The sequence below is a fragment of the Nocardia albiluteola genome (assembly GCF_018860155.1).
Classification (GTDB): domain Bacteria; phylum Actinomycetota; class Actinomycetes; order Mycobacteriales; family Mycobacteriaceae; genus Nocardia; species Nocardia albiluteola.
In genome coordinates, this window is the sequence record NZ_JAHKNI010000026.1 from 1 (window position 1) to 90,389 (window position 90,389).

The 90,389-nt window shown below is 67.2% G+C and carries 70 protein-coding genes and 2 pseudogenes; 54 read left to right on the top strand and 18 right to left on the bottom strand.

Annotated features, from left to right (window positions below; translation table 11 throughout):
- The first annotated feature begins 101 nt into the window (after positions 1 to 101).
- The 11 genes from KO481_RS40710 (at position 102) to KO481_RS40760 (ending at position 10,209) form a co-directional block, all read left to right on the top strand.
- Positions 102 to 722 carry a UbiX family flavin prenyltransferase gene (locus KO481_RS40710; RefSeq protein WP_215923911.1) on the top strand — a complete coding sequence of 207 codons (621 nt, stop codon included), beginning with the start codon at positions 102 to 104 and terminating at the stop codon, positions 720 to 722.
- Positions 710 to 2,203 (top strand): UbiD family decarboxylase, encoded by a 1,494-nt coding sequence (locus KO481_RS40715; protein WP_215923912.1) that lies wholly within the window; start codon positions 710 to 712, stop codon positions 2,201 to 2,203. Before KO481_RS40710 ends, KO481_RS40715 begins: the two co-directional genes overlap by 13 nt.
- 10 nt (positions 2,204 to 2,213) lie before the next feature.
- Positions 2,214 to 2,675 (top strand): anthrone oxygenase family protein, encoded by a 462-nt coding sequence (locus tag KO481_RS40720; protein WP_215923913.1) that lies wholly within the window; start codon positions 2,214 to 2,216, stop codon positions 2,673 to 2,675.
- 111 nt (positions 2,676 to 2,786) lie between these two features.
- The gene (locus KO481_RS40725) at positions 2,787 to 3,386 is read left to right on the top strand and encodes an NADPH-dependent F420 reductase (RefSeq protein WP_215923914.1); all 600 of its coding nucleotides are present in this window, start codon (positions 2,787 to 2,789) and stop codon (positions 3,384 to 3,386) included.
- A 25-nt stretch (positions 3,387 to 3,411) separates the two neighbouring features.
- Positions 3,412 to 3,747, top strand: a complete 336-nt coding sequence (locus KO481_RS40730) for an EthD family reductase (protein WP_308166976.1) — start codon at positions 3,412 to 3,414, stop codon at positions 3,745 to 3,747.
- 9 nt (positions 3,748 to 3,756) lie between these two features.
- Positions 3,757 to 5,247: a UbiD family decarboxylase gene (locus KO481_RS40735; RefSeq protein ID WP_215923915.1), complete on the top strand. Its 1,491-nt coding sequence runs from the start codon at positions 3,757 to 3,759 to the stop codon at positions 5,245 to 5,247.
- Positions 5,244 to 6,596 carry an NAD(P)/FAD-dependent oxidoreductase gene (locus KO481_RS40740; RefSeq protein ID WP_215923916.1) on the top strand — a complete coding sequence of 451 codons (1,353 nt, stop codon included), beginning with the start codon at positions 5,244 to 5,246 and terminating at the stop codon, positions 6,594 to 6,596. The genes KO481_RS40735 and KO481_RS40740 overlap by 4 nt, the downstream gene beginning before the upstream one ends.
- Positions 6,597 to 6,606: 10 nt before the next feature.
- Positions 6,607 to 8,079 (top strand): aldehyde dehydrogenase family protein, encoded by a 1,473-nt coding sequence (locus KO481_RS40745; RefSeq protein ID WP_215923917.1) that lies wholly within the window; start codon positions 6,607 to 6,609, stop codon positions 8,077 to 8,079.
- A gap of 291 nt (positions 8,080 to 8,370) precedes the next feature.
- Positions 8,371 to 8,694 (top strand): hypothetical protein, encoded by a 324-nt coding sequence (locus tag KO481_RS40750; RefSeq protein WP_215923918.1) that lies wholly within the window; start codon positions 8,371 to 8,373, stop codon positions 8,692 to 8,694.
- Between the two features lie 29 nt (positions 8,695 to 8,723).
- Positions 8,724 to 9,692, top strand: a complete 969-nt coding sequence (locus KO481_RS40755; protein ID WP_215923919.1) for an alpha/beta fold hydrolase — start codon at positions 8,724 to 8,726, stop codon at positions 9,690 to 9,692.
- A 130-nt stretch (positions 9,693 to 9,822) separates the two neighbouring features.
- A complete protein-coding gene (locus tag KO481_RS40760; RefSeq protein ID WP_215923920.1) occupies positions 9,823 to 10,209 on the top strand; it encodes a DUF8020 domain-containing protein in 387 nt (128 codons plus the stop codon).
- Positions 10,210 to 10,638: 429 nt separating this feature from the next.
- Here the strand turns inward: KO481_RS40760 and KO481_RS40765 are convergent, their stop codons facing one another.
- Positions 10,639 to 11,175, bottom strand: a complete 537-nt coding sequence (locus KO481_RS40765; RefSeq protein WP_215923921.1) for a DUF1697 domain-containing protein — start codon at positions 11,173 to 11,175, stop codon at positions 10,639 to 10,641.
- Between the two features lie 281 nt (positions 11,176 to 11,456).
- Here KO481_RS40765 and KO481_RS40770 point away from each other — a divergent pair, with 281 nt between their 5' ends.
- The 7 genes from KO481_RS40770 (at position 11,457) to KO481_RS40800 (ending at position 18,315) form a co-directional block, all read left to right on the top strand.
- Entirely contained in the window at positions 11,457 to 11,897 is a 441-nt protein-coding gene (locus KO481_RS40770) for a GNAT family N-acetyltransferase (RefSeq protein WP_215923922.1), read from the top strand.
- Positions 11,898 to 11,908: 11 nt separating this feature from the next.
- Entirely contained in the window at positions 11,909 to 12,583 is a 675-nt protein-coding gene (locus KO481_RS40775; RefSeq protein ID WP_215923923.1) for a response regulator transcription factor, read from the top strand.
- Between the two features lie 47 nt (positions 12,584 to 12,630).
- Entirely contained in the window at positions 12,631 to 13,830 is a 1,200-nt protein-coding gene (locus KO481_RS40780) for a sensor histidine kinase (protein WP_245402244.1), read from the top strand.
- Between the two features lie 55 nt (positions 13,831 to 13,885).
- Positions 13,886 to 15,817, top strand: coding sequence for a glycoside hydrolase family 9 protein (locus KO481_RS40785; protein WP_215923925.1), 1,932 nt, complete (start codon positions 13,886 to 13,888; stop codon positions 15,815 to 15,817).
- 219 nt (positions 15,818 to 16,036) lie between these two features.
- Positions 16,037 to 16,561, top strand: coding sequence for a hypothetical protein (locus KO481_RS40790; protein WP_215923926.1), 525 nt, complete (start codon positions 16,037 to 16,039; stop codon positions 16,559 to 16,561).
- On the top strand, positions 16,558 to 17,178 hold the full coding sequence (locus KO481_RS40795) for a hypothetical protein (protein ID WP_215923927.1): 621 nt from the start codon (positions 16,558 to 16,560) through the stop codon (positions 17,176 to 17,178). The genes KO481_RS40790 and KO481_RS40795 overlap by 4 nt, the downstream gene beginning before the upstream one ends.
- Before the next feature lie 285 nt (positions 17,179 to 17,463).
- On the top strand, positions 17,464 to 18,315 hold the full coding sequence (locus KO481_RS40800; RefSeq protein ID WP_245402236.1) for a 3-keto-5-aminohexanoate cleavage protein: 852 nt from the start codon (positions 17,464 to 17,466) through the stop codon (positions 18,313 to 18,315).
- Positions 18,316 to 18,421: 106 nt separating this feature from the next.
- On the opposite strand, the gene KO481_RS40805 is transcribed toward KO481_RS40800, so the two are convergent.
- A complete protein-coding gene (locus KO481_RS40805) occupies positions 18,422 to 19,339 on the bottom strand; it encodes an alpha/beta hydrolase (protein ID WP_215923928.1) in 918 nt (305 codons plus the stop codon).
- Positions 19,340 to 19,423: 84 nt separating this feature from the next.
- On the opposite strand from KO481_RS40805, the gene KO481_RS40810 reads away from it, so the two are divergent.
- The gene (locus tag KO481_RS40810; protein WP_215923929.1) at positions 19,424 to 19,858 is read left to right on the top strand and encodes a MarR family winged helix-turn-helix transcriptional regulator; all 435 of its coding nucleotides are present in this window, start codon (positions 19,424 to 19,426) and stop codon (positions 19,856 to 19,858) included.
- 437 nt (positions 19,859 to 20,295) lie between these two features.
- Here the strand turns inward: KO481_RS40810 and KO481_RS40815 are convergent, their stop codons facing one another.
- Positions 20,296 to 20,787, bottom strand: coding sequence for a transposase (locus KO481_RS40815; RefSeq protein ID WP_215923930.1), 492 nt, complete (start codon positions 20,785 to 20,787; stop codon positions 20,296 to 20,298).
- 174 nt (positions 20,788 to 20,961) lie between these two features.
- On the opposite strand from KO481_RS40815, the gene KO481_RS44195 reads away from it, so the two are divergent.
- Both KO481_RS44195 and KO481_RS40820 read left to right on the top strand, forming a co-directional pair.
- Complete coding sequence (locus tag KO481_RS44195; protein ID WP_281066301.1) at positions 20,962 to 21,084, top strand: hypothetical protein; 123 nt, start codon at positions 20,962 to 20,964, stop codon at positions 21,082 to 21,084.
- Between the two features lie 50 nt (positions 21,085 to 21,134).
- Complete coding sequence (locus tag KO481_RS40820; RefSeq protein WP_215923931.1) at positions 21,135 to 22,784, top strand: ISAs1 family transposase; 1,650 nt, start codon at positions 21,135 to 21,137, stop codon at positions 22,782 to 22,784.
- 368 nt (positions 22,785 to 23,152) lie between these two features.
- Here the strand turns inward: KO481_RS40820 and KO481_RS40825 are convergent, their stop codons facing one another.
- The 3 genes from KO481_RS40825 to KO481_RS40835 all read right to left on the bottom strand — a co-directional run bounded on the left by KO481_RS40825 (position 23,153) and on the right by KO481_RS40835 (position 25,735).
- Entirely contained in the window at positions 23,153 to 23,968 is an 816-nt protein-coding gene (locus tag KO481_RS40825) for a CE1 family esterase (RefSeq protein WP_215923932.1), read from the bottom strand.
- Positions 23,969 to 24,740: 772 nt separating this feature from the next.
- Complete coding sequence (locus KO481_RS40830) at positions 24,741 to 24,953, bottom strand: hypothetical protein (RefSeq protein WP_215923933.1); 213 nt, start codon at positions 24,951 to 24,953, stop codon at positions 24,741 to 24,743.
- Between the two features lie 140 nt (positions 24,954 to 25,093).
- A complete protein-coding gene (locus KO481_RS40835) occupies positions 25,094 to 25,735 on the bottom strand; it encodes an MFS transporter (RefSeq protein WP_372452188.1) in 642 nt (213 codons plus the stop codon).
- Between KO481_RS40835 and KO481_RS40840 the strand changes: the two genes are divergently transcribed.
- Positions 25,622 to 25,900, top strand: a complete 279-nt coding sequence (locus KO481_RS40840) for a winged helix-turn-helix transcriptional regulator (RefSeq protein ID WP_372452187.1) — start codon at positions 25,622 to 25,624, stop codon at positions 25,898 to 25,900. The genes KO481_RS40835 and KO481_RS40840 overlap by 114 nt on opposite strands.
- 179 nt (positions 25,901 to 26,079) lie before the next feature.
- On the opposite strand, the gene KO481_RS40845 is transcribed toward KO481_RS40840, so the two are convergent.
- From KO481_RS40845 to benA, 5 genes are all read right to left on the bottom strand, one after another.
- Positions 26,080 to 26,577, bottom strand: a complete 498-nt coding sequence (locus tag KO481_RS40845; RefSeq protein WP_215923936.1) for a hypothetical protein — start codon at positions 26,575 to 26,577, stop codon at positions 26,080 to 26,082.
- 220 nt (positions 26,578 to 26,797) lie between these two features.
- Positions 26,798 to 29,494: a LuxR C-terminal-related transcriptional regulator gene (locus tag KO481_RS40850; protein WP_215923937.1), complete on the bottom strand. Its 2,697-nt coding sequence runs from the start codon at positions 29,492 to 29,494 to the stop codon at positions 26,798 to 26,800.
- Between the two features lie 65 nt (positions 29,495 to 29,559).
- The gene (gene benC / locus KO481_RS40855; protein WP_215923938.1) at positions 29,560 to 31,878 is read right to left on the bottom strand and encodes a benzoate 1,2-dioxygenase electron transfer component BenC; all 2,319 of its coding nucleotides are present in this window, start codon (positions 31,876 to 31,878) and stop codon (positions 29,560 to 29,562) included.
- 18 nt (positions 31,879 to 31,896) lie between these two features.
- Positions 31,897 to 32,421: a benzoate 1,2-dioxygenase small subunit gene (gene benB, locus KO481_RS40860; protein WP_215923939.1), complete on the bottom strand. Its 525-nt coding sequence runs from the start codon at positions 32,419 to 32,421 to the stop codon at positions 31,897 to 31,899.
- The gene (gene benA / locus KO481_RS40865) at positions 32,418 to 33,776 is read right to left on the bottom strand and encodes a benzoate 1,2-dioxygenase large subunit (protein ID WP_215923940.1); all 1,359 of its coding nucleotides are present in this window, start codon (positions 33,774 to 33,776) and stop codon (positions 32,418 to 32,420) included. The genes benB and benA overlap by 4 nt, the downstream gene beginning before the upstream one ends.
- 263 nt (positions 33,777 to 34,039) lie before the next feature.
- On the opposite strand from benA, the gene KO481_RS40870 reads away from it, so the two are divergent.
- From KO481_RS40870 to KO481_RS40905, 8 genes are read left to right on the top strand one after another with little or no spacing between them, the layout of a single operon-like run.
- Entirely contained in the window at positions 34,040 to 34,984 is a 945-nt protein-coding gene (locus tag KO481_RS40870; protein WP_215923941.1) for a LysR substrate-binding domain-containing protein, read from the top strand.
- A complete protein-coding gene (locus tag KO481_RS40875) occupies positions 34,981 to 36,084 on the top strand; it encodes a mandelate racemase/muconate lactonizing enzyme family protein (protein WP_215923942.1) in 1,104 nt (367 codons plus the stop codon). Before KO481_RS40870 ends, KO481_RS40875 begins: the two co-directional genes overlap by 4 nt.
- A gap of 49 nt (positions 36,085 to 36,133) precedes the next feature.
- Positions 36,134 to 36,979, top strand: coding sequence for a catechol 1,2-dioxygenase (gene catA / locus KO481_RS40880; RefSeq protein WP_215923943.1), 846 nt, complete (start codon positions 36,134 to 36,136; stop codon positions 36,977 to 36,979).
- Positions 36,980 to 37,021: 42 nt separating this feature from the next.
- Positions 37,022 to 37,297, top strand: coding sequence for a muconolactone Delta-isomerase (gene catC / locus KO481_RS40885; RefSeq protein WP_215923944.1), 276 nt, complete (start codon positions 37,022 to 37,024; stop codon positions 37,295 to 37,297).
- Positions 37,298 to 37,315: 18 nt separating this feature from the next.
- Complete coding sequence (locus tag KO481_RS40890; RefSeq protein ID WP_215923945.1) at positions 37,316 to 38,152, top strand: alpha/beta fold hydrolase; 837 nt, start codon at positions 37,316 to 37,318, stop codon at positions 38,150 to 38,152.
- Positions 38,124 to 38,954 (top strand): CoA transferase subunit A, encoded by an 831-nt coding sequence (locus KO481_RS40895; protein WP_245402237.1) that lies wholly within the window; start codon positions 38,124 to 38,126, stop codon positions 38,952 to 38,954. The genes KO481_RS40890 and KO481_RS40895 overlap by 29 nt, the downstream gene beginning before the upstream one ends.
- Entirely contained in the window at positions 38,951 to 39,727 is a 777-nt protein-coding gene (locus tag KO481_RS40900) for a CoA-transferase subunit beta (RefSeq protein WP_215923946.1), read from the top strand. Before KO481_RS40895 ends, KO481_RS40900 begins: the two co-directional genes overlap by 4 nt.
- Positions 39,724 to 40,905, top strand: a complete 1,182-nt coding sequence (locus KO481_RS40905) for a thiolase family protein (RefSeq protein ID WP_215923947.1) — start codon at positions 39,724 to 39,726, stop codon at positions 40,903 to 40,905. Before KO481_RS40900 ends, KO481_RS40905 begins: the two co-directional genes overlap by 4 nt.
- A gap of 145 nt (positions 40,906 to 41,050) precedes the next feature.
- Here KO481_RS40905 and KO481_RS40910 read toward each other — a convergent pair whose 3' ends face one another.
- A complete protein-coding gene (locus KO481_RS40910; RefSeq protein WP_215923948.1) occupies positions 41,051 to 41,938 on the bottom strand; it encodes an alpha/beta fold hydrolase in 888 nt (295 codons plus the stop codon).
- A 156-nt stretch (positions 41,939 to 42,094) separates the two neighbouring features.
- Between KO481_RS40910 and KO481_RS40915 the strand changes: the two are divergent.
- From KO481_RS40915 to KO481_RS40965, 12 genes and pseudogenes are all read left to right on the top strand, one after another.
- Positions 42,095 to 43,565: pseudogene (locus KO481_RS40915) on the top strand (biotin carboxylase).
- A gap of 533 nt (positions 43,566 to 44,098) precedes the next feature.
- The gene (locus KO481_RS40920; protein WP_215923949.1) at positions 44,099 to 44,944 is read left to right on the top strand and encodes an NmrA/HSCARG family protein; all 846 of its coding nucleotides are present in this window, start codon (positions 44,099 to 44,101) and stop codon (positions 44,942 to 44,944) included.
- Between the two features lie 123 nt (positions 44,945 to 45,067).
- Positions 45,068 to 45,202, top strand: a complete 135-nt coding sequence (locus KO481_RS44200; protein ID WP_281066302.1) for a hypothetical protein — start codon at positions 45,068 to 45,070, stop codon at positions 45,200 to 45,202.
- A gap of 683 nt (positions 45,203 to 45,885) precedes the next feature.
- Complete coding sequence (locus KO481_RS40925) at positions 45,886 to 46,164, top strand: acyl carrier protein (protein ID WP_215923950.1); 279 nt, start codon at positions 45,886 to 45,888, stop codon at positions 46,162 to 46,164.
- Positions 46,161 to 47,255, top strand: a complete 1,095-nt coding sequence (locus KO481_RS44605; RefSeq protein ID WP_215923951.1) for an acyl-CoA dehydrogenase family protein — start codon at positions 46,161 to 46,163, stop codon at positions 47,253 to 47,255. Before KO481_RS40925 ends, KO481_RS44605 begins: the two co-directional genes overlap by 4 nt.
- Positions 47,252 to 48,232, top strand: a complete 981-nt coding sequence (locus KO481_RS40935; RefSeq protein ID WP_215923952.1) for a beta-ketoacyl-[acyl-carrier-protein] synthase family protein — start codon at positions 47,252 to 47,254, stop codon at positions 48,230 to 48,232. Before KO481_RS44605 ends, KO481_RS40935 begins: the two co-directional genes overlap by 4 nt.
- Before the next feature lie 3 nt (positions 48,233 to 48,235).
- Positions 48,236 to 49,261, top strand: coding sequence for an HAD-IIIC family phosphatase (locus KO481_RS40940; protein WP_215923953.1), 1,026 nt, complete (start codon positions 48,236 to 48,238; stop codon positions 49,259 to 49,261).
- The gene (locus KO481_RS40945; RefSeq protein ID WP_245402238.1) at positions 49,258 to 51,138 is read left to right on the top strand and encodes a non-ribosomal peptide synthetase; all 1,881 of its coding nucleotides are present in this window, start codon (positions 49,258 to 49,260) and stop codon (positions 51,136 to 51,138) included. The genes KO481_RS40940 and KO481_RS40945 overlap by 4 nt, the downstream gene beginning before the upstream one ends.
- 14 nt (positions 51,139 to 51,152) lie before the next feature.
- Positions 51,153 to 55,451 carry a condensation domain-containing protein gene (locus KO481_RS44610; RefSeq protein ID WP_308166977.1) on the top strand — a complete coding sequence of 1,433 codons (4,299 nt, stop codon included), beginning with the start codon at positions 51,153 to 51,155 and terminating at the stop codon, positions 55,449 to 55,451.
- Positions 55,448 to 56,293: a 3-hydroxyacyl-CoA dehydrogenase family protein gene (locus tag KO481_RS40955; protein ID WP_215923954.1), complete on the top strand. Its 846-nt coding sequence runs from the start codon at positions 55,448 to 55,450 to the stop codon at positions 56,291 to 56,293. Before KO481_RS44610 ends, KO481_RS40955 begins: the two co-directional genes overlap by 4 nt.
- Positions 56,280 to 66,665, top strand: coding sequence for a non-ribosomal peptide synthetase (locus KO481_RS40960; RefSeq protein ID WP_215923955.1), 10,386 nt, complete (start codon positions 56,280 to 56,282; stop codon positions 66,663 to 66,665). The genes KO481_RS40955 and KO481_RS40960 overlap by 14 nt, the downstream gene beginning before the upstream one ends.
- Positions 66,662 to 74,242, top strand: a complete 7,581-nt coding sequence (locus KO481_RS40965; protein WP_215923956.1) for a non-ribosomal peptide synthetase — start codon at positions 66,662 to 66,664, stop codon at positions 74,240 to 74,242. Before KO481_RS40960 ends, KO481_RS40965 begins: the two co-directional genes overlap by 4 nt.
- A gap of 22 nt (positions 74,243 to 74,264) precedes the next feature.
- Here the strand turns inward: KO481_RS40965 and KO481_RS40970 are convergent, their stop codons facing one another.
- The gene (locus KO481_RS40970; protein WP_215923957.1) at positions 74,265 to 74,663 is read right to left on the bottom strand and encodes a hypothetical protein; all 399 of its coding nucleotides are present in this window, start codon (positions 74,661 to 74,663) and stop codon (positions 74,265 to 74,267) included.
- A gap of 198 nt (positions 74,664 to 74,861) precedes the next feature.
- Here KO481_RS40970 and KO481_RS40975 point away from each other — a divergent pair, with 198 nt between their 5' ends.
- Both KO481_RS40975 and KO481_RS40980 read left to right on the top strand, forming a co-directional pair.
- A complete protein-coding gene (locus KO481_RS40975) occupies positions 74,862 to 75,878 on the top strand; it encodes a zinc-dependent alcohol dehydrogenase family protein (protein ID WP_215923958.1) in 1,017 nt (338 codons plus the stop codon).
- A complete protein-coding gene (locus KO481_RS40980; RefSeq protein ID WP_215923959.1) occupies positions 75,871 to 76,239 on the top strand; it encodes an SDR family NAD(P)-dependent oxidoreductase in 369 nt (122 codons plus the stop codon). The genes KO481_RS40975 and KO481_RS40980 overlap by 8 nt, the downstream gene beginning before the upstream one ends.
- Here the strand turns inward: KO481_RS40980 and KO481_RS40985 are convergent.
- Positions 76,202 to 76,984: a TetR/AcrR family transcriptional regulator gene (locus KO481_RS40985; RefSeq protein ID WP_215923960.1), complete on the bottom strand. Its 783-nt coding sequence runs from the start codon at positions 76,982 to 76,984 to the stop codon at positions 76,202 to 76,204. The genes KO481_RS40980 and KO481_RS40985 overlap by 38 nt on opposite strands.
- A gap of 84 nt (positions 76,985 to 77,068) precedes the next feature.
- Between KO481_RS40985 and KO481_RS40990 the strand changes: the two genes are divergently transcribed.
- The 7 genes from KO481_RS40990 (at position 77,069) to KO481_RS41020 (ending at position 85,629) form a co-directional block, all read left to right on the top strand.
- Complete coding sequence (locus KO481_RS40990) at positions 77,069 to 78,079, top strand: ATP-binding cassette domain-containing protein (RefSeq protein ID WP_215923961.1); 1,011 nt, start codon at positions 77,069 to 77,071, stop codon at positions 78,077 to 78,079.
- Positions 78,076 to 78,879: an ABC transporter permease gene (locus tag KO481_RS40995; RefSeq protein ID WP_215923962.1), complete on the top strand. Its 804-nt coding sequence runs from the start codon at positions 78,076 to 78,078 to the stop codon at positions 78,877 to 78,879. The genes KO481_RS40990 and KO481_RS40995 overlap by 4 nt, the downstream gene beginning before the upstream one ends.
- Before the next feature lie 235 nt (positions 78,880 to 79,114).
- On the top strand, positions 79,115 to 80,044 hold the full coding sequence (locus KO481_RS41000) for a helix-turn-helix domain-containing protein (RefSeq protein ID WP_215923963.1): 930 nt from the start codon (positions 79,115 to 79,117) through the stop codon (positions 80,042 to 80,044).
- A gap of 171 nt (positions 80,045 to 80,215) precedes the next feature.
- On the top strand, positions 80,216 to 80,638 hold the full coding sequence (locus KO481_RS41005; protein ID WP_215923964.1) for an organic hydroperoxide resistance protein: 423 nt from the start codon (positions 80,216 to 80,218) through the stop codon (positions 80,636 to 80,638).
- Positions 80,639 to 80,804: 166 nt separating this feature from the next.
- Positions 80,805 to 81,623, top strand: coding sequence for an alpha/beta fold hydrolase (locus KO481_RS41010; RefSeq protein WP_215923965.1), 819 nt, complete (start codon positions 80,805 to 80,807; stop codon positions 81,621 to 81,623).
- A gap of 441 nt (positions 81,624 to 82,064) precedes the next feature.
- Positions 82,065 to 83,498 carry a family 2B encapsulin nanocompartment shell protein gene (locus tag KO481_RS41015; RefSeq protein WP_245402239.1) on the top strand — a complete coding sequence of 478 codons (1,434 nt, stop codon included), beginning with the start codon at positions 82,065 to 82,067 and terminating at the stop codon, positions 83,496 to 83,498.
- Positions 83,485 to 85,629 carry a polyprenyl synthetase family protein gene (locus tag KO481_RS41020; RefSeq protein ID WP_245402240.1) on the top strand — a complete coding sequence of 715 codons (2,145 nt, stop codon included), beginning with the start codon at positions 83,485 to 83,487 and terminating at the stop codon, positions 85,627 to 85,629. Before KO481_RS41015 ends, KO481_RS41020 begins: the two co-directional genes overlap by 14 nt.
- 103 nt (positions 85,630 to 85,732) lie before the next feature.
- Here KO481_RS41020 and cuyB read toward each other — a convergent pair whose 3' ends face one another.
- Positions 85,733 to 86,404 carry a cysteate racemase gene (cuyB, locus tag KO481_RS41025; RefSeq protein ID WP_215923966.1) on the bottom strand — a complete coding sequence of 224 codons (672 nt, stop codon included), beginning with the start codon at positions 86,402 to 86,404 and terminating at the stop codon, positions 85,733 to 85,735.
- On the bottom strand, positions 86,401 to 87,387 hold the full coding sequence (gene cuyA, locus KO481_RS41030; RefSeq protein WP_245402254.1) for a D-cysteate sulfo-lyase: 987 nt from the start codon (positions 87,385 to 87,387) through the stop codon (positions 86,401 to 86,403). The genes cuyB and cuyA overlap by 4 nt, the downstream gene beginning before the upstream one ends.
- Positions 87,388 to 87,406: 19 nt before the next feature.
- Here cuyA and KO481_RS41035 point away from each other — a divergent pair, with 19 nt between their 5' ends.
- Positions 87,407 to 87,643: a hypothetical protein gene (locus tag KO481_RS41035; protein ID WP_215923968.1), complete on the top strand. Its 237-nt coding sequence runs from the start codon at positions 87,407 to 87,409 to the stop codon at positions 87,641 to 87,643.
- Positions 87,644 to 87,851: 208 nt separating this feature from the next.
- Complete coding sequence (locus KO481_RS43790) at positions 87,852 to 89,366, top strand: hypothetical protein (RefSeq protein WP_245402241.1); 1,515 nt, start codon at positions 87,852 to 87,854, stop codon at positions 89,364 to 89,366.
- A 180-nt stretch (positions 89,367 to 89,546) separates the two neighbouring features.
- Here the strand turns inward: KO481_RS43790 and KO481_RS44985 are convergent, their stop codons facing one another.
- Positions 89,547 to 89,738, bottom strand: coding sequence for a hypothetical protein (locus KO481_RS44985; protein ID WP_215923969.1), 192 nt, complete (start codon positions 89,736 to 89,738; stop codon positions 89,547 to 89,549).
- A 140-nt stretch (positions 89,739 to 89,878) separates the two neighbouring features.
- Positions 89,879 to 90,061 (bottom strand): annotated as a pseudogene (locus KO481_RS44990) (reverse transcriptase domain-containing protein); the annotation flags it as partial.
- Positions 90,062 to 90,156: 95 nt separating this feature from the next.
- On the opposite strand from KO481_RS44990, the gene KO481_RS41055 reads away from it, so the two are divergent.
- On the top strand, positions 90,157 to 90,389 hold a 233-nt coding region (locus KO481_RS41055; RefSeq protein ID WP_215923970.1), incomplete at its 3' end, for a hypothetical protein.

Sequence of the window (90,389 nt, forward strand, 5' to 3'; positions counted from 1 at the left end):
ATCGGCGGGCGGCTGGCCAATATCGGCGGCACGGTCGTGGTCGGCGCGAACGGCGCGGTGGAACTGAATTCGCTCACCACCAATCTATTGCGAGTCCAGCCATGACACCGAAACGTCTGGTCGTCGGCATCAGCGGCGCGACCGGGATCGCCTACGGCATGCGGATTCTGGAGCTGGCACGCAAGGCCGAGGTAGAGACCCACCTGGTGGTCACCCCCGCCGGGCAGCTGACCCGCCTGCATGAAACCGATATCAGCGCGGGCGATCTGGCGGCGATGGCGGATGTCACCTATCGCCCGGCCGACGTCGGGGCCGCCATCGCGTCCGGGTCGTTCCGCACCGCGGGCATGATCGTCGCCCCCTGCTCGGTTCGCACGCTGTCGGCCATCGCGTATGCGAACAACGACAACCTGCTCACCCGCGCCGCCGACGTCACCCTGAAGGAGCGGCGCCGCCTGGTGCTGATGGTGCGCGAAACCCCACTCACCATGGCACATCTGCGCGCGATGACCGCGGTCACCGAATCCGGCGGAATCATCATGCCGCCGGTACCCGCCTTCTATCTGGGGCCCGAATCCGTGGCCGACATCGTCGACCACACAGCAGGCCGCGCGCTCGATCTGCTCGGCATCGATGTACCGGATCTGCCGCGCTGGGGCGAGGAATCGGTGCCGAACAACGAAACATTGATGAGCGAGGAAAAATTGATATGGAACACCTGAAGAGCCTGCGCGAGCACATTGCCCGGCTGGAGACCATCGGCGAGATCCAGACCATCGACCACGAGGTCGACTGGCAACTCGAGATCGGCGCGGTGATCCGGCGCTCCTACGATTTGCGCGCGCCCGCACCGCTTTTCACCAATATCAGCGGCTACCAGGGCACCGGGTTTCGGGTGCTCGGCGCACCCGGAGCGTTGAGTGCTCCCGAGCATCAGCTGGCCCGAATCACGATGGCACTGGGGCTGCCGGCCGACGCGTCGGGGCAGGAGTTGATGGAGGCGCTGGTCGCGGCGCGGGAGAAACCGGGCATTCCACCGGTCGAGGTGGACCGCGCCGACGCGCCGTGCAAACAGAACATCATGCTCGGCGACGACATCGACCTGCTGAAGTTCCCCACTCCGTGGATCCACGGCAATGACGGTGGCCGCTATATCCAGACCTGGGGCCTCAATATCGCCCGCACGCCGGACGGTTCATGGACGAGCTGGTCGGTCAATCGCATGATGATCCACGACCGCAACAGCCTGGCCTGTATGTTCGCCTCGGTCCAGCATCTCGGCGTGGTGCACACCGCATGGACCGAAATCGGCAAGCCGATGCCGATCGTCTTGGCGCTGGGAGTGGAACCGGGACTGCCGTTCGTTGGTGGTATGCCGCTGCCCGATCATGTCTCGGAAAGCGATTTCATCGGCGCGTATTTCGGAGAGGGTATCGAGGTTGTCCGCGCCGAAACCGTTGACCTGATGGTCCCCGCGACCGCCGAGATCGTCGTCGAGGGCTACATCAGCCTGGACGAGACGGTCATGGAGGGCCCGATGAACGAGTTCCCGGGCTACAACGCTACCGCCTCCTCACCCAAGCACTTGTTCAAAGTCACCGCGATCACCTATCGCGACAACGCGATCCTGCCCGTTGTGGCCGCGGGGCCACCGGTGGAGGAGGACCACACCTGCACCGCCACGATGCACGGCGCGGAACTGCTCTACCAGCTACGCCAAGCCGGGTTGCCGATCACCTCGGCCTGGCACACCCCCGAGGCCGCCATGCACTGGCTCACGTTGTCGGTGCGTCAGGACTGGCACGAAACCCTCGGTATCTCATCGGCCGAACTGGTGAAACAGATCGCCGATGTCGCCTTCACCGGTAAGGCGTCGGTGAACGCACCGAAAATCCTGCTGGTCGAAGACGACGTCGACATCACCAACGTGAACGAGGTGGTGTGGGCCTTCGCCACCCGCTCGCACCCCGACGCCGAGCGCGGCGAATTCCACTTCCCGCACCGGCTCAGCGACGACCTGCCCGTCTATCTCGACGAGGAAGAGAAGCACACCTACATGGCGGGCAAGGTCATCTACAACTGCCTGCTCGCCGATCTCTACCCCGACGGCAAACGCCCGGTGAAGGGCAGTTTCGAAAACGGCTGGCCCACAGACATTCAAGAACGCGTCCTCGCCAACTGGCGAAACTACGGCTATCGATAGGAACACGAAAATGTATCGCACACTCGCCTTCCTGGCGATTCTCTCGGCAGCCATGCTGGTAGGCCTCATGACCACCTTGCTGACCGTCATGCGCGGGCTGTGGAATCAACAGAGCGAACCCGACGCAGCCCGCAACTTCCAGGACTTCCTACAGCACGCGGGCACCAATCGGGTGCTGTCCACGCTCACCATCATCCCCGTCATCAGCGGCGTCTGGATGGCATTCCTGCACGCGCCGAGCAGCACCGCCAAGGTGTATGCGCTGACCGGCGGCGGGGTCTTCCTGCTGGGCTTCTTCATCTGGACCGCGATCTTCAACCTGCCGATCTACAAGGCCGTCGCCAAGTGGAGCCTGGCCGACGCCACCCCGGCGGACGTCCGCACCCAGATCCGCCGCTTCCACATCTCCAACATCGGCCGCCTCACCGCCGCCCTCGCCACCAGCGTGTTGTTTTTCGTGGCCACGTTCTGATCGACCCCACATCTCGGCCAGCACAGAAAACGGCGGCTACCGCCGCGTCGTCGCCGTGGGGCAAATCCAAGAGTCCGAGAAATCGGCGAGTTCCAGAAAGAAGCACAATCGATGGCGAAGATCGGATTCCTCGGCGCCGGACGGCTCGCTCGCGCGCTGGGCGGCCGGCTCGAAAAGGCCGGGCACATCACTGCTTACGCGGATGTCGACGGTGGACACGAGGAGGCGGTGGCCGGGGCGGATGTGGTGGTGCTGGCGGTCCCGTTCCCGAACGTGGCGCAGGCGCTGGACGACGCACCGTCGCTGGCCGGGCGGGTGGTGTGGTCGTGTGTGAATGCGATGACCGCGGACCTGTCCGGGTTGGCGGTCGGCTTCGACACCTCGGGCGCCGAACAGATCGCAGCCCTGACGCCAGGTGCCCGACTGGTGGCAGCGATACCGCCCTTCGCGGCCCAGATCGCCCGCCCGGCATTCGATTTCGATGAGGATCTGGCCCCGTCGGCATTCGTCTGCGGAGACGACGCGGAGGCCAACCACATCGTCTCCAGGCTACTGAACGATATCGGCGTGCAGGCCGTCGACGCCGGGCCGCTGATCCGCGCTCGCTATGTCGAACCAGCGATGATGCTGATGGTCAACCTGGCCTACGACAGACCGGTGCCACGTCACCTCACACTCCGGTTGCTGGAGCGCACCGGTGCGCCCGAGTAGCCGACATTCTCGAAAGGAACAGCAAGTGGCACTTATTGCACGGTTCATCGTGCTCTGGGATACACCGTCCGATACAGAGGCATTCGACAAGCACTATCGAGAGGTGCACATCCCGCTGTGCAGGCAACTGCCGGGTCTGCGCCGTTACACGTTGTCCCGTAACCCGAATCCCATTGTCGGCGAACCCTTTTATCAGGTCGCCGAACTCGACTGGGACAACATGACCGCGCTGCGTGAGGCGTTCGCCGGCGAGATCGGTTTGCGCACTGCCGCAGACGGTCTCGTGCTCCGCAGTTGGTCGGCCCAGCGCAGCATGGCCATCGAACTGGACGTCCGATACCCCGTGCTCTCGGAAGGATGACCGACCGGCATGACACATTTCAAGAGCCTGCGTGAATTCATTGCCGCCCTGGACGAGATCGGAGAGATCCAGCGGATCGACGCGGAGGTCGACTGGGATCTGGAGATCGGCGCCGTCATCCGCCACTCCTACGATCTACGGGCCCCAGCACCGCTGTTCACGAATATCGCCGGATACCAGGGCACGGGGTTCCGTGTCCTGGGCGCACCGGGCGCGCTCTCGAGCCCGGAGCATCAGCTGGCGCGGTTCGCGATGGCGCTGGGCCTGCCCGCCGACGCGCACGGCCGGCAGATCATCGAGACGCTGGTCGCTGCCCGGAGCCGGCCGGGCATCCCGCCGGTGCCGGTGGATCGCGGCACCGCGCCGTGCAAGCAGAACATCATGCTGGGCAACGACATCGACCTGTACCGGTTCCCGACGCCGAGATTGCACGGCCACGACGGCGGCCGCTACATCCAGACTTTCGGCATGAACATTGTCCGGACCCCGGACGGATCGTGGACGAACTGGTCGGTCAACCGAATGATGATCTCGGACAAGAACACCCTCGCCTGCCTGATCGCCGATACCCAGCACCTGGGCGTCATCCGGGCACAGTGGGCCGCGCTCGGTCAGCCGATGCCGATCGTCCTGGCGATCGGTGTCCAACCCGGACTGCCCTTGGTCGGCGGCATGCCGCTCCCGCAGGGAGTGGACGAATCCCATTACCTGGGAGTGATATTCGGAGAGGGTATCGAGGTCGTTCCCGCCGAGACAGTGGATCTGCCGGTACCCGCGACCGCGGAGATCGTCATCGAGGGCCACATCGCGGTCGACGAGACCGCAATGGAAGGCCCGTACAGCGAATTCCCGGGCTACATCGCCACCGAGGCCACCCCCAAGAAGGCCTTCCACGTCTCCGCGATCACCTACCGCGACGAGGCCATCCTGCCCGCGGTGGTCGCCGGACCACCGACCGAGGAGAACCACGTCATCATCGGCACCACCAGTGCCGCCGAGATCTGCTACGAGCTGCGCGCGGCCGGTCTGCCCATCTCGTCGGCCTGGTACAACACCGAGGCCGCGCTGCACTGGCTCACCATCGGCGTCGCAGCGGACTGGCACGAGACCACCGGCATGGGCTCACACGAGCTGATCGACGAGATCGCCGCGGTCATCTTCCGTGGCAAGCCCAGTGTCCACGCCCCCAAGACCCTGGTGGTCGAGGACGACGTCGACATCACCCGGATCGACGAGGTGGTGTGGGCGTTCGCGACCCGATCCCATCCCGACCTATCGCGCGGGGAATTCCACTACCCGCCTGCGCTGTCCGACTCGCTGGCGATCTACCTCTCCGACGAGGAGAAGCACAGCTTCCGGACCGGGAAAGTCATCTACAACTGCCTGCTCGCCGACCTGTACCCCGACGGGCGACCGATCAAGGGCAGTTTCGAAAACGGCTGGCCCCAGGAGATCCAGGACCGGGTCCTGGCCGACTGGCAGAAATACGGGTACCGATGATGCCGACGACGACACCCCATCGCGTAGTGATCGTGGGTTCCGGGTTCGGCGGACTTTTCGCCGCCAAGCGGCTCCGCCGCACCGACGTCGAGGTGACGCTCATCAGCGAAACCACCTCACACCTGTTCCAGCCGTTGCTGTATCAGGTTGCCACGGGAGTTCTGTCGGCAGGCGAGATCGCCCCGGCCACTCGGCTGATACTGCGCAGACACTGGAACACCCGGGTACTGCTCGGCACGGTCGTCGACATCGACGTCCACGCGGGCACGGTCGCCTCCCGGCTCGGGGAGCTCGAGACGGTCACCTCGTTCGACAGTCTCATCGTGGCGGCGGGCGCCGAGCAGTCGTACTTCGGCAACGACCAGTTCGCTGCCTACGCCCCGGGCATGAAATCCATTGATGACGCTCTCGATCTGCGGGCACGCATCCTCACCGCGTTCGAGCGGGCCGAACTCACCGAGTCGACGGAAGAACGCGATCGGTTGCTGACCTTCGTGCTGGTCGGCGGGGGGCCCACGGGCGTCGAATTGGCCGGTCAGATCAGCGAACTGGCCGGCCGCGCGCTCAACGGCGCCTTCCGGCGGTTCGATTCGAAACAGGCGAAGGTGGTCCTGGTCGAGGGCGAATCCGAGTTGTTGCCCACAATGCCCGCGAAGCTGAGACTCGCTGCCCTGCAACGGCTCACCCATATGGGCATCGACGTCCAGCTGAGCACCAGGGTCACCGACGTGGACGAGGCCGGCGTCACGGTGCGGGACGCCGACGGCACCTCCCGCCGGATCGAGGCCGCGAACAAGGTGTGGACGGCCGGTGTGCAGGCCGGCCCACTGGGCAAGCTACTGGCCGAGCAGTCCGACGGCACCGAGGTGGACCGTGCGGGCCGGGTCATCGTAGAACCGGACCTGACCATCAAGGGATTCCCCGATGTGTTCGTGATCGGCGACCTGATGTCGGTGCCAGGTGTACCGGGGTTGTCGCCCGCGGCCATCCAGAGCGGCACCTACGCCGCCGAACGCATCCGTGCCGGGCTCGCCGGTGAAGATCCCGCGCAGCGAAAACCGTTCAGGTACTTCGACAAAGGAAGTATGGCGGCGGTATCGCGCTTCGATTCCCTCGTGCAGATCGGCCGACTCCGATTCGGTGGCGTACTCGGCTGGCTGATCTGGCTCACCGTCCACCTCTACTACCTGGTCGGCTACAGCAACCGACTCGTCACGGTGGTCTCGTGGTCCGCCGCCTTCCTCGGCCGCCGCCGAGGCCAGACGGTGGTCACCCGGCAATGGGCACTCGCCGGTGTGCCCGAACCCGCGCGAACCAGCGCAGGCTCTGCCATTCCGACAAACAGTTAGGCATAGATCAATGACAACCGAGTTTTCTCGCGAGCTCGATCCCGCACTGCTGTTCATCGACGGTGAATTCCGTTCGGGCGCAAGCGGTGACATCGTAGACGATATCGATCCCAGCACCGAGGACGTCATCTGCACGGTGGCGCAGGCGACGTCCGAGGACGTCGATACCGCGGTCAGCGCCGCCCGGCGCGCCTTCGAGTCCGGGCCGTGGCCCGCGCTGAGCCCGAAGGAACGCGGCAAGCTGCTGATCCGCATCGCGGCCGCGATCGACGAGCGCGGCGACGAACTGGCCCTGCGGGAGACGCTCGACGTCGGCAAGCCGTTCGCGACCACCGCCCGCGACGACGTCGCCAACGCGGCCGACCTGCTGCGCTACTACGCCGGACTGGTCGAGCAGCTCGACGGATCCGCCCGGCCGGTGGGCGGCGATTCGCTGGCCTACACCCGCCGGGAACCGTTGGGTGTGGTGGGCGCCATCACCCCGTTCAACTTCCCGTTGAAGCTCACGATGAACAAGGTCGCCCCAGCGCTGGCGGCCGGGAACACGATCGTGCAGAAGCCCGCGAGTACGACGCCGCTCTCGGCGATCAAGCTCGCCGAGATCATGCACGACGCGGGCCTGCCCCGCGGTGTCTACAACGTCGTTCCCGGGCCCGGCCGCACGGTCGGTGATGCGATCATCAGCCACCCGGACATCGACAAGATCGCCTTCACCGGCTCCACCGCCGTCGGCAAGCATCTCATCGCCGCCGGTGCGGAGACGCTCAAGCGGGTCACAGTCGAGCTGGGCGGCAAGGGAGCACAGATCATCTTCGACGATGCCGACCCCGAGCGTGCGATCGAATCCGCGTTCCGCGGCGCGTTTTTCAATACCGGGCAGTTCTGCATGGCGGGCAGCCGGTTGCTGGTGCAACGCTCGATCTACGACGAGATCGTGGACGGCTTGGTCACCCGGGTGGAGAGCGCCGTGATCGGCGACCCGTTCGACCACGCCACCGAGCTCGGCCCACTCGCGCACAAGGCCCAGCTCGACAAGGTCGTCGAGTACGTCGGGATCGGCAAGGCCGAAGGCGCTGTGCTGCGCACCGGCGGCGAGGCCGGATACCGGGGATGGAACGGTCGCGGCTATTTCCACCAGCCGACCGTCTTCGCCGACGCCACCCCACAGATGCGGATCAGCCAGGAGGAGATCTTCGGGCCGGTGCTCACCGTGATCCCGTTCGACACCGAAGACGAGGCCATCGCCATCGCCAACGGTACCTCGTACGGACTTTCCGCAGGCCTGCACAGTCGCGATCTGCACCGGGCGCATCGCGTCGCGGCCAGGCTGCAAGCCGGAATCGTGTGGGTCGATACCTGGGGTGTGCTGCAGTCGAACACGCCGTTCGGCGGCTACAAGGCTTCCGGTTACGGCCGCGAGCTCGGCCCCGAAGCGCTCGAAGAGTACCTGCAATACAAGACCGTCTACCTCGGCCTCGACTGAGCACCCGACCACGGCAGCGATCAGGCCCGCAAGACACTGATCGAGGAACTGGTCGCCGACATCACCCGCACCCCTCCCCGTGCCCAGGGCGATCAGCAGGTGGCTCTTGCCGGTGGCTGATCACAGTATGCCCGGACAAACTGGGCCGAGCTGACCGGCTGGCAACCCTCGTCGACTGGGGTCTGGACCAGTCGATCAACTGATTCCTGCTCGCAGGTCTCGGCCATAGAGTGTCGAACAGATCGATCCCGTGGATCCTGTGACCCAGGTCCGACTGAAAGGCGTTGCACCATGGCAATTCTCGGCATTCTCGATGTCGTCGGCATCACCTCCGAGCAGTACGACGCGGTCGTCGACCGTATGGGCGTCGAGGGCCATGCCCTCGGCAGCATCTACCTCCACTTGGCCGGGCAGACCGAGGAGGGGATGCGGATCGTCGAAATCTGGGACGACGAAAACGAATTCGTGCGATTCCTCGACAGCACCCTGTTTCCTGCGATGGCAGCGGTAGGGGTGGAGGAGAAGCACACCATCACCGTGTTGCCTCTCCGCAATGTGTTCACCCCTAGGCTCAATGACCTGCCCGGCCTTAGCCGCCACGCCCACCCGGCCTGAGCAGATAGACGAGAGGTTAGGAAGGGCACATGCGTTTCACTACATTCGCTCGACGGGTGGTCCCACTCGTCGCGGTATTGGCCGCGGGCACGCTGCTCGCGACATCCTGCTCGTCGTCGCACGAGGCCGCACCGGCGAAGCCCGGTGCGTTCCCCGGGTTCGAGGACGGGACCGTCGACAACGATGGGATCACCGTTCACTACGTGAAGGGCGGGCAGGGGCCGGCGATCGTGCTGCTGCACGGGTGGCCGGAGGACCTGCAGGCCTTTCAGAAGGTCGCGCCCGATCTGGCCAAGGACCACACCGTGGTCGCGGTGGATCTGCCAGGCTTCGGTGATTCGGGGTTCGCCAAATCAGACAACGGCTATCAGGCTTTGGCCGTCGCAGGCGACGTACACGCGGTGGCACAGAAACTGAACCTCGGCCGCTTCGACATCATCGGCCACGACTGGGGCGGCGCGATCGGCCTGGCATATGCCGCCGAATACCGTTCCGACGTGGCGCATCTGGCGATTCTCGAGGCCCCGCCGACCGGTGACTACCTGAACCAGGTGCAGGCCAAACCCGGGACCTTCTGGTGGGATTGGCTGGCCAACGGCCCGAAGGGCGATCTGGCCGACCAGCTCATCGATGGCAAGGAGTCGACCTTCTACGGCTCTTTCTACCGGGAGGCCGACGGGGCCATTGGCAACTCCGAGAGCGACGGGCTGATCGCGGCGTACAGCAAGCCCGGCCGCACCCATGCCGGTCTCGAGTACTTCCGCCAGCAGGACGCCGGTGAGAAGGCCGTCGATGCGCTCATCGCCAAGGACGGCAAGATCACGATCCCGGTCCTCGGCATCGGCGGCGAGCACAGTATGGGCGCGAGCGTCGGCACGCTGACCGGCCATGTGGCCGAGCATGTCACCACCGATGTCGTGCCCAATGCCAATCACTGGGTGCTGGAAGAAAATCCGGCCTATGTGCTCAACAGCGTGCGGAACTTCCTCGAGAGTTGAGATCTTCGGCGCACGCGTCCAGGATGCGCCCGAATACATGGGAGACATTGGGGTCGCCGACTGGTGATCGCGCGAAACATCGGCAGCGCAGTCGTGCTGCGGACTGAAGTCAGGAAGTCGAAGGCAGACAATGAAGTTGCGCACGGGTGCCGCAATCGCGGCGATGACCATCTCCACTCTGGGTATCACGGCGGGAACGGCCGCCGCCGAACCGGTTGCCGATACCCCGGACATCCACTTCCAGACCACGCCCGCCGGCCGATCGGTGGTGCTGACCGCCGACGCCGGCACGCTGACAGTCGCCGACAACCATCTGCAATTCATCGACCGGAGCGGAACGACCGTTGCCACACTGCCACTGGCGTATCTGCGTGGTGCCGACGACCTGCCGATCGCGGCGCAGGTCGAGGGCACGACTGTCACGCTGACGCCCAGCACCGACCTCGCCGACGCCCGACCGGTCGAGTTGGGTGTTTCGGCGCCGCCGATCATGCAGGTGCGCGAGGAGCGCCGGTAGCCTGCGAACCGCCAAAACGGCAGGTCACTCCTTCGGTATCACCGTGCGTGCGCCTACCGGCTTGATCCGGAGCGTCGGTCCTTCGGCTGTGGGATGGTTCGGGTTGATTAGCGTTAGGACCACAAAACGGCAAAACCGCAGTTCAACGGCCTGCGGCTTTGTTGTATATGTGTAGTAATCCGAACCGTTTTCGTGCTTCAGCGCGCATAGCCGAGGCGTGTCGTGCACAAGCTTCTGGATGGGCTCGTGGCTGTCGTCGCTCGCTGTCGATGGCGGAAGTCGGCGATGGCACAGCCAGCGCAGACGGATGCTGGGCTGCGTCGTCGGGGTCGGTCGGTCGGGCCGTACACGCTGCACTCGTGCGCTGGCCATAGCTGCAACGAGTAAGCGCTCATGCCGAATATGGGGAGTGTCTACGGGTGTGCTTCGTTATGCCGTCAGCTCCATGAGCTTGACCACCGTGTTCCAGTTGCGGCTGGTGCCAATCAGATCATCTTCCAGCCTTCTCCTGGAGAGTCGTTCGGCCAGCTTGGAACGCCCGATTCCATTGGGTGCGAGCAGATACAGCACCCGATCCCCGAGCTGAAACTTCTCCGGGAGATAGTCGGCGCGATCGATGTCCGCGTACCGCGACTCGTCGACAGGTCGGGAGAAGAACGTGCAATGCAATTGCCGAGCCGCGACGTCGGCGGCTACGAAAGGGCAGGCGTCCACAATTTTCCTCAGGAAACCGTGGTCTCGTACGATTACATCGGTTTCGAACCCGAAGTGCCCGGTCAAGGCACGCGTGAGCTCTGCTGCGAGCCGGTCGCCGTCGCGCGAGTCGTCGAAGACCGCCTGTCCGCTCTGCAGATAGGTGCGCACGTCACCGAGCCCGAGCCCGGTGAGAACCATTCGCAGTTCCGCCATCGACATCCGTCTACCGGCCACGTTAACGCCACGCAGCAGCGCCGCATACCTCGTCACTCGGAAGAGTTTAGGCTGGTGCACTGTATTGGCTCCCATATCGGGTTCCCTGTAGTTCTCGTTGAAATCCGGTGGACTAAGGATCGTGCTACGTGGTACATGAGCGCAACAGAATGCCTGGTCACGCGGATCGCGCCTAATGCAAAAAGCTCCAGACCGATTCCTGCAGGCGATGCAGGTATGCGCTAACGACTGGCCCATCCCCGATGATTGAGACCGGCCCTGTCGTCAGTACCGTTGGCGCTGGACGACGCCGGTGATCAAGGAGTAGCAGTGCCATCGTGGTTCATCCCAGGGGCTCCTGGCTGGACGAGTCGGAATCTGCCGACCCGGCCCAGACCAGGCAGCGACTGGCCGCCCGGCTCGCTCCGGCAGCCAGCCGGATCTGGACGGTGCGGCGGCTCGACGAGGCCCCCGCGCTGGGCCTGGCGGAGGTGGTCGGCGGCGGCCCGGTGCCGTGGCTGTCGTGGATGCTGCGTCGCTCGCACTGGCGCCAAGGGATCATGGGCGAGGCTGTGGCCACCGTCGTCGAGCACCTCATCGCTGTGGAGGGAGTCCCGCTGCTCGAAGCCTGGACCAACGCTACCGTGCACCGTCGCACACCAGCTCGACAGTCCTCGCGCGCGACAGTGGACAGCCAAGGCAGGACACTGCCGCGCGGCACCTTCCCTTTAGGCCTGCAGCGAGCGCCGGATCGACGGTGCTCGGGCCGCGCCCAGTAGCCTGGCTCCTCATGCGGTTACTGGTCCTGGAGGACGACCCCGAGCTCGGCCCGGCGATCGCCCGGGGCCTGCGCGAGGTGGGTTTCGCGGTCGATTTCGCGTTCGATCTGGCCGACGCCGACGTCAAACTCGCCGTCAACACCTACGACTGTTTGATCGCGGACCGCATGCTGCCCGACGGTGACGCGCTCACCCTGCTGGCTGCTCAGCGCGCAGCGGGATCGACTCTGCCGATCTTGCTACTGACCGCGCTGGACGCGGTCACCGACCGGGTCGCCGGGTTCGAGCACGGCGCCGACGACTACCTGGTCAAACCTTTCGCGTTCGCTGAGCTCAACGCGCGGGTGCGGGCCCTGTGCCGTCGCGGTCACCCTGCTCGGCTCCCGCAGCTGCGTGTCGGTGACCTCGAGCTCGACCATCCACGCCGGCGGGTCCGGCGAGACGGTGTGCTGCTGGCCCTCACAGCGAAGGAGTTCGCGGTCCTGGAGGTCCTGATGCTGCGGGCCGGGGAGGTGGTCACCCGCAGCGAACTCATCGAAAGCTGTTGGGATGAGCTCACCGAACCGCTGTCGAACGTCGTCGATGTCCTCATCGGGCAGCTGCGCCGCCAGCTGGGCCCGCCCGAGCTCATCGTGACAGTGCGTGGTGCGGGGTACCGCATCGACGACCCGGCTACCGGCCAGTGAACACCCGCCCATCTGCCGTCGCGCGGCTGCATCGCGTCCGATGGGTGATGACCCTGCTGTTCGCCGCCACCACAGCTCTGTGTCTGCTGGTGCTGGCCACCATCGCGGTCCGCACCGACAGTCATTCGCGCACCAGCGATCTCGACAACGCGGTCAGCCATCGCGCCGACGGTCTGGCCCGCACCCTGTTCTACGACGCGCAGGGCACGCTACGGCTGGACTCGTTGTCGGAGGACGAACTCGCCCGCAGCGCGGAAATGCTCGCGATCCTGCAGACATCCCCGAATTCCGGACCGCAGATCCGCTCCGCCTACCCCGTCCCCGCTGCCCTGCCCGGGCAAGGCGAACTCGAGAAGATCTGGCAGGAAGTCCAGCACGATCAGGAGACCGTCCTGGTCGCCGCGGCTGCCGCTGATGGGCGCGAGTATCGGTGGGCTGCGGCCCCGGTCTGGGATGAGGACAGTATCGGCGCCCTCGTGCTGGTCGGAGCCGACCCGGCACACAGCCAGGCCGATCATCAGCGGCTGATCCAACGGCTGAGTCTGGGTTGCGCCGCGCTGGTGCTGCTGGCCGCCGTCGTGGGTCATCTGCTGTCCGGGCGTGCGATGCGACCCGCCCTGCGGGGGCTCGAGCAGCAGGAACAGTTCCTCGCCGAAGCCGCTCACGAACTGCGCACACCGCTGGCGACCTTGCGCCTGGTGGTCGAGCACGGCAGCGGTTCACCGCAACGGGCACCCGCAGCCCTGAGCGAGGCCCTGGGGCTCATCGATCGACTGGGCCGACTCGTCACCGGGCTCTTGGCGCGCGCCCGCGTGGAATCGGGCACCCAGGACGTCGAGCTGACCCCGCTGCGCCTGGACCAGCTGGTCCGCCAGACCATCAGGGAACTGCCCGACTCCACCGGGATCACCGTCACCACCGAGCCGGTCATCGTCGACGGGGATCCCGAGCTGCTGGCCCAAGCGGTCCGAAACCTCGTGGAAAACGCATTACGACACGGCCGGGGCACGCCGGTCGAGGTGAGGGTCACCGCGACCCGGGTGCAGGTCCGCGACCACGGGCCGGGGGTGCCGCCGCAGGACCGGACCCGGGTATTCGAGCGGCGAGTCACCGGGGCGGCGAGCACCGGTACCGGTCTGGCGATCGTCGCCTGGGTGGCCGGGCTGCACGGCGGCACCGCCCGCATTTCCCAGGCACCCGGCGGGGCCTCGGTAGAGCTGCTGCTGCCCGAACGCGCAGGCCGTTGACCTGGACTGCCGGGCCTCATCTTCATCTCATGTGGCACCAGGCAAGGTGAGACTCATGTCCACCTTCCGACCCGGCCTCACCTGGAGCCTGCGCTCCACCACCCTTCTGGCAGCCCTCACCCTCGGCATCACCGCCTGCACCCTGCCCGCCGACGGGACCGGTCCCGAGGAAGACCCGGCCGGCACCCGCCCGCCCGCGATCCGGGTCAACCAGGCCGGCTACGCCGTCGGGGAAGCAAAACAGGCCTTCGTGATGGGCTCGGAAGCAGAACTGAGCCAGGCCGGCTACCGGCTGGTGGACGAGCAGGGCACCACCAGGGCCACCGGTCAGGTCGGCGCCCGCACCGGCACCTGGAACAGCAAATACCCGGCCGTGCACATCGTGGACCTCTCCAGCCTCGACACCCCGGGCAACTACCACCTCGAACTCACCGGCACCGCAGCAGGCAGCTCCCCGAAATTCCGCATCGCTCCCGCCGCGGACCTGTTCACCCCACTCATCGAGGACAACGTCCACTTCTTCCAAGCCCAGCGCGACGGCGCGGACGTGATTGCCGATGTCCTGCACCGCAAGCCCTCCCACCTGGCCGACCGCCACGCCACCGTGTACGACGCACCTCGATACGACGAGGAAGGAAACGAGCTGCTCGACGCGGCGCTGACCCCGATCGGCGGACCCACCGACGTGTCGGGAGGTTGGGCCGACGCCGGTGACTTTCTCAAGTTCACCCACACCACCGCCTACAGCACCGCCGACCTGCTGCTCGCCCAGCGCACCGCACCGCACGCCGCGGGCCTGGCGCAAGAGGCCGGCCAGGGCGTGGCCTGGTTGGACAAGATGTGGGACGGCCCGACCGGCACCCTCTACGCCCAGGTCGGTATCGGTGCGGGTAACGACAACGTCCGCACCGACCACGACAGCTGGCGGCTACCGGAGACCGACGACGAACTGAACGTACAACCGGGCGACCCGGACTACCTGATCAAGAACCGGCCGGTATTGCGAGCGAACGAGCCCGGCGCACCGATCAGCCCCAACCTGGCCGGCCGCATGGCCGCGGTATTCGCGCTCGCGGCGCAGAACAGTGCTCACAGCGACCCGGTCGCCGCCAAGTCCTGGTTGGACAAAGCCGCCGCCGTCTACGCGAAGGCGAACACCGACCCCGGCGACACCTTGGTCACCGCGTTCCCCCGCAACTTCTACCCCGAGGACTCCTGGCAGGACGATATGGAGTTCGGTGCCACCGAAATGAGCCTGGCCGCCACAGCATTGGGCGACACACGCGCCACCGACTGGAAGCAGCAAGCGACCCGGTGGGCGGCGCAGTACATCGCCTCCGACACCAAGGGCACCCTCGGAGTCGCCGACGTCAGCGCCCTCGCCCACGCCGACCTGCTCGCAATCCTGCACGCGGACAACGAAAACGGCGCGAACCTGCAGGACGACCTCCGCCGACAACTCGACGACGGGGTCAACCGGGCCGCGAAAGACCCCTTCAGAGCAGGGGCGGTGTACACCGACTTCGACTCTGTACCACACACTTTCGGCCTCGTCGCCACCGCGCGGCTGTACCGCAACGCCACCGGCGACCACCACTACGACGCTTTCGGTACCCAGCAGCGCAGTTGGGCGCTGGGCGCGAACTCCTGGGGTAGCACCTTCATGATCGGCGCCGGTGAGGTCTACCCGCACTGCCCAGAACATCAAGTGGCCAACCTCACCGGCAGCCTCACCGGCAGCCTCGACGGCACCGGTGACATCCTGCGCGGCGCGGTCGTGAACGGCCCGAACGCCGCAGACAAGCTCGACGAACTCAACACGTTCCCGACGATGAAACGTTGCGCGTCCGATCCCGGTGCACCCTGGACCGATTTCGACGGGCACAAAGCCCGATTCCTCGACGACGTGGGCGCCTGGCAGAGTGTGGAACCCTCGATCGACTTCACCTCGACCGCCATGCTGGCCTTCGCCCTGTCACAGAGTTGACCGCTCACCGACGGCCAGCGGAACGTCCGCAACTAGCCGCTGACCGCGCGGAACGAGACGGCCATGCCGAGCTCTTGAAGATCAACGGACAGAGATCATCTCGGATGCCAGCGGGTCGGGCGATATGCGGAATCGCAGCAAGACCCGGCCCGGCCTCACCGGCTCGAACTGGGCGGAGGAATACCGCAGCAGACGAATAACTACCGTCCGCCAGGTGCGGTGCGGGGCAATTGGGCGTCGGCGAAGACGATCTCGGTCCTGAAACCCAAGACGCCTGCGGTTTACTGCAAGTCGATCCAGATCAAGGTTCCCAAGAACGATGCCGATGGAAATCCGTATTTCGCAGAGGAACCGGAATGGTCCTACAGCAGCGCGAACTGGGAACCCAGCAACATCGCCGATCCCGGAGATGAGGGCGAAGACTCCGGAGCTCAGTACTGGCGGAAAATCTTCACGCCGCTAGAAGCGGGAAAACCCTTCGATTCGCAATTCGATATCGGTCTGAAAGGCGCGGTGAGCAATACGGGACCGCTCGCCTGCGAGGTGATCGAAGTTCGGCAACCAGCGCCACCGCGAAACCCGTACTCAGAAAACGCACGTTCACTCTCGGTGTCGAGCCGCAAACCCTCTACGTCAACAATTTCCTCGCATTCGGACACGGCGGCCCAACGGTACCGAAAACCACGTTCCAATCCGACGATCCCATCGGACTCGCCTGGGAAAGCAACGGCACCCACTTCGTGATCTACGACGGCGCCGGGAAAGTCGTCTTCGACGACTCCAAAACCGAATGCATCCTGCCGGCAAAAACCGTCAAAAACGATACCACCTACACTCTGCGCGCCACTCTCACCCCCGGAAAGAAACCGTTCCCGAACAATTTCGAACCCATCTACCAATACGCCACCGTCGCCGTCACAATCGAGAACCCCACCCTCACCGGCCTCACCGTCACCGGCGACACCCAACTCCAGAGCCAACTCACCGTCACCGGCGACACCCAACTCCAGAGCCAACTCACCGTCACCGGCGACACCGAACTCCGGGAAGACCTTACCGTCACCGGCGACACCGAACTTCAGAACGACCTGACAGCTGATAGGGACCTGACAGTCACGGGAATGCTTACCGTTGCCGGCCAAGCTTCGATGCAAAATGGCCTCGACGTCAACAAATTCCTCAGACGGGATTCTAGAGATGTTATGAGTCATGGCAAGTATCAACTAATCAACGATCGTTACAGCCCAGAACTCTGTCTATTCCGCGAGTACAACGGGACAGTATCCTTGCAAACTTATGACGAGAGCAGACAGGAGGGATTCGTTTGGTATCTCCGGTATAGCGGTAATCCGGACCAATAATTATGGCATCCGGCTAGTTGTGGTTCCCGCGTCGGCAGCAACCCACCGGCACGCCACCATTAGCTCGGATCTCTCGTGGGGGCTGGCGCGTTGGCCTGACGGTGGCGACGAAGACTCGTCGGGGTAGCCCAAACGCCTTGCGGCGCTTGGGCCCCCTCGGAATCGGACGCGCCCGCTTTCCAGGCATCTCGGCTCAAGCAAGCCTTTCAGGGCGTTCGAGATGGCAGAATTCCCGTTCGGATAGTTGGGAATCGAGAGGAAAGACTGTCGAACCGTGCGGTATGCATGCCGATTGCGGCACAGCCTGTAGAGTACGGCCGTTCCCACACGTCACGCGTTTTCGATGGGGGACAACCCATGGCGATCAGTGACTCCGACATCCCATCTGAAAAACTCAGTCGCATGCTGCAGGTATGCCTGAACGGTGCCCGAACCCGCAACGAATTCACATCTCTCCCGGTGACCCCTGACGAGCTGGCGGCAGCGGCCCGGGACGCGGTTCGCGCCGGAGTTATGGACATTCATCTGCACCCCAAGGACTCCGCCGGGCACGACACCTTGGAGCCCGACCATGTCGCTGCCGCGGTGACGGCGGTGCGCGCAACAGCGCCGGGCGTCCGTGTCGGTGTGACCACTGGTGCGTGGACCACTCAGCACGCCCACCAGCGTCTTGCCTTTGTGCGCGGGTGGACCGTGCTGCCTGATCACGCCTCGGTGAACTGGCACGAGGACGGTGCCGTCGCGGTCGCAGAGACGCTGATGGCCAGGGGAATCGGGATCGAGGCCGGGATCTGGTCCGGAACCGATTCCGCCCGGCGGTTCCTCGACTGGCCGCATGTCCACCGGGTCCTTCGCGTTCTGGCTGAAGTCACCGACACCGACCCGTTCACCGCCCGCCAGACAGCCGCCGTTCTCCTGGACACGTTGACCGCAGTGACCGATGTACCGATCCTGCTTCACGGAGAGGACAGCGCAGCCTGGACGATCCTGGCCATGGCCGCAGCACGGGGCCTGGATACACGGATCGGCCTCGAGGACGTGCTTCACCTACCCGACGAGTCCCCAGCCGAGAGCAATGCCAGCTTGATCCGGGCCGCTCGTCACATCATCGGCCGGGCAGGCGGCCAGTCTCAATAACCGGCCGTGCTGTCATCGCGCCACTGCCGGATTCATCCTGTAATCGGCATGAGCGCGCGTTCCGGCTGGCTCCGGCCGAAGTCGGCCGAACGCGCAATCAGCGGCACTATGGTGCGTCGCCGGTGTCCCGGCTGCGGAAGTGCTGGCTGAGGAAGTGTGCGGCGCGGTCCAAGGCTTGGTCGGCTTCATCGAGTACGCCGGTGAAAGATTGGAACACGTGGGGTACCTCGGCGGTGACGTCGAGGATGACGTCCACGCCGGCCGCGCGGGCGCGGGCGGCCAGACGAGTCGAATCGTCGAGCAACATTTCGTTGGCGCCTGCCTGCAGGAGCATCGGCGGGAAGCCGCTGAGATCGGCGAGGACCGCCGGACTGAGCAGCGGCTGGCGGGGGTCCTGCCCGGCGAGGTACATGGCGCCGGTGTGTTCGAGGCTCTCACGGGTGAACACCGGGTCGACGCCGGCTTTGGTATCCATGCTTTCGCCGGTGCGAGTCATGTCGAGGCCCGGGGAAAACGCCACGATCGCGGCCGGCAGAGGCAATCCCGCGTCGCGGGCCGCGATACACGTGGTGACGGTCAGGCCACCGCCGGCGGAATCGCCGGCGAACGCGATGGCCGAGGGATCCTCGCCGCTGTCGAGCAGGGCACGGTAGGCGTTGAGGGTGTCGTCGATCGCGGCAGGGAAGGGGTGTTCGGGCGCCAGCCGGTAGTCCACCGAGAAGGCGCGAAATCCGGTGCGGGTCACCAGATTCGCGGTCAGTGACATCGCCGTCTGCGGCGAGCCGAACACGAAGCCACCGCCGTGGAAGTACAGGATCGTCCCGGGGCGCGGGGGTGTGGCCGGTTCGACGAGTACCGCGGGCCGGGCGCCGAGTGTCGTGGTTCGGGTGCGTATCTCGGTCGGCACGTTCATCTGGGACATCAGCACTCGGAATCCGGCGCGAATCTCCTCGACCGATCGGTCTCCGGCGGGCAGTGGCTGACGTAGCAGTGCGTCGATCTTCGCGCGTTGCTCGCTACTCATATGCAACCTTCCTAGGAACTATCTTCCTCTACACTATATGCCATGGAATATACATGGGCGGGGGCTGCCGTCAACCTGCCGAGCTTGTTCTCCGACCTCGTCCGGTGCGAGACGCGGCTGTACAACGCGCTCACCGATCGCCTTCGCGAGCAGCACGGGATCGTCACCTCGCAGTTCGAATCCCTGCGCTTCCTGCGCGATCACCCGGGGGCCCGGGTGGCCGATCTCGCGAACGAGTTCGCCGTGGGCGTCGGGGCGATGAGCAAAGGTGTCGACCGTTTGGAGAAGCAAGGATGGGTGGCGCGGCAAGCGAATCCGGCGGACCGCCGGTCGTCATTGCTGGCACTGACGGATGACGGTGGGCGTCTGGTCGAGGCGGCGGAACAAACCTTCACCCAGCAGCTGACCGAGCTGCTCGGCAACAGCGTCTCGGACTCTTCGCTATCGGTTGTCGCGCAGGTCTTTTCGCAGTTACGTGGCACACTCGAGCGCGACCGGATCGGCCTGCCCGCAGGCTGACCAGCACAGTCATCAACCTGCGCTCGACAACCGGTTCTGTCGGGGCTGCCTCCCGATCCGAGCCACAGCGGAGGCAACGCCACGTCGGCGTGATGCCCACAGCTGTGATGCTCTGTATTCGGCTGTGCCGCAGTTGATCTCGGCGCGTAGACCGCTCGCCCTTCGGCACAGCGGAGTGGGGCAGGTCAAGATGTCACCCATCCGCGGAGCGGTCCCAACCTACGACAGCAGCCGCCTACGCCCGCGATCGTCCTTGCGCATCCCTCGTGGGTATCCCGCGCTCGCGGAACCTGTTCAAAACGGTCATCGTGTCAACACCGAGGTACCTGCCAACTCGGGCAAGAGACCAACCCAAGCCATAAAGGTGGACAGCCTCATCGACCTGCTCAGCAGACGAGCCGCGACGACGCATCGGCACCCCGTGACGACGGAGAATCTCACTCACCGTCCGCCGCTCGATACCGAACCGGGCACCCAGTTGGCACACCGTCTCTCCACTCTTGTATCCGGCGATGAGTCCCTGGACCTGATCGGTGCCGAGTTGGCGGGCCCGGCTGGGTTTGGGTCGGTCGACAGGCACCGAAAAAGTCCAGCACCCGTTTGCGGCCCACCAGCCCGGCCTGCCGCGCGACCTCGAGCACCGCGTCGAAGATGCGGTTCGGCCGCTGCGAACGGGCCAGCCTTGCGCGCATGTCCACCAGCACGGTGTGCACGAACCCCAGGTAATCGAAATCCAGGCATCCGGCGGCATATTTCCAGCGGGCATCGAAAGCGAAGCGTTCCACCGCTTCCCGGTCCGAGAGCCCCTCGATCCGCTGCAGCACCATTACCACCGCCACGATCGACCGCGGCACCGAACGCCGCCCGACATCGATGAACAGATCGGTGAACATCTCATCCGGGAACAACCGGCCGCATTCACGGTGCAACACACCATAATCGAGTCCCCGGCCACCTCAGGTCTGAGGAAAAGTCGTAGGCCGGTACCTTTGACCTGCTGAATCATGTTGCGACACACCGTGGAGTGCGGGTTGCAGTGCAGGCACGGCTGCTCGATCGATCATGAAGGTTCCTTACGCCGTTCGTGATCGTGGAGTTCTGCCGTGCCTGCTGTGTCATCCTCGCCTATCGATGCCCTCTCACGCCAGGTGCAGACGTTGGGCCAGGTGACGGCGGGTGAGCGGTCGGAGTTGCTGGCGGTGCTGGAGTCGGTGCCGGATCCGTGAAAGAAACGTGGTGTGCGCCACAGGTTCTCGTCGATTCTGTTCATTTCGGTGTGTGCGGTGCCTCGGGTGCCCGGTCGTTCGCCGCGATCGCCGAATGGGCTGTGGATGCCGCCGACGAGGTGTTGCGCGGGCTGGGCATCGAGGTCCCGGACGGGTCCACGATCCGGCGAGCGCTGTCGAAGTTCACCGGCGACGGATTCGACCAGGCCGTGGGCGCGTGGCTGGCCGGGCGGCTGGCCGCGGCACCGGCGACGTGCCGGGTGCGGCGTCGCCACCGGCGGGCGGTCGCGGTGGACGGGAAGACCCTGCGCGGGTCCCGTGACGGTGACACCCGGGCGGTAATGGTGATGGCCTGCCTGGACCACGACCACGGCGTGGTGCTCAATCAAGCCCAGATCGACGACAAGAGCAACGAAATTCCCTCGTTTGCACCACTTCTCGACGGGATCGCCGATCTGACCGGAGTGGTGGTGACCGCCGACGCGTTGCACGCGCAGACCGAGCACGCCGAGTACCTGCACGGCCGCGGCGCCGACTACGTGCCTCAGCCCTGGCGTCCGAATAGAGACAAGATCCAGCGCCGAAAGTCATCGTGCCGCCGGTCGGTGGCGGTCGAAGTCGTTCGCCCTATTTCCAGGATTGGGAAGGCTTGTGGATTTGGTCCGGGAACGATGAGGGGCGTGGCGGGCATCCTTACTCATTCGCGCTGGGTCGGCATGGTCCATCGAAGCGGCAGCTCGATCGGTCGTGCTGTGCTCGTGACGGCACGCCGGTCGGCGCGGATTGTCGTTGTCGCCGTTGTAGTGTCGGGGTTGGTGGCCGGTTGTGGTGTGGGTCCGGGGCAGTCGCCACGTCCGGCGAAGATCGTGTACCCCGGTGACCGCTACGGGATCTTCGCAATGAATCCCGACGGGACCGGGGTCACCCGGATCGGCGAGGGCGACTGTCCGAACTTTGCTCGCGATGGATCCAAGATCGCCGTTGGTGGATTGTGGATCACGGTCATGGATCCCGACGGGGGCAATGTAAGGAAACTCCTCCACGGAGGGTATGGCTGCCCGGCATTTTCGCCCGATGGGGCGAAGATCGCGTTTACTCGCGGCACTGCCGTCTATCTGATGAATGCCGATGGCGGCATGCCGAAGCAGCTCTACAACGACCCCACCTTCGACCCGGTCGGTGGCTTTCAGACGGGACAGGACGTCGGATCGAGCGAGCGTCCCGCGTTCTCGCCGGACGGTTCGAAGATTGTGTTCGCCGAGGCCGGAGCCATGTGGGTGATGGCAGCGGACGGAGCTGGGGCGCGGCAGCTGCTACCGGGAACTTCCGCGCTGCGGACGTTTCAGGGCTACAACGATTCCGACCCTGTCTTCACCCCGGACGGAGCCGGGATCGTCTTCTCTCGCAGCCGCTCTTCGAATGCGGGGATCGACCGAGACATGGGGATCTACCGAATGGATGTCGACGGCCGGAACATCCGACTCCTTCGGACGAACGGGGACTGCCCGTCGTTCTCGCCGGACGGTTCGAAGATTCTCTACTCCCGAATGACACTCGATACAGCCTCCGAGCAGGGTGCCAGTTTTACGGAAGTCTGGGTGATGGACAGCGACGGCAGCAACCCGCACCGCCTGATAGGCCCGAAAGAGTCTGTGCAAGACACTCTGTGCGGCAGCTGGGGCCGGGCGGCGGACTCGTAACTGAGGGTTTGGGCGTCCACGCCGGGCGCCACGTTCACCGAACTCTGGGTGATGAATCGATAGGCGAGGATGACACAGCAGGCACGGCAGAACTCCACGATCACGAACGGCGTAAGGAACCTTCATGATCGATCGAGCAGCCGTGCCTGCACTGCAACCGCACTCCACGGTGTGTCGCAACATGATTCAGCAGGTCAAAGGTACCGGCCTACGACTTTGCCTCAGCCCTGCCGGCCACCCGGCCAGCGCAGAACTCCACCGTCGACCGCAGCAGATCACCCTGACTCGGCACACGCCCCAAACTCACCCCAGCATTCTGCTCGAGCCGGACCGGTCACCGCACGAAAAACACCAGTCACCTAGCCGACCTACGGCAGCGAATAGCTGGACAGGAAGCTCCAGATTTGACCGCGTAAGTCCTCACCGATGGGGCCGGTCGGCCACTCATGCGCAGTATTGAATTCCAAACGCCACACCAACCCGGTTGCATCCGCACAGGGCCCGGGCGTTGTGAAGGCGCCAAACAGATCGGTGGACATGGTGGACGTGGACGTCACCGCCTTCCTCGGGCAGTTGTCCCGGCTGATCCAGCTTTGGGTGTTGATCGCACCGACTATAGGGCTCGAGATCGGGTCGAGCCGGCCCTGGAATATCCCGACCGAAATCGGGCGTCCGGGTACGCACGGAGTCCCGAGGCTGAACGTCGCGGGGTTCGGGTCGATCGCGTCGCTGCTTTCCCAGCCCGCGACGGCGGTGAACACGTCGGCAGCGTCGCATGCCAGTCGCTGCGCCATGATGCCGCCATTCGACCAGCCCTCGGCGTAGACCCGCCGGGCGTCGATACACCAGGTCGATTCGACGTTGCGGACCAGGCCGGTCAAGAACGCCACATCGACGGACCCGCGCTCGAAGTGCCAGGTTTGGTCAAGGGCGATGCCCTGTGGATAGGCGACTATGAAGTGGTGAGCGGCGGCGTAGCTGCTCCAACCTGTCTCCGCCTCCATGCCTGCCGCCGTGTCTCCCGTACCGTGCAAACTGATCATCAGCGGAGCCGGACCTTTCAGACCCGGCGGTACATTGAGGGCGTACATCCGGTCCCCGATAAACCGGGTCACGGTCCCATGGGTCGGCTCCATGGTGCAGTTGGCTGCCGATGCCGGGGCGGGCGAGGAATATACCGCCATCGTAAGGATGAGAAAGACGCCAACACCAAGCGCGCAAGCCCGCCGAAGCAATCTGCCCGAGTAGGGAGCCACAGTGGTTGAGTGTCGCACGGGGCCGACCGTCGTTTCCGGGGTTCCGCAGAATTCCGAGCGTACGGAGCGCACGATTTATGTCCTGAACTGGGGTGACATGGAGATGCAGCCTGCAATCGTCGAGTACCGGAACTCACCGACTACGGGGTACTCCGACAGCCGTCCTTTGTCGGCAGCACGCGAAAAATCGGCGTTCCGTTGGCATAAGTAGTCTTAAGTAGCCGCTTATCGAGCGGTTTTCCGCTGATTGCGACGGCAGCAGGACATCGCGATGGTTGAGCCGCCGACCAGTTGGCGCGTGGCGATCGTCGATCATCAACGATTCACCGAACTCGCAGGTCATGTCTTGGATGTCACCTGGCGCATGCCTACCGACTTGATGCGCAGCGGGAGCCCTTCGGCTGTGAGATGGTTCGCGAGGATCTGGATACTGCCACGAACCCTGCCACCCAGACAGTCGATCGGAATGCGGGCCCACAGCTTCAAACCAACCATAGGGCGGCGACCTATCTTGGATGCTGGCCACGTAGTACTCGTGGCTGCTGCTTCTACACCACCGGGCCCGTTCGATATGCCGAGAATTGAGCGGAATCACCTCTTGCGCAATGTATTTCAACCTCGCCGTGAAGCGGTTGCGCCCAGGCGGGTTCACGCGGTCGATTGCGCGCAGCAGTTCTGGATACGCGCTGGAGGGGCGCTATCAGGCGTCGGGAACGAACAGGTCGAGGTGCGAGCAGGTCTGGCAGCGGTACGCATCGACCCGGAAATGGGGTCCAAATGGGGCTTTGAGCTTGGCGAGGAATGAGCCCGCGTTCGGGGTCGGGAACCAGTCGATACCCTGACCGGCCCCGGTCATGAACAGTCCGCGCGCGAGATCAGTACCGCCGCAGTGGGTACAGCGCCGTTCGGTCACGCCGACCACTCCGCAACGCTGGGTTCCTGCTCCCGGCCACCGCCCGGCGCTACCGATCGAGCAGTGATCCGATCCGGTTGTCTGCTTCGTTCTTGCACACGCGAATCATGGCATTGCCGATCGCGCGTCGCGAGCCCGGCCTACGACGACAGGGGAATAGGGCGACGTCTCACCTTGAATCTCGAGCCAAGCGACGGCGGCTCGCTGGTGTGGCGTGCCCATCGTCCTGATGACCTGTCTGTGATCGTCGAGTAGTGTGCGGACCCGGATATGGTGCGGTACAACACCATTCCGCGGCCGTACCAGGTCCAGGACGCCCGCCACAGCACGAAGAAGAACACCGTCGGCGCGAGGAGCGTCATCAAGGCAGAGCTGGCAACGAGCAGGATCAGAGCGAACGCGGTGACTCGGCGAATCCCGTAGCGGTCCATTGCTGCTGCGGAGAACGGGGCCACGGCCCCATACAGGACCATGTTGATCCCGACACCGGCGCCGATGGCGGTGCGGCTCCAGCTCTTCGCCTCGACGAGCGGATCGGTGATGAGCCCGGCGATCGTGGTGAACGATCCCGCGGCGATCAGGGCGAGAGCGGCGACGGCCACTATTGCCCAGGCGGGATGAAACCAACGGCGCCAACGAGAATCGCGGTGCTCGGCGGTGCCTGGAAAATGACGATCGTCAAACACCTGCTCGACGGTCCACTGCGCTACGGTGAGCTCCGCCGCCGTGTCGGTGAGGTCACACCGCGCGTTCTCACTCGCCAACTCCGCGAACTCGAACAAGACGGGATCGTGACCCGCCGGGCCTACCCCGAAGTACCACCCCGGGTCGAATACTCGCTCACATCCACCGGAAACGGCCTACGAGCCTTCGTCGCCGAGCTGAACCGGTGGGGCGACAACTACATCAACAGCCTCCCAGCCGAACCGCAGCAACAGAAGCAGTAGAACCACACCCCAGGGAGACCCGCCGGCAGATCTGCGTCACATGATCGCATGCCCCGCAGGGAATCTCACAGGTCGAACATCATCCACACGATGTCGTTGCGGTGACATCGCCGGCCTCACCTCGAAATCAACGGTCTGCAACCCTGCCTGCCCAGCCTTCATCTGCAGGCCAGCTGCCATCAGCGTAAAACGTTTTGTGTCAAGCGGTTCGGGTCGGTGCCCTGGTCTGTCGCCTGCCCGGCATAGTGGTAATCGGGATGGTTCCCGGCAGCGTGTAATCGGGTTATAGAGACGACGGGCCGGGGCTGCCCATGATGAGCGACGAGATCACCGGTAGGTGTCTCGATGCCGAGTGGGGCTCGTCCCGACCGCTCGCTCGACGCGCTGCGGTTTAGGCGGCGGCCGAGATCGTGGCCAAAGCGGTTCGGGTCACCGGTTTCGGCCAGGATCGCCGCGGCACTGACCGCGGACAAACCGACGATCGAGGTGACCAGCTCGGTCAGTTGAAGTTCGTCGAGGATCCCGACCATGCGGGCCTCGGTATCGGCCAGGCGGCGCTTGTTATCAGCCCAATCGCCCAGCAACAGTTCGATGCGTTCGAGCGCGCCGCAACGGTGGCCGAGCACCCCGGCCCGATCATCGAGTGCGGCAATTACAGCGTGTTCGAAGCTGTGCATTCTGTGGTGCAGTAGCGGGGTCGTCGGCCCGTTATCGAAGACCCAGCGTTTGGGCCAGATGGGTGGCCCACCAACGCAGTTGCGGACTCGGGTCGGTAGCTGCCGGGCCTGTGAGTCCAGCGCTGCGCCGGAACGCGGAACCGTAGAGCGGCTCGATGGCCAGGGCTTTGAACGATGTGTCGCCCCAATGAGTCCTGTGCGGCCGCGGTTCGGTATCGCGTCAGGACTCGCCGCGCAGTGCCGCCAATTCGGCTCGGGAGCGGATGCCGAGCTTGGTGTAGATGCGAGTCAGGTGGTACTGGACGGTTTTGGCGGTGATGAACAGCTCGGCCGCGACCTCGCGGTTGGGCAGGCCCCGGGCCACCAGCGCGGCGACGGCCTCCTCCTGCGGGGTGAGCTGATCGCCGGACCGGCCCGTGCGCTGGGCGCGCACCCCTGCGGCCTTGAGTTCGCGGTCGCAGCGGGTCACATATGTCCGTGCGTCGAGCGCGGCGAAAAGGTCACGGGCGGTGGAGAGTTCGGCGTCGGCCTCGCGGCGCTTCCCGGCGCGGCGGAGCATCTGACCGAAGCTCAGGCCCGCCCGGGCGCGGTCGTACCGCAGCGGCATCCCCTCGAGCTGCTCGAGCGCACCGGCGAAGGCCTCGCGGGCGTGCTCGAGGTCGCCGCACGCGCCGAACAGCTGCCCTCGGACCACGCGCAGCCGAGCCTGGGCGCTGGGCCGCCCGAGATCCGCGGCATGCCGCTCGTGCCGGGTGAGGAATGCGTCGGCCTCGTCGTATCTTGCCTCGGTGACCAGCGCGTGGGCGTACATGTCGGCCCACGGCCACTGGCCCGGATCGTCGGGGCCGTTCCACGCCCACGCCTGGGTCATCGGATGCAACGCACGCAGCACCCCGGCCGAGTCCGCGCGCGCCTCGGCCCATTGTGCGCGAGCCAGATACGAAGGCACACGCATGATCTCGTAGTCCTGCGGACCCGTCGCCGTGTGCTGCAACGAGCTCTGCGCCTCGGCCCAGTCGCCGCGCAGGCAGTGCACCGAGGTGGCGGTCCAGTGCAATAGCGGCGACGACAGGACGATGCCGGTGCGGTCCACCAGTTCGGCGGCCTCGGCGACGGTGCGCAGCGCGTCGTCCCAGTCACCGGTCAGGAACTGGACTCGGGCCAGCCATGCCCTGGCCCACAGCGAGATTCGCGTCGAGCCGCCGAGATAGGTCGTCGGCACGGAACCCTCCAGATCCGCGCGGGCATCGTCGAATTCGTCGGCGATCAGGCTCAGCCAGCCGCGTCCCATCATGATGCGCTGCACCTGAGCGCCGGTCCGGACCTGTTGGGACAGTTCGGCATAGGACCGCCGGGCCTCCTCGGTGCGGCCGTAGACCAGGCCGAGCCCGCGGATCGCGGCCGCCTCGACCGCCGCCGGATTGCCGGACCCGACCAGCGCGATCGCCCGGTCCGCCCAGTCCACAAGTTCCGTTGGCCGGCAGCGGCACAGCGCGTGCAGCACGTAGCGCTGGCAGATGAGCGCCGCCTGCTCCGGTTCTCTTTCGGAGTTCACCAGATCCCATGCGCGGGCGAGGCGGATCTCCGCTTCGGCGGGCCGCCCCCGGACCATCGCCAGATAACCCAGGACCGCATTGCGCAGGGGCGTCTCCCGCAGGCTTTCCACCTCGGGGATCAGGGCTGCGGCGGCGAAGATGTCACCGGCGCCGATCAGAGCGTCCACCGCACGGGTCAACCGGCTTTCGCGAGAGAGCCGATCGTCGGTGAGACGGCTCGCATCCCGCAGCAGTGCGGCCGCGGTTCCCCAGGCGCCCTGTGCGGCCTGCTCGGTGGCCAGCGCGTCGAGCCGGTCGGCCAGATCGGTATCTGGAACCGGTGTGGCGGCGACCAGCAGGCGCAGTCGGCGCACCGGATCCTCGGTCGATTCGGCGGCGCGGCAGCGCAGGGCGGCGGTCGCGGCCGGGCCCATGCCCGCGAGCACCGCGGCACGCAGCATCGGGTCGGCCGGGCCGATCTCGGTGAGGCCCTGCGGGCCCAGCCGCACCAGCCCGGTTCGGGCCGCTTCGTCCAGGACGGTGATCAGATCGTCATCGATACCGGCCAGCGCCGCCGCATCGCGCACCGCCGTGCCGGTCCCGAGCACGGCCGTCGACTCGATCAGCCGTCGGGTGGACGGCGCACAATCACCCAGTGCGGCACGCACTTCAGCGGTGACAGCGGCGGGGGCGGGTAGGTCCGGATCGAAGCCCGCCCACACCTGCGGCGGCACCTCGGCCAGCAACTGCTCGACGTCGCGGGCCACGCCACCGGTGTGCCGGCACAGCCGCTCGGCCATTGACGGGTGCAGCGCGATGCCGTGCCGCGCGGCCAGCTGCCCGACCTCGGCCACGGTGAGCGGGCCCACCCGGACGATGCCGGTGGCGATGTGATGCAGCAGATCGGGGGCGGGCGACGCGATATCCGCGTCCCCGGTGACCGTCGCCGCCACGACCAGCAGGCGGGCGTCCCGATGGTGCCGCACGGCCGACGCGAGCGCCTGCAAGGAGAGGGCATCGGCCCACTGCGCATCGTCCACCACAGCCAGAACCGTGTCCCGGCTCGCGGCCACCCACCGTGCAATTCGGGCCGCGCCTGCCACGGGGTCGTCTACGGCGCTGTCCGGGGTGACGGACAGGTCGGGGAGCAGCTGGAGCAGGATGCCAGAGGCGTACCGGGTTTCCCATGGTGCGGCGGTGGACCACAGGACGGGGCCCTGGTGACGGGCGGCCAGTTCGCGCAGCAGCGTCGTCCTGCCGTCTCCGGAGCGACCGGTGAGCAGGACGAATCCGGGGCCTCGAGCGGGGACCTCGCGCAGGCGGTCCACCAGGGCCGCGAGCGCGGCCGGATGTACCGCGCTCGACGGGCCCGTTCCAGTCACCCTGTCACCGTAATCCCCACGTCCGCGGCGGGAACGCGATCGTGGTGACGCGCTGTGCGGTCGCCTCAGCCGAGGTCACCACCGGCGACCGGCAGGACGGTGCCGGTGATGTAGGACGCCTCGTCCGAGGCGAGGAAGGTGATCGCCGCGGCCTGCTCGTCGAGCGTCCCGTACCGCTTCATCAGGCTGGAGTCGACCGTCTGATCGATATGCGCCTGGAACCAGGTCTGCTCCTGCCCGGTCGTCGGGGCTGATCCGCCGCGGGAGATCCGGCGTGGCGGCGCGTGGGTGCCGCCCGGGGCGGTGGCGACGACCCGGATTCCGGCGTCGGCGTATTCCAGTGCGAGCGAGGCGGTCAGTGCGTTGATCCCGCCCTTGGCCGCCGAATAGGGGATGCGATGGATGCCGCGGGTGGCGGCCGAGGAGACGTTGACGATGACACCTGCGCCGCGCTCGGCCATGGCCGGCAGGGCCGCGCGGCAGGCCAGCAGCGTTGTCATGAGCGATCGGGTGATCTCGGCCTGGATCTGCGCCGCGGTGAACTCGGTGAACGGCTTGAACCAGATAGCGCCGCCGACATTGTTGATCAGGATGTCGATCCGTCCGTGCCGGCTCAGGGCCTGGGTGACCATGTGCTGGGCGCCCTGCCAGGTCTCGAGGTCGGTGGTCACCGCGATCGAGCGGGGCAGCTCGCCCGCCACCCGCGTCACCAGCTCGGACCTGTCGACCAGGACGACCGCGCCGCCCTCGGCGCTGATCCGCCGGGCGGTGCGTTCACCGATGCCCTGCGCCGCGCCGGTCACCACGACGACCTTGCCGTCGAACCGGCCGGGGGAGATGAACGCCGGACGTTGTTCGCCCGCCGCGTCGGTCATCGCCCGCCGCATTGTGGCCTTCGACCGTTCGCTCGAGGGATGTTCCTCGCCGATCTCGTATCCGCCGGTGTTCTCGGCCGGCGCGACGAGCGGCGTGCGGACCTCGTCCGTGAGAAACAGCTGCTGACCGGCGATGTCGCGGGCCGATCCGACCGGCTGTATCGGATCGCCGGGGTCCAGTTCGCGGGAACCGCCGCTGCCGGGCCAGACGGCGCGACCGGCGATCGAGCGGAGTGCGGCCGAGTCGTCCGGCGCCTGGTTCGCCGCGCCGAGCGGAGCTAGGGGACCGGAGTGGAAGACCTCCTGACCCGCGATCGTGCGCCCGCCGAGAGCCCCTGTGGCGGAGACGGATCCGGCCTCCGGCGCCGGCATTATCGAATCGGGCTGCTGCGGAAGGGTTTCCGTATCGGCCCTCGAGGAGACAGTGGCTTCGGGCTCGGCGACGGCCGTATCATCGGCACCGCTGTCCGGTGTCGCGTCGACCGGGCGCGCCGGGGTCGCCGTGCCGGACAGCGCGAACTTCTCGTAGTAGAACCCGGTCGGCTCGATACCGCGGATGGAGAAGTCCTTGCGCACCGACTCCACCATCGCGGGCGGGCCGCACAGATACACCGCGACATCGCCGCCGTAGAGGTGCTCGTCGTGGATCAGGTTCGTGACGTACCCCTTGTTCGGCGCGGTGCTCCCCGGAGCGGAAACGCAGTAGTCCCAGGTGAATCCGTCGAGCCCGGACGCCAGCTCCGCCAGCGTGTCGAGCTCGACCAGATCGTCGTCGGTGCTCACGCCGTAGATCAGATGAGCGGGACGGCTCGTTCCGGACGCCCGCATCGCCCGCAGGATCGACAGGACCGGGGCCAGCCCGGTGCCACCGGCCAGCAGCAGCACCGCACGCTCGGTCTCCCGCAGGAAGAAACTGCCGTTGGGGCCGAGGAAGGTGAGCTCGTCCGATACCGCCGCACGCTCGGTGAGGTACTCCGACATCACGCCGCCGGGGGTGAGCTTGATCAAGAAGGTCAGGCTCTTGTCGGTCGGGCCGTTGCTGAACGAGTACGACCGGCTCTGCTCCGTCCCGGGAACCGCGATGTTGACGTACTGGCCCGGCAGAAAGGCCAGTGTGTCGCGGTCGACGATCTCCGCGGTCATCGCGACGGTCGTCGGCGAGAGCCGATCGAGCGCGGTGATCGTCGCGGTGTAGCGGGTGGGTTGGGTCTTGGCCACCGCCGAGGGACTCCGAATCTGCAGTACCAGATCGGATTTCGGCTTCATGCTGCACGGCAGCACGTATCCGTTCGCGGCCTCTTCGCTGGTCAGCGCGTCGTCGATATAGGTGCCGCCGTCGTAGTCACCGGACTCGCAGAACGCCTTGCAGGTGCCGCACGCGCCGTCGCGGCAGTCCAGGGGAATGTTGATGCGCGCTCGGTACGAGGCATCGGCCACGGTCTGGTCCGCGGTACAGGTGATGAAGCGAGTGACGCCGTCCTCGAACGACAGCGCGATCCGGTGGTTCATGACGGGCTCTTTCGCGGCTCAGAAGTGGTACACGTCGACGACGTGGTGGATGTAGTCGTTCTTGAGCACCACGGTCTTGCGCCGGATCAGCGGTGCGGCGCCGGAGAAGTCGATCGTGTAAAACGAGGTCCCGTAGTACGGATCGATGGTCTTGTACCGGAAATACATGGTGTGCCAGTTGAATCGGATGTCCACAAGATCGCCGCGACGTTCGATCACCTCCACGTTGCTGATGTTGTGGCTGGTGCGCGGCTCGGGAATGGAAGTGGCCGAGGATCTTTCGGTGCGGATGCGGAAGATCCGGTCCTCGAGGCCGCCCTTGTTCGGATAGTAGATCAGCGAGATCTGGGTTTGCGGGTCCTCGGTCAGCAGGTCGTCGTCACCCCAGGCGGGCATCCAGTAGACGACGTCGTCGGCATAGCAGTCCAGCCACTTCTCGAATTCCCGGTCGTCGAGGTAGCGGGCCTCGCGGTACAGGAACTGCTCGATGTCGTTGTGGGTGACGAGCTTCGAGCCCGCGTGGTTGTCGGCGGTGACGGTCATCGGAGCTCGCCCTCCAGAGACAGGCTCTCCCGCATTCGGGTGAGCCAGTAGCCGTGCTGTATCGGGTACAGGCCCTCGTCCTCGTTCTTCACCCCGGCCGAGAGCACGTCGTGCATGCCGAGGGATTCGGCGACGGGGTCGGGTCCGCTGAGCCAGTGCTCGGCTCCGCGGCTCATGTCGTTCCAGGGGGCCGCGGCGGCGCGGAAGGTGAGCTGGCAGGAACGGAATTCCTCCAGGTCGTCGGGGGTGGCCATGCCGGAGGCGTTGAAGAAGTCCTCGTACTGCCGGATCCGCCACGCCCGCGCCTGCGCGCTCTCGCCCTTGGGTGCGATGCAGTAGATGGTGACCTCGGTCCGGTCCGGTGCGATCGGGCGGAAGTGCCGGATCTGCGTGCTGAACTGGTCCATCAGGTACACGTTCGGATACAGGCACAGATTGCGGGAGCCCTTGACCATGAATTCGCCTCGGGCCTGCCCGAATTCGCGTTTGAGCTCCTCGATGCGCGGCCACAGCGGACGGTCCTGCGGGTTGGCCGCCCAGGTCCACAGGCACAGGTGCCCGTGCGGGAACGACCAGTAGCCGCCGCCGGCCTTACCCCATTTGCCGGCGTCCAGGGTTTTGGTCTCGTTCTTGGACGCGCCCGTATCGCGCCGGGAGGTGGTGGCCGCGTAGTTCCAGTGCGTCGCGGTGACGTGATATCCGTCGGCGCCGTTCTCCGCCTGCACCTTCCAGTTGCCGTCGTAGGTGTAGGTCGACGATCCGCGCAGCACCTCGAGCCCATCCGGTGACTGGTCGACGAGCATGTCGATGACGGCGGTGGTGTCACCCAGATGCTCGCGCAGGCTCAGCACATCCGGGTTCAGGCTGCCGAACAGGAATCCGCGGTAGCTCTCGAAGCGGGCGACGTGGGTCATGTTGTGCGAGCCGTTCTTGTCGAACGAGTCCGGGTAGCCGGCGCCGTCGGGGTCCTTGACCTTCAGCAGGGTGCCGTCGTTGCGGAACGTCCAGCCGTGGAACGGACAGGTCAGGGTCGTGCGGTTGTCGGTCTTGCGGCGGCAGATCATCGCCCCGCGATGCGCGCAGGCGTTGATCAGGCAGTGCAGCTCGCCGTCCCGGTCCCGGGTGATCACCACCGGCTGGCGGCCGATGTAGGTGGTGAAGTAGTCGCCCGGGTTCGGGACCTGGCTCTCGTGGGCCAGGTAGATCCAGTTGCCCTCGAAGATGTATTTCATCTCGAGTTCGAAGATCGCCTCGTCGGTGAAGATACGGCGATTCGCGCGGAAGACCCCGGCCTCTCGGTCGTCGATGATCGCGTCGGTGAGCACCTGTGACAGGTGATCGAACGTACTGGTCATGGGTCCTCCAACCGCGTCGGGAACTGCCTGCGGCGGAGTCGTCGGGACTGGGACGGCGTGTCTCCGCAGTGGCACGTGTTTCGATCGTGACAGCGTGTGACCTCAGTCACCCCAGGTGAATGCCCAGTCCTGACCCAGGGTCTTATTGATTGATCTCGCATATTAATGAGGCCGAAAATAGTATTTGTCTTGACTTAATATTCATATCTACCGTGACTCGATACACATCAGCGCGTCGCGGTGAATCGGAAGGAGGCCCGGAGATGGAACTTCGTCACCTGCGGTACTTCGCGACCGTCGCGGACACCAAGCACTTCGGGCGGGCTGCTGAACGCCTGCACATGGCCCAGCCGGCGTTGTCGCAGGCGATCCGGCAGCTCGAGGCCGAACTCGGCGCGGCGCTGTTCACCCGCACGACCCGCCAGGTCGCGCTGACCCCGGCGGGGGAGTTCCTGCTCGGTGAGGCGCATCGCGTGCTGGACACCGTCGAGGACAGCGTGCGCGGGGTCCGCCGGATCTCCGACGGACGGCTCGGGCAGGTCCGGATGGGTTTCACCGGCACCGCCGCGCTCTCGCACCTGCCCCGGATCGCCCGACGGCTGCAACACGAGCTGCCCGATGTCGCACTCGAAATCCACTCCGATCTGCTCACCTCCGCACAGTGCGACCGGCTGCGCGCCGGAAGCCTGGACCTAGGCGTGCTGCGGCCGCCGTTGCGGGGCGAGCAACTGGATCTGCGTGTCCTCGAGGTCGAATCGCTCATCCTCGCCGTGCCCGCCGACCATCGGCTCGCCGTCGAACCGATCATCGCCATGGCCGATCTGCGAGCGGAGGGTTTCATCTGCTACGCGGGTCGAGACTCGGTGGTCAACACGGCGGTCGTACGCAGTTGCCGCGCCGCCGGATTCAGTCCCCAGGTTGCGCACGAGGCAAGCGGGACCGGAGTGCTGCTGGCGCTGGTCGCCGGGGGGCTGGGCGTCGCGGTGGTGCCGGCGTCGGCTCGCGCGCTGCCGCTGGCCGGGGTCGTCTTCCGTGAACTGGCCGACGCCGAGACGGTCGAGCTGGCCCTGGCATGGCGGCGCGACATCGACTCCCCGGTGGTGCATTCGGTGCTCGACGCGCTGGCGGTCACCCTCGCGCCCGAGGGTGCCGCCGCATCCGGCGCCGCCCCGACATCCAACGACGAGCCCGTGGAGGCGCGACGATGAAAATCACAGGCGTGGAGGCGATTCCGTTCGCCATCCCGTATCGCAAACCGCTGACCTTCGCCTCCGGCGAGGTCCACGTCGCCGAGCACGTACTGGTGCGGGTGCACACCGACGACGGCGTGGTGGGAATCGCCGAGGCCCCGCCGCGCCCGTTCACCTACGGTGAGACGCAGGACGGGGTGGTGGCGGTGATCCGGAAGATCTTCGCCCCGCAGGTGATCGGGCTGAATCTCTGGCAGCGCGAGGTGATTCACGCCCGGCTGGGCCGCACCGTCGGCAATCCGGTCGCCAAGGCCGCGATCGACATGGCCGTCTGGGACGCCCTCGGCCGCACCCTCGACATCCAGGTCACCGAGTTGCTGGGCGGCTACACCGACCGCATGCGGGTCTCGCACATGCTCGGATTCGACGAGCCCGCCGCGATGGTCGCCGAGGCGGAGAAGATGCGGGATGTGCACGGCATCACCACGTTCAAGGTCAAGGTCGGCCGCCGCCCGGTGGAACTGGACGTCGCGGTCGTGCGCGCCCTGCGCGAGGCGCTGGGCGAGGGTGCGGAACTGTATATCGACGGCAACCGCGGGTGGACCGCCTCGGAATCCGCAGCGGCGATGAAGCAGATGGCGGATCTGAATCTGCTGTTCGCCGAGGAACTCTGCCCCGCCGACGACGTGCTGGGCCGCCGCTGGCTGGTCTCCCACATCGATGTCCCGTTCATCGCCGACGAATCGGTACCCACCCCCGCCGACGTGACCCGCGAGGTGCTCGGCGGATCCGCCACCGCCATCAGCATCAAGACCGCGCGCACCGGTTTCACCGGCTCGCAGCGCGTGCATCATCTCGCCGAGGGACTGGGCCTCGAGGTCGTTATGGGCAACCAGATCGACAGTCAGCTCGGGTCGATGTGCTCGGTGGTCTTCGGTGCGGCATATCGGCTGACGTCGCGACGCGCCGGTGAGCTGTCCAACTTCCTGGACATGAGCGACGACCTGCTCACCGAACCCCTCGAGATCTGCGGCGGCGAACTCACCATCCGCCCCGGCGCCGGACTGGGTGTCGACCTCGACCCCGACAAGCTCGCCCGCTACCGCCAGGACATCTGAAATCGACAGCCCGACAACCGAATACAGGCCAGTTACCAAGGAGGATCCGATGACCACCATCAACCCGGCCCCGACCGCCGCGGATTCCGGCGCCCGCGCCACCGAACGCTTCGCCGCCGACAAGACAAACGTCGCCGACACCCCGCCCGAGCGGGTGGACTTGCTCGCCCGTGAGGTGCTCGGCGCGGTGCACGACACCATCCGCCGGCACAAGCTCACCTACGCCGAGTACAACGCGCTCAAGGCGTGGCTGATCGGCGTCGGGCAGGGCGGCGAGTGGCCGCTGTTCCTGGACGTCTGGGTCGAGCACGTCGTCGAGGAGGTCGCCACCGAGCACCGCCACGGCAACAAGGGCACCATCGAGGGTCCCTACTACGTTCCCGGCGCCCCCGAGCGCGGTGTCGGTGACTCGGTTCCCATGCGGGACAACGAATCCGGCAGCCCGCTGGTGTGGACCGGCCGGGTCACCTCGACCGACGGCGCCGCCCTGAGCGATGCGACGATCGAGCTCTGGCACGCCGACTCCGACGGCCTGTACTCCCAGTTCGCGCCCGGGATTCCGGAATGGAACCTGCGCGCCGCGTTCCACGCTGACGCCGACGGCCGGTTCGAGATCCACACCGTGCGCCCCGCGCCGTACCAGATCCCGACCGACGGCGCGTGCGGCAAGCTGATCGCCGCGGCGGGCTGGCATGCCTGGCGTCCGGCGCATCTGCACGTGAAGGTCTCCGCACCGGGACACGAATTGCTCACCGCGCAGCTGTATTTCCCGAACGACGAGCACAACGACGACGACATCGCCTCCGCGGTGAAGCCCGAACTCATCCTCGATCCGCGCCCGGGGCCGAATGGCGGCGAAGCCATCGCATACGACTTCGTCCTCGACCGCGCCTGAGACCGGCACGGCCCGAACATCTTCCGATTCCAGGAGTACGACATGCTGTTCCACGTGCGGATGGATGTGCATCTGCCCCATGATCTTCCGCCCGACGCTCGCGCGGAGATCGTGGCTCGCGAGAAGGCGTACAGCCAGAACCTGCAGCGCGCGGGAAAGTGGCCGCAGCTGTGGCGGATCGTCGGCGAGTACTCCAACTACTCGATCTTCGACGTGGAGTCCACCGACGAGCTACACGAATTGCTGTCTGGGCTACCGCTGTTCGAGTACATGAGCCTGCACGTCACGCCGCTGGCGACCCATCCGTCCAAGATCTGACGGACCGTCAGGCTGATCGTGTCGATACTCGCCACCGAGTTCGGTCCCGTCGGATACACCGACCACGGGAGTGGCCCGGCCCTGGTCCTCGTCCACGGATTCCTGTTCGACAAGCGCATGTGGCAACCGCAGATCGAGTCCTTCGTCTCGATCGGGTACCGGGTGATCTGCGTCGATATGGTCGGATTCGGCGACAGCGCCGCGGCCCGCGGCACCATCCCGATGGCCGCGCAGTCCCGGGCGGTGACCGCGGTGATGGACGATCGCGCGGTCGGCGAGGCGGTGCTGATCGGATATTCCATGGGCGGGCAGGTCGTCCTCGACGTACTCGGCCGCCATCCCGAACGGGTCGGCGCGGTCGTGTTCTGCGACACCTTCGCCGGTCTCGACACACCCGAGGTCAGGGCCGCGCGCCTGGCCCTGGCCGATCGGCTGGAGGCCGAGGGCGTGCGTGACTATGCGGAGGAATTCCTGCCGCTCGTGCTGAGCGAACGCAGCGTGCGCGAGCGCCCGGCGGTCGCCGAGCGCGCCCGGGCGATGATGACATCCGCCCATCCGGTGACCGCCGCGGCCGCGCTGCGCGGTCGCGCGGCACGACCCGACTACACTGAAACCGCACGGGGACTGAACATTCCGGCCCTCGTGGTGGCCGGGGACGAGGACGCGTTCGACCGCGGGGTGCTCGGCGCCGAACTGGCTGGGCAGATTCCGCGGTCCCGGCTCGTGATCATCCCCGAGGCCGGTCACACACCCAGCATGGAGAGGCCCGACGCGTTCGACACCATCGTGCGGGAATTTCTCCAGTCGATTTCCCGAGGAGCACATCATGATGGCCGCGATTTCGTCCCTGGCTGACGCGATAGCAGAACTCGTCGGCGACGGCGACACGGTCGCGCTGGAAGGATTCACCCACCTGATCCCGGTGGCCGCCGGGCACGAGATCATCCGGCAGCGCAAGCGTGATCTGACCCTGGTACGGATGACCCCCGACATCGTCTACGACCAGTTGATCGGGGCGGGATGCGCGCGCAAGCTGATCTTCTCCTGGGGTGGCAACCCGGGAGTGGGTTCGCTGCACCGCTTCCGCGACGCGGTGCAGAACTCCTGGCCGGTGCCGCTGGAGATCGAGGAGCACAGCCATGCCGGGATGGCCAACCGCTACGTGGCGGGCGCCTCGGGCCTGCCGTTCGCGGTGCTGCGCGGATACGTCGGCACCGATCTGCCGTCGGTGACCGATACCATCAAGCAGATCACCTGCCCGTTCACCGGGGAGCAGCTCACCGCGGTGCCCGCGGTCAACCCCGACGTCACGATCATCCACGCCCAGCGCGCCGACCGGCAGGGCAATGTGCAGCTGTGGGGCCTGCTGGGCGTGCAGAAGGAGGCGGTGCTGGCGGCGCGGCGCAGCCTGGTCACGGTCGAGGAGATTGTCGACGAGCTCACGCCGCTGCCGGGCGCGATCGTGCTGCCCGCCTGGGCGGTGACCGCCGTCGCCGCCGCGCCCGACGGCGCCCACCCGTCCTACGCGCAGGGATATTCCGAGCGCGACAACGCCTACTACGCGGCCTGGGACGCGATCAGCCGGGACCGGGAGAGTTTCACCCGCTGGCTCGACGAGCACGTGTACCCCGCGAGCACCGAGGGAGTCCACCCATGACCATCACCGAAATGACCGACGAGGCAACGGAATACACCTCGGATGAAATGATGTCCATTGCCGCGGCGCGGGCGCTGTCCGACGGTAAGCGTTGTTTCGTCGGCATCGGATTGCCTTCCACCGCGGCGAATCTCGCCCGCACCACGCATGCGCCCGGGCTGGTGCTGATCTACGAGTCCGGGACGCTGGGTTCCAAGCCCGGCCGGCTGCCCGCCTCCATCGGCGACGGCATCCTGGCCGAGACGGCCGATGCGGTGATCAGCGTGCCGGAGGTGTTCAACTACTGGTTGCAGCCCGGCCGCATCGATATCGGATTCCTCGGCGCAGCGCAGCTGGACAAGTTCGGCAATATCAACACCACCGTCATCGGCGGGGACTACGCCCACCCGAAGGTCCGCCTGCCCGGCGCGGGCGGCGCACCGGAGATCGCGGCCTCCTGCGGTGAGGTGTTCGTCGTGGTCCGCCAGTCGCGCCGATCATTCGTCGAGCGCGTGGATTTCATCACCTCGCTCGGTCACGGCAGCGGCGCGGGGGAACGCTCCCGTCTCGGATTGCGAGGCGCCGGACCGACTCTGGTGATCACCGACCTGGGTGTGCTGCGGCCGGACGAAACCGGCGAGCTGGTGCTGAGCGCGCTGCATCCGGGCGTGAGCATCGAGCAGGTGCGAGCGGCCACCGGCTGGCAGCTGAGGGTCGCAGACGACCTGGTCACGACCGAACCACCCGGCGCGGCCGAACTGACCGCCCTGCGCGCGTTGAAGGCTGCGTCATGAGCGGGGCGTTCCTCTACGACGGCGTGCGCACCCCGTTCGGCCGGTATGGCGGCGGGCTCGGCGGGGTACGGCCGGACGACCTGGCCGCCCATGTACTGCGGGTGCTCGCCGAGCGGTGTGAGCTGGATCCGGCGAGCGTGGACGAGGTGGTGTTCGGCGCGGCCAACCAGGCCGGCGAGGACAATCGCAATATCGCACGCATGGCGGCGCTGCTGGCCGGATGGCCCGTTGCGGTCCCGGGCACCACGGTCAATCGGCTGTGCGGGTCCAGCCTGGATGCCGCCGGGCACGCGTCCCGGATGATCGAAACCGGTGATGCCACAACGGTTGTCGTGGGCGGCGTCGAATCGATGACCCGCGCGCCGTACGTCCTGCCCAAGTCCGCCAGGGCATTTCCCGCCGGAAACGAGACCCTGTACTCGACCACGCTCGGCTGGCGCCTGGTGAATCCGGCCATGCCCGCGCAGTGGACGGTCTCGCTGGGGGAGAGCACCGAAATCCTTGCCGGTCGTTACGGTATCGACCGCGCGGCCCAGGACGAGTTCGCCGCGCGCAGCCACCGGCTCACCGCCGCGGCATGGGATAGCGGGTTCTACGACGATCACGTGGTGCCCGTCCCCGGGACCGATCTGGTCCGCGACGAGTCACTGCGGCCCGGCACCACCGTCGAGACGCTGGCGCGGCTCGAGCCCTCATTCCGCGCCGAGGGCACGGTGACCGCCGGGAACGCCTCACCGCTCAACGACGGCGCCTCGGCGCTGCTGCTCGGCGGCGAGGCGCTGGCCGATCGGCTCGGCCGGGCGCCCCTGGCACGCATCGCCGGCCGCGGCGCGGCGGGTGTGGATCCCGAGGCTTTCGGCGTCGGTCCCGTGCAGGCGGCGCGAATCGCTCTGCGGCGCGCCAAAATCGACTGGAGCGATCTCGGCGTGGTAGAGCTGAACGAGGCCTTCGCCGCCCAATCGCTGGCCTGCCTGGCCGACTGGCACGAACTGGATCCGGCGATCGTCAACGTCAACGGCGGCGCGATCGCCATCGGGCATCCGCTCGGTGCCTCCGGCGGGCGCATCCTCATCCAGCTCGCGCGCGAAATGCGCCGCCGCGGCCGCCGATGGGGCCTGGCCGCACTGTGCATCGGGGTTGGTCAGGGCCTGGCCGTCGTCCTGGAGGCGGCGGGGTGATGCCGCCGGGTATCGCGGCAGCCACGAACACGCCGGTGAGATTATTCATAGCCGATGCCACCCTGCCGGACAGCGGATCTCACCATCCGGGCGAGAGCCGACTCGGGTGGCACCGGCACGAGCCGCATGGGATTCGCGGTGGAGTTCACCCTTGCGACGCGTGTCGCCGGATGACGCCGTAGACGGCCTCGGGGTCCTCGATCTGGGGGTAATGGCCCAAATCCGGCAGGCGGGTCACCACGGCGTGCGGGCGAAGGCGCAGTACCGCCTGGAGCACGGCCTCGGTGCAGATGGGGTCCAGCTCGGCCCAACCCAGCTCCAGCCGGCCGGGCCAGGTACGTAATGCGTTGTGCCAGCGGTCGGAGGTCGGTGGAGTAACGCGTTCGTGGTTGTAGTAGATCAGCTTGTCCAGCATGCGGTGACCATCGTTGCAGGCCAGCAGCGACCACTGGTCTGCCGCCTCCTCGGCGCCGAGCGGGTGCGCCCGGGAGAAGATGCCTCTGAACGAACGGCGGTAGGACGACTCGGTGGTTAGCCGAGTGACAAGCGGCCCGAACCGGCTCAGCAGGAGTTTCTGTCCCCGCAGCAGGCTGGCCCGCTCCCGGACCAGACTCGCGTTGAACAGCAACGCCGACTTCAGCGTGAACGACAATGTCCCGTCGATGTCGCGTGCCAGGATCTCGGTCGCGACCGAGCTGCCCATATCGTGGGACACCATGACGACCGGCTCGCCGGCGAACCGTTGCGCCAGTTCCTCGGCAATGTCGGCCTGTATTCCGAGCGAGTATTTCTTATCCCGCGGTTTGTCCGACAGTCCGTAGCCGAGGAAATCGAACACAACCAGTGGGTGCCCGTCGATCAGATCGAAGGCGCCTCGCCAGTCGTAGGAACTCGACGGATATCCGTGCAGGAACAGCAGCGGCGGTAGATCCGCGGCTCCCGCGCGCTCGCGTACGAAGATCTTGTGGCCTCCGACCTGCTCGAACGTGCCTGATCGCCGCCAAGCCGCGACCCGTGGGGTCAGGTTCGTCATCTCCACTCTCCGTGGGGTCCAGCGGTTGCATGTGTCCCGCGTGAATTTAGTCCTGCCGGGGTAGCCTGTCGGCGCCGTCGAGCGGCAGGTCGAGGGCGAATTCGAATTGGGCACTCCATACTTCCACGCGGCCATGGGCAGGTGCACACTTGTGGCATGGAGCCCGAGCCGCGCCGGCTGCTGAACGGCATCTCGGAGGTACGCGCGTTCTTTCACACCAACGCCGTACCGCTGTACTTCATCTCGCCGACCCCGTTCAACCTACTAGGCATCGACCGCTGGGTACGGAACTTCTTCTACCTGACGTACTTTGACTCTTTCGAGGGCGCACATCCGCGCGTGTTCATGCCCCGGCGGCGCGACCGCAGGGATTTCGGGTGCATTGAGGACGTGTGCAATCACCTCCTGTGCGATCCCGAGACACTCGAGTTCATCGCGCACCGAGGGCCCGGTGGCAAGGCATGCTTTGTGATGCTTGACGAGGAGACCCAGGCCCTCGCGCACAAGGCGGGGCTCGAGGTCATGCACCCGTCGGCGGCGCTGCGCCATCGCCTGGGCTCCAAGATCGTCATGACGCGCCTAGCCGAGGAGGCGGGCGTGCCGAGCGTGCCTAACGTGATCGGACGAGTCGGCTCCTACGACGAACTGCTGGCGCTCGCACAGGGCGCTGGGCTGGGCGATGACCTCGTCGTCGAGGCCGCTTATGGCGACGCCGGCACGGAGACGTTCTTTCTGCGCGGTCAGCGCGACTGGGACCATTGGGCCGGTGACCTGGTCGAGCAGGAAGTCAAGGTCATGAAGCGCATCCGCAATGTCGAGGTCTGCCTCGAGGGCACCGTGACCCGCCACGGCACCGTGGTCGGCACCGCGATGACGAGTCTCGTCGGTTATCCAGAGCTGACTCCGTATATGGGCGGCTGGTGCGGCAATGATGTCTGGCGCGGGGTGCTGCCGCCCGGACAGACGCACACCGTGCGAGAGATGGTGCGAAAGCTGGGCGACGTCCTGCGCCGCGAGGGGTACTGCGGCTACTTCGAGGTGGACCTCTTGCACGACCTGGACTCGGACGAGTTCTACCTCGGCGAGGTGAACCCGCGCGTGAGCGGCGTAAGCACGATGACGAACTTGACCACCGAGGCCCACGCCGACATGCCGCTGTTCCTCTTCCACCTGCTCGAGTACATGGACGTGGAGTACGAGCTCGACGTCGAGGAGATCAACTCGCGCTGGGAGCGGGGCTATGGCGAGGACGAGGTTCTGGGGTCAGCTGATGATCACAGAGACCTCGCCGGATCTCGAGCTCTTGACCGCGACCCCACGCACAGGTGTGTGGCACCTCGACGACGACGGGCGCATCTCCTTTGCGCGCTGGGGCAACGACTGGGACTCGCTGATCGACGAGTCCGAGGCCTTCTACATGCGTGTCGCGGCGCCGGGCGACTTACGCTGCAAGGGCGCCCAACTCGGCGTGCTCGTCACCCGCGGGCACCTGCAGACCAACGACTACCAGCTCACCGAGCGCGCCCGGCGCTGGGTCGAAGGCATCAAGGCGGAGTTCGCCTCAACACCCCTGGTGCCGGGTGAGGCGGCCACACCGATCGTCTCGCGGCTCGTTGCCCGAGCGTGAGCAGGGGGCTGCACGATCTGCTCGACGAACCTGGCATCGAGCGCGAGCGCCTGATCCAGGCGTTCCTGTCGTCCCCGCTGACGGTCAAACCGTACCTGGTCGTAGTCAGCCGCTGTGGTGACAAGCGCGTTTGCGACGCCTCGCCAGCTTGAAGCGCAGCGGCCGATGTCGCGGTCGGCGGTGTGCGACGACTGCTGGGACATCTCCGGCCTGGGCGGCTCACTGCGGATCGGCTCGCCGCGCCGGTTGAGCCCAGGAGAGCAGGAGCATGACGAAACTGCCCCCCGCCTCCCGCGCCCTGATTAACGGGACTTCGGCCGATCAGCCCCGCCGCGCACAGTGCCCTGGCCGGATTGCGCAATTGTCAAATCCCGTGGATCAGAATCTTTTCAGGTCGCGTCAAAAAAGGATTGAAAACAATAATTCGCGATGGCTACCGAAGTTGTCCACGAGGACCGGGCGGTAGCCGCCGCCATATCGGGTAAGTGGTCGGCGGATAAGCGTCCCCGTCCAGGTTTGCGATACCGTAAGCTATGACAAATCCTTCGGTTCTGGTGCTCGGGGCTACAGGAGGACAAGGCGGGGCTGTTGTCGATGCATTGCTGTCGCGTGGGACGGCAGTGCGAGCTATGGTGCGTGATACCCGAAGTCCGCGCGCACAACGGCTCGGCGAGTGGGGTGTGGAGCTGGTGGGTGGATCGCTGGACGATCGGGCCGCACTGGCGAGGGCGATGGCGAACGTCGCGGGCGTGTTCGCTGTGACCACGCCGTTCGAAGCGGGTGTGGAGGAGGAGGTCCGGCAGGGACGGGCGATCATCGGCGCGGCCGGTGATGCGGGGGTGGCGCATCTGGTGTTCAGTTCGGTGGCCTCGGCGGATCAGAACACCACGATTCCGCATTTCGAGAGCAAGGCGGTGATCGAGCAGGAGCTCACCGCCAGCGGACTCCCGGCGACCGTTGTCGCGCCGACGTACTTCTTCGACAATGCTCTCGGCGGCCGGCAAGAACTGCTCGATGGTGTGCTGGAGCTGTCCTTGCCCGCCGATCGGCCGCTACAGCAGCTGGCGCGAGAAGATTTGGGGCAGTTCGTCGCTCACGTTCTGGCCGAACCGCAGAAGTATCTCGGCGAACGCATCGAGCTGGCCGGCGATGCCCCCACCCCAGCCGAGATGGCCGCCGCGATCGGCGCTGCATTGGGGCGCCCCGTCATCCATCGGCAGACTCCACTCGACGCTATCGGCAACGCAGATATGCACGCCATGTGGACATTCCTCAACGGCGGTGGTTATCGCGTCGATATCGATGCTCTGCATCGCGCGAACCCCGAGATCGAGTGGACGTCGTTTCGTGACTGGACGCGACGAACCTTCACACGCTGACGCCGGAATGGGGCCGCCCACGCGGCCACCGCACGATCGGTCGAGTGCCCGGCCCACTGCCGGTGGCAGCGGCACCAGAACGACCTGGGTGCCCTTGCCGACAACTCGCAGTACTCTATGCCTGTGTTCTTCGCCGAGATCGTCGATATCGGATCCGCAGGCTTCGAAGATCCGCAGTCCCAGCAACCCGAGCATCGCCACCAACGCGAAATCGCTGGCGTGTGTCGAATCTCGCGCCGCTGCGAGCAGCGCCTCTAACTGCAGGTGCGAAACTCCCAGCGTCGGAGACTCGTTCGATAACCGTGGTCGGCGCACGTACTCCGCGGGTGAGTGCTCCAGGACTCCGTCGATGACACAGGTGCGGTAGAACCCGGTGAGCACGGCAGTGCGGCGAGCGACGGTGGAGGGTTCGAACCGGCGGGTCTCCTGCATCCACCGCACAAACCGTTCCACCTCCGGCCGTCTCATGGCCAGTGGCCTCAGCTGGTGCTCGGGGCAACATCGGAAAGGCAAGCAGGTCCGAGGTGCAGTGGATGCGGGAGCTTCCGGTGTAGCGGGCGAGGTGGGCCGCGCAGGCCGGCCGTAATGAATACGACCGCGGCGGGTCGCCCTTCTTCACCTGGCTCCCGTACGCGAATACCGGTGGCAGCGGCAACAACACCTACCTCGATCTCCATGGGTACTCACACTCGACACTGCTCGTCTCCGACGTGCGTTGGGGCACTGCCGCGGCGACACGTGGAATGTGCTCGCCGAACGTCCGGAATAGCGAAATCAGTGGCATCCGTGCATATCCCGACCCCGAAGTCCGCGGGCACCACGTGTTCTCGCCAGCGGAATTCGGGGCTTGTCGGGTGATCGTGGCCGTGTTGTCATGTTCCGCGGGAGCGAGGGCGCACGGCCATTCGCCACCGGGATGACGTCGAGAGGTGAGGGTGCGCGTGGAACAGGTGGAGCCGGTCGTGGCACACCGTGCGGAGTTGGCGGAGGAGTTGCGGGCGTACTTCGGTTCGATCGCCGCCGCCGAATTGGGCAGTGACGACGATATTTTCGAGCTGGGGCTGGTGAACTCGCTGCGGGCACTGGAGATCGTCGTCCACGTGGAGCAGACCTACGGGATCTCGGTCGAGGTCGAGGATCTCGATCTCGGCAACTTCCGGACCGCGGCCCGCGCGGCCGCGTTCATCGAGCGCAAGCGGTCCGGGACCGGGCCGTCGTGATCGATGTCGAAAAGGTGGTCGCGGCCGCGGAATCGGATGCGGCCCGGTGGGATCGCGATGGCTTGCCCGACGAAATGATCACGCTCGCGGCCCGGACCGGGCTGCTGGGCGCCGATCGGCCGGTGACATTCGGTGGTGCGGGACTGGATGCGCGTGAACTCGGCCGAATCGCGGCGACGCTCGGACAGTGTTGCACCAGTCTGCGATCGCTGGTCACGGTGCACGGCATGGTCGCCGCCGCGCTGGATCGCTGGGGCACCGCCGAGCAGCGCCGCGCCTGGCTGCCCGGGCTCACCGCGGGGGAGGTCGTTGCCGCGCTGGCGGCGACCGAGGCCGGGGCCGGGACCGACTTGGCAGGTGTCGCAACAACTTTCGAGGCCGATGGCGCGGACCGTTTGGTGTCCGGACACAAACTGTGGGTGACGTTCGGCCAGGTTGCCGACGTGTTCCTGGTACTCGGCACGGCGGACGGCGGACTGTGCGCCGCACTCGTCGAACGCGACCGTCCCGGCGTCTCCGTGGAGCCGGTCGAGGGCCAGCTCGGCCTGCGCGGCGCCAGGGTGGCCCATATTCGGTTCGACCGCGTGCGGATACCCGCCGCGCAACTGATCGCACCGCCGGGATTCGGCCTGTCCCATGTCGTCGGCACGGCCCTGGACCACGGGCGGTTCACCGTCGCGTGGGGGTGCGTCGGGATCGCGCGAGCCTGTCTCGCCGACGCCGCCGCGCACGCCGCCACCCGCGTTCAGGGTGGTTCCGCACTCGCCGAGCACCAGCTGATCCGTGCGACGCTCGGCCGCTGCTGGGTGGATGTCGAAGGCGCACAAGCCATCTGCGAGCGCGCGACCGAAGATCGGATCGCCGGATCTGCGCACGCCCTCGTCTCGACCATCGCCGCGAAGTACGCGGCCGCCCATGCCGCGGCCGTGGTCGGTGAAAGGGCGGTGCAGGTGCTGGGCGCGGCGGGATGCGCACCGGACAGCCGCGTCGGCAGGTTCTACCGCGACGCCAAGGTCATGCAGATTATCGAGGGAGCACAGGAGGTCGCCGAGGTGACCATCGGCGAGTACGTACTGCGGGGTGCGCGATGATGAACGCTCCGGTGCGGCTCGGTCCGGTGGCAACGCGGTTCCCCGCCACCTCCGCCCGAGTGGCCACCCTGGCCGAACTGGACGAACTTCCGGCACACCGACGCGAACACGCGCTGGCACTCGGCATCGAAACGGTGCACACAGCGGGCGAACTATCCGAGGTGGACCTGGCCGGCGCGGCGGCGACGGCGGCGCTGACCGAGGCCGGGCTCGACGCCGCCGACGTCGACGCGCTGCTGCTGGTCACCGGGCGCGCACCCCAGTACCTGCTGGCATCGGAAACGACACGGCTGCAACACCGGATCGGCGCCACTCGCGCCTTCACCGCAGGTGTGGGCGATCTCGGCTGCGTATCGGTCTCCGCCGCGCTGACCCTCGCCGCGGCGCTGCTGCGCGCCGACGCCGGATACCGCACGATTCTCGTCGTCGCCGCGGCCAAGACCCCAACCCGCAACCGCTACCGCCCACCCATGACACTGCTCGGCGACGGCGCGGCGGCGCTGCTGGTCACTGCCTCCGGCGGGCGCTGGGAGTTCGTCGACCAGATCCTGCGCAGCGACGGCAAATACGCGGACCTGTTCCGAATCGACTACCGCGACACCCCGTCGGCGGCATGGACCGAGGAATGCGCCGACGAATCCACCTACTCGTTCCGGCTGGCGGTCGAAAGCAAGAAGCGGTTCGACGTCATCATTCCAGAACTATTGGAACGCAACGGTGTCCGGCTCGGCTCGGTCGGGCCGATCCTCATGCAGAACCTGTCCGGCGGTGCGTTCGCGTTCTGGGAGGAGGCCCTCGACGCCACCATCGACGCGGCCTGCCGGAGCAATCTGGCGGCATACGGGCATCTGGGCTCGGTGGACATGCTGGTCAACCTGGAGGCCGCGGCGGCCACCCGCGCGTCCGGTGAATATGCGCTGCTGTTGAACAGCAGTCCGGTGGCCGCGTGGAGCGCCGGCCTGATGCGGAGGGTATGAGCGGTGGTGGCAATGGTGAAATGCCTGGTCTGGGATCTCGACGACACCATCTGGCCCGGCGTCGTCCTCGAATCCGATGGCGGGATCCCCAAACCCGAAGTGCTACGCGCGATCCGCACCCTGGACGAACGCGGAATCCTGCACGCCGTCGCGAGCCGCGGCGAACTGTCAGCCGCCACAGCGCATTTGCGCAGGCACGGCATCGAGGACGTGTTCTCGGCGGTCGAGGTCGGCTGGGGCCCGAAGTCGGAGGCGATCCGCCGGATCGCGGAATCGCTCGATATCGGGCGCGAGACCATAGCGTTCGTCGACAACGATCCGGTCGAGCTGGCCGAGGTGGCGACCTCCTGTCCCGAGGTCCGGTGCTATCCGGTCGATCGCATACCCGAGCTGCCGAACCTTCCGGAATTCACGCCCGGGACAGTGACATCCGAAGCGCGGCACCGCCGCTCGTACTATCGCGCCGAACGCGCCCGCCGTGTCGGCGCGGCCGAATTCGCCGGCTCGGATGCGGACTTCCTTGCGTCGTTGGGCCTGGTCATGACCGTGCGCGCGGCATCCGAAGAAGACCTTGCCAGGGCCAACGAGCTGACCGTCCGCACCCATCAGCTCAACACCACCGGGGTCACCTTCGATATCGACGAACTGCGGGAACTGTGCGCGTCACCACGCCACGAGGTGCTCGTGGCATCCCTGCGTGACCGATTCGGCGGCTACGGCACCATCGGACTGGCGGTCTCGGAGATCCGCGGCTCCGATTCGGTGCTGCTCCTGCTGCTCATGTCCTGCCGAGTGATGTCGCGCGGAGTCGGGACGGCGCTGATTCGCGAAATCGTCCGCCGCGCACGCGCGGCGGGCCGACGGCCGACCGCGGAATTCGTGGCGACCCCGGTCAACCGGGTGATGCTCGTGACCCTCAGATTCGCCGGATTCGAGGTGCTCGAATCCGACGGTGACCGTGTGGTGCTCGTATGCACGGTGCCACCGGAGGACATCAGCGGAACCGGCCATGTCGAGGTGGCCCGATGAGCACAGCAATGAGGGATGGTGGCCGGGTGGGCGGTGACCAGGCCACGGACCTGCTGCGGGGAATCCTCCAGCAGGCCGAGCGGGTACCCCACCGCACCGCGCTCGTGGTGGGGGACCGGTCGCTCACCTACCGCGAACTCGCCACTGCCACCGCACATCTCGCGCGCAGGCTGGTTGCCGCGGGCGTGCGGCCCGGACAGACGGTCATGGTGTACCAACGGCAGAGCCTGGACACTCTGATCGGCATGATCGCGGCTCTGCGCGCGGCCGCGGCGTGGTGTGTGGTCGAACCGGGCCGTCCCGTATCGGCGGTGCGTTCGGTGGTGGCGGACGCGACCTGTACCGCGCTGATCATCGACGGGCGCGACGATTCCACGACGCGTGACGAGGTGGCCGCGCTGGTGACCGGCACGGCGACGGCGGTGCTCGATATCGCCGAGGACACCGAGCCACCCGCCGTGGCGCTGCCGGACCAGCCGCCGCTGCGGTCGCCCGCGTACGTCATCACCACGTCCGGTTCGACGGGTGAGCCGAAGGCCGTCGTCGTATCGCGGGCCAACCTCGCCACCTTGATCGGCTCACGGAACTATCCGTACACCGACGGCGAGCTCGTGACCTTCTCGGCGATGCGCCTGATCTGGGATGGCTCCCTCTCGGCACTGGCCTGGGCGCTCACCGTCGGCGGCACCAGTGTGCTCCCGGACGCCCAGATGCTGCCCGACGTCGACGTGGTCGCCGAACTCGCTGTCCGCCATGGCGTATCACATTTCGTTGCGACGCCCTCGTTCTACCGGCTGCTGCTGCCGCGACTGGCCGAGCTGAAGTCGACGCTGCGGATCGTCACGCTCTGCGGCGAGCCGATGTCGATTCGCCTCGTCGAAGAGCACCGCGAGGTGCTGCCCTCGACAAGCCTGCACAACGAATACGGTCCGACCGAGGCGACCGTGACCTGTATCTGCCACGTCGTGTCGGAGACGCCGCAGCCCGTCGTGCCGATCGGCACGCCGACCGACGGCACGACGGCGCACATTCTCGACGGCTCGCTCCGGACGGTCCGCTGGGGTACTCGCGGTGACCTGTACCTCGGGGGCGGACAGGTCGCCGACGGTTATGCGGCACGGCCCGGACTGACCGCGGCCCGGTTCGTGGCCGACCCGTTCGCGACCGAACCGGGCGGCCGCATGTACCGCACCGGCGATCTCGCGCGGGTCGACGGCAGCGGTCACATCGAATTCCACGGGCGTGCCGACAGTCAGGTGAAGGTGCGGGGCGTCCGGGTCGAACGCGCCGCGGTCGAAGCGGTGCTGCAGGCACATCCCGCCGTGCAGGAGGCGGTCGTGCTGGATGCGATGGACTCCGACGATGTCGTGTACCTGGCCGCCTTCTGGGTGCCCGCGGCCGGTGTCGCGCCACCGCCCACCGTCGGCGCGCTGACCGGATACTGCGCGGAACGGCTTGTGCCCGAATCGGTTCCGGAACGGTTCGTGGCGGTCGACACCCTGCCGATCGCACCGGGCAGCAGCAAGCTCGATGAAGCGGCCCTGCGTGCGCTGCTGCACTTGCGTCCCGAACGGCGCACGGTCCCGTCACGGGATGGTTGGACCGAGAACGAACGGGCGGTTGGCGAGATCTGGTCCGAAGTGCTGCTGCACGACGAATTCGACCGTGAGGACCGGTTCTTCGATGTAGGCGGCAACTCCCATCGGGTGGTCGCACTCCATCTGCGCCTCGAGGCCGGGTGGCCGGGTGCGATCTCGGTGGGGATGCTGTTCGACCTCGACACCGTGGCCGCACAGGCGGACGCGCTGTCGGCGGATCCGGCGACCCGAATCGAGTCCGAACCGGCGGACAGCACGCCATTGGCTTTCGAGGTGTGAAGGACACCGTAATCGTGAATACAGCAAGCAACGACGACATCGCGATCGTCGGAATCGGAGTGCGCTTTCCGGACGCGTCGAACCTCGGCGAATTCCGCGCGAATCTCGCCGACGGCCGGGACTCGATCGGGCCGATGCCGGACGCGCGCGCGGCGGCGACCGGATTGGACCGCACCGTCGGCTACCTCCCCATGGGGCATCTGGCCGACATCCACACCTTCGACTACGCCTTCTTCGAACTGTCCAAACGCGAAGCATCGCTGATGGATCCGCAACAGCGCATCGCCCTCGAGCTGGCGCACCGGGCGATCGAGGACGCCGGATACGCGACCGCCACCCTCCGGGAGGCCACGACCGCGGTGGTGTTCAGCGCACCGATGCCGACCTACCACGCCATGGCGGTCGATCCCGGCCCGCTCAGCATGCTGGGCAACCTGCCCTTCGGCACCACGGCCCGCATTGCGCATCTGCTGGGGCTGACCGGGCCGTGCTACGCGATCGACAGCGGCTGCAATGCCTCGCTCATCGCCGTTCACCACGCCTGCCGCGAGTTGCGCTGTGGCGATGCGGATTACGCGCTTGCGGGCGGGGTCAGTGTGCGCGCCAACGGATCTCCGGAATGGACCGCCCGGACGATGACGGAACTCGCCTCGCCCAGCGGACAGTGCCGGGCCTTCGACGCAGACGCCGACGGCACGGTGCCCGGCGAGGGCGGCGCCGCCCTGTTACTGACCACGCTCGGCCGCGCGCGCGCCGACCGCGCGCCCGTCTATGCCGTTATCCGCGGCAGTGCCGTGCTGCACAACGGGCACTCCTCCGCGACGATCAGCACCCCCAGCGCCGCCGCCCAGGCGCGGGTGATCGCGAAAGCGTGGCGGAATGCGGGCGTCGATCCGCGCGACGCCGGATACCTCGAGGCGCACGGGTCCGCCACCCGGCTGGGCGACGCGGTCGAGCTCGAGGGCCTGCGCAGCGCCTTCGGTGGACGGTCGCGGCCCCTGCCGATCGGATCGGTCAAGACCAATATCGGGCATCTCGATCACGCCGCGGGAGTCGCCGGACTGGTGAAAGCCGCGCTGACCGTCGCCGAGGGCCGCCTGTATCCGTCACTGCATTTCCGCCGTCCCACCGGCGATTTCGATCTGGCCGCGGCCGGGATCGAGGTGGTCACCGCACAGCGATCGTGGGCCGCCGAGAGCGGCCCGCGTGTCGCCGGAGTCAGCTCGTACAGTCTCGGCGGTGCGAACGCGCACTGTGTCGTACAAGAGGCTTCCGACGATCCGGTGGTCGAACGACCCCGGGAGCCGGGTAGCCGGCTCGTCGGGATTTCGGCGCGGACCCCGGCGGCGCTTGCCGAACTGTGCCGCGAGCTGGCGACCGCACTGCGCGGCGGCGCAATCGATCTCGCCGACATCGCGTTCACGCTCGGCCGCGGCCGTACGCATTACGGATATCGCGTAGCGGTATGTGCCACGGGCACCGACGATCTCGTCGATGAGCTCGTGCGGCGTGGCGCGGGCATCGATGCGGACAGCGAGCAGCCGGTCTCGCCGCGAGTGGCCCTACTTCTTTCGCCCGGTGCGGTGCCCGTCGGGATCGAACCCGCCGAGCTGCCCGCCCAGCTGCCCGCGACGGGAGCCGTCGCCGATGTGCTCGCGCGCCAGATCGCGGTACACGATCGGTTGCGCGCCTGCGGGATCGGTTTCGCCGCGATTCTGAGCGGGGGAGCGTCGAAGTTCGCGGCCCGGTATTTGCTCGGATCGTCGGCGCCCATCGACCCCGACGAACTGGCAACCGCCGCGGCGGCTCCCGTCGTGGACCGGACCCGACTGCTCGCGGCGGCGGACACACTGTTGCGGGATGGGCCGGTCGTGTTCGTGGACCCCAGCCCGGACGGCATGCTGGGCCGATTGCTCGCCGAAGGCCTGCCGGGGCGTCCCGACGCGGAGATCCTGTTCGGCACAGCCGATTCGGGTGGCCCGACCGGCATCCTCGGCCGCCTCTACGAGCGCGGTGTGCACCTCGACTGGGCGCGGGTGAACGCCGACGACGGCCGCCGAGTGCGGCTACCGGGACATCCGCTGCACGGCTCCCGCTGCTGGGTCGAGTTGCCCACGGCCGCGTCCGTCGGGATTCCCGCTGCTCCGCGGTCCACTGCGGAACGACCGGAGGATGCGACGGAATGGCTGCGTGTGATGTTGCGCGAACTCCTGCACTCCGAGACCGAAATCGGTGCGGACGACGACTATTTCGACCTCGGCGGTAATTCGATCATCGCCGTGCAACTGGTCGAGCGCGTCGCCGAGACCTACGGATTCCGGCCCAAGCTGCTCGACGTCTACGAGCGCCCCAAGGTCGCCGATTTCGCCGAGCTGCTGCGTGCGGGTGCCGTCCCGGCGGCGGCCGAGCCGGGACCTGCGCCGATCACGCGGACCGACGAGCTGGTCATGTCGCCCGGGCAGGAGCGAATGTGGTTCCACCACCAGCTCGTTCCGGACACCACCCTCTACAACTACCCGGTCGTCAATGTGCTGCGGGGCGCGATCGATATCGCGGCCGTCAAGGGCACCTTCGAGGATTTCGCCGAGCGGCACGAACCGCTGCGCTACAACCTCGTCGAGATCGACGGACTGCCCGCGGTCCGGGTCCGACCGGCGCTCGGCGAATTCTTTCGTGTCGCCGATGTTTCCGGCGCGACCGACCCCGTCGTCGCCGCCCGCGAGCTGATTCGCCAGGCCGCCTCGACGCCATTCGACCTGACCCGGGACCCGCTGGTCCGGGTGCTGCTGGTGACGCTGTCACCGGAGGCGCATGTCCTGCAGGTGACTTGCCATCACTGCGTCACCGACGGCGCCACCCCGGGCATCCTCGCCCGCGAGATTCCCCAGCTGTACGCCGCCCGGCAGGAGGGCCGGGCCGCCGCGCTCGAACCGCTGCCGATCCGCTACCGCGACTACGCGCGCTGGCATCGCGGGATGCTCGAGTCGGGCGCACTCGAGCACGAGCTCGAATACTGGGTACATCTGCTGCGTGATGTGCCGAAGCTGCAGTTGCCGACCGATTTTCCGCGACCGCCGCGCAAGACGTTCGTCGGCGATCTGGAGCCGTTCACGGTGTCGGCCGAGTTGCTGGAGCAGTTGCGCGCGATGGCGAAGCGGGCATCGGTTTCGCTGTTCGTGGTGCTGCTGACCGGCCTTTACGTCCTGCTCGCGCGCCGCAGCGGACAACGCGACATCGTGATCGGCACGCCGACCACCGGCCGCACCCGCCGCGAGCTCGAAGGACTCATCGGCTTCTTCAACAGCACGGTCGCGCTGCGGGCCAACCTGTCCGGTCCCGCGACGGTGGCTGATCTGCTCGAGCGGGTGCGCGCAATCGTCCTGGGAGCGCTCGAGAATCAGGAGATTCCTTTCGAACGGGTCGTCAACGCACTCGACGACCAGCGCGACCTGTCCCGCACCCCGATCTTCGATGTCCTCTACGTCCACCAGGAACTTGCCGGCACGGGCAATCCCATCGGGGACGGCGAGATGGAATTCTTCGACCTGGAGCATTCGATACACAACGCGTTCGGCGGATTGCCCACTGGCACCGCGAAATTCGACCTCAGCCTGATCACCTACGATCGCAGCGACGGCCACGACATGCTGGCTTGTTTCGAGTACAGCACCGAGCTGTTCACCCAGCGCACGGCCGCGGGCTTCGCCGCCGCCTATCTCGACATCCTCGCCGAACTGGTGGGGTCGGCCGCCGACCGTCCGATCGACGAGCTCGTGACCGTCGCGACGGCGCCGGAACCGGTGGCGGCACTGGAAATCCCGTCGGACCGGCCGCGCGGCACCATGCCGTACACCACTGCGACCATTCGTGAGCCGCTGGACGCCGCACCCCGCGATGCCGAGCTGCTCGGCGCGTGGATTGCGTTGCTGGCCTGGTATTCGGGTTCCGACGAGGTCTCGGTCGGACTCGCGACGGGTACGGCCCACATCGACCTCGCCGACGAACCCGACGGGACCGAATTGCTCGCGCGGGTCGCAGCGGCGCTGGCAACACCGACGGCCACCAGCGGCGACGCGGCGATCCGCTATCGCACCGGCCGCCCGGATGCGGCGGAACTAGCGCTCGAGCTGGCGCGGACCGGTGCCTCCACCCTCATCGAATTGTCTTATGCCACGGAACTGTTCGACGAATCCACCGCGCTGGACATGCTCGGAGATCTGCTCCGGATGCTGCGCGCCCTACAGCGGACGCCGCACGATCCGGTGCCGGATATCACGCTGCGGAGTATCGCGGGAACGGAGGTGACCCGATGAACGACATCGTCGCGGTGATCGGGGCGGGCACCATGGGCAGCGGTATCGCACAGTGCCTTGCGCAGGCGGGGTACCAGGTCGAGGTCGTCGAACCCGATCGGAGTGCCGCCGAGCGCGCACGACGTGGCCTCGGCGAGGCGGTGCGCTTGGCGCTGCTGCTGGGGCGTGGTGATCGCCGGACCGCAACCGGCATCGGCGGGCGCGTGCGGTGGGTGGAGCGGATCGACGAGCTGAGCGCGGTCGGCTTCGTCATCGAGTGCGCGACCGAGCGGACCACGCTGAAGGAGCGGCTGTTCGGTGAACTGGACCGGCACTGCCCCGATGACGCTGTGCTGGCGTCGTGTACGTCCGCGATTCCGATCGCCCGATTGGCCGCCGCGACCGAACGACCGGATCGGGTGCTCGGCCTGCATTTCATGAATCCGGCGCCGTTGACGACCGCGGTCGAGGTCGTACGCGGCGAACAGACCGCCCCGCAGACCCTGAAACAGGCAACCGACCTCATCGCCGCGCTCGGCAAGGAGGCGATCGTCGTCGGCGACCGTCCCGGTTTCGTTCTGAACCGCGTACTGATGCTGAGCATCGCGGAGGCCGCCGCAACGCTGGACACCGGAACGGATGCCGCGACGGTGGATGCCCTGTTCGAGCAGTGCCTCGGGCACCGCATGGGTCCACTGCGCACCGCCGACCTGATCGGGCTGGACAACGTGGCCGACACCATCGAGGTGTTGCGACGCGAGACCGGCGCGTCCCACTACCACGTGCCGCCCGCGCTCGCGGCACTCGTCGACGCCGGACACTTCGGGCGTAAGACCGGACGGGGGTTCCATGACTATCGCTGAAACTGTGCACGCGTGGGCACCGAGCGATGCGCAGCGCGCGGCGCTCGCGGCCGGTGATCGCTGTGTCGACCTGTATCTCGAGCTGAGCGGCCCGGTGGACGCGGAGGCATTGCGAGCCGCCGTCGATACCGTTATGGGGGAATGTCACCTACTGCACAGCGTATTTCGCGGCGACGACACCGGCGTGCGGGTGTACGAAACCATGCCCATGCCGACCGAGGTGATCGTTGTCGACGGCAGCGATCCGGACCGGTTCGTAGCGTCGTGGCTCGCGGAAGAACGGTCGCGCACACTGGATATCGCTCACGGACCGCTGTACCGGCAGGTGCTGTTCCGGCTCACGGATGGCCGGCTCGGCTGGTTCCAGCGCTACCACCACGTGATCAACGACGAACCCGGAATGCTCGCGATCCTCGCGAGGGTCCGCGAGGTCTTGGACGGAGTGCATTCGGATCCGCCTGCGAGCCCACCGTTCGGCATTATCGCAGACCGCCTCGAGAACGAACGCCGTTATCGCGAGTCGGGTGCGTGGGCCCCCGACCGCGCCTACTGGGAGCGGTCCCTCGGCGCTACGGCCCGGCCCGAACCGATCCCAGCGGGCAGCGAGATCGGTTCGGTGACCACGGGACTGTGGACCGAGGTGGCGGCATCGACGGAGCTCACCCGGATCGCGCGCGCCTGCGGCGGTGGCGCTGCCGCCGTCGTGCTGGCCGCACTGGCCGTCTACGGATCCCGGCTGACCATGACGAGCGAGTACGTGGTCACGGTCGCCTACGGCGAAACCATGGTGCCGCTGCGGATTTCGGTGCCGGCGCACGCGAGTTTCGACACGATCGCCAAACAAGTGGGACTGGAACTGCGCCGGGCGCGCCGACACCGGTACATCTCCGATATCGACGAGCCCTGGTCCGAATCGCCGGTGCACGGGCAGTGGCCGCTCGCCCTGCATATGCTCGGCGGCGCGGCACTGGACCGGCTCGGCGAAGCCGCGATGACCGCGTCCTTCGGGCCCGGGGACGGGCTCACCGTATGTGTCGACGACGGTGTCGCAGGAGGCTGGCGCATTGCGGTCGCCGCGCGAGAGCATCGGGCGCACCGGGACCGCATCGTCGGGCTGCTGGATCGGCTCGCTCATACGCCACGCACGCCGATCGGCCGCATCGGCCTCACCGGGCCCGACGATAGCGAATACCTCGCGGGCGCCGGCCCGGAAGTCTCGCCGGTGACGCTGGCAGCCCTGCTCGCGGACCAGGCTTCCCGCTCGCCGGACGCGGTCGCGCTCGTCGGCGCCGGACGTCGCCTGTCCTACTCGGAGCTGCATGATGCGTCGAATCGGCTGGCGCGCATACTGATCCGGCTCGGGGTGGGACCGGAGCGGTTGGTAGCCGTGGCGATCGGTCCCTCGACAGAGCAGATCTCGGCGGTACACGCGGTACTGGCGACCGGTGGCGCCTACCTGCCGCTCGACCCCGAGAACCCCCGTGAGCGCCACGCCTACCTACTCGATGTCACGCGACCGGTGTGCGTGCTCACGACCCGGCGCGACAGATTCGACCCACCGCCGGGCATCCAGGTGCTCCACCTCGATGAACTCGACCTGTCCGGCGAATCACCCGCCACGGTGACCGATGCCGACCGGATCGCCCCGCTCCATCCGGAAAACCTTGCGTACGTGCTTTTCACCTCGGGGTCGACCGGACGGCCGAAGGGCGTCGGCGTCACGCATGCCGCCCTCGGCACACACCTCGGCTGGATGCAGCACACGCACGGACTCGACGGCACCGATGTCGTGCTGCGCAAGACCGCGCTGTCGTTCGACGTATCGGCATGGGAAGTGCTGTGGCCCTTCACCGTCGGCGCCCGGGTCGTGGTCGACGACTCTGGTGCGCACCGAGATCCGGCCGAGCTCGTGCGGCTGATCGCCGAGAATGCCGTCACCACAGTGCAATTCACGCCGTCTACGCTCGCGGCGCAGCGGCGGGCGGTGGCCGAGCCGTTCGCGGCGAGTGTGCGCCGCGTGCTCGTCGCGGGTGAGGCGATGACGCCGGCCCTCGCCGCGCAGCTGTCCGTCGTAGCGCCGGGCGCCCGATACGACAACCTCTACGGCCCCACTGAAGCAACCGTCGCCGTCACCCGGCACGCCGTCACCGCGCACGACGTCGACACGGTCCCGATCGGCGCGCCATCCTGGGATACGCGTGCGTATGTGCTGGACGCTTGCCTGCGGCCGGTCCCGGCAGGCGCACCCGGCGAGCTGTATCTCGGCGGCGCCGCGCTGGCTCGCGGCTACATCGCACGCCCCGGGCGCACCGCCACGCGGTTCGTCGCCGACCCGTTCGGTAATCCGGGACGGCGGCTGTACCGCACCGGCGACATCGTGCGCGCCACCGGGCACGGGGAGCTGGAGTTCCTCGGCCGCCGTGATTTCCAGGTCAAGTTGCGCGGTATCCGGATCGAACTCGGCGAAATCGAGGCGGTCCTCGCCGGGCAGGAGTCCGTCGCCCAGGCGGTCGCGGCCGTCCACCACGGGTCGGTCGGCGATCGACTCGTCGCCTACCTGACACCCGCGGCCGGGCACCGCATCGACTGGGCGGCCGTGCAGCAGCGGCTGAGCGAGGTGCTGCCGCGGCACATGGTGCCGTCGGCGGTCGTCGTGCTCACCGACCTCCCCGTGAACCGCTCCGGCAAGGTGGATCGAAAAGCGCTGCCCGCGCCCGTATTCGAGCCCGTGCCCTTCCGAGCGCCGCGCACCGAGACCGAACGCGAACTCGCCGCCGTCTTCGCCGAGGTACTGGGCCGCGACACCGTCGGCGTCGACGAGTCCTTCTTCGCGCTCGGCGGCGACAGCATCATGTCGATCCTGCTGGTGTCCCGCGCGCGGGCACGCGGCATCGCGGTGACTGCGCAGGAGGTGTACGAGCATCGCACCGTCGCACGCCTGGCGGCCGTCGCCGAGGCCGCCGACGGGGACGAAACACCGCGGCTCGACGAGCTGCCGGGCGGTGGCGTCGGAGAGCTGCCCCTCACGCCGGTGATTCGCTTCCTGGTCGAGCGCGGCGGCGACTTCAACCGCTTCTGCCAGTCGATCACGCTCGAGATGCCTGACGGAATCGACCGCGGCACATTGGTTTCCACCATTTCCGCCGTCGTCGACCACCACGACATGCTGCGATCGCAGCTCTACCGCGATGACACGGGCGAGTGGCATCTGATGGTCGCGCCGCCCGGCAGCGTCGATGTCGACTCGTTGATCGGTCATGTCGTCTACGACGCCGACCTCGCAGGTGCCGAGCTCACGGCGCTGGCCACCGCCGAACTGAATGCCGCGGTCGACCGGATCGACCCGGCGACCGGCGCGGTCCTGCGGTTCGTCTGGCTCACCCCCGAGCCGCGTAGATCACCCGGCCTGCTCATCATCGCCGCGCACCACATTGCCGTCGACGGCGTCTCGTGGCGAATCCTGCTGCCCGACTTCGTCTCCGCGTGGGCGGCCGTCTCGGCGGGGAGCACACCCGCGCTGCCCGGCGTCGGAACATCCATGCGAGCGTGGGCGCACGCGCTGGTCGATGCCGCGCGGCACGAAGCCCGGGTCGCGGAGCTGCCGGTCTGGCGCGAAATAGTCGATGGGCCGGATCCCGCCTTTGGTGACCGGCCGTTCGACCCGCACCGGGATCTCGCCGCCGATGTGGCGCACACCCCGATCGAACTCGATGAACGTGACACCGCCGCGCTCATCACCGCGATACCCGGCCGCTACCGCGCTCGGGTGGCGGATGCGCTGTTGACGGCGCTCGCGCTCGCGGTCATCCGTTGGCGGTCGCGACGCGGCGAAGGCGAGCGGTCGGTGCTGCTGCGGCTCGAAGGCCACGGACGTGAGCAGGACGCGGTGCCAGGCGCGGATCTGTCCCGCACCACCGGCTGGTTCACCTCGATCGTCCCGGCGCGACTCGATCTGACGGGGGTGGATATCGACGATGCCTTCGCCGGCGGCCCCGCCATGGGCGCCGCCCTCAAGGCCGTCAAGGAGCAGCTGCGGTCCACGCCCGACAATGGTTTCGGGTACGGCCTGCTCAGATATTTGAACGAGGAGACGGCGGGGGCGCTGCCGCGCAAGGAGCCGGGGGAGATCTCGTTCAACTACTTCGGACACATCACCGGCGTCGACCTTCCGGAGGAGCTGGCCGGAATCGGCTGGCTGCCCGCACCCGAGTACGCCATGCTGCCGATCCGCCCCGATGCCCAGCGCGGCGCGCTCGGCGCCGTCGAAGTGGATGCCATCGTCGTCGGTAACCGGCTCAGGAGCAGCATCGGCTACGCGCGCACGCTGTTCACCGACGCGGCGGGTGGGGAGCTGATTCACCTGTGGCGCGACGCGCTGGCCGCTGTGGCCAGGCATGCCCGGGATCCACGCACACGCGGCGGGGGCACGCCGTCCGACTTCCCGCTGGTCACCCTCACCCAGGGCGATATCGAGACGTGGGAGGCGCGGTATCCCGCGCTGACCGAGGTGTGGCCGGTCTCGCCGCTGCAGGCCGGAATGATGTTCCACGCCATGTTCGATCCAGGCGCGGTGGACGTCTATACAGTGCAACTGGTACTGACCCTGGACGGCGCGGTCGACGCCGTCCGGCTCCGGTCGGCCGCCGCGGCTGTGCTCGAGCGGCACCCGAACCTGCGCGCCGCATTCGACGTCGACCGGGACGGCACTCCCATCCAGCTCGTTACCGACGAGGTGGCACTGCCGTGGCACGAGATGGACCTGACCGAGGCACCGGACGGGGAGCTCGACCGCGTGCTCGACACCGAACGCGCGACGCCGTTCGATCTCACGCGGCCACCACTGCTGCGGTTCCTGCTGGCCCGCGTCGGCGCCCACCGCACCCAGCTGGTCGTCACCTTTCACCACCTGCTGCTCGACGGCTGGTCCATACCGCTGCTGCTGCGCGAGATCGTCGCCGGCTATGCCGGTTTCACCGGTGAATCGCCACGTCCCTATCGCCAGTACGTGGAATGGCTCGCCCGGCAGGACAAGTCGGCATCCCGGCGGGCCTGGGCGGAGGCGCTGTCCGGTGTGGGGGAGCCGACGCTGCTGGCCGGCGATGCACCCGTGCGCGCACCCGCTGTCTTGCCCCTGGAACACGAGATCACGTTGGACGAGACACGGACGCAACGGCTTTCCCGCCTCGCGACCGAGTTCGAGGTTACGGTGAACACCGTGCTGCAGGCAGCGTGGGCAATCCTGCTGGCACGCATGACCGATCGGGCGGATGTGGTTTTCGGTACCACCGTATCGGGTCGCCCCGCCGACCTCGCAGGTGTCGAATCCATGGTCGGGCTGTTCATCAATACCGTCCCGGCCCGGGTTCGGCTGATTCCGGAAGAAGCCGCGGGATCGCTACTCCGCCGCGTGCAGCGCGAACAGTTCGAGCTGGCGTCGCACCACCATGTGGGGCTTCCCGACATCGTTTCACAGGGCGAAGGCGATGAACGCGGCCTGTTCGACACGCTACTGGTCGTCGAGTCGTATCCCTTCGATGCGGCGCGGCTGCGCGCGGACGCCGCCACGAGCGCCGATATGACCATCACCGGCTTGCGGTCCCGGGAGGCAACCCACTATGCGCTGACGCTCACCGTCCGGCAGCGCGACCAGCTGCACATCCTGGCAAGCTGGCGTCCGGACCTCCTCGACGAGGCGACCGTGGCCCGGTTGGGTGAGCGCCTGGTGCGGGTGCTGCTTGCGATCGCCGAGAATCCGGATATCACGGTGGCCGATATCGATCCGCTCGATGCGGCGGAACGAAATCTGGTGCTGGAGCGCTGGCAGCGGCCCGCAACAGTGCCCGACGCCACCCTCGTCGACCTCTTCCTGGCGCAGGCGGCCGCTCGACCGGATGGCGTCGCTGTCCGGCACGGATCCCGCGCACTGACCTACGGTGAGCTCGACCATGCCTCCGCTGAGCTGTCGCGCGCCCTCACCGCCCGCGGGGTCGAGGCCGAATCGCTGGTCGCCGTGGCCGTTTCGCGTTCGGTCGAGTTGATCGTGGCGCTGCTCGGCGTGTTGCGATCCGGGGCGGGCTACCTTCCGCTCGACCTCGACAATCCCGCGCGGCGCATGGAATTCATACTCGCCGAGACGAATCCGGTCTGCGTCGTCACGACGATGGCCGACCGCGCCGCACTGTCCACCGATGATCTGCCGTGCCTGGTACTGGACGATGCGGACGGTCTGGTGCCCCCCGATATCGCGCCCGCGGCACCGAGCCCGGACAACATCGCCTATGTGATGTACACCTCCGGTTCGACGGGACAGCCGAAGGGCGTGTGCGTGACGCACCGCAATGTCGTCGCGATGCTCGCCGCCACCCGCTCAGTACTCGACGTCGACCACGACGACGTATGGACGATGTTCCACTCCTACGCCTTCGACGTCTCGGTATGGGAGATGTGGGGTGCGCTGGCGAGCGGTGGCACGCTCGTTGTCGTGGATTCCGCCGTGACGCGCTCACCGGCGGAGTTCGGTGAAGTGCTTGCGCAAGAAGGGGTTACGGTGCTCAGTCAGACACCGTCGGCGTTCTACACGCTGCTCGACAACGAGAGCCTTGCCGCCGGATCCGCGCTGCGGCACATCGTGCTCGCCGGCGAGGCACTCGACCTGCGCAGGCTGCGCGCATGGTACGACGCCCGCCCGGCCACCATGACACGGATCTCGAATCTGTACGGCATCACCGAGGCCACGGTGTATAACACGCACTCGGCGGTGGATCACGAACGCGCCCGGTCGGCGCGGGCCAGTGTCATCGGTCGTGGCCTACCGGGAACGACCGTCCGCGTGCTGGATTCGCGGCTGCGCCCGGCACCGGTCGGCGCGGCGGGCGAGCTCTACCTCGCCGGGTACCAGATCGCGCGCGGCTACCATACGCGCTCGGCGACGACAGCGGGCCGCTATGTGGCCGACCCGTTCGGCACGCCGGGCACCCGCATGTACCGCACCGGCGACCTGGCGCGCTGGAACGCCGACGGACACCTCGAATACCTCGGGCGCGGCGACGAACAGGTGAAGATCCGCGGCTACCGGATCGAACCGGCCGAGATCGAGGCCGCACTGCTCGAACACGATTCGGTGGCGCACGCTGCCGTCGTAGCCCGCGCCGAGGGGGCGGCGGCGCGACTTATCGCGTACGCGGTACCCACACCGGATACGACACTCGATCCCGTGGCGCTGGAAACATTTGTCGCGCAGCGTGTTCCGACGTATATGCGACCCGCCGCCGTGGTGCTGATCGATGCGCTGCCGCTGACCCTCAACGGCAAACTGGACCGTGCGGCGCTACCCGATCCGGTCTTCCGGGCGCGGTCGGCTCAGGCACCGCGCACCCCAGCCGAGCGGGCGATCGCTGATGTGTTCGCCGAGGTGCTCGGCGTCGACCGGGCGGGTGTGGACGACTCGTTCTTCGCGCTCGGCGGGGACAGCATCACATCGATTCAGCTCGCCTCCCGGGCACGGACCAAGGGTCTGCACGTCACGCCGAAAGACGTCTTCGAGCACCGCACAGTGGCCGCGATCGCCGCCGCGGCACAGCCGGCGGACTCCGGTGCCGAGGTGCGGCGCCTGCCGGAACTGCCCGGCGGCGGTGTCGGCGAGCTGTCGCTCACACCCGTCGTGCGCTGGTTGACCGAACGCGGCGGCACCTTCCGCCGCCTCAACCAGACGCTCACCATCGAGCTTCCCCTCGGCATCGACCGCGGCACTGTGATATCCGCGGTCGCGGCGGTCGTCGACCGGCACGACATGCTGCGTAGTCGGCTGTTCCGTGACGGTGCGGGTGAGTGGCGGCTGGAGACCTTGTCGCCGGGTACGGCCGATCCGGCAGAGTTGTTGCGCCGCTGCGAAATCGATGATTTCGACGCCCTGCGGGCGGTCGCTGCGGCGGAGGTCGACGCCGCGTCGGACCGCCTCGACCCGGCGACGGGTGTCATGGTGCAGTTCGTCTGGCTGGATCCGCAGCGCCCGGATGTGCCCGGCCGACTGATCATTTGCGCACACCACATCGCCGTGGACGGTGTGTCATGGCGAATCCTCATTCCCGATCTGCTCGCGGCCATGCACGCGAGCGCGAACGGTGCACCGCCGCAACTCGAGCCGCCCGGCACCTCCATGCGCCGGTGGTCGTACGCCCTGGTCGACGCCGCGCGTGATCCGAGCCGGACCACCGAGCTCGGTCTGTGGCAGCGCATCTGCGCGACACCGGATCCGCTGCTCGGGTCCCGGCCCCTCGACCCCGGCATCGATGTCGCCTCGCGCATCGCGACGGTGGATGTCACCGTGGACGAAGTGGTCACCGAGGCGCTCATTCGGACCGTACCCGGCCTGTTCCACGCCGGTGTCGACGAGATCCTGATATCAGCGCTGGCCGTCGCGCTGGTGGTTTGGCGGGCACGGCGGGGTGAGAACGCGCCGGTGTCCCTGCTCCGGCTGGAGGGCCACGGCCGCGAGGAACAGATCGTGACGGGCGCCGATCTGTCCCGCACGGTTGGGTGGTGCACCTCGCTCTACCCCGTTCGGCTGGACCTCACCGATATCTACGCGGCGGCGGCGCTGGCCGGTAGCGACGCAGCCGGAGCGGCGATCAAGGCGGTCAAGGAACAGTTGCGCGCCATCCCCGATCACGGGATCGGCTACGGACTGCTGCGCTACCTGAACCCCGAGACCGCGGAACTGCTGCCGAAACCGATGCCCGGACAGATCAGCTTCAACTATCTAGGGCGCGTCGACGATCGCGGTGCCGGACTGCTCACGACGCCCGCCGCTCCGGACCCCGACCTGCCTGCGGCCGCCGCGATCGATATCAACGCCATCGTGACCGGCTCCCGGCTCCACGCCGGATTCGCCTATCCCGAAACACTTCTCGACGGCGCCGAGGTGTCGGAGCTGGCCGACCTGTGGGTGAGCGCGCTCGGCGCGATCACTGCCCACGCGAAAACCGCGCACGCGGGTGGGCACACGCCCTCGGACTTCCCGCTGGTCCGGGTGAGCGGCGCCGATATCACCCGGTGGGAGCGCGCCTACGGACGGCTCACCGATGTGTGGCCGCTCGCGCCGCTGCAGCCGGGGCTGTACCTGCACGCCATGCTCGCAGAGCCGCTGCCGTCCGCTCGCACCGCCGTCGACGTCTACAACGTGCAGGCGGTGCTGCGTATCGGCGGGGGGGTCGACGGCGATCGGCTGCATCGAGCCGCGCGGGAAATACTGCGCCGGTATCCGAATCTGCGCGCGGCATTCGCGGCCGACGGCACCGGCCTGCCCCGGCAGGTGGTGCCGGAGACAGTCGAACTCCCGTGGTGCCAGGCGGATCTGCGTGTGGGAGGCGACCTGTCCGAACTCCTCGCCCGGGATCGCGCGCACTGGTTCGACCCGGCCAGGCCGCCGCTGATGAAATTCACCCTCGCCCGCGTCGGGGACGCGGCATACGTGTTGATCGCGACCTACCACCACCTTTTGCTCGACGGCTGGTCGGTGCCGTTGGTGTTGCGAGATCTCATGGCGCTCTACGCCTCCGACGATCCGCTGCCGCGGCCCGGGGGATCGTTCCGCGCCTACCTCGCGTGGAACCACGACCGCGACGCGACGGCGGCCGCGACGGTATGGCGGCGGGTGCTGGATGGAGTGCCCGCGCCGACACTGATCGTTCCGGCGGCCCGCACCCGGGAAATCGCTACCACCATCGCGGAATACCGGTGGACACTCGACTCGGACGCCACCGCCACGCTCGGCGCGACCGCGATGGCACTCGGGATCACGGTTAATACGGTGCTGCAGGTCGCGTGGGCAATCCTGCTGGGGCGCAGGCTCGGCCGCGCGGATGTGGTGTTCGGCGCGATCGTTTCGGGCCGTCCGGCCGCACTGCCAGGCGTCGAATCCGTTGTCGGACTGTGTATCAACACCGTGCCGGTGCGGGTGCGCTTCGCATCGGGCATGCCCGCTGCGGCGCTGATGCGTGCGGTGCAGGCCGAGCAGGCGGAACTGATCGAGCACCACCACCTCGGCCTGACGGATATCCATACCGCCGCCGGGCTGCGGGACGTACTGTTCGACACGGCGCTGGTGTACGAGTCCTTTCCGGTCGATACCGAGCAGCTCGCCGCGGTGGCCGCCACGGTCGGCGGCCTCACCGGTACCGGCGTCGAAATCCACGACGCCGTGCACTATCCGCTGACCCTCATTATCGATCCGGGTAGCTCGCTGACCGTCCGATTCGCTTACCTGCGTGACCTTTTCGACGAAACACAGGTGGCCACGCTCGGCGCGGAACTGCGGAACCTGCTCGCCGCGTTCCTGCGAGACCCGGATGCCACCATCGAGGAGCTGCGATGACATCGAGCTGGCCGCTGACCAAAGCGCAGCAACACGTATGGGTCGCCCAGCAACTCGACGACACCGGGCGACGGTTCGTGATCGGCGGGTATGTGCACATCCACGGCACGGTCGACGAGGTGGCGTTCGAGCGGGCGCTGCGCATCGTCGTGGCCGGCGCCGAGACGATGCGGGTGCAATTCGACACCGATGCCGAGGGCGAGGTTGTGCAGATCCTCGCGGATGTGGCCGATTGGCCTCTGCACCGCAACAGTTTTCGCGATGCGGCCGACCCGCACGGCGAGGCGGTACGTTTCATGTACGCGGCGCTCGACCGGCCCTTCGACCTGTGCCGCGCCCCGCTGTTCGAACATCACCTGATCGATCTGGGCACCGCGGGCACGGCGTGGTTCGTCCGATCGCATCACGCGGTTCTCGACGGCGCCGCCTCGGCCGCCATGGTCAAACGGGTCGCCGACACCTACACCGCGTTGGTCACCGGTCGGCCGGTGACGGAATCGGTGTTCGACCGGGTGGAAGCCTTGGTGGCGGAGGACATTCGCTACCGCGCCTCCGCCCGGTTCGCCGACGACCGGCAGTTCTGGGCGCAACGGCTCGCGGTTCCAGGGCCGGACGATGCGCCGCTGTTCGCCGGGATCCCGGCGATGGTCGATGGGCCCCGGTACATCAGGCACGTAGGAGCGCTCGACGCACCGGCGTGGTCTGCCCTCCGAGCCTGTGCGGACGTGTCCGGAACCGCGTGGCCGGCTTGGGTATTCGCCGCGATCGCCCTGCTGCTACACGCGGATTCGGGCGCACGCATGGTCACGCTCGGCCTCGCCGTGCCAGCGAAACGCTCCCGCACCGCGCTCGGTGTTACCGCGAATATCGTCCCGCTGCGCATACCGGTCGACCCCTCCGCATCCGTCGGCGAACTCGTCGGCGCGGTGCGTGCCGAATCCTTGATCGTCCTGCGCCACCAGCGGTACCAGCAGGCCGATATGCTCGCCGACCTCCGGGCGGGCGGTATCGGCGGCGGTGTCGTCGGCCCCACGATCAATGTGCTGCCCATGCAGAAGGACCTCCGCTTCGGCGCCGAAACCGCTACGCTGCGCCACCTCTCGGCCGGCCGCTCCGACGACCTGACGATCGGCGTATACGACAACGGCGAGCCGGTCCTGCCCCTCGTACTGGAATCCAGCACGCTCCGGTACTCCGAGCGCGATCTGGCCGCGCACCATCGACGGCTCACCGCGACGATCGCGGCCATAGCCGCGGCTCCGGAGGATCTTCCAGTCGGCCGCCTTCGAACACTGCCGGACACGGCGCTTCGAACACCGCCGGAGCCGGCTCTTCGATCCTTCCCAGAAGATCCAGCGCCCGCCCCCGCCGCGGAACTGCCGGAGACGCTCGTCGACTGGTTCGAGCGGACCGTCACCGAACGCTGCGACGCCACCGCCGTCGTTTCCGGCGCCGAGTCGCTCACCTATGCCGAACTGGACCGGCGCAGCCGGGGATTGGCCGAGCTCATCGCCGGATACGGTGTGGGCGTTGGGGAATTCGTGGGCCTCGCGCTGCCCCGGTCCCTGGATCTCGTCGTCGCCATGGTCGCCGTGCTGCGGGCCGGTGCCGCCTACGTTCCGCTCGACCCCGGCTATCCGGAGCAACGCCTGCGGGCCATCGTCGTGGATGCGGCCCCCTCGTTGATCGTCACCGGAGGGGAAACTACCCTTCCGGATTCGGTCTCGACGGTGCCCGTTTTGCGGATCGGAGCTCAGTCACAGGTTACCGCGACCGAGCCCGCGGCCCGCCCGTCAGCGCTACACCCCTCCTATGTCATTCACACCTCCGGCACCACCGATCGGCCCAAGGGTGTGGTGGTCACGCACACGAACGTCGTACGGCTGCTCACCTCGGCACAGCGGTGGTTCGGGTTCGGCGCAGACGACGTGTGGACCCTGTTTCATTCCACCGCCTTCGACTTCTCGGTGTGGGAGATCTGGGGTGCCCTGTGCCACGGTGGCAAGCTCGTCGTTGTCGACGCCGAAGTGGCACGTTCACCGCGCGACTTCTTGGATCTGCTGGTGGCGCAACGGGTTACGGTGCTGAACCAGACTCCGTCGGCATTCGGGATGCTGGTCGACGCCCTGGCGGGCATGCCCACCGCCGGCGACGGGCTGTCGCTGCGCTATGTGATCTTCGGCGGCGAACCGGTGGAGCCGTGGCGGCTGGCGGCCTGGTGGTCGCGACGCGATCCGGAGCGGACGCGTCTGGTCAATATGTACGGCATCACCGAGACAACGGTGTTCACCACCGGAACGCCCTTGGCGTGCAACCCATCCGCAGGCGATATCGGCATACCGCTACCGGACCAGTCCGTGTATGTACTCGACGCGACGCTGTGCGCGTGCCCGCCGGGCATCCCGGGCGAGCTCTACGTCACTGGACCCGGCGTCGCCGCAGGGTACCTGCACCAGCCCGGCCGCACCGCGGCACGGTTCACCGCCGACCCGTTCGGCGCGCCCGGCACCGTCATGTACCGCAGCGGGGATCTGGCGCGCTGGACCGGCACCGGCACGCTCGAATACCTCGGTCGGGCGGATCGGCAGGTCAAGGTGCGTGGTTTCCGGATCGAGCCCGGTGAAATCGAGGCCGCCCTGTGCGGACAACCGGCGGTGCATGCGGCGGCGGTGCTGACCGTCGAATACCGGCCCGGTGACCGCAGGCTCGTCGCCTTCGTCACGGGGGACCGCGTCGACGTCGACACCACTCGCACCGGCATCACCAAACTGCTTCCCGTGCACGCGGTTCCATCCGCGATCATTGCCGTCGACACCATCCCGATGACACCCAACGGCAAAATCGACGACCGGCGGCTGCGTGACATCGCCACGAACGGCGCCGCACGCGCTACCGCCGTGCCACCACGCACCGATATCGAGGCGCGGCTGCATGCACTGTTCGTCGATGTGCTCGGACATGACGGCATCGGCATCGACGACGGCTTCTTCGCCGTCGGCGGTGACAGCATTCTGGCCGTCCGGCTGGCGGATCGGGCGCGGGCGGCCGGACTCGCCATCTCGCCCCGGGATGTATTCGAACACCAGACTGTGCGCACGCTCGCGTGCACAGTCGGCACCGCTGGGCCGGTAGCCGAGTCCGCGGTCGCGATCACCGCGACCCCAACGGGTGATGGCCGCCAGTTCCTACCCGCGACACCATTGCAGTCCGGCCTGCTGTTCCATTCCCTCTACGAAGGTGACGGCCAGGACCCCTATCTCGTCCAGTGCGCAATGGAATTGGACGGCGCGGTCGACGGAGATCGGCTACGCGCCGCCCTGCGATCGGTACTCTCGCGGCACCCGCATCTGATGGGGTCCTTCGTCATCGACGACAGCGCGCAGCCGCGGTACGAGATTCACGAAGACCTCGAATTACCGTGGCGGGTAGTTGATCTCGTCGCCGCGACGGCTGACGAGAGAGAACGCGCCGTCGACCGGGTGCGCGCGGCGGACGCCCGGATCGATCCGCTCGTGGCGCCGCTGCTCACGGTCACCCTGATCCGCACCGAGGCGCGACGCTCTACTTTGGTGCTCACCTGCCACCACGCGCTGCTCGACGGCTGGTCGCTGGCAATCCTGTTGCGCGAGTTGCTGATCGGCTATCGCGGCATCGAGCTGCCGTCCGCGACACCGTTGCGCCGGTTCCTGGAATGGTCCGCAGCGCAGGATCGCGACAGCGCCCGCCGGGCCTGGGCGACTGCGCTCGACGGCGCCGAACCGAGCAAGGTGGCGCGGGCGGACCGGCAGCCGTGGCAGCGGCCCGAAGAACACACATTTCGAATGCGGGACGCCCTGGTCACCGCGCTGCGCGAACGGGCCGCCGAACGCGGGCTGACGCTCAACTCGCTGATGCAGGCCATGTGGGCGATGGTCCTGTCGAACCTGACCGGCAGCGATGACGTCGTCTTCGGTATCACCGTATCCGGCCGAGCGGGCGCCGAGATGGAACACGTTGTCGGGTTGCTCATGAACACCGTGCCCCTGCGCGTGCGATTGGTTCCGGCGGAGTCGCCGCTCGACCTGGCCGTTCGGATCCAGACCGGGCGCGCGGAACTGATGGAGCACGACCATCTCGGACTGCCCGACATCGTGTCCGGGGTGGGGGAGACCGACCTGTTCGACACCTCACTCGTCTTCGAGAATTTCCCCGTCGACACCGGCCTACTCGACGACCCGGACGCGGACTTCGCGGTGGCATCCGTCGAAGTCCGTGGTGGAACGCATTTTCCGCTCACGGTGGTCATCGTCCCCAGCGGCGGCGAGTTGACCTTCCGGATCGGTGTGCAGTTCGCCCGCATCGACTGCCTCGCCGATGCGGGCGACCTGTGGGCGCGCATGCTGGCCGCCTGCGAGGCGCTCGCCGCACCACAGCAGCCGTTGGTCGGGCGAGTCGTCCTGGTCGAGCGACAGATCGAGCTGCTGACTACCGGACACGGCGTCCGCACCGATATCGAAAACGGCAGCATCGCCGACTGTTTCGAATCGGTTGTGCGACGGTGCCCGCAGCGTGTCGCGATCTGGTCCGACGGTCTGGAGATCACCTACACGGAATTGAACGCCCGTGCCAATCGCGTCGCGCGGTGGCTCCGGGATCGCGGCGCCGGACCGGAAGTTCCGGTCGGCATCGCCCTGCCGCGCTCGGTCGATCTCGTGGTCGCGTTCCTCGCCGTCTACAAACTCGGGGCGGTGTGCGTACCGCTCAGCGACCGTTATCCGCCCGCACACGTGCGGCGTCTGCTGCGTTTCACACGAACCGAACTGGTGCTGGACGATCTCGACGGCATGGCCGCGACGACCGACGATGACAGTGACCTGGGTATCGCCATCGCGCCCGACGCGGTCGCGACGGTGATGTTCACATCCGGGTCGACCGGAGCGCCGAAGGGCGTCGAGGTGACCCATCGCAATATCGTGGCCCGGGCGCACGATCGTGTCGGCCATGGCGACGGGCACGAACGGGTGCTGATGCATCTGCCGCACACGTGGGACATGGTCGTATACGAGCTGTGGCTGCCGCTGCTGGCCGGTCGCACCGTGGTGCTCGCGCGGCCCGGCGTGCTCGATGTCCACGACTACGCGCGCGTGCTGCGCGCCGGACGTGTCACCTCGATGCTGTTGTCGGCGGGCCTGTTCCACCTGTTTGCGGAGCAGGCTCCGGACGAGCTCGGCCGCCTGCCGAAACTCGCGGTCGTCGGGGACGTGCTGTCGCCGCGGGCCGCGGTGGCCGTGCGTCGCGGCGATGACCCGCCGACGGTGCGGAACCTGTACGGACCTGTCGAGGCGACGAGCTTCGCGGTAGCCTTTTCGATCCCCGACGATGCGTCGCCCGAACGTCCCGTCCCCATCGGACGTCCGGCCGACAACACTCGCGTCACAGTGCTCGATTCGGCGCTGCGGCCGGTGCCCTCCGGTGTGTCCGGGGAGATCTACCTGTCCGGTGCGGGACTCGCCAACGGCTACCACCGGGCTCCGGCCGCCACCGCGGAACGGTTCGTGGCCGACCCGTACGGACCGCCCGGTGCCCGCATGTACCGCACGGGTGACCTCGGCCGATGGGATACGGGCGGGCTGCTGCATTTCCTCGGCCGCGCCGACCGACAGTTGAAGATCAATGGATTCCGGGTCGAACCCGGGGAGGTGGAGGCGGCGATTCGACGCGAGCCCGGCGTCATCGCGGCGATAGTCACGGTGCGGCGGGCCGGCAGCGGGCAGTCGCTGGTCGCGCACGTCGTCGGGCCTGACGGGGCCGACACCGCGGCATTGCGGACGCGGCTGGCCGCGAGCCTGCCCTCCTACCTGGTGCCGTCGGTGATCGTGCGGGTCGACGAACTGCCGTTGACCGCCATGGGCAAGGTCGATATCGGCGCGCTACCGATGCCGCCCGGAACCGATCCCGTTCCCGCGCGCACCCCGCGTCAGCAGGTCATCGCGGCAGCCTTCGCCGAGGCGCTCGGCGGCCGGGAGTTCGGCGTCACCGACGACTTCTTCGCGCACGGCGGCAACTCACTGTCCGCGATCCGCGTGGTCGCTGCCCTACGCCCGTCACTCGGCGTCGCGGTATCGTTGCGCGATCTGTTCGAGTCACCGACGATTGCCGCACTGGAGCAGGCGTTCGATCGGCGCGGCGGCACGGGGACTGCGCGTCCCGGTTTCACACCGATTCCCCGCACCGACCCGATCCCGCTTTCGCCCGCGCAGCTGCGCCTGTGGACGGTGAACTATCTCGGCGGGCAACAACCCGACTACCTGATCGCGACCGCTCTCGACATCCGCGGACCGCTCGACACGGCGGCGGTCACGGCGGCGGTCGGCGATCTGGTCGCTCGGCACGAAATCCTGCGCACCGCACTGCCCTATGCGGTCGACGGCCCGGTGCAGCGGATTCTGCCGATCGGGTCGGCGCAGCCGGATTTCCGCATCGTCGAGGCCGATGGTATCGACAGTGTCGACCGGGCGATGGAAACCGAGATGCGGCACGGATTCGACCTGACGGTGCGGCCGCCGCTGCGTATCCGCCTGTACCGGTTGGGCCCCGAGCATCACGTCTTGTTCGGGGTGGTCCACCACATTGCGGGCGACGGCGAATCCATGGGGATTCTCCAGCGTGATCTCCTGATCGCCTACCAGGCGCGGGCCGTCGGCCTGGTTCCGGAATGGCCCAGTCCGGCAACGCAGTTCGCGGATTACTCCATATGGCTGCGGCACCTGCTGGGCCCGGATACCCACGTACTCGAGCAGCAGACGCGGTACTGGCACACCATGCTCGACGGCGTGCCGGAACAACCGATGCTTCCCGTCGACCGGCCCCGCGCCGAGCGGCGGTCGAATACGGCGGCCGCGGTCCCCGTTCTCGTCGACGCCGACACCCACTGCGAGCTCGCCCGGACCGCCCTCGACTGCCGGGTGAGCATCTACATGCTGATACACACTGCACTCGCCATAGCGCTGAACGGTCACGGCGCGGGCACCGATCTGCCCGTCGGGGTGGCGTTGAGTGGACGCGATTCGGCCGGTCTGCAAGATGTCGTCGGGTGCCTGGTCGACACGGCGGTGGTCCGCGTCGACCTGTCGGGCGCGCCCACCCATCGCGAACTGGTCCATCAGGTCCGCGAGCGTGTTCTCGGCGCATACGAGAACAAGGAGTTTCCCTTCGATCGCCTTGTCGAACTGGTGAACCCGCGACGCTCCCGGACCCATCATCCACTGTTCCAGGTGATGGTGACCTACCTGCGTGGATTCGACATCGGCACGACCCCGGACGGATTGGCGATCCAGCCTCGACCGGTAGCGGTGCACCGAACCCCGTTCGAGCTATTGCTGAATCTGCGGGAGGAATACCACGCCGACGGGGAATGCGCCGGAATCCGCGGTGAGCTGGTTTACGCTGCTGAACTTTTCGACCAATCGACGGTCGAGTCCGTCATCGCCGCCATGACCAATGCGCTGGCGGCGATATGCGCCGAACCCGACGCACCTGTCGGCTCGGCTGAGCGTGAGTCTGTTGTGCGCGTGTCGTTCGGCGGTGGTGGTGTCTAGAAGGGTGGGATCGAAGTGTGGGTCACGGATACCGGTTCATCGCGATTGCGGAGACCTTACACCTGGCATCGTCGGCGGCACGCATTTCGTTCGCGCACAGCAGTCCGTAGGTGAAGCCGTTCTCGCCACCCGCTGTGCCCGCAGTCGTCGCGGTGCACCACAGGAATTGTGACGCTACGATGCCGTCGTTGTAGTCGCCGAGAAGGCGCGCGGTCCCGGCGGGGGTGGACCAGCAGCCGCAGGATGTTGATCGGCGGTTCCAGCAGGTCGGGCGCGCGACATCGAGGAAGAACACCTCGACCGCGGGATTCGCTGCGATCATCCGGCCATACGGGCCGACAACCACGGCGGGCCAGGGCATGCGGCCGGAGAGGATGTCGTGGAGCGCCGCGCCGACCGGATGCCGCAGCGCCTCGTTCAACGAGGATTCCGCAGCGGCCGAGGCGTATCCCGCAGCGTTCCGCCCGGTCCAGCTGGCTCCAGCTTCTGACCTTCCGGCTGTGCCGCAGCAGGTCACCCAGCGTGGGATCCATGTGATCGGATATACCGTGCTGTCAGCCGTGCAGCTATTCCCTCGCGGGAATTGTCGATCATGTCCGGTCTCCCCAGGATCGTGGTCATGAAGAGCTATCAGCTGACCGCGCCGGGCGCGGGTATCGACGGTGTAGTGCTGCGCGAACACGATGAACCGACGCCGGACCCGGATCAGGTCGTAGTCAGGGTCGCGGCGAACTCGGTAGGCTACCGCGACCTGCAGGTCGTCGCGGGCGACTACCCGCTGCCGGTCCGGCCCGGAGTCGTCCTGGGCTGCGAGGGCACGGGCGAGGTCGTCGCGGTGGGTAGCCGGGTCAGCCGGGTCGCTGTCGGCGACCGGGTGGCGGGGGCGGTGTTCCCCCGGTGGATCGATGGCCCGTTCAGCCGGGACAACGCGGCACAGCTGGGCACAATGCTCGATGGCCTGCTCACCGAATACGCGGTACTGGACGAGGACGGCGTTGTCCCGATTCCCGAGCACCTGTCGTATGCGGAAGCGGCGACGTTGCCGTTGTCCGCGGTGACCGCGTGGAACGCACTCACGGAGGGCCGGCCGCTGCGCAGCGGTGAGACGGTGCTGACTCTCGGGTCCGGTGCGGTGTCGACCTTCGCACTACAGTTCGCCAAGCTGGCGGGTGCGCGGGTCGTGGTGACCACCTCGAGTGCGGAGAAGGCGGACAAGCTCACCGCACTGGGCGCGGACGCGGTGATCGACTATCGGCGAAACTCGCAGTGGTGGCAGGAGGTGCGCGCGCTGACCGGTGATCGCGGCGCCGATCGGGTGGTCGACGCCACCGGTCCGCTCGGACAGTCGCTGCAGGCGGTCGCGGCGCGAGGAGAGATCGCCTTCGTCGGATACTGGGTCTCCGGCGCCGCGGGGGCGCAACCGATCGAGCCGGCAAGCTTGTTCAAGTCCGGCGCGATCGTGCGTTGCGTGGCCACCGGGAGTCGCGCCCATTTCCTCGCCCTCAACCGCGCGGTCGAGGCGCATCGTCTGCGTCCGGTGATCGACCGGGTGTTCGGATTCGACGAGGTGCCCCAGGCGCTGCGATACTGCCGGTCGGGTCAGGGGTTCGGCAAGATCGTCATCACCCATGAATGACGTTCGTGTCGACGTGTCGGTTGACCAGGGCTCTGAGCGGCGGCGGGCCCTGATCACCGGGGCCAGCCGCGGGATCGGTGCGGCCATTGCCCGCAGGCTCGCGCCGACGTACAGTCTCCACCTCGGGGTGCGCACTGCGGCGGCGGTGGCGCCGATAGTCCGGGAATTGCCTGGCGCACAACCATGGCCGGTCGACCTAGCCGACCACCCGGCCCTGACGGCCGCCACAGTGGCGTTCGACCGGCTGGATGTCCTCATCCGCAGCGCCGGTATCACCGCGGGGGGACGGGTGGAGGAGCAGCCGAATGCCGTTAGTGCCGATGTCAGGGCGTGTGTTGCGGTGCGGTTCGGCGATGGGTGATGAGATCGGCGACGCCGTCGAGGATCCGGTCCAGGCCGAAGCTCAGCGCGTGTGTCGGGCTGATCGCCGCGTTGTGCTCGCTGCCCGCCGCCGACCCCACCCGGGATGACACGGGGAACTTGTTGGGGTCGATGAGTCTTTGCAGGATCGGACCGACGATGTCCCACCATTGCGGGTCGGTCGGGTCGGTATTCGAGGTGCCTGCCGACAGGCGTGCGGTGCCGATCACGTGGGTTATGACCAGTGTCAGAACGGAATCCATTTCGATGTCGGTGAGGCCGATGCCCTCGAGTGGGCGCAGTTCGGTCTCGTATTTGATGGTGGTGTTCGGTCCGAGTACCGGCCGGCTACCGACGAGGTCGAGCATCCACGGATGGCGCTGGTAGAGACTCCAGTTGCGTTCGGCGATAAGTTCCATCGCGGCGCGCCACCCGCCGACGGTCCGCGCCGGCTCGTCGGGATCTCGGTAGAGGTCGGCGAGCACCGCGTCGTGCATGAGGTCGAAGAGATCGGTCTTGCCGGGCACATGGGTATAGAGCGACATAGCGCCAACGCCGAGCCTGTCGGCGACCCGACGCATGGACACGGCGTCGAGGCCTTCGGAGTCGGCCAAGTCGATCCCGGCGGCGACGATCACCCCGACGCTGAGGCCCTTGCGTCCCGGCTTCGGATGCAGGCCCCACAGCAGCGCGAGAGTGCGCGCGGGATCCGCCGGGGCGTCTTTCTGTGCTGTCACGGGGAACATTCTCCCTCCACCTGGCGCTATCTCTGCCATACGCTAACGTACGTCGTACGGTACACTGTACGTTCTATGGATGGGAGAGTGAATATGCCGATATCGGATGTGGCAATCGACGTCACTGATCTGCGGAAGAGTTATCGCGGGGCCGCGGATGGCACCGGACTCAACGGCATCGACCTGCGGGTTCCGGCGGGGTCGGTGTGCGGGCTGCTCGGTCCGAACGGCGCGGGCAAGACGACGACCGTCCGGGTCTTGTCGACGCTCCTGCGGTTCGACTCCGGCACAGTGCGAGTGGCCGGGTACGACGTTCGGCGTGAGCCGCGGCGGGTGCGGGAGCGCATCGGGCTTGTTGGTCAGAGCGCGGCGGTCGACGAGGTGCTTTCCGGGCGGCAGAACCTGGTCATGTTCGGGCGGCTCAACGGGCTCGCTCCGGTGCTGGCCCAGCGCCGCGCGGACGAACTGCTCGAACAGTTCGACCTCGCCGCCGTCGGGCGACGGCCGGTCGGCAAGTATTCCGGTGGTATGCGGCGACGCTTGGACCTCGCGGCGGGGTTGATCGTTTCTCCGCCACTGCTTTTCGTCGATGAGCCGACCACCGGCCTTGATCCGGCGGCGCGGATGCAGGTGTGGTCGGCCATCGAAGCGCTGGTCGCGGCGGGCACAACCGTGTTGCTCACCACGCAGTACCTGGAGGAGGCCGATCGGCTTGCCGATCGTATCGTGATGCTCTCGCACGGAAGGGTGATCGCCGAGGGCAGTCCCGCCGACCTCAAGGCCCGCGTCGGCGCGGACTGGCTGGAGGTCGCGCTCGCCGATCCCGCGGATGCCGAACAGACCGCGATGCTGGCCAAAGCCGTCGCCACCGGTGAGGTGACAGTCGATCCGCAATCCCATATGGTCCGCATCCCCGTCGCGGGCCGTGCCACCGCACTCGTCACGATGGCTGTCGCGCTGCGGGACGCGGGCATTGCACCGCACGACATCAACGTGCGACGACCGTCCCTCGACGAGGTCTTCATCCAACTCACCGCGACGAGCCGCGAAGCATGCGCCGAGGTCGGTCGCGAATGCGCCGAGCACGGAAAGGTTTCCGCATGACCATGGTGCAAACTCACAGGACGTCGGCCTTCGGCGACCTCCGGACCATCACCCGCCGCGACTTGACGCATTGGCTGAGCCAACCCGCGCCGATAGTGATCGGTTGGCTCTTCCCGATCATGGTGGTGCTGATGTTCGGCACAATCTTCGGCGGTGCCATCAAAACCCCCGGTGGGGGCCGCTACTACGAGTATCTGATGCCGGGCATGTTCGCGATGGCGATGCTGTTCGGACTCGAATCCACCATGACGGCCATCGCGACCGACACCGCGAAAGGGGTCACCGACCGGTTCAGATCGTTGCCGATGAACGACGCTGCCGTCGTCGGCGGGCGATGCCTCGCCGATCTCCTGAATACGGCGGTCGGGCTGACGGTCGTCGTCAGCACGGGCCTAGCGCTCGGCTGGCGCTGGCACGATGGCCTTCCCAATGCACTCCTGGCAGTAGGATTGCTACTGCTGCTGCGCTTTTCGCTGCTTTGGGTCGGGATCCTTCTCGGTCTGATGGCCAAGGGACCCGAATCGGTCGTCGTCGTTCAGGTACTGGTATGGCCGGTGCTTTTCCTGTCGAACGCGTTCGTCGACACGGCGACTATGCCCAAGTGGTTGGCGGTCATCGCGGAATGGAATCCGTTGTCGGCCACAGCTTCCGCCGTGCGGAAACTGTGTGGCAATCCCGGCTGGGCAGGCGGCGCGTGGATGACACAGCACTCGATCGTGGCGGCGTTGATCTGGCCGCTGCTGATCACCGCGATCTTCCTGCCGCTGTCGGTCCGACGCTTTCGCTCTCTGGGCGGCTGAGTCCTTGAATCTGGCCTGGTGTCTCGGCTGACAACGCGCCGAGACACCAGCGTCGTTCCCCCGGGCCGGAGTTTCGTCGGGTCGGATCCAGAGCTGACGGTCAGTGCGGAAATTGCCGCTCTGACCGGGCATGTCGCAATGTCACGTTGCGACTCATCGCCGTGCATGAAGGCGGGCGTTACCTGCCCCTGACAGGGGCAGGTAACGCCCGCCGCGCGTGGCCATACTGGGGTCCGTGAGCAGCAAGTCGGAGCTTGGAGCCTTCCTGAGGGCGCGTCGTGCGCAACTGCGTCCCGAGGACATCGGGTTGTCGGTGTATGACGAGCGCAGGCGCGTGCCTGGGCTGCGTCGCGATGAGCTGGCGCTGTTGGCTGGGGTGAGCGAGGCGTATTACACGCGGCTGGAACAGGGAGTGTCGTCCAACGCCTCACCGGAGGTGTTGGACGCAATCGCCCGGGCGCTCGGTCTGGACGAAACCGAACTCCGACACGTGCACGCACTCGCTGGCGCCGCGCGCAACGGCGGGAACCGGGTACCCAGGCCACCGACCCCCGAACGGATCACCGACACGACGAGACAGCTGATCGAGGCCTTCGGGGACACCCCGGTGATCGTGCTCGGCCGGCGCAGCGACGTGCTGGCGTGGAACCGCACCGGCCACGCGCTGTTCGCGGGGCATCTCGACCCACAGGGCCCTGACGACCCGGACCGGCGCCCGAACACGGCGAGGCTGGTCTTCCGGGACGCCCATACCCGCGAGCTCTATCCGGACTGGCCGAAGAAGGCCAGAGACGTGGTGGGACGACTACGGATGACTGTGGGCCGCTACCCCGACGACCCCTTGCTGGCGACGCTGATCGGCGAGTTGGCCATGCACAGCCAGGAATTCACGGCGTTGTGGTCCGAGCACAAGGTTCGCGCCTGGGACGTCGCGACCTACCGGATGCGCCATCCCCTGGTCGGATCCATGGAGGTCACACAGCAGGCCGTCGCCGTCCCGCTCGCGCCCGGACAGCGGATGGTCGCCGTCACCGCGGCCGCGGGTTCGGACTCCCACGCCGCGCTGGCCCTGCTCGCCCAGGCCGGGGGGCCGGTCGCGGCGCCGCGTCCGGAAGGCGCGAGACCGCATCCACGGCCGCGCACGGCGGCGGGTTCGACCGCTTAGCCCGCATCCCGAACCGACAGGCGCCGGCACCGTCGTCTCGGCATCTAGCAACGCCTTCCTGAATCTTTCTCCAATCACGCATGCGGCTTCCGCATGCCCGAATCTCGCTGAGAACCCTCGGCGAGATACAACCAGCCCACGAGTTCCGTGGCTGCTGCGAAAGGATCAACCATGTCCGTGCTCTACACCACCGAGGCGATCTCGACCGGCGAGGGCCGCAACGGCCGGGTCCGCACCCTCGATGGGGTGCTTGATGAGACCTTGGCGGTCCCGAAGGAGATGGGCGGCCCCGGCGGGGAGAAGACCAACCCCGAGCAGTTGTTCGCCGCCGGCTACGCCGCATGCTTCCACAACGGGCTGCGGCTGATTGCTGGACAGCAGAAGGTGAAGCTGCCGGAGTCGACTGTCACCTCCACCGTCAGCCTGCTCACGCTGGACGAGGGCCGCTTCGCTCTGGCGGTCAAGCTTGTCGTGCACCTGCCCGGCCTGGACCAGGCCACGGCTGATGAGCTCGTGGCGACCACGCACCAGGTGTGCCCCTACTCCAACGCCACCCGTGGAAACGTCGAGGTGATCCTCGAAGCAACTGTCTGACAAGACCTTCCCTTCGGTCGGGCCTTCCGGTCTGGACGGCCCGGCCGCAGGGGACCACCTGAGCAGTGTCCCCGGGCCGTTCTTGGATCCCACCAACGCCAGCGGATTATGGCATTTGTACTCGGCATTGGTCGCACGAACAACCACGGACGATCAGGAGAATCCCATGCCCTACTTCGACTCACACGATGGTACCCGGCTGCACTACCAGGACTGGGGTACCGGACAGCCGGTGCTGTTCCTCGCCGGCGGCTGGCTCAGCAGCACCTCCTGGGAGCTGCAGATGCTGCCGCTGTCCCGACAGGGACTGCGCTGCCTGTCCTACGACCGGCGTGGACACGGCAAGTCCGACTGGGTCGGGCACGGTTACGACTACGACACCCTTTCCGAGGATCTGGCGGCGTTCCTGGAACACCTCGACCTGAGCGATGTCGTGGTGGTCGCGCATTCCATGGCCGGTGGCGAGATCATCCGGTACCTGACGCGGCACGGCAGCGACCGGATCAATCGGATCATGCTGGTCTCGGCGACCCTGCCGTTCCCGGCTCGGACCGCCGACAACCCGGACGGTGTCCCGAAGGCCATCGCCGATGCGGTGAATGCGGCCCGCGCCGCCGACCGTCCGCTGTGGATGGAACAGAATGCGCAGGCATTCTTCGCAACCCATTTGGGTAACCAGGTGTCTTCCGCGCGCATCGCGTGGATGGTGCAGAAATGCATGGACTGCTCATTGCTGGCGTCCGACGCGATCATGGAGACCATCTTCACCACCGACTTCCGCGCCGAGCTGCGGGAAATCACGGTACCCACCATGATCATCCACGGTGATGCCGACGCCTCCGTGGCCATCGACATCTGCGGACGCAAGACCAAGGATCTGATCCCCGTGAACACCTACAAGGAATATCCTGCGACCGGTCACGGCATCATGATCACGCACGCGGCACAGCTCAATGCCGACATCGTGGACTTCATCAAGTCCTGACCGATCGCCGGTGTGCGTCAGTCGGAGCAGGCCGAGCCACAGGGGCGGGCCTGCACTCCGACCACCGCTTTTGGTGCGGCGAGTCAATCACGAATAGTGTTGCGCACCAACGTTATCCGCGGAGTGGTCGGCCGTTTGAGCTTCGACCGCAAGCTCTCCACCGTCGACCGCTGTTCGACGCGGCTCTGGCCTCACCCGTCCCGCCGACACGCAGGAATACCCCAACATCTCCGAACTCCGCTGATACCGGCCGGCCGTGGGTTGATGTGTACTGGAGTGTTCGATTTCGGCCCCTCGTAGTCTGCCCGGTCCTATCATGTTGAGTGGCAAGTCCATTGGACCGCAATCACCGGAAAGCCGTTAGCAGTGCCGGTAGGCCTGGTTATCCCGATTACTTTCGTGTGACACTCGCATTTCACATATTCGATTGGTGGTCGAATCATGCCTGAAATCCCAACGGAACCGACCCCGGAGTTGAACGGGCACAACGGTGTCGGACAACTCAGCCTCAGCACCGCGGCGGCACGCAAGTTGTCGTCGACGACCAAGTCCAAGCCGCAGATGCAAAGCATCACCCCCCGCTGGCTGCTCCAGCTGCTGCCCTGGGTCGAGGCCCGAGGCGGCGCGTATCGAGTCAACCGGCGACTGAACTACACGCTGGGCGACGGACGGCTGGACTTCCTCACGACCGGCGACCAGGTACAGGTCATCGCGGCCGAGCTGACCGAGCTCCCGCTGCTGCGGAACTTCGGCGACATCGACGTGCTGGAGGCGTTGGCCGACAGGTTCGTTCAGCACGAATACGACCCGGGGGCGGTCCTGGTCGAGGCCGGCGGCCCGGCTGACGAACTCGTCCTGCTCGTACACGGACGGTTCGCCAGGCTCCGTGAGGGCAAGTTCGGGCACGAGTCGACCCTCGAAATCATGGCCGACGGTGACTATTTCGGCGACGAGGAACTGATCGGTCCCGACGACACCTGGGACTACTCGGTCAGGGCTACCACGGCGTGCACGGTCATGGCGCTGCCGAAGGCGGCCTTCCAGGAGGTGCTCGAGCGGTCCGAGGCGCTGCGCGGCCACCTCGACCGGCACCGGACGACCACGGGCAAGGCGCAGAACGTCCACGGCGAGGCGGACGTGGAGGTCATTTCCGGTCATCGCGGTGAGCCGCTCCTGGCCGGCACGTTCGTCGACTACGAACTGAAGCCCCGCGAATTCGAGCTGAGCATCGCGCAAACCATCCTGCGGGTGCACACGCGCGTCCAGGACCTGTTCAACGAGCCGATCGACCAACTCGAGCAACAGCTCCGGCTGACCATCGAGGCGGTGCGCGAGCGCCAGGAATACGAACTGGTCAACAACAAGGATTTCGGCCTGCTGCACAACGCGGACTTCAGCCAGCGCATCTACACCCGCAGCGGCCCACCCACCCCGCACGATATGGATCAGTTGCTCAACACGGTCTGGAAGAACCCCGGCTTCATCCTCGCGCACCCGGAGGCCATCGCCGCGTTCCGCGACGAGTGCAGCCGACAGGGCATCCTCCCGGAGACCATCCACGTGCCGGGCGGCCGGCTCTCCGCATGGCGCGGGGTGCCCATCTACCCCTGCTGGAAGATCCCGATCAGCGAACACCGCACCACCTCGATCATGGTGATGCGGACCGGCGAAACCGATCGGGGCGTCATCGGCCTGCGTAAGACCGGCCTGGTCGACGAGTACGAGCCGGGTCTGAGCGTGCGGTTCATGAGCATCGACGAACGGGCGATCGTCAACTACCTGATCACCTGCTACTACTCGTTGGCCGTGCTGGTGCCCGACGCTCTGGGCGTGCTGGAAAACGTTCAGCTCGGGAGTCCCAATGGTCGCGGCTGAGGCGGACGCCGACCCCTTCACCCGCGCCCGTCGGCTGATCACCCCCGGTCTACGGGCGGCGGCGGACCGGATGAACTCGTCTACGCGCCAGGTCATCGGCTACCACCTCGGCTGGTGGGACGAGCACGGAAACCCGCTGGACGGGGACGGCGGCAAGGCGCTGCGACCGGTGTTGGCGATGCTCGCGGCGGAGGCGGCCGGCGGCACCGCCGAGCGGGCGACCAACGCGGCCGTCGCGGTCGAGCTGGCACACAACTTCTCGCTCTTGCACGACGACATCATGGACGGCGACCGCACCCGCCGCCACCGGCCCACCGCCTGGACCGTCTTCGGGGTGCCCGCCGCGCTCCTCGCCGGTGACGCGTTGAACACGCTGGCGACCGAGGCCCTGGTGGCCGACGGCCCACCGCTTGCCACCGCGGGGGTGCCCCGGCTCAATGAGGCGATACTGCGGATCGACGACGGCCAGGCCGCGGATATGGCCTTCGAGGGCCGCGCCGAGGTGCCGCTGGACGAATGCGTGACGATGGCGCGCGACAAGACCGGCGCGTTGTTCGCCGCCGCGTGCGAGCTGGGCGCCATGTCCGCCGGTGCGTCACCCGAACGGGTCTGGCAGTTGCGCCAATTCGGTGAGCACCTCGGCCTGGTGTTCCAACTGGTCGACGATCTCCAAGGCATCTGGGGTGATCCGGCCGTGACCGGCAAGCCCGTCATGTCCGACCTGCGCGCCCGCAAGAAGTCGCTGCCGGTGGTGGCGGCGCTCAACGTCGGCAACGGCCCCGCGACCCGGCTTGCCGAGCTGTACCTCGGCGACGAGCCGTTGGACGATGCCGCCCTCCAGACCTGCGCCGACCTCATCGCGGAGGCGGGCGCACACGCCTGGGCGCACCAGGAAATACAGCGTCACCTGGACCTGGCCCTGGCCTGTCTGCAGGCCGCCAACCCGGAGGCCGCGGCCGCGGGGGAACTGGCGGCTCTTGTTCGGCAACTGAGCGTGGGGCCGAGCGCATCGCCCGCCGCGACGCCGGGGCTGTACCGGATGCCGACGTTCGAGGGGCTCCGCCAGGCCCGGCTCAGCCCCCACCTGGACACGGCCCGCGCCCATGCCCTCGCGTGGGCCCGGGATATGGCCATGTTCGCGCCGCAGGCCGGCATCCCGCCGTGGACCGAGCAGCAGTTCCAGGGGGAGGACTACCCGCTGCTGCTGTGCCGCATGTTCCCGGATGCTCTCGGGGACAGGGTCGATACGCTCGCCGACTGGTGCACGTGGACGTTCTACGTGGACGACTTCTTCGCCAAGGCCTGCCAACGCACCGGAAGTACGGCGCCGATACGGGCTCACCTGGCAAGACTGCGGCAGTTCATGCCGCTCGACCCGACGGCGGCCATGCCGGTGGCGACGAGTCCCACCGAACGCGGTCTCGCCGACCTGTGGTCACGCACCGCGCCCGTGATGTCGCCCGGCTGGCGACGCCGCGCTCGCGAACGCATCGAGGAATGTCTCGGCGGCAACCTCCGGGAACTGCACAACTTCGCCACGGGGCATGCCACCGATCCGATCGAGTACCTGGAACTGAAGCGCAGGACCAACCCCGGTCCGCTGGCCGGGTGCCTGGCCGAATACGGCCAGCCGGCCGAGCTGCCCGACACGGTCGCGGATGCCCAGCCGATGCGTTCGCTGATCGACACCCTCAACGACGCGAGTCTGCTGGTCAACGATATCTACTCCTACCCGCGAGAGGCGGCCGAGGGCGCCGAGCCCGCCAATATGGTGCACGTGCTGCGCAAGTTCCTCGGTGGCGATCTCCAGCAAGCGGTGGATACGACGGCCGACCTGGTCCGATCCCGGTTGGATCAGTTCGAGCACGTCGCCGCTGTCGAGGTTCCGACGATGGTCGAGGAGTACGGCCTGAACCCCGCCGAGAGCGCCCGCGTGTTCGACTACATCGAGGTTCTGCGGGACTCGGTCCCAGGCTGGTACGAGTGGTTCACGCGAACCGCGCGCTACCCCCAGGATCTCGAGACGGCGAACCCTGTGGCGGTGACCGCCGCCGAGCCGACCACCCCCCGCCGCCTCGGCGGCCCCACCGGCCTGGGCACTTCCACCGCACGGCGGCTACTGCCCTCGTGAGCCCCGCCCCGCCGGCTCGAGACGGACGCTCGCGATCATCGAAACCAGCATCGCCGTCATCAGTTCCAGCACATTCCACGCAACGGGCGGCGCGGACAGCGCTTCAGAGGCAGGCGCGGATCACCGCGTCGGCCAGTAGGTCCATCGGGTCCAGCAGCTCGGAATCCGTTGTGACATACCGGGCCGCGAGTGGGAGTTCCGTGCAGGCCAGCACCGTCAGCGGGACATTCAGTGCGGACAGGGCGCGGTCCAGGTGGGCGGCCGCGCCGAGCGGGTCGGCACGCTTCACCGCGGCGATGGCTCTATCCACTTCTTGCTGCACAGGCTCGGAGGGCACGACCACGTCGACGTCGTGGAGCCGGTTCTGATAGAGGCCGGTAGCCAGGGTGCCGCGGGTGCCGAGCAGGCCGATGGGACCCGCGCGGCCGGTCAGGGCGGATGCGGTTTCGGCGACCATATCGACGAAAGTTGCTCCGGTGTCCGCGATCAGGTTCGGCAGGAAGAAATGTGCTGTGTGGCAGGGTATTGCGATCACGGCGGCGCCGAGGTCGCGGAGTGTGACTGCGCCGGAAAGGATCTCTGGGTAGGGATCGGTGCTGCCGTCGAGCACGGCGGCCACCCTGTCCGGCACCGTCGGGTCCGCCCAGATGACGACCCGCAGGTGGTCCTGGTCACGGGTGGCGGGCGTGCGCGCGATCAGCTTGGCGTAGAACTCCGCCGTGGCCGCGGGACCCATGCCGCCGAGGATGCCGACCAGCGGCCGGGATGCCGTCACTGGAAGCTGGACCGGTAACCGAACAACCCCACGGCCCCGCCGGTATGCACGAATACCACGGTGTCGGGCTCGGCGAACCGCCCCTCGGCGATGCCGCCCAGCAGACCCGCGAACCCCTTGCCCGAGTACACCGGATCCAGCAGGATCCCCTCGGTGGTGGCGAGCAGCCGCAACGCATCGACCATGGATTCGGTGGGAATGCCGTAGCCCTCGCCGACCCAGCGATCGTCCACCAGCACATCCTCGCGGCCGACCTCGGTTCCGATCAGCTCGGCGGTGCGTTGCGCGAGGTCGTGCACCGCATCGATCTGCTTCTGCTCCGGCTGCCGCACGCTGACCCCGAGCACCCGGGCAGGGCTGTGAACCGCACGAAGCCCGGCGACGAGTCCGGCCTGAGTTCCGGTGCTGCCCGTCGCGTGCACCACCCAGTCGACCGGGATCGGCGCGGCGTCCAACTCCAGTGCGCACCCCACGTAGCCGAGCGCGCCGATCGGATTCGAGCCGCCGCCGGGGATCACATACGGCCGGCGCCCCGCGGAGCGCAGGTCGTCGGCGAGAGATTCCATGGCCGCCTGCATATCGGTGCCGGACGGCAGCCTGTCCACGATCCGGGCGCCGAGCAGTTCGTCGAGGAGCACGTTGCCTGAGCGCTCGTACTCCTCGTCGCGCACCTGACGCCGTTCCAGCAGCAGATGGCACTCCATCCCGGCGCGGGCCGCCGCCGCCGCGGTCTGCCGCGCATGGTTGGACTGGGTGGCGCCCTGCGTGATCAGCACGTCGGCGCCCTGAGCCAGCGCATCGCCGACCAGAAATTCGAGCTTGCGCGTCTTGTTGCCACCGGTGGCCAGGCCGGTGCAGTCGTCACGTTTGATCCACAGATCCGGCACGCGCGGGTGACTCTCGCGCAGCCGTGCGGTCAGCCGTTCCAGCGGCTCGAGGGGGGTCGGGAAGTGCCCGAGCGGAAAGCGTGCGAAGCGCGTCATCTGTACCACGGATGCCATCGTGCTGGTCGACGGCGATCGCTGTCCAGTGCCGATCCGCGCCGAACATCTACCGGTGAGCCGATCCAGCTTCGACTATTGTGCGGTGTCTTCTGAACGGCCGCAGGACGGTTTCAACCTGCGAGCCAGCGACCTCGACCGGTCCATGGCATGTACCGCGCTGGACAACTTCGCCTCCAGCCCGAACCGCGCTGCGGGCCTGCTGAATTGGTGGAAGCAGCACAATCGACTCCGCTGAGCCCGGGCGTTCCGGGAGCAGTCAGCGCGTACACCAACGCCAGGTTCGCATCGGCCGCGGCGCCGGGGTCCGGGATGCACCGGCACTCCCGACATCGGCCGGCCGGTCGACACTGCCGGACTTCGACACCTCGGTCCGGTCCCGCATAGCGATCGACCGGCTGATCTCCCGTCGCGACGTTCATCTGCGGGAGAAGACGCTGTGGTGGATGCTGTACGAAACCTGCGCCCGCGCAGAGGAATTGCTACAGGAGGTAAATGTGATGACGCGAGCCGTCGCCGAACAGTCTTCTCCGCTCCTGCGCCCGGGGCACGCATTCTCCGCCTGGCTGATCGACACGCTACCCGGCCTCGGTTCTCGTGTGGTCGACGGCTCGTTGTCTGCGTGTTCGTTTACGGATCTGGCGAACCGGGCACTTGCCCTGCTTCCGCCAGCGGCCGACAACGATGTCCGTAGCGCCCGTCGACTGATCGTCGAGTTGGGAATCGTCGGCTCCTCGGTCGCCTCCTACTCTCAGCGAGAGAACCTCGACCTTGCGCGGCGTGATCCGGGATGCAGCCTGGCACGACTCCGCGTCGGCGAAGCGGGAATACCGTTCCGGGCCTATTTCAACACCCTTGTCGCACGGTCAGGTACCGGTCATCCCAACCGGGATGCCTATGCCTCCCTCATCCTCTGGAATGCGCCGGAGATGAGTGCATACCGGGGTAGCAGCCGAATCTGCACACTACCCAGTGTCTTCGACGACGGCCGCATCCGAACATATACCGCAGAAATCGGTGAAACACTGATCATCGAGCTGTTCAAACGTTGCGAAACCCTCGAGGCGGCCGCAAACATTGCCGTGCAACCGATTTGGGCCGATGGCGCATTCACCATGAGTCGTGATGAGATTGCTGAGCGATTCGCGACGGCTCGCCTGATGCTCGCCGGAGTCCGGCGGCTATTCCTGAATTTCTCTCGGGGCGATGAGCGGGGGGCGTTGTCGGTGGCCCACTTCATCGATGTCTTCCGCCAGTACGCCGTGCATTGGGATCACGGTGACGTCGCGCCCAGCGGGCCGCAGGACGTCCAGTTCATTCTGCGCGACCTGATGACCGGCATCGACATGCCCGGCTATGTGGATCATGTCGAGCGGATACTCGCTGCATTGCTGGCCGACGAGCGACAAATGGTCACGGATGCGGCGGCACAACCTTCGCTGCCCGAAGTCTTGCTGAACGAGGCCGGGCTGTCTCCGCAGCAGTTGGCGGCCCTGCCCGATTCGGAGTTGACAGCGGTCCTCCGTCGTTACCCGGTACTGGGCGAGTGCTATCTACTCCTCGAGCTCAATGCGCGACTTTCAGCGGCCCACCTGATGGTGGCGAAGAAGTACCTCTACAAGCCCAACCACCAACGAGACCAGGCCGGAGCGGCGGTCGCGGCCCCCGTCCCGAACGACAAAGGCATCACCGAGTTGCCCGAGTCCGCTCTGGACATGCTCAACCGAGCCCGCCGCCGACATCTCCTGTCCGCGATCGGCCGATGGCGCACCGCGGAGGTCGCTGCGATCTGTGGAGCGACCGTCCAGCGCGACATCTCGATAAACGACACCCTTGCCTTGTTCATGCCCCGGCCAGACCGTCTCCACTCGTCGCCGACCACCCTCACACATCTCATTCCAAGGAAAACCCTGACGGCGAGCGTCGTCGACGGTAGCGGCGCAGCGCCATGTAGGCGTTGATGGTGGTGGTGATCCGAATGAAGGCCGAGCCGATCACTCCGTGATGCCCAGGCCGCCCAGGATGCTCGCTGAATAGGCCCGGGGCGCGGTGGCCGGATTGCTTCGGCTCCGTTTCCCCGGACCTCTCGCCGAACCCGCCGTGCGCCTCTCGACGCAACGGGCGCTCCACGGTTCCTGCCGTCAGGCTGGTTGCAGGGTCGTCCATCGGTTGGGGATCTTGTGTCCGCGCCAGCGGTAACGGCTGACCGTCACGCTGCTTAGGTCGAACAACTCGGTCCCGTCCGCCGCGGTGATGGGTAGCCACCGCCCTGCGGGGGTGGTGTAGCGGCGGCGAATGTCGGTCCAGTTCCAGCGGTGCCGGGTTTGCAACATAGCGATCATCCGTCTCCAGACGAATCTGGTTGAGCCGCACGATCACATAGCTCAGACTCTGCTGGGATCCCCGATGGGTCAGGGCACGAACTTTCGCCTTCAGCGACCGGATTGAGGATCCCGGCTTTCAGGAACGCCTTGATCAGCGTCAGGACGCGTTTGTCCTTGACCCGCAACCGAACCCGGTCCATCAGGGCCGTGTGCTCGATACGGTCGAAACACGCCTCGATATCCGCATCCAGCACCCACCGGTAACCGCGAGTGCCGTTATAGTGGATCTCAGCGATCGCGTCCTGCACCCGCCGGTTGGGCCGGAACCCGTGTACCGCGGAACCATTCCGGTTCTCGAGGTGCCCTCGGCAGCCCTCTCCGACGCTCGGCTATCCTGGCCGGCGGATAGATCATCAAGGTGGTTTGGATGCGCAGCAGTAACGTCGATTTGGCCGCCCGGTGGTGGCAGTGGGCCATGTCGATCCCCAACGCCAAGAATCCGGTATGCGACGAGACCGGAATCCTTGCGGCCGAAGGTCAGCCCGACGATGTCTGGTTCCTCGCCGGAACTTTCGGTGGCGAGGTCAGCAGGTGCTGCTCCGTGCCTTCGGGTCGCCCGATTTTCTTTCCCGCCTTCAACATGTTCCACAAGGTCCGGAA

Bases quoted from the DNA above. Each gene is read 5' to 3' on its own strand.
- KO481_RS40780 (WP_245402244.1), top strand. From the start codon at position 12,631: ATGACCCTGCTGTTCGCCGCCACCACAGCTCTGTGTCTGCTGGTGCTG.
- benA (WP_215923940.1), bottom strand. From the start codon at position 33,776: ATGACCAGTACGTTCGATCACCTGTCACAGGTGCTCACCGACGCGATC.
- KO481_RS40805 (WP_215923928.1), bottom strand. From the start codon at position 19,339: ATGAGTAGCGAGCAACGCGCGAAGATCGACGCACTGCTACGTCAGCCA.
- catA (WP_215923943.1), top strand. From the start codon at position 36,134: ATGACCACCATCAACCCGGCCCCGACCGCCGCGGATTCCGGCGCCCGC.
- KO481_RS40725 (WP_215923914.1), top strand. From the start codon at position 2,787: ATGGCGAAGATCGGATTCCTCGGCGCCGGACGGCTCGCTCGCGCGCTG.
- KO481_RS40715 (WP_215923912.1), top strand. From the start codon at position 710: ATGGAACACCTGAAGAGCCTGCGCGAGCACATTGCCCGGCTGGAGACC.
- KO481_RS40775 (WP_215923923.1), top strand. From the start codon at position 11,909: ATGCGGTTACTGGTCCTGGAGGACGACCCCGAGCTCGGCCCGGCGATC.
- KO481_RS41005 (WP_215923964.1), top strand. From the start codon at position 80,216: ATGTCCGTGCTCTACACCACCGAGGCGATCTCGACCGGCGAGGGCCGC.
- KO481_RS40980 (WP_215923959.1), top strand. From the start codon at position 75,871: ATGAATGACGTTCGTGTCGACGTGTCGGTTGACCAGGGCTCTGAGCGG.
- KO481_RS40955 (WP_215923954.1), top strand. From the start codon at position 55,448: ATGAACGACATCGTCGCGGTGATCGGGGCGGGCACCATGGGCAGCGGT.
- KO481_RS40875 (WP_215923942.1), top strand. From the start codon at position 34,981: ATGAAAATCACAGGCGTGGAGGCGATTCCGTTCGCCATCCCGTATCGC.
- KO481_RS40750 (WP_215923918.1), top strand. From the start codon at position 8,371: ATGGCAATTCTCGGCATTCTCGATGTCGTCGGCATCACCTCCGAGCAG.
- KO481_RS40995 (WP_215923962.1), top strand. From the start codon at position 78,076: ATGACCATGGTGCAAACTCACAGGACGTCGGCCTTCGGCGACCTCCGG.
- catC (WP_215923944.1), top strand. From the start codon at position 37,022: ATGCTGTTCCACGTGCGGATGGATGTGCATCTGCCCCATGATCTTCCG.
- KO481_RS41020 (WP_245402240.1), top strand. From the start codon at position 83,485: ATGGTCGCGGCTGAGGCGGACGCCGACCCCTTCACCCGCGCCCGTCGG.
- KO481_RS40905 (WP_215923947.1), top strand. From the start codon at position 39,724: ATGAGCGGGGCGTTCCTCTACGACGGCGTGCGCACCCCGTTCGGCCGG.
- KO481_RS40735 (WP_215923915.1), top strand. From the start codon at position 3,757: ATGACACATTTCAAGAGCCTGCGTGAATTCATTGCCGCCCTGGACGAG.
- KO481_RS40785 (WP_215923925.1), top strand. From the start codon at position 13,886: ATGTCCACCTTCCGACCCGGCCTCACCTGGAGCCTGCGCTCCACCACC.
- KO481_RS40720 (WP_215923913.1), top strand. From the start codon at position 2,214: ATGTATCGCACACTCGCCTTCCTGGCGATTCTCTCGGCAGCCATGCTG.
- KO481_RS40710 (WP_215923911.1), top strand. From the start codon at position 102: ATGACACCGAAACGTCTGGTCGTCGGCATCAGCGGCGCGACCGGGATC.
- KO481_RS40935 (WP_215923952.1), top strand. From the start codon at position 47,252: ATGATGAACGCTCCGGTGCGGCTCGGTCCGGTGGCAACGCGGTTCCCC.
- KO481_RS40760 (WP_215923920.1), top strand. From the start codon at position 9,823: ATGAAGTTGCGCACGGGTGCCGCAATCGCGGCGATGACCATCTCCACT.
- KO481_RS40960 (WP_215923955.1), top strand. From the start codon at position 56,280: ATGACTATCGCTGAAACTGTGCACGCGTGGGCACCGAGCGATGCGCAG.
- KO481_RS40945 (WP_245402238.1), top strand. From the start codon at position 49,258: ATGAGCACAGCAATGAGGGATGGTGGCCGGGTGGGCGGTGACCAGGCC.
- KO481_RS41010 (WP_215923965.1), top strand. From the start codon at position 80,805: ATGCCCTACTTCGACTCACACGATGGTACCCGGCTGCACTACCAGGAC.
- KO481_RS40740 (WP_215923916.1), top strand. From the start codon at position 5,244: ATGATGCCGACGACGACACCCCATCGCGTAGTGATCGTGGGTTCCGGG.
- KO481_RS40895 (WP_245402237.1), top strand. From the start codon at position 38,124: ATGATGGCCGCGATTTCGTCCCTGGCTGACGCGATAGCAGAACTCGTC.
- benC (WP_215923938.1), bottom strand. From the start codon at position 31,878: ATGAACCACCGGATCGCGCTGTCGTTCGAGGACGGCGTCACTCGCTTC.
- KO481_RS40745 (WP_215923917.1), top strand. From the start codon at position 6,607: ATGACAACCGAGTTTTCTCGCGAGCTCGATCCCGCACTGCTGTTCATC.
- KO481_RS40975 (WP_215923958.1), top strand. From the start codon at position 74,862: ATGAAGAGCTATCAGCTGACCGCGCCGGGCGCGGGTATCGACGGTGTA.
- KO481_RS40845 (WP_215923936.1), bottom strand. From the start codon at position 26,577: ATGCACAGCTTCGAACACGCTGTAATTGCCGCACTCGATGATCGGGCC.
- KO481_RS40990 (WP_215923961.1), top strand. From the start codon at position 77,069: ATGCCGATATCGGATGTGGCAATCGACGTCACTGATCTGCGGAAGAGT.
- KO481_RS40800 (WP_245402236.1), top strand. From the start codon at position 17,464: ATGCCGATTGCGGCACAGCCTGTAGAGTACGGCCGTTCCCACACGTCA.
- KO481_RS43790 (WP_245402241.1), top strand. From the start codon at position 87,852: ATGCTGTACGAAACCTGCGCCCGCGCAGAGGAATTGCTACAGGAGGTA.
- KO481_RS40870 (WP_215923941.1), top strand. From the start codon at position 34,040: ATGGAACTTCGTCACCTGCGGTACTTCGCGACCGTCGCGGACACCAAG.
- KO481_RS40920 (WP_215923949.1), top strand. From the start codon at position 44,099: ATGACAAATCCTTCGGTTCTGGTGCTCGGGGCTACAGGAGGACAAGGC.
- KO481_RS40985 (WP_215923960.1), bottom strand. From the start codon at position 76,984: ATGTTCCCCGTGACAGCACAGAAAGACGCCCCGGCGGATCCCGCGCGC.
- KO481_RS40965 (WP_215923956.1), top strand. From the start codon at position 66,662: ATGACATCGAGCTGGCCGCTGACCAAAGCGCAGCAACACGTATGGGTC.
- benB (WP_215923939.1), bottom strand. From the start codon at position 32,421: ATGACCGTCACCGCCGACAACCACGCGGGCTCGAAGCTCGTCACCCAC.
- KO481_RS40755 (WP_215923919.1), top strand. From the start codon at position 8,724: ATGCGTTTCACTACATTCGCTCGACGGGTGGTCCCACTCGTCGCGGTA.
- cuyA (WP_245402254.1), bottom strand. From the start codon at position 87,387: ATGACGCGCTTCGCACGCTTTCCGCTCGGGCACTTCCCGACCCCCCTC.
- KO481_RS40900 (WP_215923946.1), top strand. From the start codon at position 38,951: ATGACCATCACCGAAATGACCGACGAGGCAACGGAATACACCTCGGAT.
- KO481_RS44985 (WP_215923969.1), bottom strand. From the start codon at position 89,738: ATGTTGCAAACCCGGCACCGCTGGAACTGGACCGACATTCGCCGCCGC.
- KO481_RS41015 (WP_245402239.1), top strand. From the start codon at position 82,065: ATGCCTGAAATCCCAACGGAACCGACCCCGGAGTTGAACGGGCACAAC.
- KO481_RS40825 (WP_215923932.1), bottom strand. From the start codon at position 23,968: ATGGCGGTATATTCCTCGCCCGCCCCGGCATCGGCAGCCAACTGCACC.
- KO481_RS40910 (WP_215923948.1), bottom strand. From the start codon at position 41,938: ATGACGAACCTGACCCCACGGGTCGCGGCTTGGCGGCGATCAGGCACG.
- KO481_RS40840 (WP_372452187.1), top strand. From the start codon at position 25,622: ATGACGATCGTCAAACACCTGCTCGACGGTCCACTGCGCTACGGTGAG.